A 113105-nucleotide genomic window follows, 5' to 3' on the forward strand; every position below is an offset into this window, starting at 1 on the left:
GTCACCCGCCAGACCGCCGCCTGTCACCCGCCAGACCGCCGCCGGTCACCCGCCAGACCGCCGCCGGTCACCCGCCAGACCGCCGCCTGTCAGCCGCCAGACCCCCGCCTGCCACCACGAGACCGCCGCCGGCCGCTCGCCTCCGCTGCCGGCTCGCCCTCCACTGCCTGCCGCCAGCCACCGCCGTCAACCCCGCCGGCCACCGTCCGCCCGCCGCCGTTAGCCGACCCGCCACCGCTACCAGCCCGCCGCCTCCAGCCTCACCCCTGGCGCGCCTTCTCCGGCGCCGCCACCCGCCCGCGCGTGCGGATGATCATCTTGCTCGCCAGCCGAAGCCCCTGGCGCGCGTTGAGGTGCGGGAGGTAGGCGCGGCTCACCGCGTTCGCGATGCGCGGCAGCGCCGCCGAGTCCGGGTACGCCATGAACATCGGCTGGTAGGCCGGCTGGAACTTCGCCTTGAACGCGAACAGCGACCGGAACCCGTACACCGGCTCCAGCACCTGGCCGGTGAAGTCGAGGACGCGCTGCAGCGCCCGCGGTCGCTCGCCGCGGTCCAGCCGGGCGAGCGGTGCCCCGGACAGGCTGAGGAACCGCGCGCCCTCGGCCTTGAGCAGGCCGGCCGCCGAGGCGATCAGGAACTCCATCGAGCCGCGGAACCCGTGCGAGCGGCGGCGCATGAAGTCGAGCGTCCACCCGACGACCTCGCCGTCCTCGTACACCGGCAGCCAGCTCGTGATGCCGTGCACGGTGCGATCGCCGTCCACGGCCAGCAGGCAGCGGACGCCCTCGCCGTTCAGTTCTTCCAGTCCTCCCAACGTGAAGCCCATTTCGGGCAGCCCTTTGTCCGCCACCCACTCCGACGAGATCGACCGGATCTGGTCCGTGATCGCGTACGGCGCGTCGGCGTAGGTGCACCACTCGGCGGTAATGCCGGCCTTGGCGGCCTTGTTCAGCGCCGTGCGCACGTCCTGCCACTTCTTGCCGGTGAAGCTGAGCTCGTCCAGCTCTATCACCGTGTCCTCGGCGACCTGCACCGCGGACCAGCCGAGGCCCTCCACCACGGCGCGCGTTTCCGCGCCCACGCTGTAGAGGCACGGCGTCCAGCCGTTGCGGGCGCAGAACTCCGCGAACCCGCGCACGGCGTCGATGCGCGCCGGGCCGATCGGATCGCCCACCGTGAGCGCGATGGTCGACACCACCCGGTACGCGATGGCCGTCTCGCCGTCCGGCGTGAACCAGTACTGGTTGCCGCGCCACGTCGTCATGTACGACAACGACGAACCGCCGTGGCGCCGCATGAGTTCACGGGCGTGCGCCGCTTCCTCCTCGCACGAGGACGGCCACGTCCGCCACGACGCCATCAGCAGACCCGCCAGCACGATCAGCCAGAACACCACGCCCGTGTACTCGAACAGCACCGCGCCGACGAACCCCTCGGCGGAGAACTGCAGCGGCACCAGGTCGAGGTACCCCGGCGGCAGGAACCGCGTCGGCAGATCCGCCAGGAGCGCGGCGAACCCCGGCTCCGGCGTGAACTGGTCGCGGACCAGGTAACCGCCGAAGACGTACAGCGCCGACAGCAAAGCGACGCTGATCGCCGTGAACCGCCAGAACTTCACCACGGCATGCCGAGGCAGACGCACGTCGAAATGCCTGCGCGTCACCAGCAGCACCACGATGATCGCGAGCGGTGCCAGCATCGGCACACCGAACGAGACCGACAGCTCCAGCAGGCTCGCGTCCGGGAACTGCGCGACGTACACGACGTACGAACCGATGAACGCCGCGAACGCCACGTTGAACACCAGCGCCGTCCGCCATGCGAACCGGCGGCCCCGCCGCAGCCCTTCCGCCAGGACGAGCAGCAGCAACGCCGGCAGCAACGACATCACGAGCGCGGGGAACCGGCCGTACGACAGCTGGACCACCATCGTCCGGCACAGCTCGACCGCGCCCGAGGCGCAGATCGCGTCCACGTCCTCCTGCGATGGCTGTGCGACCGCCACGACGTCCGCGAACCACCACAGCGGTCCGTTCGGGTACGGCGACATCATCGACACCACCGGCCCGAGCGCCGACGCCGCGATCAGCAACGCCACCAGCACCCGCGTCTCCTGCAGCGAACGCGCCAGCGCCACCGGCCCGTTCCTCAGGAACAGCGCTCCCAGCACCAGCCCGGCCACGCCACCGGACAGGCGGAGGAGGTCTTCCAGCCAACCCGAGTACAGGGTAAGGACCAGCACCGACAAGATCATCAACAGCCGGACGCGACGCCTCCACAACGGCGGCATCCGGAACGTCAGGGCGAGCACGAGACCCACCCCGCCGACCGACGGCCCCGCCGCGGCCTCGCCCATCAGCGACTCGGGCCAGCCCCACTGCACCTCGTGCCCGACCACCACCAGGAAAAGCCCCAGGAACGCGCCGGCCACGTGCGAGCCGAGGAAGATCGCCGCCGTCCGCAGCGAGCCCAGCGAGCGCTCGGCGTAGATCCCGGCGACGAGCAACAGCGGGGTGGTCGCGAGGTAGCCCGGCAGGTCCATAGACCACAGCGCCGAGGTCAGGACGGTCCACCACGGGCTGCCGGTGCCGAACCCGACGAGCAGGAGCAGGTCGTCGCTCGCACCGGCGATCGCGCCGGTCAGCGCCCCGACCGTCCAGAAGACGACGAGGAAGACGCAGGTCAGCGGCGCCGCGCGGAACAGTCTGGCGATCATCTGACCAGCCCTGTCCGCTGCGCGAGCCACGGCAGCGAGCCGTACAGACCCGGCCGCCACACGTTCCAGTCGTGCCCTCCCGGCAGTTCCTTCCACTGCACGTCCATTCCGGCCCTGCGACAGGCCTCGAACACCTCGGCTCCCGCCGGGCGGTACTGACCGTCGTCCCTGCCCACCACGATCACGCCGGAGAGCTGCGGGAACTTGGCCGTGGCGAGGACGTCGAGCGGGTTGACGCGGGCGAACGCCGCCTCGTCGCCGCCGAACGCCGCTTTGACCGTCTCGGCGCGCGTGCCGAGCGTGGGTTCGCGCTGGCCGGACAGGTCGATGAAGTTGCCGTACACGTCCGGCGCGCGCACTGCGAGCTGCAGAGAGCACGTACCGCCGTGAGAGAGACCCGCGATCGTCCACGCTTCACGGCGTTCGTCGACCGTGAGGCGTTCTTTGATCCACTTGGGCACGTCGCGGGTCAGATAGGTCTCCGCCTGGCCCAGCTTCGAGTCGAGGCACAGCGGGTTCGCGGTGAGCGAGCCCAGCGAGTCGGGCATGACGACGATCGGAGCGAGCCCGCTGTGGGCACGCGCGAACTCGTCCATGTTGTCGGAGATCCGGCCGGCGTCGTACCAGTCGCGGGGCGACCCCGGCTGGCCCGCCAGCAGGACCAGCACCGGCAGCCTCGGCCGGGACTTCGCGGAGTACGCGGGCGGCAGGTAGACCCACGCCGGACGCGTCTTCATCGCACCGGGGATCTCGATCTCGGACAGCGTGCCCCTGTCCGGCAGGCCGTCACCGGTCCAGACGTCGGCCAGCTTCTTGCCGGCGGGTACCTCCAGCACGTCGGAGGCGCTGTCCGGCAGGTCGACGCTCGGGTTGTTGAACACCTCCAGCGCGGCCCGTGCCGTCGGGTACAGCCCGTAGTACGCGTTCGTGGCCGTCAGTGCGCTCGAGATGACGACGACCGCGGCGATGACGGTGGCCACGCGCGCGTACCAACGCGACGGCCGTAGGCGTGCGACGGCCAGACTGATGGCCACGAGTGCGGCGCCCAGCCACACCATCAGGATGACCGGCATCGGCTCCGGCCACGGTTTCCACAGTTGGTCGATGACGAGCGTCAGCCCGGTCACCACCAGGGCGACCGCCAGCACGACCATCGGCAGCACGCGGACCCACCAGGTCCGGTTCTTCCGGATCACCAGGTACGTGAGGGCGAGCGCGGCCGCGACCGTGGCGGCCTTGGGGATCGGTCCGTTTATCAGAGACAGATCCAACGGGCTGAGCATGCCCTCAATGCTTCAGGAAGTCTTCAGGATCCACATCGGAGGTTCGTCTGAGTTCAAGGCCGTGAACATCAGCCTGAAGAATGACAACCCTTCAGCCGGACGGTGCGTCGCGCCACGCCCTGGTCAGCACCTCCAGGGCGTCGGGATGACCGGCGATCTCGGCAGCGCGGGACAAATCGGACTCCGCCATTCCCAGTTCCCGCAGCGAGGTCGCCGCGCCGAACCGCGTGGCCGTGTCGTGGATGCGTTGGGACAGGTCGACGGGTGCCGTGTGGGGGAGCAGCGCCGTGTGCGTGGCGGCGTGCGGAAGACCGAACGAACCGCCCAAAACGTGCGCAAGCTTGTGGTGCAGTCCCATCGGGACGGACGCGAGGCACGTGCCCGCGAGCCACGCCGAGGACAGCAGTTCCGTGCGTGCATCCACAGTGGACGGATTTCCGCTCAAAGCGTGCAGAACACCCTCGATCGCCCGGCGAGCTATGGCGTCGATCAACGGGTTCTCGTTGTCCCTTGCCGCGATGGCGTGCGCGAGAGCGTTGAGCGCGCTCGTGACTGTGACGTCGAGGGGAAGGTCCAGCGTCATGTCGACGTCGTAGATCACCGTGCCCGGCTGGATCGCCGCGTCCCGCCGCGTCTTCTTCAGCCCCGACGCCGTCTCACCGAGCACCTGGGTGACCTCGGAGCCCGCGTAGGTAGTCGGGATGATGATCTGCGGAACGCCCGCGCGCACCGAGAGCGCCTTCGCCAGCCCCGTGCTCGATCCACCGCCGACCGATACGACGCAGTCCGCGCCGTGTTCGCGCAACGACGCGAGCGCGCGCTCCGTGACCTCGACCGGCGTGTGCATCGCCGCGCCGGTGAACCGCGTGACCAGCAACGGACCGAGCTCGGCGGCCACCCGGTCGCCTCCGTGCCGGGCGATCAGCATCACCCGCTTAGCGCCTGAACGCTCTGCCTCCGCGCGCACGGAGGAGGTGGTGCCGCGGCCGAAGACGACACGGGTGCGGCCGGGTTCGAAGGTGAAGCTCACGAAGGACGAATATTCGTGAGGCCGGTGCCCGGCGCAACAGCTGAGGGTCAAGCCTTTCGGCTCTGACGGGGCGACTTCGTCACTCCTTAGCGTGAATCTTCATGAAGCGTGTTCGTGTTGTAGTGGCGTTGGCAGGGGCCCTGACCCTGACGCCACTCCCTGCCACAGCGGCGACACCGGCGTTCACCCTGTCCGGCGGCGTCACCGCGCCGATCCACTCGATGGCCGACGCCGTGCGCGAGACCGTCTACGTGGACTCCGGGCTCGACCTCGACGGCGACGGCACCCGCGACCGGGTGGCGGCCGACATCATCAGGCCGTCCACGACCGGGCGCGTGCCCGTGATCATGGACGCCAGCCCCTACTACCAGAGCGCGGGCCGCGGCAACGAGGGCGAGGTCAAGACCTACGACTCCGCCGGTGTGCCGGTGAAGTTTCCGCTCTTCTACGACAACTACTTCGTGCCGCGCGGCTACGCCGTCGTGCTGGTCGACTTCCTCGGCACGAACAGGTCGCGCGGCTGCGTCGACGTCGGCGGCCAGTCGGAGATCACCTCCGGCACCGCCGTGATCGACTGGCTGAACGGCCGCCGCACCGGCTACTCGACCCTGACCGGCTCCACCACGAAGTCCGCCTCGTGGTCGACCGGCGCCGTCGGCATGATCGGCAAGTCCTGGGACGGCTCGATCGCCAACGGCGTCGCGGCGACCGGCATCGACGGGCTGAAGACCATCGTGCCGATCGCGGCCATCAGTTCCTGGTACGACTGGTTCCGCTCGGACGGTGTCGCTTACCCCGGCTACAGCTCGCCCACCGGCCTGGGGTCGCAGTTCGAGAACTCCAACGCACGGTCTCGATGCGGTGCCGTGCGCACACAGATGACCAACGGTTCCCCTGCCAATGGCGACTACACGGCGATGTGGCAGACACGTGATTTCGTGCGCAACGCGTCGAAGGTGAAGGCGTCGATCTTCGCGATCCACGGGATCAACGACCTGAACGTGAAGACGCTGCAGTACGGGCAGTTCTGGGACGCCGTGCCCGCGTCCGTGCCGAAGAAGCTGTGGTTCTCGCAGACGGCGCACGTCGACCCGTTCGACTTCCGCCGCGCCGAGTGGGTCTCGACGTTGCACAAGTGGTTCGACCGCTGGCTGCTGGACGTGCCGAACGGCATCGAGAACGAACCTCAGGTGTCCGCCGAGCGCGCCCCGGACCAGTGGGTGGACGACCAGACGTGGCCTCCCGCGGGGACCGTCAGCACCGTGCTGCGTCCTTCTTCTTCGGGACTCGGCACGGCTGCGGGTACTGGCACGTCGGTGTTCACCGACAACGGCAGCGGCACGCCGACGAACTGGCTCTCCGGTTCGAACACCGGCAGGGCGGTCTACTCCACCGCGCCGCTGACCTCGGACCTGCGCATCGCCGGCACCTCGTCGATCACGGTCGGAGTGTCGTCGTCCACACCGACGGCGCACCTCACGGCGTACCTCGTCGACTACGGCCCTGCCCGCGTGCGGACCGGTGAAGGCATCCGGACGCTGACCACGGAGTCGTGCTGGGGCGAGAGCCGTACGGGCGATGACGCCTGTTACCGGAACACGGAAGCCACGGCGGGCAACGTCGACGCGCAGATCATCGCGCGCGGCTGGGCGGATCTCGCGAACTACCAGTCCCTCTCGACACCACGCACGATCACTCCTGGAACCAGGTACAGCATCACCTTCCGACTGTCCACAACGGACTGGAACCTGCCGGCCGGTCACCGGCTCGGTCTGGTGATCGGGGGCACCGACACGACCGCCATCGTGCGGCCGAGCCAGCTGCCGCGGCTGACCGTGGACCTGGCGAGCACGTCGGTGCGGATCCCGCTGAAGGGCTCGGTGCCCTCCGCGTCGGCCGCACCGCTTGCCGCGTCCAGCGTTTCCGCAGGTACGAGGAGCCAGTTGGGCTAGCGAACCGGACTGTCGGTGCTGCTCGCTAGCATCGGCGGCATGGGTTCAACCGACCACGGGGACGCGCTGCAGGTCCTGCAGCGCGTCTTCGGGTACCCCGAGTTCCGCGGCGACCAGGCCGCCATCGTCGAGCACGTGATCGCGGGTGGCGACGCGCTCGTGCTCATGCCGACCGGCGGCGGCAAGTCCCTGTGCTACCAGGTGCCGGCCCTGGTGCGGCCGGGCACGGGCGTCGTGATCTCGCCGCTCATCGCCCTGATGCAGGACCAGGTGGACGCGTTGCGCGCGCTCGGCGTGCGCGCGGGCTTCCTGAACTCCTCGCTGTCGTGGGACGAACGGCGGATGGTCGAGGCCGAGTTCGTCAACGGCGAGCTCGACCTGCTCTACCTGGCGCCGGAGCGGCTGACGTCGGAGGCCACCCTGCGCCTGCTGGAGCAGGGCGAGATCGCGCTGTTCGCGATCGACGAGGCGCACTGCGTCTCCCAGTGGGGCCACGACTTCCGGCCCGACTACCTCTCGCTCACGCACCTGCACGAGCGCTGGCCCAAGGTGCCGCGCATCGCGCTGACGGCCACGGCGACGGAGGCGACGCGCAAGGAGATCCTCACGCGCCTGGAGCTGGATGAGGGGCGCCAGTTCGTCTCCAGCTTCGACCGGCCGAACATCCAGTACCGCATCGTCGGCAAGAAGGAGCCGAAGAAGCAGCTGCTGGACCTGCTGCGCGGCGAGCACCAGGGCGAGGCGGGCATCGTCTACTGCCTGTCCCGCTCGTCGGTGGAGAAGACGGCGGAGTTCCTGGTGGCGAACGGGATCGCCGCGCTGCCGTACCACGCGGGGCTCGACTCGGCGGTCCGCCAGCGCAACCAGGCGCGCTTCCTGCGGGAGGACGGGCTGGTCATGGTGGCGACCATCGCGTTCGGCATGGGCATCGACAAGCCGGACGTCCGCTTCGTCGCCCACCTCGACCTGCCGAAGTCGGTCGAGGGCTACTACCAGGAGACGGGCCGCGCCGGCCGCGACGGCCTCCCGTCCACGGCGTGGCTCGCCTACGGCCTGCAGGACGTGGTGCAGCAGCGGAAGATGATCGAGTCGTCCGAGGGCGACCTGGCGTTCCGCCGCCGCTCGCAGGCGCACCTCGACGCGATGCTCGCCCTCTGCGAGACGGTCGACTGCCGCCGCACCAGGCTCCTCGAGTACTTCGGCGAGTCCGGTGTGCCGTGCGGCAACTGCGACACCTGCCTGACGCCGCCCGAGGCGTGGGACGGCACGGTCGCCGCGCAGAAGGTCCTCTCGACGGTCTACCGCCTGCGCAAGGAGCGCAACCAGAAGTTCGGCGCCGGTCAGGCGATCGACATCCTGCTGGGCCGCAAGACCGCCAAGGTCATCCAGTTCGACCACGACCAGCTCAGCACCTTCGGCATCGGCGAGGACCTGAACGAGAGCGAGTGGCGCGGCGTGGTCCGCCAGCTCCTCGCCCAGGGCCTGCTGGCGGTCGAGGGCGAGTACTCGACGCTGGTCCTCACCGAGGCGAGCGCCGACGTGCTGGGCCGCAAGCGCGAAGTGAAGATGCGCAAGGACCCGACGCCCGTCCGCTCGACGACGCGCACGGCGTCCTCGTCCTCGGGCGCCGCCAAGGTGAAGGTCGACCTCCCGGCCGACGCGGGCCCGCTGTTCGAGGCGTTGCGCGAGTGGCGGGCCGGTCAGGCCCGTGAACAGGGCGTTCCTGCCTACGTGATCTTCCACGACGCCACGCTGAAGTCCATCGCGGCGTCACGCCCCGACTCGCTCACGGCCCTGGGCGCGGTCAGCGGTGTGGGCCAGGCGAAGCTCACGAAGTACGGCGAGCAGATCCTGGAGGTCGTGGCGGGAGGCGGCCCGGCCCCCGCCGCCGAGCCCGCGCCCCCTGCCGCGAAGCCCAAGCCGAAGACGACGAGCACGGGCGGCGCCGCCTGGGGTTCGAGCGCGGACGCGGACGAGTGGCCGGAACCGGAGGAACCCGACGAGCCGATGGACTGGTAGGCCCTGGAACCCAGGTCAGGAGCTGGCGCACACGTCGTCAGGTCACCTTCTCGACCTGGGCCCGCTGGACCACAGTCTCACCGGGCTCCCCGACCAGGTCGAAGGCCGCGCTGTTCAGCACGACGCAGCCCGACCCGACGCCGACGACCTGCACGATCGTCTGCTTCCCGTTGTCCAGGTTGGTGACGCGCACCGAGGTCCCCACCGGGAGCTGGGACGAGAACGCTCCCGGTGCCCCGCCGACGGCCGACAACCCGACGGTCGCGCCGTCGCAGACGACCTGACCGACGGTCCCGGACGGCCGGATGCGGGAAACCGGGCTGCGGGTGGTGGCCGTGGGTGCCGGTGCGTTGCCGACGATCTCCACCCGGATGCCGCGCGGAACGCCGCCCGCCACGCCTCCCGCGGTCTCGGCCGACCGCAGCGAGTCGAGCGCGGCGGTGTTCAGCACCGCGCACCCGGCCGAGGTCCCGATGACCTGCACGGTGATCGCCCGGTTGTTCTCGGGGTTGGTGAGCCGCACGAGCGTTCCTGCGGGGAACCGGTCGGAGTAGACACCCGCCGGGCCCTTGGCGTTCGCCGCCTTCACCTGCTGCCCGTCGCACACCTCTTTGCCCGCCGGTCCCGACTGCCCCGTGGGAGCACCGGATCCCGCGACGGCGAAGGCCGCACCCCCGATGGCCACGACGACCGAGAAGACCCCGGCCCCCGCGATCCACCCCTTCGACCAGCGCATGCGCAACACCCGACCCTTCTGCCAGGCCGTACGGCCCGCAGATCAGGAAGGTTCAACGACGCGTGGCGCGCAGCAACGCCGTCGGGTCGCACGACGCGAGGTGGTCGCGCAGGGCGACGTGTGCGAAGCGGTACTCGCCGTCGACGCGGGTGAGCAGCAGGCGGTCCTGTGCGAGGTGGAGCAAAGCCTTGCGGCGGAAGGACAACTCGCCCAGCGACAGGGGCCGCGTGACACCTTCGGCGGCGACTTCGGCGAGTGCGTCGAACGGCCAGACGTAGTCGCGTGACGCAGTCGGGGTCACCAGCAACCCGAGCGCCACTCCCAGTGCGGTTCCCCAGGATCCGAGCGCGCCGATCCCGCCCAGCAGACCGACCGCGCCGAGCACCGGGACAGCGGGCTGGATCCACCACGGACGTCCCAGCCGCATGCGTTCCTGTTGCGCCGGAAGCACCGTGCGCCACACACGTCCCACCGCCGCAGCGAAAATCCCGCCCGCCACGCCGGCGGAGAAGCCGACGCCCATGCCCGCCAGCACGACGTAGGGCCCGGTCCAGATCATCGCGATGGCGGGCGCGGCGGCGATCAGCACCGCCCACGGCATGGGTGCCTCACCGGGTATGAACCCCAACGCCAAGAAGAACGACGCCACCACCACGAACACGTACGCCACGACGTACGGCCACGGCGTGCCGATGCCTCCGAGCCAGAGACCGACGAGGCCGACCAGCAACCCTCCGAACACGCCGGCGAGAAACCCCAGCGTGGCGGTGATGATGCCGTGCGCACGTCCAGGCGGATGGAAGACATGCGGCAGTTTGTTCACGAGGACGAGCAAAGAAGATGCAGCGACTACGAACGTCAGAGCGGGCCACAAGCCGAGGCGCAGCCCGGTCATGAACGCCACGGCACACACACCACCGGCGTATGCGGCGGGCACCGCGCGCACGAACAGCAGCCACAACGGACGCGTCGGCAGCAGCGGAAGCCACGCACGGCGGTGGGGCATGTGCACGGGTGCGCCGAGGTCGGGACGTCCCAACCGCGCGAGGAACTTCAACGCGCGAATGGTGGGCCCTGCGCCGCGTTGCCCGGACAGCCTCGTCACCACGAACGAGCCAACGAAGTCGGTGCCGATGGTGTCGACCTGCTTGTCCAGGTGCGTCAGCGCCAGCAGGTTCAGCGCCAGCGGTGAGTCGAGCCGCTCCCAGATCTCCGGGGTGAGGGCGGCCTCCAGGCTGTCGAGCCGGGGGCTGACCGAGGCGATGTACTCGAGGACCTGCCCCCGCGACAACGGTTCCACGCACACCGACGGGAGGTTCTCGATCGGTCCTGTCGAACAGACGACCGAGGCGAACGGCGCGAGTTCGGACTCGCAGTGCGCGCGGTCGACGCGGGGCACCTCGTCGAGGCCGTCGATGAGCACCGCGATCCGCTCCCGGCGCAGCCAGATCGTGCCGGCCGAGCGACTGATGCCGTACCGGCGGTTCATCTCCCGCAGCAGCCAGGCGGTGAACTCCGTGGGCTTGCGCGTGCCGTACGCACGCCACGTCGCCAGGTCCACGACGACGGGGATCGGTGCCTCGGGGTCGTTGCGCGCACGTTCGACCAACGTCAGGCACAGCTCGCGCAGCAACGTCGACCGCCCACTGCCGACGGGACCCACCAGGACCATGCTGTGGCCGAGGCGGTCGTAGACGTCCGCCAGGTCGGTCGTGGAGATCTCCTCGCCGTCGACCCGCACGGCGAGCTTCGGCTGCCGCAGGACACCGAGCTTGATCTGCGTCTGGGCCGCGAGCGAAGCGCTGAGCAGGGCTTTCACCCGCGCTTCGACGCGGGAGAGTGCGGCACTGCGGTTGCTGGTCTCGTGGCCGCGCAGGCGCTCCCACAGAGCGAGACCGATCGCGACGAGCACCATCACGCCGACCGCGGGCCACAGCCACCGGCCGAACTCGCCGAAGAACCCCGGCAGTGCTCCGCCGGTGCTCACGCTGATGGCCGCCGGGAGCAGGAGAACGACGGTGACCAGGCACAACGCGGCCAATGCCGTCAGCCGTGCCGCTCTTGTCACCCCGCTCGGATCCACCTTCACCTCCGCGATCCCGGCGAACGACGGTAACCGTGTCGCCGGGATCGCGGTAGTGAATCCGATCAGGCTTAACTCACACGCGAACCAGTCGCCTGTGCCGCCTCAGGAGCCCACTCGCAGTGGGTCTCCGTCACTGCTGCTGACCGCCGAAGTTGCGGAGGCCTTCCTTGAGCTTGTCCTCGCCCTGGTCGATGTGCTCGGTGTGCTTGCCGCCGGTCTTGTCGTCGGCGAACTGCCCGGCACGCTCGACGCCCTGGTCGACCTTGTCGCCGTGCTCGCCGATCAGGTCCTTCGCCTTGTTCTTCAACTCGTCGAATCCCATGACTGCATTACCTCCCTATGCAGTTCGGGTACCCGGTCCCGGATCCGGCACACGTCGCTTGATCGAGTGAAGCGTCGCCGGCGGGCCCGCCCTCCACAGTGATCCGTTAAGGCTTGCCGGGCCGTCACCGGCTCCACTAGGAAACGCGCATGAGGCGAATCGCAGCTGGACTGGCCGTGGCGGCGCTGGCCGTTGGTTTCATCACGACGGGCACGGCGTCCGCGGACACGCAGACGGCCCGGCCCGACTGCGGTTACACCGCGACCCCGGAGGAGCCGGCCGCGCGACCCGTGTCGATCCCGCGCGACCCGTGGTTCACCAAAGGCAAGGTCCTGGTCAAGGTGAAGACCAACCAGGGCGACATCCCACTGGTCCTCGACCGCACCAAGGCGGCGTGCACCGCGCACAGCTTCATCCACCTGGCGCACCGGGGGTTCTACAACCAGACCGAGTGCCACCGGCTCACCGCGTACCCGACGCTGAAGGTGCTGCAGTGCGGCGACCCGTCGAACACCGGTGAAGGCGGCCCCGGCTACCGGTACAAGGACGAGCTGCCGACGGACCTGCAGCCCGCCCCGAACGACCCGACCGGAGTGCGCCGCATCTACCCGCGCGGCACGCTCGCCATGGCCAACGCCGGCCCGGACACGAACGGCTCCCAGTTCTTCCTGGTGCAGTCCGACTCGATCCTGCGCCCGAACTACACCGTGTTCGGCCAGATCCTGCCCGAGGGCCTGGAGACCCTCGACAAGATCGCGGCCGGCGGCATCGCGGGGGAGAACCCGCTGGACGGCCGCCCGAACGTCAAGTCCGAGCTCAAGTGGGTGCTGCCGCTCGGGATCTAGCGCGAGGCCCAGCCCGTGAGCGCGCCGTAGAACGCGTCGGAGAGCCGCCGGACCACCTGCTCGTCAGGCAGTCCGGCGGTTTTCGTGAGGTCGAGGACCTCCCTCGGGTCGAACAACGCGTCGTGCAGGAACCGCGCGACGTCCAGCAGCGAGTCCGGCAGCCCCAGGTCGGCGAGCACGCCCTTCAACGCCGGGTCCCACGCGTTGCTCGACAGCGTCGCCATCGTCTCGCCGCCGCGCAGGCGTTCCAGGAAACCGCGCTGCGAGCCGGACCGCACGATCACCGGCCCGTGCACCTTCTGCAGCTTCACCCAGCACGCGGCTTGGTGCTCGAACAGGTCCTTGCCCGTCTTGCGAGACCGTTCGCCGTGTTCGACCAACGACGCCATGACCTCTTCGTGATAGGCCACCACGAGCGCTTCCACGGACGGGAAATGCCGATACGCCGTCGCCTGTGAAAGCGCCGCCCTGCGTGCGATCGACTGCATCGTCGCCGTTGCTGGTTCAGCCCGCAGCACGTGCGTCGCGGCATCCAGCAATCGCTTGCGGTTGCGACGCGCGTCACTGCGGCTGTTTGTCTCCTCCGGCAGAACGTCCTCCCACCCGCGAACCCAGTGCGAGCTGAAGGATAGGGCGAACGATCATCGAAATGACTGGATTCCGGTCAACGCGTGGCCGATGGATAGCAGGTGGATGTCGGAAGTGCCCTCATAAGTAAGTACGGATTCCAGGTTGTTGGCGTGACGCAGGGGCGAGTACTCGAGCGAGATGCCGTTCGCGCCGAGGATGGTCCGGCTTTCCCGCGCGATCGCGATGGCCGACTCGACGTTGTTGTACTTGCCGACGCTGATCTGCTCGGGCTTGAGCGTGCCCGCCTCCTTGAGCCTCGCGAGGTGCAACGCCAGCAGCATCGAGTTGCTGACCTGCACCGTCATGCTCGCGAGCTTGCGCTGGGTGAGCTGGAACGCGGCGATCGGCTTGTCGAACTGGATGCGCGTACCGGAGTAGTCGAGAGCCGCCTGCAACGAATCCCTGGCGGCCCCGACAGCGCCGAACACGATCCCGAACCGCGCCTCGTTCAAACACGTGAGCGGTGCGCGCAAGGAAGTCGCGAGCGGCAGCCGAGCGCTTTCCGGCAGCCGCACGTCCTCCAGCACCAACTCGGAAGTGACGGATGCTCGCATTGACAGCTTCTGCTTGACGTCCCGCGTCGAGAATCCGGGTGTGCCGCGAGGAACGAGGAATCCTCGAATTCCCTCCTCGGTCCGCGCCCACACCGTCGCCACGTCCGCGAGACCGCCGTTCGTGATCCACATCTTGGTGCCGTTCAGCACCCAGTCCGCACCGTCGCGCACGGCCCGCGTGCGCATGCCGGAGGGGTTCGACCCGAAGTCCGGTTCGGTCAGCCCGAAGCACCCGATCGCCTCACCGGCAGCGAGGCGCGGCAGCCACTCCTGCTTCTGCTCCTCCGACCCGTACTCCCAGATCGAGAACATCGACAGCGACCCCTGCACCGACACGAAGCTGCGGATGCCGCTGTCCACGGCCTCCAGCTCCAGGCACGCGAGCCCGTACGCGAGCGCCGACGTCCCCGCGCACCCGTAGCCCTGCAGGTGCATGCCGAGCACACCGAGCTTGCCGAGCTCCCGCGCCAGTTCGCGCGGCAGGACGCCCGCCTCGAACCACGAGGCGACGTGCGGCCGGACGTGATCGGTCAGGTAGGCCGCGACCGTCGCCTGGATGTCGCGTTCCTCGTCGCTCAGCAGCGACGGGATGTCCAGCAGCTCCAACGGGTCCTGCACGTCACTGCTCCAGCTTCGGCGGGCGCAGCCGGTAGGTGACCGGCGTGCGCGACAGGCGGATGGGGTTCGCGACCAGCGTCATGTCGCCGATCATCGCGGTGGGGTTGAGGTCCAGCGACTCGGCGAGCGCGAACGCACGGGCGACGTCGTTCACCGGACCGCACGGCACGCCCAGCGGTGTCAGCGTCTCGAACCAGTGCTGCGCAGGCCTCGTCCGCAACCGCGCCGCGAGCATGTCGAACAGCGCGTCCACGTGCTCCACGCGGACGGAGTTCGTGACGAACCGCTCGTCGGTCGCGAGCTCCGGCACGTCCAGCACCGAGCACAACCTCCGGAACTGCCGGTCGTTGCCCACCGCGAGCACGATCGGCTGGTCCGCCGTCGGGAACACCTCGTACGGCGCGATCGACGGGTGCCGGTTGCCCATCGGCTTCGGCACCGAACCGGCCAGCGTGAAGCCCGCGCTCTGGTTCACCATGCTCGACAACAGCACCGTCAGCAGGTCGAGCTCGACGAGCTGCCCCAGCCCCGTCGCCTCCCGGTGCCGCAACGCCGCCAGGATGCCGACGCACGCGTGCAACCCCGTCAGGACGTCGACCAGCGCCACCCCGGTCTTCACCGGCTCGTACGGCCCCGGCCCGGTCACGCTCATCAACCCGCCCACGGCCTGCACGAGCAGGTCGTAGCCGGGCAGGTCCGCGCCCTTGCCGGAACCGAACCCGGAGATCGAGCAGTAGACGAGGTCGTCCCGTCCCAGCGACTCGTAGTCGAGTCCGAACTTCTTCATGGTGCCGGGCTTGAAGTTCTCGACCACGACGTCCGCCCGCGCGATCAGCTCGCGCGCCCGTTCCCGGCCCGCCTCCGTGGACAGGTCGATCTGCACCGACGTCTTGTTCCTGTTGACGGACAGGAAGTACGTCGCCTCGTCCTCGTAGTGCGGCGGACCCCACGTGCGGGTCTCGTCGCCCCTGCCGGGCTGCTCGACCTTGACGACCTCGGCACCGAGGTCGCCCAGCACCATCGTGGCGTACGGCGCCGCCAGCACCCTGCTGAAGTCCGCGATCACCACACCTTCGAGCGAGCTCATGCGTTCCGCCTCTGCTGTTCCGTCGTGTGCGCCTCCGGGCACGCTCATGCGACACGCCCCTTCAGCCTCATCGCGGCCAGCACGCGTTCCTGTGCCAGCTCCCGTGCCGCCACATGTGTTGTGGTGCCACGGGTTCGCGCCTCGGCGACGACGTTCACCGCGTTCGCTCTCAGCTTCTCCGACACGGCCTCGAGCACCGTCACCGGGTTCACCGGGAACGGCGAGTACCGCGCGTCCATCCCGAACGCCGCCGCGACCACGCCGCCGGCGTTCGCGATGAAGTCCGGCACGACCGTGATCCCGCGCCGCGCGAGAACCTCCTGCGCCGCAACGGAAGTGGGCAGGTTCGCGCCCTCGACGACCAGTGCGGTGTCGAGCTCGCCCGCGAGATCCGCGTCGACCACGTCCTGCAGCGCCGCCGGCACCAGCACGTCGCACGGCACCCTGAGCTCGGCGCCGAGCGGACGGACCTCGCCGTACTCGCACACCGCGAGGTCGCCGGACGAAGCCCTCAGCTCGAGAAGCCGGGCGACGTCGAGACCACCGGCGTCGACCAGCGCTCCGTGCACCGACGACACGGCGACGACGACAGCACCGAGTTCGGCGAACCGCTTCGCCGCCGCGGCGCCGACCGCGCCGAACCCTTGTATGGCCACGCGTCTGCCGCGCAGCTCGACCAACTCGTCCGCCACCTCGGCCACGCCGTACCCGGTGACGCCCAGCTCGTCGTACGGAAGACCGCCGAGTTGAGCCGGTGCGCCCATCATAGCGCCGCGGTCCGACAGTTCGTCCTGGACGATCGCCGCGTCGCGTTCGGTGAGGCCCATGTCGAGGCCCAGCACGTACTCCCGCGGCACCTCGTTGGAGAGCTTGCGCGCGAACGCCCGCAGCACGGCCTCCTTGTCGGGAGAAGCGGGGTCGAACGCGATCCCCGCCTTCGCGCCGCCGAAGAACAGGTCGACCCCGGCCCACTTCCACGTCATCACGCGCGCGAGACGGGCGATCTCGGAGACCGTCACGCGAGGGCTCATCCGCGTGCCGCCCTTGCCCATGCCGCGCGCGGTGTTGTCGATGACGAGCACGCCCTTCATGCCGGTGCGCCGGTCGGACACGCAGACGACCTTCTCCGGCCCCCACTCGTCCATGAGCTCCAGAACGTCCATCGCTGTCCTCACACGCAGTTGAGTTCCGGCCGCGCCTGGTCGGCGGCGAACCTGGAGGCGTCCAGAGCGGACACGTCGACGAAGGGCTCGCGACCGAGCACGAGGTCCCGCACCACCTCGCCGACCGCGGGGCCCTGCAGGAAGCCGTGCCCGGAGAAGCCCGTGGCGTAGAAGAACCTGCCCGCCGAACCGATCAGCGCGTTGTGGTCCGGCGTCACCTCGTACAGCCCCGCCCACCCGTTGCGCACGCCCACGTCCAGCAGCCTCGGAGCACGCCTGCCGATCGCCTCGGTCAGGCGCGGCAGCCAGGCGTCGGACATGTCCAGCTTGAAGCCCGGCGTCTCGTCGGGGTCGGACATGCCGAACAGCAGTCCCGGGCCCTCGCGGTGGAAGTAGAAGGTGCTGTCGAAGTCGATGGTGAACGGAGTAACCCGATCGTGTAGCTCCGGCATGGGTTCGGTGAACATGATCTGGCGCCGCAGCGGGGAAACCGGCAGGTCAACGCCCACCATGTCGCCGATCTGCCGGGACCAGGCGCCCGCCGCGCAGACCAGGTTCGGCGTCGAAACCGCCCCTCGGGTCGTCTCGACGCGAAAACTGTCGGACCCCGTCCCTACTATCGATTCCACGGTGGTTCTGGTGCTGAAGCGGGCACCGAGCCGGCGGGCCGCGGTGGCGTAGCCGAGTACGACGGACTCAGGCGTGCAGTGTCCGTCGTCGGGCGAGTGAGCCGCCGCGAGCAGGCCGTCCGCTTCGATCAGCGGCGACATCCGCTGGGCCTCCTCGACAGTCAGCATGCGGCTGCGCACGCCGAGGGAGTTCTGGAGGTCGACGTTGCGCTCGAACGCCGTGACGTGTTCCCGGGAAGAAAGGAGGAACAGGTAGCCGACCTGGTGCAGATCGATGTCCTGCCCGGGCCGCTGCGGAAAGCGTTGGAACAGTTCGATGGATCGAGCTCCGAGCCTGATGTTCAGCTCGTCGGAGAACTGGGCGCGCACTCCACCCGCCGCTTTGCAGGTGGAGCCGGACCCCAGGTCATCCCTCTCCACGACCAAGACATCCCGGACTCCTGCCTCGGCCAGGTGAAAGGCGACGGATGTGCCGATCACCCCGCCGCCGATGACGACCACCTCAGCCCGAGCGGGCAGCTCAGGCGAGGCGGTGGTCAAGGTCCGCCTCGATCGCGAGAGTGTCCATCTGCGCCTTCTGCAGCTTCCCGGAATGGTCCCAGTTCAGGGACTGCCAGCGGGTGAACTGGTCGAGCACCCACACGCCCGACTGCCGGGAGCCGTTGCCGCTCTTGCCGTTGCCGCCGAACGGCAGGTGCGCCTCGGCCCCGGACGTCGAGTTGTTCACGCTCACCATCCCGGCGGAGATGCCGGCGCGGAACCGGAAGGCCTTGTCCGGGTCGGTGGTGTAGATCGAGGACGAGAGGCCGTAGCCCGGCTTGTTGCCGAGCTCGATCGCCTCGTCCAGGTCCGAGTACTCCATGACGCCGACGATCGGCCCGAACGTCTCCTGGAGGAACAGTTCGTCGTCGTCGCGCACGCCGGAAACGATTGCGGGGTGGTAGAAGAAGCCGTTCTCACCGGTGAACCCGTTGCGGGGACTGGCAGCCGAGATGCGGCCGGTCGGACCGTGCACCGAGTGGTGCTCGCCGATCCAGCCGAGGTACTTCTCGTACGCCAGTGCGAACTTCTCGTCCAGCAACGGTCCATAGAGGACATCGCCGATCGGGTCGCCGACGGTCGCGTTCGCGACGGCCTCGACGAACCGGGTCAGGAACTCGTCGTGCACCGACTCGTGCACGATCGCCGTGCCGAGTGAGGTGCAGCGCTGGCCCGCGGAGCCGAAGCTGGCGAAGAGCGCGCCCTGCACGGCGAGGTCGAGGTCCGCGTCCTCGGTGACGACCATCGGGTTCTTGCCGCCCAGTTCCAGGCACGGCGTCTGGAGGTGGCGGCCGCACAGTTCGCCGATGCGCACACCGACCTCGCTGGATCCCGTGAAGCCGACCTTGTCGACGAGTCCCCGCTGAAGGGACTGCTCGAGGCCGTCGAACGTCTCGGAGCCTTCGGCGAAGACGATCTCGAACACGCCGTCCGGGATGCCGGCGGCCTGGAAGAGGTCGTACAGGGCCTGGGCCGACGCGGCGGAGTACTCGGCGGGCTTCCACACGACCGAGTTGCCGCACAGCAGCGCCGGGATGACGTACCAGGACGGCACGGCGACCGGGAAGTTGCCGGCGGTGATGATGGCCGCGACGCCGACCGGGTTGCGGAACGTGAAGAGCTGCTTGTCGGGCATCTCCGAGGGGACCGTCTGCCCGTGGAGGCGCCTGCCTTCGCCGAGGAAGAAGTTCGCGGTGTCGACGATCTCCCGCACCTCGCCGCGGGCCTCCGCGATCGGCTTGCCGATCTCGCGGGTCACGAGCTGGGCAAGGGCTTCGGAGTTCGCCTCGACGAGGCGGCCGATGTTGCCGATGACCTGGCCTCGGACGGGTGCGGGCACGCGTGCCCACGCGCGTTGCGCCGCCTTGGCGCGCTGGGCCGCGTCGACGAAGGCGCGGCTGGTCCCGAGCTCGATCTCGGCGACCACGTCGGAGGTGTCCGACGGGTTCGTGGAGACGTACGCCATGCATCCCACCCTGGTGGGTGTGCGGAGGATGCGCCAGAGGTCGCAGAACGAGATCTGGCGACGTCGAGCATAAGCTGTCCTGGTGCTCAACCCGGTTCATCTCCGCACGCTCGTCGAGGTCGTGAAGACGGGGTCCTTCGCCGAGGCCGCACGTCGGCTCGGCTACACGTCGTCGGCCGTGTCGCAGCAGATCTCGGCGTTCGAGCGGGCGGTCGGCGTGACGCTGTTCGAGCGCGAGGCGCACTCGATCAGGCCGGCCGGTGCGGCCCTGCTCATCGCCGATCGCGGCGGTGAGCTGCTCGCCGCGCTCGACGGGTTCGAGCACGAGGTGAAGGCGATGGTCCAGGGCCTGCGGGGGCGCCTGCGGATCGGCACGTTCCCCACCGCGAGCGCGCGGATCGTGCCGAAGGCGCTGGCGAGGCTGCAGTCCGAGCTGCCGGGCGCCGAGATCCGCCTGGACGAGGCGGAGCCGGACGACGTGCTGCCGCTCGTCCTGACCGGCGAGCTCGACGTGGCGCTGGTCTACGCGTACGACCTCGTCCCGCGCACGTGGCCGGAAGAGCTGACCGTGCTGCCGTTGCTGGACGAGTCGCTCCTGGTGATGGTGCCGTCCGGGCACCAGGCCGCGAAGAACAACGTCAAGCTCGAAGACCTGAAGGACGAACGCTGGATCGCGTCACGCGACGGCACGGCCGGTGCCACCTGCCTGACGCGGCTCTGCGCGGCGGCGGGGTTCGCGCCCCGGATCGCCTTCCGGAGCAACGACTACGAGGTCGTGCAGTCGCTCGTGGCCGCGGGTGTCGGCGTCGCACTCGTGCCCGCTCTCGGGCACAAGGAGCTGCCCGGCACGCACGCCATGCCGTTGCGGCACAGGCCGTTGCGCAGGCACGTGCACGTCGTCCACCGCACGGCGAACACCAACCCGCTGCTGCGCGACGCGGTGACCGCGCTTCAGGAGGTCTGCCGCAACGCCGCGGTCGGGCACACGCACCAGCCGTGACGCTCGACTCCGCCGGGCCGGCTTGCGATCACTCGCCGGTCTGACCGTCGGCGAGTTCGCGCAGCAGGTCGAGGTGGCCGACGTGCCGTGCGGTCTCCTGCGCAACGTGGGCGAGGATCCAGCGCACGGTGCGTTCGCCGTCCGCCGCCATCGCGTCGGGGTCGAGCTTCTTCACCGCCTCGGCGTTCGCCCACTCCTGGCGGTAGGCCTCGATGAGCGATGCCGGGGTGTCGCCGTCCGCGAGGTCCCAGGACGGGTCCGGGTCGCCCTTCCACAGCGACGGCAGGTCGAGGCCCGCGCCCGCGATGCACAGCCAGTACCGCTCGACGGCGGTCAGGTGTTTGAGCACGCCCAGGGCCGTCAGCTTCGGGGACGTGCTGATCGGGGCCGCGGCTGCCTGCTCGCGGGTCAGCCCGTCGACCTTCAGCACGGCGGTCTTGCGGAGGAAGTCCAGGAACTCCCAGGCGAGCGCGGCCTCGTCGGCGGCCTTCTTCTCGGGCCAGGTTCGGGTCACCGGGTGAGTTTGTCAGCCTTCGCGGCGGTGAGGAACGCGGACCACGCGGCCGGTCCGAGTGCGAGGTGGGTGGTGGGAGCCTTGCTGTCGCGGACTCCGACGCCGTGTCCGACCTCCACGCAGTCGGTGCCATTGGCGCTGTAGCTGCTCTTCCGCCATCCGGTCATCTGGCAGGCTCCTCACACGGCGATGCGTTCGATCAACTCCTTCGATTGTTCCGCATCCAGCGCCGTGCGATCGAGTGACTTGAGGATGTTCGTGTAGGCCTTGGCAGAGGCTTTGTCGTCCAGGAAGACACCGTGGTTCTCGGCGTCGATGAAGACCACCGGGTCGAGCTTGTCGAACCTCATGAGTGTGAAAGAGCCCGCCTGCCCTGCGTGCGCGCCCGCTGAGACGGGCACGATGCGAACGGTGATGTACGAGCGCTTGCTCATGGTCAACACGTGGTCCAGCTGATCGGACATCACTTCCGGCCCGCCGGCGGGAAGCAGGAGTGCCTGCTCGTGGATGTAGAAGGTCATGGCGCAGCGGCGCTGGATCAACACCTGTTGTCGCGCCGAGCGGGCGGTGACGCGGGAGTCGGCTTCTTCGGCAGGTGAGTTCGGGTTGCTTGCGATCAACGCCCGCATGTAGTCGGGGAGCTGGAGTGCACCGGGGATCAGGTTCATGCTCCAGCAGAGGATCTCCGCCGCGACCGCCTCGTGCTCGCCGATCGTGCGAGGCAGGATGGGCTGCCGCTCGCCGTGGATCTGGAGCCAGCCCGACCGGTCGGCCTCCCTGAACATCGTCAGCAGGTGGTCGGACTCCTCCAGCGGGGTGCGGCAGACTCCCAGCAGGCGGATGAGGTCGTGTTCGCTGATGCCGCCCTTGCCGTTCATCAGGTCGGACAGCTTGGCGGGGTCCCAGCCGGCGAGGTGCGAGGCGCCGCGTCCGGTCAGGCCCGCCTTCTCGATGGCCGCGCGTATGCCCGCGCCGAGTTCTCGGCCTCGGACCGTGGAGTCTCTCTTTGGCATGAAATGAAGCTAGGGCCAAACATCGTGTGATTCCAACGTGTTCGGGCAAGTTCAGCCGAAGAGGGGTTCGTGTTGGAGAAGGTCCAAAGTCCTAAGTGGGCGGTGGTCTTTCAGTAGTAGTGGCGTAGTTTCGGCCAGAGGGTTTCCCATGGTTCCGTTGGGGCCGTGCACAGCCTTATCGCCGTGCCGTCTTCTTCGTTTTCCACTGGGTTGTGGTGCTGGGCGATGATCTCGCAGTCGGTGAACGGTGGGTTGTCGAACCCGACCAGGAGCACCTTCGAGGGGCCCGGCGGGGGAGGTCCCCAGTCGTAGAAGGACATGTGGCCGGACCAGACGGGCAGGCCGGTGTGGGTCTCGATCGCGCCGGCCTGGCCGTAGTTGCGGGTGATGACGGTGGGTCGGTCGTGCGCCAGGAAGGCGTCCTGGACGGTCAGGGCCAGTTCTCGCCAGCCGATCTGCTCGCCTTGTTCCGGGTTGATGGCGACGACCGGGGGTAAGGCGCTCGGCGGCAGGATCGGCAACGAGACGAGCACGGCGAGCACGATGCTCGAGGCGACCATGACGCTGCCGGTGGTCCTGTGTCGCAGCAGCCATTCCTGGGCTTGGCGGGCTCCTGCCGCCGTCAGCACGAGGAGCAGGGGGACGGCGTAGTACGGCTTGCCGCCGGTGATGAGGCACAGGGCGCAGAGGATCGGGTAGGCGAGTGCGATCGAGCGGTAGGTCCTGTCGCGCCACAGGTTCCGGAAGCCGAGCAGCCACACCGGCACGAGCAGAGGTGACAACAGCACGATCTGCATGGGGACGAACAGGATGCGGTTCTCGGCGCCGTCGTCCTCGCTGATGCCCCGGGCGACGGTGAGCAACGGGAAGTCGTGCAGCGCCTGCCAGATGACGACCGGGGTTGCGAGCACGGCGCACACACCCATGCCAGCCGGGAGGTACCAGGTGCGCAGGACGTCGTGGGGGCCGACGGCGAGCAGGGCGATCGCCATGGAGGCCAGCAACAACAGCAGCAACCACTTGTTGGCGAGGCCGATTCCGGCCGTTGCGCCGATGGCGAGCCACCAGCGGCGGTCGCGCGTCTTCAGGACCTTGATCGCGAAGTAGGCGAGGAGCACCCAGACCAGCAGGTCGACGGTGGCGGTGGACAGCATGTGGCCCACGGCGAGGACGAACGTCGACGTCGCCGCGGCCGCGGCCGCGAAGGTGGTGCCGCCGCCCAGTTCGTCCGCGATGAGGGCGACCACGACGGTGATGCCGAGTGCCAGAACCGTGGCGATCACGCGGAGGCCGAACGGGGTCTCGCCGAACACCTCCGTCGTGAGGCGGGCGAGGAGCGGGGTGATCGGTGGCTGGTCGACGTAGCCCCAGTCGGGGCGTTTGCCGGCCGCGATGAAGTAGAGCTCGTCGCGGTGGAAGCCGTAGCGGCCCGACAACGCGGTCAGCACCACCGCCTGGACGACGAGCACGATCACCAGCCCACGTCTCATGGACGGACGGTACCGAGGGCTCCCGTGATCAGGAGGACGTTTTGCGGTACCAGCGAGGGGAGGTGGTGATCGGGGGCTTGAGGCTCGCGTTCACCACGATCATGGTGGGGCCCTCGGCGTCGTCCAGCGCGGACTTCAGGTCGTCGAAACCGGAAAGGGTGACGGCCGGGATGCCGAAACTCTCGGCCAGCTTGGCGAAGTCGGGGCGGGTGAGGTCCACGCCGCTGATGGTGTGGTTCGCGATCTGCTGGTCGTAGCGGAGCATGCCGTAGCCGCCGTCGTCGACGAGCACGATGGTGAGCGGCAGCCCTTCCTGCTTCAACGTCGCGAGGTCGCCGCACGCGAAGAGGAAGCCTCCGTCCCCGACGACCGCGATCGTGCGGTGTTCGACGGCCGCGCCGATGGCCGCCGGGAAACCGAAACCGAGCGTGCCCCAGCCGACCGGGTAGGCGAGGCCACGGGGTCTGGTGACGTGGTGGAAGCCGCCGATCCAGTAGCCGGGGATGCACATGTCGGCGACGATCGTGGCGTCGGTGCCTTCCAGCGCCCGCAACAACTTCGACGCGTCGGGGGAGTCGGCTTCGGCCAGCGCGCGCACTTCGGCGTTGACCGCCTCCACGTCGACCACGGCCCGCTTGGCGGTCACCTTCGCGGCGAGGGCGGACGTCACGGTGGCGGCGTCGCCTTCGAGCGTGACGTCGGCCGGGTAGTTCTTGTTCGCCTCGGCCTTGTCGATGTTGACGGCCAGCAGCGTCCGCGGCTTCGGCTGCAACCAGTTCTGGGTCATCATGCCGTCGAAGTCGGTGCCGATCGCGATCACGAGGTCGGCGTCGTCCCACAGCTTGCCCACGGGCGGTGCGTGCACTGGACCGCGCACGACGAGAGGGCTGTCCGTCAGGCCGCGTGCTCCGTACGTCGTGATGATCGGTGCCTGGAGCTTGTCGGCCAACGCGCCGATGGCGGCTCCCGCACCGGATCGTGCCGCACCGCCGCCTGCCCAGATGAGTGGCCTCTCGGCCGCGGCGACGAGCTGCGCCGCTTCGGTGAGGTCGACGTCGGTGTGAGCAGGTTCGGTCTTCGCGACGGTGTGGTGCGGGACTTCGGCGGAGAGGAAGTCCGTTGGCACGCCGAGGTAGACCGGGCCGTGCGGGCTTTGCAAGGCCTGCCGCACGGCCCTGTCGGCGTACGTGGCGAGTTCGTGGGCGGACGTCACTTCGAACGCCGCCTTGGTGACCGGCGTGAACATGGCTTTCTGGTCGCGCGTCTCGTGCAGCGCGCCGCAGTGGACGCCGGGCCGCCGGAGCGTCGAGGGGATGTCCGTGGCGATCACGAGCACCGGGCTGCCGGACGCCCACGCCTCACCCGTGGCGCCCAGGGTGTTCGCCGCTCCGGGACCGGTGGTCACGACCGCCACGCCGAGCTTGCCCGTGGAGCGTGCGTAGCCATCGGCCGCGTAGACCGCCGTCTGCTCGTGACGCACACCGATCATGCGGATACCTGGACGCTGTTGGAGCGCTTCCCAGATCGCGAGGTTGTGCACGCCGGGCAGGCCGAACACCACCTCGACGTCGTGCGCGGCCAGCACGTCCAGCAAGCTCTCGGCACCCTGGGGCATGCGACCGACGCTAAGGCGCGCTCACTGGCCGGGCAACGGATGCGCAGGAGGTCTGGTGCTCAGCGTCAGCGGCGCTGTGAACGTTCCGGGCGCGCAACGCCGTCTGAATCGTGCCGAACGGAATTCGGGAGAGCTTTTCGCATTCAGAACCTGAATTGTCCACCGGTCCGCGAATTCTTCTGCATGTGATTGACATGTGAACCATGTGCACCGAGTTGTTCTTGTGCCACGATGTGCGGCGACCGCACGACCTGGGGGTGGAGATGCTGTACTTCGGAGGGCTGTTCGGAGTCCTGATGCTGGGACTGACGATTTTCGCCGTGGTGGACGTGATCACGACCGACGACGGTTCCGTTCGCAACCTGCCGAAGGTGTTGTGGCTTCTCCTGGTCCTGCTGTTCCCGTTGGTCGGCTCGATCGCCTGGCTCGTCGCGGGGCGTCCGGTGGGGACCGGACGCGCGCGTTTCGCGGCACAGGAGCGCGGTGCTCCCGCTTATCCCGAGTACGACCGGCCGGGGCGGTTCGCGGCCACGAACGCAGACGACGACCAGGAGTTCCTGCGCCGCTGCCGAGAGCGCGCGGAGGAACAACGACGCAAGGGACGCGAGAACCAGTGAGGATAGTCCTGCTGTTCTTAGTTGTTCTGCTCGCCGGTTGTGGCGGAAACGCGCAAATGGCGGCACAACCCCCTTCCCCGCAACCCTCCACTTCGGACGAACTGGCGCCGGCCGATTTCCAGGCGCGCTGGTGGACCTGGGCCACCCAGCCCTCCGGCACCAATCCGGTGTCCGACACCTCCGGGCGCTACTGCATGCGCGACCAGCCCGTCGACGTCTGGTTGCTCGCCGGGTCGCTCGGCGGGGGTCCCGTCGAGCGGCAGTGCCGGGTCCCCGCCGACAAACCACTGCTCGCTCCGGCCGTGAACCTCGCGAGCGACATCGCCTCCTGCGAGGCGTTCATGAAGGGCGCGCAGGGCGAGGTGCTCCTCGACGGCTCGACGCAGACGCTCACGAAGGTGACCGCCACGCCGTTCACCTTCGAGGCGCGGGCGGGCAACCCCTACGGCGCCCAGACCGGCCGGGTCAACTCGGTCGGCTGCGGCCTGTACGCGTGGATCCCCGCTCCCACCTCCGGTGAGCACGAGCTCGTGATCCGCGGATCCGGCGGCGGCAAGGAGATCGACGTGAAGTACAAGCTGATCGTCGGAGCCGACTAGGAACGCCGAGCGGGAAAACCAGGTGCGCCGATCCGGTAACGTGGTTCGTGGCGTCCGAGCAGACGTGAGGCTGGAGCCGCTCCCCGGCAGTGAGCGGCGTTCTCCGCCGCGGTGTTCAGCAACTCCTGCTCACCGAAGCGAACAGACCACGTAGACGCGTGACACATGCGTCCTTGTCTTGCCGAGCCGGGCGGCGGAAACGAGGACTGCTGTCATGGCACGTCTGTCCACCACGGACCAGCTGGCCGACCTCCGGCGCACCTACACGGGCGAGAACCTGTCCCAGGCGGTCCCGGCCGTCCGCGACGGGGGCCCGGTGCTGCCCGACGCGGCCACCGAGGCCCAGTGCCGGCTCGAGGCGCAGGTGCTGCTCGCCGGGTGCACCGCGGCGAGCATGCTCCAGCTGATGCCGCCCGCGAGCATCGTCACGCCCACCCACGCGTTCCGGACCGTGGAACCGGGGGAGACGCTCAGGCTGCACCTGGCCGACAGGGCTCTCGGCCCGCTGCTGTTCGAACTGCTGCCGCGCACCGAGGGCGGTTTCGGCATGGGCGTCGCCGGTCTCGAGCACCGGCAGTACCGGCGCTCGGCCGAGCTGACCACTGGTGACGCCGGCGTCGTGCTGGCCGGGGTCGACGAGCAGGCCTGGGACGTGGGCATGCGCTACGTCCGCTGGATGCACGAGCACCGCGGCGTCGACCACACCGACGGCGGCGGCAACGACGACGAGGTCGCGGAAGCGGCCACTGGGAGCGCCCTGCTGCGCCGGGTACACCTGTGGCATGACGCCAGTTGGCTGCGAGCACTCCCGATGGGCGGGGCCTGGTTCGCCGAATGGGCCGGCGGCCCGGCGGAGGACGAGATCAGGCGCAAGCTCGACCACCCGGAGTTCGGGACCACCCGCCAGGTCGTGCTGCGCCGCATCGACGCGCCGGCCGAGGACGTCGAGCAGGGCCTGCGCACGTACCCGTGGCCTGAGGAGTTCGTGTCTGCCGTCACGGCCACCGAGCCTGATCAGCGGCCTCACCGCCGGTAGACTGCTCTTTCGCCCGCAGGAACGATCGTCAGGAGGACCCCGGTGACCCAGCAGGCTGCCGAGGCCCAGTCCGATGCCACGCGCAAGGCCCCCCGCGTGCTCGTCGCCGAGGACGAGGCTCTGATCCGCCTCGACCTCGTGGAGATGTTGCGCGAAGAGGGCTACGACGTGGCGGGCGAGGCCGCAGATGGTGAAGAGGCCATCAAGCTCGCCACCGAGCTCGATCCCGACCTGGTGATCCTGGACGTCAAGATGCCCAAGGTCGACGGGATCGAGGCGGCGCAGCACATCGCGGGCAACAGGATCGCGCCCGTCGTGATCCTCACCGCGTTCAGCCAGCGCGACCTGGTCGAACGCGCCCGTGACGCGGGTGCGATGGCGTACCTGGTCAAGCCGTTCGCGAAGCGGGACCTCGTGCCCGCGATCGAGCTGGCGATGAGCCGGTTCAACGAGCTGGCCGCACTGGAGCAGGAGGTCGCCGGGCTCACCGAACGCCTGGAGACCCGCAAGACGGTGGAGCGGGCCAAGGGCATCCTCATGACCAAGCAGGGTCTGAGCGAGCCGGAGGCGTTCCGCTGGGTGCAGCGCACCGCCATGGACCGCCGCACGACGATGAAGGCCGTCGCAGAGGCCGTCATCGAGAACTTCGGCTGAGTCAGCGTCGGCTGAGTTCGAGCCACACGGAGTCCGTCTGCCGCCCCGGATCCTCGGGGCGCAGGCGGACTTCGACGTTGTGGCCGCCCTTCAGCGCGAGCCGCAGCTCGTGCCGGCCCCCGACGCCGCCCGGAATCGGCACGGTCGCCGCGAGAGAGCTGTCGACGTACACCTCGAAGCCCGCCAACGGCGCCACTGAACGCGCCGGAGCGGCGTCCAGGGTGATCGCCAGCGTCGCGTCGTTCGGGGTCACACGGACGAACTCAGCCGTCATCACGGGCAAAACGGGCGTCGGCTCCCGCGGGGCGTTCTCCAGCCGCACCGGGGACTGGCGCGGCACCTCGAAGTAGCTCTCCAGCACCTGCGCCTGCGACGCGCCCGGCATGCGCAACACGAACGGCGACAGCGCGTCGGTCCCGTCCTCGGTGAGCAGCTCGGCGGGCACGTCGCCGACCAGCGTCAACTCGCTGCCCTCCGCCGCCGACCAGCCGCTCACCACCGGCCGCAACGGCACCCTCGCGGTGCCGAGCTGCGCGACCAGGCCGTTCGGGTCACCGCCGTCACCGAGGCGCACCGTCGTCCTCAACCGCGCCGAAGGGGCTCCACGCAGTGGTGCGCGCGCCGTGCCGATGCCCGGCGCCTCCTCCTCGGGTTCGAGCACGCGCAGCGTCCCCGCGACGATGGACGTCTCGGTCACCTCGTCCACGGGTCCGCGCGACCCGGTGATGCCCACGGCGTCGATCTCCACGCGTCCGGGATAGCCCGGCGGAGGCGTCACGCCGACCAGAACGCTCGCCTCGCGCCACTTCGGCGACACCGGCACGGACGCGATCTGGGCGCCATCTTGCACGACGCGCACATCGTTATCTGTGACCACCGCTTCGAATCGATGCAGAACGCCTGCTCCGCGCGTTCCGGGCGCCACGGAGTCGTCCACGACCACCCGGACCGCATCAGCGGGAGGTATGGGTCCGAGTCGATCAGGCGTTCCGGGCACCAGGTCCAGCACGAGCCTTCCGCGCGGCCCGGCGGCGTCCGTCACCACGGCCACCCGGCCCCGTTCGCCCGAGTCGCTCAGCCGCAACGGCGTCCGTGCGCGCAGCACGGCCGTGTCGTCGCCGCACGGCATGTCGAGCACGAGACGCCCTCCGGAGCCAGATCCGGGGTTAACGCAGCCGTCACGGGCACTCAGGTGGTAGCGGCGTTCCAAGAACGAGTCGTCGAAGTCGTCCAGCCAGCCGTCGACCGCCTGGCGCCAACTGTCGTCACTCGGGCGCTCCTCCGCCCTGACCGGTGAAGATCGCTGCCCGAAGGCGTCCACCGCGCGCACCTCCGGCGTTCCGGAGCCCGTGATCTCGGGTGAGGCGACGAGCCGGCCGTCCACCTCGTACCCGGCCGCGCCGTCCACGGGTGCCCATTGGACCCGTCCGCCGCTGCTCCATACGGAGGACGGAGGCCTGGGCGGAGCCGGTCGAGGGGAAACCTCGACGAAATCTGCTGTGTACTTAGTTAAGCGAACTGCTTCTGAGCTGGGCTTCTTCGAGGCATCATCGGACTCGCGCAATGCGAGCACAGCGGCCACCACTACGGCCGCGGTGCACACGACTGCGATCACCCGACGACGGGGAGTCATACGACGAGGTTATGGCAGCCGTCCAAAGAGTGAACGAAGGTTACAGTCTGTGACATTGCTTAAGTGAAACATAACGCCGCGTTGCGTTATGGTCACGAGCCCATTGGCTTTGATGACTGCGGTCACAGTCATCGCCTAGGTTCCGGCCATCCCTCAGGAGAGGGTGATGGAGCGGTGCGCGGAGATCTCGCGTAGCCGGGAGCAGGGATATAGGAGGGACATCACGTGCGTAAGCACTCTGTGAAGTCCGCAGCGATCGTCGGCGCCTCGCTGCTTGTTCTTGCAGCCTGTGGCTCGAACAAGACCGAGGGCGGCGGCACCACCGGGGGCAGCTGCGACACGTCGAAGGGCACTCTGACCGTCGGTGTTGTCGCCCCGTTGTCCGGGAACCTGTCCGCTCTCGGCGTCGGCATCAAGCAGTCCGCCGAGCTCGCCGTGGACGAGGCGAACAAGAAGTGCACGGTTCCGGGCTTCAAGCTCGCCGTGTCGGCTCAGGACGACGAGGCCAACCCCGCCAAGGGTGCCCAGGCCGCCACGAAGCTGTCGACCGACCCGAACGTCGTCGGTGTCGTCGGCACGCTGAACTCGTCGGTCGCCCAGACCGTGCAGCCGATCCTGCGGGACAAGAAGATCCCCCAGGTGTCGCCCGCCAACACGAACCCGTCGCTCACCAGGGGCAACGACTTCCTGACGGCCCCGAAGCGCCAGTTCGACAACTACTTCCGCGTCTGCACCACCGACGACCTGCAGGGCCCGTACGCGGCCAACTACCTCGTCGAGAAGGCCGGCAAGAAGAAGATCGCGATCATCACCGACGGCAAGACCTACGGTGAGGGCCTCGCGGCCGAGCTGTCGAAGCAGGTCACCAAGAAGGGTGGCACGATCGTCGGCTCCGAGAAGGTCGGCGAGAAGGACACCGACTTCTCCGGCGTGATCGCCAAGATCAAGGCCCTCGGCCCGGAGGCCGTCTACTACGGCGGTGAGTACCCGGTCGCCGGCCCGCTGTCCAAGCAGATGAAGGACGCCGGTCTCGACGTTCCGCTGATGGGCGGCGACGGCATCTACGACGGCAAGTTCATCGAGCTCGGCGGCAAGGAGGGCGACCTCGCCACCTCCGTCGGTGCCCCGACCGAGTCCCTGGCCACGGCCAAGGCCTTCGTCGACGCGTACAAGGCGAAGTTCGGCAAGGAGGACTACGCCGCCTACGGTGCGTTCTCCTACGACGCCGCGAACGCGATCATCGGTGGTCTGGCCAAGACCCTCGAGGGTGGCGCTGCCTGGGACGACTCGAAGCGTGACGCCATGCTGACCAACGTCGGCTCCTACACGGGCTCCGGCGCGACCGGCAACGTCAAGTTCGACCAGTACGGCGACAGCACCAACAAGGTCCTGACCGTCTACTCGGTCACGTCCGGCAAGTGGAAGGACGTTCAGACCGGCGAGTTCACCGGCTGACGGCTACCTAGTCACTGATTGAGCCACGGCGGGGGCGGGCGTTGTTTGCTCGCCCCCGCCGTCTACGGAGGTAGTCGTGTCAGTCCTGCTCCAACAGCTGGCCAACGGGGTCGTTCAGGGTGCGTTGATCGCCCTGATCGCCCTCGGGTACACGATGGTGTACGGCATCATCCAGCTGATCAACTTCGCTCACGGCGAGGTTTTCATGGTGGCCTCGTACGGAGGCCTCGCCACGTTCACGCTTCTTCCTGACGACCTCAAGAAGTCGCCTGCCGTGGCACTGCCGCTCATGTTCGTCGGCGGCATCGTGGTGGCGGTCGTCGTGGCCGTGATCATGGAACGGTTCGCCTACCGGCCGCTGCGCAACGCGCCCCGGCTGGCACCGCTGATCACAGCGCTCGGCGTGTCCGTGTTCCTGCAGGAGGCTGTGCGCGTCTTCTACCCGAACGCCAAGTCGAACCTGCCGTACCCGAAGGTCTTCCCCGAGGGCAACCTGACGATCGGCTCGGTCAACATCTCGTGGACCGGCATCATGCTCGTCGTGCTCTCCGTGGGCCTCGCGGTCATCCTGCAGACCTACATCAACCGGTCCCGCATGGGCCGCGCGATGCGGGCCACCGCGCAGGACCCCGACACCGCGAAGCTCATGGGCGTCAACCCCGACCGCGTGATCGTGCTGACGTTCATCATCGGTGCCGTGCTCGCCGGTGTCGCGGGCATCATGTTCGGCGGCTACCTGAACAACATCAACATCGACATGGGCTTCCAGAACGGCATCTTCGCCTTCACGGCGGCCGTCCTGGGCGGCGTCGGCAGCATCCGCGGCGCGGTCATCGGCGCGTTCATCATCGGTCTGATCAAGACCGTGGCCGGTCAGTACATGCCGGGCGGCACCCAGTACGACTACGTGTGGATCTTCGTCGTGCTGATCCTCGTGCTCGTCTTCCGCCCGCAGGGTCTGTTCGGTGAGCCGGAAAGGGTGCGCGCATGAGTACGGTCGACACCTCTGCGAAGCGCTCCGCGCTCGCGCCTCTCGGCAAGCCGTTCGCGGCCGCCGGTGGCGTGCTCGGCATCGTCGCGGCACTCCTGCCGTGGGTCACGTTCACGCTCAACGACGGCAACTGGCCCGACAAGTCGACGCTGCAGTTCTTCGACGCGCCGTTCCAGGTCACCGGTTTCCGGTGGCACGTGCTGGTGCTGGGCGTCCTCGTCCTCGTCGCCGCCTTCGCGCCGGTCCCGTCCAAGGGCCGCGTCGTCCGGGCGCTCGGCTGGGGCCTCACGCTCGTGTCGTTCGTCAACACGGCGTACATCACCGTCAAGGGTGGCGGCCTTGGTGCCGTGACGGCCCTCGACGGCGCCACGGCGTTCGGTGGCATCGTCGGCCTCGTCGCCGGTGTGCTGACGATCCTGGCGGGCTACGGCATCGGCATCGAGCCGGTGGGCGAGTGGAAGTTCAAGGTCTCCACGCCGGTCGCGTACCTGGTGCTGCTGGTGTCGTTCGGCGCGGTGCTCTACGCCGTCGCCGCGATGCTGACCACCGGTGGCGTCGGCTCGGCCAACCCGTACGCGGGCGCGATCTTCCTGTCGTTCCTCGGGTTCGCCGGCGGTCTGCTGGCGGCGCTGAGCGGCGTCGGGTTCGTCCGCTGGATCTCGGCCCTGTCGGAGCAGCACCGCGTGTTCAGCGTGATCGTGCTGGCCGCGTGCGCGCTGCTGCTGCCGTTCACCGAGGCGGGCAACGAGTACTGGATGACGGTCGCGGCGAACATCGGCATCTACGCCGCCACCGCGATCGGCCTGAACATCGTCGTCGGCCTCGCGGGTCTGCTCGACCTCGGGTACGTGGCGTTCATGGGCATCGGTGCCCTCGTGGCAGCGAACTTCTCCGGTGCCGCCACCGCGTACTTCGGCTTCGACCTGCCGTTCCCCGTCGCCGCCGTCATCGCGGCAGTCGTGGCCGGCATCTTCGGCGCCATCGTCGGTTCGCCGACGCTGCGGGTCCGCGGTGACTACCTGGCGATCGTGACGCTGGCGTTCGGTGAGATCTTCACCCGCTCCGCGCAGAACGACATCGGTGGCTTCACCAACGGCTCCAACGCCATCCCGGGCATTCCGGCGCTGTCGTTGTTCGGGGCGGAGTTCAACAAGTCGTTCACGATCGGCGCGGTGAAGCTGCCCGCCGGTGTCCTCTACTACGTCCTCATCGTGCTGCTCGTCGCGGCGACGATGGCGGTGTTCGCGAACCTCAAGTTCAGCCGCATCGGCCGTGCCTGGATCGCGATCCGCGAGGACGAGGACGCCGCCCGCGCGATGGGCATCCGCACCGGCAAGATGAAGATCCTCGCGTTCCTCATCGGCGCCATGCTCGCGGGTCTCGCGGGCGCGGTGTTCGCGCACAAGAACGGCACCGTCTCGTACGAGTCGTTCAAGTTCCTCGAGTCGGTCACGCTGCTCGCGGCGGTCATCCTCGGCGGCATGGGCTCGATCCCCGGCGCCGTCCTCGGTGCCGCGCTGCTGTTCGTGCTGCCCGAGAAGCTGAGGGACTTCGAGGACTACCGCCTCATGATCTTCGGCCTCGCGCTGATCCTGATCATGCGGTTCCGGCCGGTCGGCCTGATCCCCGATGCGCACAGGCGCGCTGAGATGGTCGAACGCGCCGACGAGAACGCCGAAGAGGCGCATTTGGAGGCGAAGAAGGCATGAGCACGCCGGTTTTGGAGGCGCGCGACGTCTCGATGGTCTTCGGTGGCCTCAAGGCGTTGAAGGGCGTCACTCTGACGCTCGAGGAAGGCAAGATCGTCGGCCTCATCGGCCCGAACGGCGCGGGGAAGACCACCTTCTTCAACTGCCTGACGGGTCTGTACACGCCGACCACCGGGCAGGTGCTGCTCAAGGGCAACGTCCTGCCCGGCGACCCGGCGAAGGTGACGGACGCGGGCGTGGCCCGCACGTTCCAGAACATCCGCCTGTTCCCCAGCATGACCGTGCTGGAGAACGTCATGGTCGGCCGGCACGTCCGGATGAAGCAGGGCCCGCTGGCCTCGCTGTTCCACGGCCCCGCCTACCAGCGCGGGGAGAAGGCGGCGCGCGAGCGGTCGCGGGAGCTGCTCGCGTTCGTCGGCCTGAACGGCGTCGAGGACGAGCTCTCGCGCAACCTCCCCTACGGCGACCAGCGCCGTCTGGAGATCGCGCGTGCGCTCGCGACGGACCCGGCGGTGCTGCTGCTGGACGAGCCCACCGCGGGCATGAACCCGCAGGAGACGGAAGCGACGCAGCAGCTGATCTTCCGCATCCGCGAGACGGGTGTGTCCGTCGTGGTCATCGAGCACGACATCAAGTTCATCTTCGGTCTGTGCGACTCGGTCTCCGTGCTCGTGCAGGGCGAGCTGCTCGTCGAGGGCAGCCCCGAGGTCGTGCGGGCGGACCCGCGGGTGGTCGAGGCCTACCTCGGCAAGCCGCCGGAGGAAGTCCAGCACGACGTCGAGGCCGCCGCTGCTGCTGAGGAGGAGCAGGCATGACCGCGCTGCTCGAAGTCCGCAACCTTTCGGTCGCCTACGGCGCCATCGAGGCCGTCCGCGACATCTCGTTCACCGTCGAGGCCGGCCAGATCGTGTCGCTGATCGGCTCGAACGGTGCGGGCAAGACCACGACCCTGCGCACCATCTCGGGTCTGTTGCGGCCGACCAACGGCTCCATCCGGTTCCAGGGCAAGGAGATCCACGGCGAGCCCGCCCACGCCATCCTCGGCATGGGTATCTCGCACTCGCCCGAGGGACGCCGGCTCTTCCCGCGCATGACCGTGGAGGAGAACCTGCAGCTCGGCGCGTACGTCCGCAAGGACGACGGTGTCCAGGCCGACATGGACCGCGTCTACGAGCTGTTCCCCGTCCTGGGAGAGCGCCGCCACAACAAGGCGGGCCTCTTCTCCGGTGGTGAGCAGCAGATGCTCGCCATCGGCCGCGCGATGATGTCCAAGCCCCGCCTGCTCATGCTCGACGAGCCCTCCATGGGCCTCTCGCCGATCATGACGCAGCGGATCTTCGACACCATCAAGGAGCTGCAGTCGCTCGGCACCACCATCCTCCTGGTGGAGCAGAACGCCCTGGCGGCGCTCGCGTTGTCGGACCACGGCTACGTGATCGACCTCGGCAGGACCACCCTGGACGGTCCGGGGCACTCGCTCCTGGCCGACCAGCGGGTGCGCGACGCGTACCTGGGCGAGGCCCACTGAGGGTTTTCGTTCGGGGGAGCGGGGCGGAGGACTTGTCCTCCGCCCCGCTTTTCGTTTCAGGCGCGGTCGAAGTCGGCCAGGATCCGGGGCAGGGCCAGTTTGGCCGCCCTGCCGTGGTTCACGTCCGCGCCGAGGTCGACGAGCGTGCTGCGGGCGTGGCGCTGCTCCAGCCGACGGTCGCAGTACGCGGACGTTTCGAGGAGCGTGTCGCGGTCGCCTGCCGAGGAGTAGAGCGTGACGGGCACCTCCGGGCGCCAGTCGCAGGTGCTGTCCGCCTCGCGCAGTTTCGCCTCCAGGACGCCGGTGGGGTGCTGGAGGCGGGCGAAGTAGCCGTCGGTCAGGAGCTCCCGCATCGTGGCCGGGAGGCGCGGGAAGATGTCCTCGTTGCGGTGCTCGCCGTCGAACAGGGCCTCGATCGACGGGTCGCGGAAGACCTCGGCCGGGCTGTCGTAGAGGTGGAAGAGGCGGTTCCAGGCCACCGTCCAGTACGCCATGTACGCGACGCCGTTGGCGATCTCGTCCTTCAGCGCTCTGGCCACGAGCAGGCTCGGCTTGAACGGGCCACCTATCGGGGCCAGGGCGCCCACCTCCAGGCGTGGGTCGGCGCCGTGCTGCAGGGCCCGGCCCAGTGCCATGGCCGCGTGACCGCCCTGGGAGTGGCCGGTGATCATGACGCGCCGGTCCGGGCGCAGGCCCAGCGAGGCGGCGTGGGCGCGGGCGGCGCGCAGGGCGTCGACGGACGCCGTGACGGTGGAGCTGACGTCCACGTACGGGTGAAAACCGGGGCCGGTGCCCAGGCCCAGGTAGTCCGGGGCCGTGGTCAGGTAGCCCGCCGAGGCGAAGAGGTAGGTCGCGGCTCGGTCGTTGCCGTCCGCCACCGACGCGACGGAACCCCGGTAGCCCGTGGTGCCGTGCAGCCAGGTGGCCTGCCGCGGCGTGCGGTCTCCGTTGCGCGGCAAGGCGATCAGCGCGCTTGCCGTCGTCGGTCTGCCGAAGGCGTCGATGGTCCGGTAGGTGATGCGCTTCGCCTCCACGGCGAAGCGGACGCGCGAGGCGTCCAGGGCGTGGTCCCCCAGGTACTCGACCAGCTGGGTGGTGTCCACCGTGGACACCGGGACGACGTCGAGGAGCGCGCCGCGAGCCGTGCGGGCCGACGCGGTGGCCGGGGCCGTGGCCGCGACCAGCGCGCCGCACAGGACCGCTGCTGTCAGTCGAGTCGTGAAGGTCATGCGCACCACGATCTCGGGCTGATCTTGGTCGCACACTGGGGTGGGCCACACAAAAATGGTGTGGTTTACCCCAGTTCTCAGGCGCCCGGCGGCTTGGGGCGCAGGATGCAGGTGAGGCGGGCGGTGCAGGTGCGCCTGCCCTCCTCGTCGGTGATCACGATCTCGTACGTGGTCGTGCTGCGTCCCAGGTGGATCGGCCGTGCCACACCGGTCACGATCCCCTCGCGCGCCGCTCGGTGGTGGGTGCAGGACAGCTCGAGCCCGAGTGCGATGAGGCCGTGCTCGGAGGCGTGCATGGCGGACGCGATGGACCCCAGCTGCTCGGCGAGCACCGCGTTCGCACCGCCGTGGAGCAGGCCGAACGGCTGGCGGTTGCCCTTCACCGGCATCGTGCCGATCATCTCCTGCACATCCCATCGGGTGATTTCGATGCCCATGCGGGTGTGCAACTGCTCGTCGGCGAAGTCGAGTGGCAGGTCGGGGGTCACGCGTGCTCCAAGGGTTCAAGCAGAACTGTCAGACCCCCACCCTAGACTCGGGCCCGTGACTACCTCAGACGTGAAGCGGCTCCTGCTCATCGACGGTCACTCGATGGCCTACCGAGCGTTCTACGCCCTGCCCGCAGAGAACTTCGTGACGAAGACGGGCCAGGTCACGAACGCCGTGTACGGGTTCACGTCCATGTTGATCAACATCCTGCGCGACGAGAAGCCGACGCACGTGGCGGTGGCGTTCGACGTCTCGCGCAAGACGTTCCGCTCCGAGCAGTACCCCGAGTACAAGGCCGGCCGCTCGAAGACGCCGGACGAGTTCCGCAGCCAGGTCTCCCTGATCAAGGACGTGCTGGCCACGCTGGCCATCCCGACCATGGAGAAGGAGAACTACGAGGCGGACGACATCATCGCGACCCTGACCACGCAGGCCGTGGCGCAGGGCGTCGAGGTGGAGATCGTCACCGGCGACCGCGACGCGTTCCAGCTGGTCAACGACAAGGTGACGGTGCTGTACCCGGTCAAGGGCGTCTCGGAGATGGGCCGCTTCACCCCGGCGTACGTCGAGGAGAAGCACGGCGTGCGGCCCGACCAGTACGCGGACTACGCGGCGGTGCGCGGCGACTCGTCGGACAACCTGCCGAACACCCCCGGCGTCGGCCCGAAGACGATCATCAAGCTGCTCAACCAGTTCGGCGGGCTGAACGAGCTGGTCGACCGCATCGACGAGGTGCCGGGCAAGGTCGGCGAGGCGCTGCGCGGCAACCTGGCGAACATCATCATGAACCGCCAGCTCACGGAGCTCATCAAGGACGTCGAGCTGCCGTACACGATCGACGGCCTCGAGGCGCAGCAGTGGGACCGCGACGCCGTGCACGCGCTGTTCGACGAGCTGGAGTTCCGCGTCCTGCGCGACCGTCTCTTCCAGACGCTGTCGACCGCCGAGCCGGAGGCCGAGGAGGGCTTCGAGGTGTCCGGCGGCGCGATCCCCGCGGGCACGCTCGCGCAGTGGCTCGACGCTAACGCCCGCGGGAGCAGGGTCGGCGTCGCGTTGCGCATCACGACCGATCTGGAGGGCGTCGCGCTGTGCACCGCCACCGGTGAGGGCGGGTACGTCGACGTCACGCAGCTGAACGAGGCCGACGAGCAGGCGCTCGCCGCGTGGCTCGCCGACGAGTCCGTGGCCAAGGCGGGCCACGACCTGAAGCTGCCGCTGCGCCGGGTGCGCGCCCGCGGCTGGAAGTTGCGCGGCCTGACGTCGGACACGGCGCTCGCCGCCTACCTGGTGCGTCCCGGCCAGCGCTCGTTCGCGCTGGACGACCTCGCGCTGCGCTACCTCAAGCGCGAGCTGCGGGCTGAGGAGTCCGGTGACGGCCAGCTGTCGTTGCTCTCCGACGAGTCTGAGGAGGCGCAGAAGCTCGCCACGAGCACGATCCTGCGCGCGCGTGCCGTCGCCGAGCTCGCCGACCGGCTCGACGAGGAACTGGTGACGATCGGCGGCGCAGACCTGCTCGCGAACCTCGAGCTGCCGTTGATGAACGTGCTCGACGAGGTCGAGGCCGTCGGCATCGCGATCGACGTCGAGCACCTCTCGGAGCTGGAGGCGCACTTCGCGGCCGGCGTGAAGCAGGCGGCGCAGGACGCGTACTCGGTGATCGGCAAGGAGATCAACCTCGGCAGCCCGAAGCAGCTGCAGACGGTCCTCTTCGACGAGCTCAACATGCCGAAGACGAAGAAGACCAAGACCGGCTACACCACGGACGCCGACGCGCTGCAGAACCTGTTCGAGCAGACCGAGCACCCGTTCCTGCAGCACCTGCTCGCGCACCGCGACGTCACCCGGCTCAAGTCCACTGTGGACGGTCTGCTGAAGTCGGTGGCCGACGACGGCCGCATCCACACGACGTTCCACCAGACGATCGCCGCCACGGGCCGGCTGTCCTCGACGGACCCGAACCTGCAGAACATCCCGATCCGCACGGACGAGGGCCGCCGCATCCGCCAGGCGTTCGTCGTCGGCGAGGGCTACGCGGAGCTGATGACCGCGGACTACAGCCAGATCGAGATGCGCATCATGGCCACGCTGTCCGGCGACGAGGGCCTGATCGCGGCGTTCAACTCGGGCGAGGACCTGCACACCTACGTGGCGTCGCAGGCGTTCTCGATCCCCACCTCCGAGGTGACGGGCGAGATGCGCCGCCGCATCAAGGCGATGTCGTACGGCCTGGCCTACGGCCTGTCGGTGTTCGGCCTGTCGCAGCAGCTGCGCATCCCGACCGAAGAGGCCCGCGAGCAGATGGAGGCGTACTTCTCCCGCTTCGGCGGCGTGCGCGACTACCTCAACGAGATCGTCGAGAAGGCCCGCAAGGACGGCTACACCGAGACCGTCCTCGGCCGCCGCCGCTACCTGCCGGACCTGACGTCGGACAACCGCCAGCGCCGCGAGATGGCCGAGCGCATGGCCCTCAACGCCCCGATCCAGGGCAGCGCCGCGGACATCATCAAGGTGGCCATGCTGGGCGTCTACCGCGCGCTCGAGTCCTCGGACCTGCGCTCGCGCATGCTCCTGCAGGTGCACGACGAACTGGTGCTCGAGGTGGCCGAGGGCGAGCGCGAGGCCGTCGAGGCCCTCGTGCGCGACCAGATGGGCAACGCCTACCAGCTGCGGGTGCCGCTGGAGGTGTCGGTGGGCGTGGGCCGCTCCTGGGACGACGCCGCCCACTAGGGCGAGCCGCTTGGCCCGCAGCCCCGGTTGAGCCCCAGGCTCGGCCGGGGCTGAGTGCTGTCCGGGGGCGCGCGGGTGGGGTGCTGTGCGGTGAGGGTGGTGGATGGGTGGCTGCCGCGCTGGCGAGGAGTGGGATGGTGCGGCGTGGGGTGAGCGGTGTGGGCTGGGCGAGCGGCGTGGCTGCTGCGCGAGCGTGGGCGCTGGGTGACGCGATCGCTGAGTGCGGGGGATGCACGGCCGCCTGGCGGGCGTGGCTGATGGGCGGCGTGGCTGCTGCTGTCCGGGCGGAGGGGCGCGTGACACGGCTGCCGTGTGGGCAGCAGATGCGACGGCGGTGCGGCGCTCGCGTGGGCGGCGGCCGCGGAATCGTTTGCCCCATTGGAACTTATAGCGCGCGGTGGGGCTTGCCGCAAGACCCGGTGGCGGCCCCACAATTCGTGGCCTCACAGGGAATTGAGGGGTTCCGCGATGCGATTTCTGCTGTCCACCATCGGGTCTCGGGGCGAGGCGCAGCCGCTCACCGCGCTGGCCGTGCGGTTGAAGGAGCTCGGGAACGACGTCGAGGTCGTGGCGCCGCCGGACTTCGAGGGACTCGTCACGGGCCACGGCGTCGGCTTCACGCCGGTCGGGCCCACCCTGCGCGCCACCAAGGCGGTGGAGCTCGCGGTGGGCGAGTTGCGGAGGTTGGCCGAGGAGTCGGTCAGAGAGCAGTTCCGGGTCGTCGCGGGGGCGGCCGGTCGGGCCGATGTTCTCGTGGCAGGGGGTGCGTTGCAGCACGCGACGCGGTCCGTGGCGGAGAGCATCGGGGCGCGGTACGTGTACGCGAGTTTCTGTGCGAACACCATGCCCTCGCCGCATCACGCTCCGCCGGCGATGCTCGGGAACGTTCCGGTGGAGGGCACGGCTGAGGAGAACCTCGCGCAGTGGGAGCGGCAACGGCAGTACTTCACGAGTTCGCGTGAGGCGCTCAATGACGAACGCGGCAAACTGGACCTGGCGCCGATCGAGGACGTGCGTGACCACATCTTCGGCGATGCGCCCTGGCTCGCGGCGGATCCGGTGCTCGGGCCGTGGCCCGGGCCCGGTGAAGTGGTGCAGACCGGTGCCTGGTTGCTCGACGATCGGAGGCCGCTGAGTCCGGAGCTGGAGGCGTTCCTGGACGAGGGCGAGCCGCCGGTCTACTTCGGTCTCGGCAGCATGCGCGGCCGACTGGACGGGGCCGTCGAGGCAGCGCGTCGGCTGGGTGAACGTGTTGTCCTGCAACGAGGTTGGGCGGGCTTGGAACTGCCGGACGACGGCGAGGACTGCATCGCCATCGGGGAGGTGAACCAGCAGGCGTTGTTCCGGCGGGTCGCTCTGGTCGTGCACCACGGTGGCGCCGGCACCTCCACGACGGCCGCGCTGGCCGGGAGACCGCAGGTCGTGGTGCCCCACATGTACGACCAGTACTACTGGGGGAGGCAGGTCGAGCGGCTGGATGTCGGGTGCTCGGCACCGGCAGTGACGGCGGAGGTGCTTGGCGAGGCGCTCCGGCTCGCTCCGCAAGCGGCAGAGGTGGCCGTAGAGGTGCGCACGGACGGTGCGCGGGTTGCGGCGGAACGGCTGATGGCGTTGCGATTCGCCTGAACCGGGCCGTGGGTGCGTGGTAAGCCAACGGCATGAGGATCCTCGCCCTGGTTTTGCTGCTCACCGCCTGCACGGCGACGGAGCCGGGCACACCGGCGAGGGAGGAGTGGCTCACGGGCCAGCTGACCTTCCGGAAGGTCGAGGGGCAGGCTCCCACCTCCAGGCCGTCGGCCGACCATCCGGTGCGGCAGAACGAGGCGGGCGATCCGGCGGTCGGGACGGCGCGGGCGGTTCGGCAGAGTGCGGACGCGAAGGTTCGGGAGCAGGCGCTCGGTGTGCTGGACTGCGCTGCTCCGGACCCGCTGGTCGGCAACGACGACCCGGTGGCGCCGTTGGTCACCTGTGACGCCGGTGAGTTCAAGTACGACCTCGGGCCGGTCTTCCTGGACGGGGATCGGGTCGCTGCGGCGTCGGCGGAGGTCGACCCGTCCGGGGCGGGCTTCGTGGTGACGGTCGAGTTCGACGCCGGGGGTGCGCGGACGTGGAGCGACTTCACGACGGCCAACGTCGGTGAGCAGGTCGCGATCCTGATCAACGGGCGGGTGCTCAGCGCGCCCACCGTGCAGTCGCCGATCACCGGCGGCTCGGCGCAGATCTCCGGCGGGTTCACCCGGGACGAGGCCGACCAGCTCGCGCGGCAGCTGGTGGGCCGGTGAAGGACATCTGAACCGGGCCGGCTGGGACGTACGTGTGGTGGGTGTCCGCAGTGAGGGGTGACCCGCATGTCGTACCAGGTTGGGCTCGATCTCGGATCCGCAGGCACCACCGTCGCCACGGCCGGTGGCGTCACGACCGGCGGCCGGCGTCAGCAGGCGGCGGCCAGGGAGATCGCGAGCGTTCTCGACGACCTCGCTCACCGGCACGGGGAGCCGCCCAGCCGGGTGGCGATGACGCATCCGCTGTGCTGGCCGCACGAGCACCTCGAGCAGGTACGCCAGGACCTCATCGACGCGGGACGTGCGGACGTGTTGTTCGTGCCCGCACCTCATGCCGCCGCTATCGCGTTCGACGCTGACGCGCAGATGCCCGAGCACGGCACGGTGGCGGTGTTCGACTTCGGTGCCACCGGGTGCGACATCGCGGTGCTGCGCAAGCAGGGCGTGTTGCTGCTGGCCGGGCAGCCCGAACGGGTCGAGGTCGGTGGGTTCGACCTCGACGAGCTGGTGGCGGAGCACGTGATCGCGAAGATCGGCACGCACAGCCGTGAACTCGTGCGGAGCTGCGTCGAGGCGAAGGAGCTGCTGGGCAGCTATCCGGAGGTGCGGATCCCCTACGTCGCGACGAGTGGTGAGGTGCGTGAGGTCAGGCTGAGCCGGTTGGAGTTCGAGGCGGTCATCCGGCCGTCGGTCGAGTCGGTGGTCGACGCGCTGGAACGCGTGGCCGGCAGCGCGGGGTCGTGCCTGCCCGACGTCGTCCTGCTCGTGGGCGGGTCGTCGCGGATTCCGCTGGTGGTGCGGGAGATCGTGGAACGGCTGCACGTGCCGGTGGTGCGGGCGCCGGACGGTGCTGCCGCGACGGGGGCCTACCTCGAGGCGAGACAGCTCGAACCGGAGCCCGCGGAGGAGCCGACCGTCGAGGTGCCGAAGCCGCGGGAGGAAGAACCGGAGCGGCGGATCCCGACCACGCCGTTCATCGCTGCGGGGTTGCTCGTGCTCGTGCTCGGAGGTGGGTGGTTCGCGCACGACGCGATGAACCGGCCTCAGGTGAAGATGGAGAACACGAGCGTGCGGCTCGAGCCGCCGGGCACGGCCGAACTGCCCCGGATCAGCGAGCCAGCGCGCTGATCTCCCGCACGGTCCGGTCGATCTCCTCCGGCGTGTTGAGGATGGACGTGCCGACCCGCGCGTACGGGATGCGGTACGAGGCCGTGGTGATCTGGATGTTCTTCTGCCGCAACAGTTCCACCAGCTCGGGGCCGGTGCGGCCGGGGACGTCGAAGCACACCATGCCCGCGGAGACCGAGGCGTCGCGAGGCGTGTGGACGACGACTCCGGGGATCTCGGCGAGGCCGGCGGAGAACCGCGCGGACAGCTCGGTGATCCGGGACGCCACGCGGTCGCGGCCGAGGCGCTGGTGGAACCGCACCGCCGCCCGCACCGCGTAGTACTGCTCGAACGCGTGGAAGCCGCCGGGCCCGAGCAACGCCGTGGGACTGCGGTCGCTCAGGCTCGGCAGCAGCGGCACGATCTGGTCGCTCACCTCGGGGTTCACCCACACCATGCCGGTGCCGCGCGGCCCGAACAGCCACTTGTGCGTGCCGGCCACGAACACGTCCGCGCCCATGCGCGCCGCGTCGTCGTCGACCGCCGCCAACCCGTGCACGCCGTCTACGACGAGGAGGCAGCGGTCTTCCCGTGCGCGGCCACGGTTCGCTTCCGCCACAACGGAAGCGCACGCGCGCACGGGCATTCTTAGACCTGTGCTCGACTGCACCCACGTGATGCCCACGGCACGCGTCCGCGGTGTGATCGAGTTGCGCAGGCGCGTTGCGATCTCGTCCTCGGTGGCCTTCGCCGGGTTCTCGAAGAGCGTGCCGACCCTGACGTCCGCGCCCACCCGCCCAGCGGCCAGTCGTGCCGCCTGCTGGTGCCACGCGTGGTCCTGGTCGTTGAGCAGCAACTCCTGACCCGCGCGCAGTTTCAGCCCGCCGTAGACGATCGAGAGCCCGATGGTCGTGTTGGGCACGAACGCGATGTCGTCCGCGGCACCGCCGACGTACTGCCCGAGCGCGACGGCCACCTCCCGCGCCTCCTCGGGCATGAGGTCGTGCGAGTTCGAGTCGAGCCTGCGCCGGAACTGCTCGATCGCGTCCCGCACCTCCCGCGGGTTCGACGCGAGGTAGAAGAGCCCGAGGTTGGTCAGCGCCGGGTCCAGCCGGAACTCACGCCGCACGGCGCCCCAGTCCACTCCCCGCGCGGCCGACGACGCCGTCGGCGCGACGGCGAGCAGTCCTGCCCCTGCCAGGAAGTCACGACGGTCCATGCCGTCCATTGGACAGCTTCGGCGACGCGAACGGCAGTCCGGTGTTCAACTCCTCCGCTTCCACGGTGCACAGCATGCTCACGCCGATGGGCAACTGCGTTGGCGCGGGCCCGGACACCTCGACTCGCCGGAGTGGATCAGGCATCCTCGTAGACGCTTCGCTGGGGGACGACGGGGGTGTGGGCGTGCGAGCGCTCGTGTTGGGGCCGATCGAGGTCCGGGTAGGCGACAGACAGGTGGGTCTCGGCGGTCCCAAGCCGAGGACCCTGCTCGCCGCGTTGTTGTTGCAGCCGCGCCAGGTGGTGCCGGTGGAACGGCTGATCGACCTGATCTGGGGGGAGGCGCCACCGCAGACCGCGGGTGCGCTGGTGCACACCTACGTGTCGTCGTTGCGGCGGGCGGTGGGCACCGCGCTGGTCACCAGGGCACCGGGCTACCTGCTCGACCTGGACAGCGACGTCGAGCAGTTCCAGAAGCACCTGACGACGGCGCGGCAGGCGGAACGGGCCGGTGACCACGCCACCGCGACCACGCACTACCAGCACGGGCTCGCGTTGTGGCGCGGCCCGGCGTTGCACGGCGTCGACGCGCAGTTCGCCCGCGGGCACGCGCTCGCGCTGGAGGAGTCCCGGCTGAGCGCCGAGGAGGGGCTCGGCCGCTGTGAACTCGCGCAGCACCGGGTCGAGGACGCGATCACGCGGCTGTCGGCGCTGGCCGGTGCCCACCCGACGCGCGAGGAGACGCGCGAGCTGCTCATGCGAGCCCTGCACCGCGCCGGACGGCAGGCGGACGCGCTGCAGGTCTACCGCGACGCGCGTGAGCACCTGCTCGACGAGCTCGGCATCGAGCCGGGCGAGAAGCTGCGCGACCTGCACTCCCGCATCCTCAACGGCACGCTCGAGACCGCACCGCCGGAGCTGACCGCGGCGGCGGCCCCGGCGGCGGTGACCACGCACCAGGTCGTCCCGCACCACCTGCCGCCCGACATCAGCGACTTCATCGGCCGCCAGGAGGCGCTCAAGCAGGTGTTCGGCCTCACCGAGGACCGCGAGACGGGTACCGCGACGCCGACGGCCGTGGTGTCCGGGTTCGGGGGCGCCGGCAAGTCCGCGCTGGCCGTGCACGCCGCGCACCTTCTGCGGAAGTCCTACCCGGACGGCCAGCTGTTCGCGGACCTGCGCGGCGGCGGGCGCGACCTCGAACCGCAGGAGGTCGTCGGCCGGTTCCTCGGCCTGCTCGGCATCCCCGGCCAGGACCAGCCGGCGGCACCGGACGAACGCGTCGAGCTGTACCGGCGGACCGTGGCCGACCGGCGGCTGGTGGTCGTGCTCGACAACGCCCGCAGCGAGGCGCAGGTCAGGCCGTTGCTGCCGGGCAACCCGAACTGCTTCGTGATCATCACCAGCCGCCGCAGGCTCACCGGGCTCGAAGGCGCCGAGCCGATCGAGCTGGGCTTCCTCGGCGAGGAGACCAGCATGGAGATGCTCGGGCGGATCGTCGGCCCCGAGCGGATCGGCGCGGAGCCCGAGGCGGCGCGGCGGATCGTGCGGCTCTGCGGTGGTGTGCCGCTCGCGTTGCGGGCGGCGGGCGCGAAACTGCTGGCGCGGCCGCACTGGCCGTTGAAGACGCTCGCCAAGCGGCTGTCCGACGAACGGCGCAGGCTAGACGAGCTGGAGATGGGCGACCTCGCCATCCGGTCGTCGCTCAGGCTCACCTACGCCGAGCTGGACCCGTTGCACCGCAAGGCCTTCCACCTGCTGTCGGTGCTCGACCTGCCGGACTTCGGCGCGTGGGTCGCGGCGCCGTTGCTGGACATCTCGCCGTACGACGCCGAAGACGTCGTGGAGCACCTGGTGGACTTGCGCCTCGTGGACGTCGCCGGGGTCGACCAGATCGGCCGGGTGCGCTACCGGTTCCACGACCTCGTGCAGCTCTTCGGCGCCGAGCAGGCGGAGGGCGAACCCGTGACGGAGGCCGTCACGCGCCTGCTGCGGACGTGGCTCGCGCTGGTCGAGGCCGGGGTGCGGAAGCTGCCGCGGGTGACGCTGGGGCTGCGGCCGCGGCTGCACGCCGAGATCGAGGTGGACCCGCGGCTCGAGGAGGACGTCGAGGAGGACCCGACCGGCTGGCTGCACTCCGAGACGGACGCCGTCGTGCGGGCCGTCGAACGGGCGCACGACCTCGGTGTCGACGAGCTGACCACCACCGTGATCACGTCGCTGCTGTCGTCGCCCTTCGCGGCGCGCAACGAGTTCGGCAACTGGCAGCGCACGCACCTGGTGGCGCTGCGGTCGGTGCGCGAGCGCGGCAACCGGCGCGCCGAGGCCGTGCTGCTCGCCGGGCTCGGCCAGCTGCGCTACGAGCAGGACGACTTCGCGGCGGCGCTCGCGCACTTCGAGCAGGCGGCGGAGATCGCGGCCGCCATCGACGAACCGGAGACGCTCGCCGTCGCCTACGTCGGCATGGGTACGGTCCGGCGCGACCTCGCCGAGTTCGCGCAGGCGCGCGAGCTGCTCGACAAGGCGATCGCGCTGGGGGACGACGGCGTCGTCGCGGCCGCGAGTTACGGCGTCGGTGCGATCCACCGCGACCACGGCGATCTGGACGAGGCGCGGCGGGCGTTCGAACGCTGCGTGGAGCTCTACCGCGAGCAGGAGGACCGGCGCGGCGAAGCACTGGCGTTGCGCGCGCTGAGCCTGTGCCACCGGGCGGCGGGCGCGTACGCGGAGGCGGTGGGACTGAGCCGTGAGGCCGAGCGGATCCTGCGCGGGGCAGGCGACGAACTTGGTGCCACGTACGCGGCCCAGTCGCTCGCCAAGGCGGCGCTGCGGACGGGAGACCTGGAGGGCCTCGACGACCTGCTGGCCGAGTGCCTGGAGGTCTGCACGCGCCAGCGCGACCGGTTCGGCGTCGCGTTGACGACGCGGACGCTCGGAGAGCTCGCGCTGGCCCAGGACCGCCTCCCGGAGGCCTCCGACCTCCTCGCGGACGCGCTGGAGCAGTGGACCGCGCTGGGACTGCCGATCTGGCGGGCGCGCACGATGCGGGACCTGGCGGTGGCGACCGCGGACGAAGAGATGTGGCTGCGCGCCAAGGAGTTGTTCGCGTCGCTGGGAGTGCGGGAGGCACGGGAGTTGGAGGGGCTGAGTGCCGGCGGGTGGCGCTCGACCCTCTGACGCCGGGTGTTACGCCCTCGCCGTCACCTGCACGTCGCGCGCGGTCAGTTCGGCGGCGCACTCGGTGCACTCCACCTTCGCGCGCACACCACCGCCGCAGTCGCGGTGGTGCAGCTGGAACGACTCCTCTTCCTCGGGGGCCATCCACCTCTCGCCCCACGTGCGCAACGCCATCAGCACGGGGTAGAGGTCGCGGCCTTTCTCCGTGAGGCGGTACTCGTGCCGTGTGCGGCCGTCCTCGTGATAGGGCACGCGCTTGAGCACGTTCTCCTGCAGGAGCACGTTCAGCCGGTCGGTCAGGACGCTGCGCGAGATGTCCATCGTGGCCTGGAAGTCTTCGAAGCGGCGCGTGCCCAGGAAGATCTGGCGGAGCAGCAGCAGTGTCCAGCGCTCGCCCAGCAGGGCCGCGGGACGGCTCAGCGTGCAGGGCATGCTCGCGAAACTCGAGTACGGCATGACTCCAGGATATCCCTTGCGTTCGTTTTTCGAACTCAGCTACAGTTCGGATTCCGAACTCAGGGAGTCGATCCTCATGCGCGTCACCGAGCTCGACCGCGACACCGCTGGAGAAGCCGTCGACGCGGTGTTCGCGGGACTGTCCGCGCGCAGCCGCTACCTGCGCTTCCACTCGCCGACGCCGCGACTGACCGCGTCCGCGCGCCGGGTGCTCGTCGACGTGGACGGGGAACGTCACGGGGCCGTGTGCGCCCGCGTCGGCGGTGACCCGATCGGCATCGCGCGGGTGATCAGGACCGGCGGGTGCGACGCGGAGATCGCGGTCGCGGTGGTGGACCTGTGGCAACGCCGTGGCGTGGGCCGCCTGCTGCTGGAGGAGCTGACGTCCGTCGCGGCCAGGATGGGCGTCGCGGTGCTGCACGGCGACGTCCTGCCCGACAACCACGCGATGCTCGCGCTGGTCCGCAAGGTGCTGCCGGGCGTGCGGCTGACCAGGGACGCCGACACGGTCCAGCTGAGCTACCCGCTCGCCTGGGTGACCGCCGAGATCACCGACGCGGACCTTATAGAGAGCTTGCAGGAGATTTAGAGATCGAACCCCGACGCTGGCGGGGTGACCACCGCTCGTGCTGCCGGCCCGCTGATACTCCGCTCCGAGATCGTGGAGCGCGCGTGTTCGTGGCTGCGCGACTCGGTGCCGTACAGCCAGACGAGGTTCCACCAGAACGAGCACGGCATCTACCGCGCCGACTGCTCGGGGTTCGTGTCGATGGCGTGGGGCCTGCCCGGCAGGCCGGAGGACCGGCACGGCGGCTACGACACCCACGGCCTCGCCGTCGTGAGCAACCTGATCCCCGCCGAGCAACTGCGGGCGGGCGACGTGGTGATCCGCACCGACGGCACCAACCTGACGCGGCACGTCGTGATCTTCGCCGCGTGGGCCGAGGAGCCGGGGCGGTACTGGGCCTACGAGCAGGCCGGCGGCCAGCGCACGCGGCTGCGCGCCGTCACCTACCCCTACGAGACCTGGCCGGAGCTGTACGTGCCGCGCCGGTACCTGAGCGTGTCGGAGTAACTGGATGGGCCGTTCCGCCGATGAACGGACGACGACGCACGCCGGAAGGTCAGGTCCACCTGTGAGGAACCGCCCGTTGAAGATCCCTGCGAACCTGTCCGGTTCCGGACAGGACCCGACGTTCGACCGGACCGGAACTTCACATCGTCTTGCTACCGTGACCGGCATGAAACGGTGGGGGATGCTGGCGGTGGCGGCCGCGGCGATCACGTTCGGCTCGACGCTCGCCATGCCCGACGTGGCGGTCGCGGCCGAGGGCGGGGTCTTCTGCGGTTCGTACGAGGCCAACCAGAAGGTGACGCGCAGCGAGGTCCTGGCGCGGTCGCGCACCTGGCTCGCCGCCCGCGTGCCGTACAGCCAGAGCGACTGCTTCGGCAACAGGTACGGCGCCTACCGCACCGACTGCTCCGGCTTCGTCTCGATGGCCTGGGGCCTGCGGATCTCGTACACGACGCACATCCTCGAGCAGGTCGCGCACCGCATCGACCGGGAGGACCTCCGCCCCGGCGACGCGCTCAACGACCGCGAGAACCACGTCGCGCTGTTCATCGGCTGGGCCGACGCGGCCAAGACGCGGCCGATCGTGCGCGAGCAGGCGGGCCCGGACGGCAGCAGGCCCGTGCAGCGCGTGTGGAGCGCCGCCACGGCCAGCAGGTACGTGCCGTTGCGCTACAACAACATCCTCGAGGCCGGCAGCGGTGACACCGGCAGCGACACCCCGGTGACGGACAAGCTCGTCGTCAGCGCGGGCCCGCAGATCTCGAACACCGGCCAGCAGCAGCTCGAGATCTTCGCGCGCGGCGTCGACGGCACGGTGATCACGAACTTCCACAAGACGAGCCGCTGGGCGGGCTGGCAGCAGCTCGGCCCCGAGGTCTTCGCCGGCGACCCGGTCGCGCTGATGAACCCGCAGACCAAGATCGTCGAGATCTACGCCCGCGGCACCGACGGCAAGATCTACCACCGCGTCGACGGCCAGTGGCTCGCGCTCGGCGACACGGCCGTCGCCGGCGAGCCGACGCTGTTCTGGAACGACGGCACCAAGGCCGTCGAGGTCCTCGCCCGCGGCACGGACGGCACGCTGCTGCGCTTCACGGACAAGTGGGCGCCGGTCGGCGACCGCAAGATCGAGGGCGACCCGGCCGTCGCCGACAAGGACGTCTACGCGCGTTCCGCCGACGGCAAGCTGATCAAGTGGGACGGCACCTCGTGGGCCGACCAGGGCGACAAGAAGATCGTCAGCGACCCGAGCGTCGCCGTCGACCAGGTCTTCGTGCGCACCGAGTCCGGCAGCGTCGAGCAGTACGCGGCGGGCGTCTGGACGACGCTCGGCGGCAAGGGCACCGGCAAGCCGTCCGCGGTCTTCAACTCGACGACCGGCTCCATCGACGTCGTGCAGCTCGGCGAGGGCGGCTACGTCGAGCACTCCCGCGCCGCCGACAAGGGCTGGACCGCGTGGGCGAAGCTCGGCACCACCAAGGTCGCCGAGGCGCCGACCGCGATGTACCACGCGCAGACGAAGACCGTCGAGGTCTTCGCGCGCACGGACGACGGCAAGCAGATCCGCCGCTTCTACAAGGAGAAGGCGGGCTGGAGCCAGTGGGCCGTGCTGGGCGACAAGACGGTCAGCTGACCTGACGGACACGAAGCCGGGGATGCCACGGGCGTCCCCGGCTTCTTCGTCATTCCCAGCAGCTGCGGAACACCTCTCTCTCGGCGACCTTGGCCTTCACCTCGTTACCGGGATAGCTCTCGTGCGTGAACGCCTTTGCTGCCTCCTGGCACCGCTTCCACTGGTGCGCCATCGTCTCGGCGTCCGGTTACGTGAGCCTGCCCACCGGCGCCGGACTTGGCTAACGTGGGCGAAAACCTTTTCAAGGGGGACCGGCGATGGCGCGCAGGCGGTACGCGGTGGTCGGCACGGGCTCGCGGGCGCAACGGCACGTCCACGCCATCGCGGTCGAGCACGCGGACACCTGCGAGCTCGTCGCGCTCTGCGACGTGAACCGCACCCGCATGAACGTCCACAACGAGCGGCTGGCCGAGCCTGTCCCCACCTACGACGCCGCGGACTTCCTCGGGATGCTGGACGAGCAACGGGTCGACGTCGTCGTGGTGACCACAGTCGACCGTCACCACGACGCGTACATCGTCGCGGCGCTCGACGCCGGTCGTGACGTCGTGACGGAGAAGCCGATGACGACGGACGTCCCGTCGGCACGCAAGATCCTCGACGCCGTGCACCGCAACGACGGCAACGTCACGGTCACCTTCAACTACCGCTACAACCCGATCCACGAGAAGGTGCGCGCGCTGCTGGCGGACGGCGCTGTCGGTGAGATCGGGTCCGTGCACTTCGAGTGGTTGCTCGACACGCGGCACGGCGCCGACTACTTCCGCCGCTGGCACCGCGACAAGGCCAACTCCGGCGGCCTCATGGTGCACAAGGCGACCCACCACTTCGACCTGCTCAACTGGTGGGTCGGATCGGTGCCCGAAACCGTGTACGCGCACGGCCGGTTGTTCTTCTACGGCGAGGAGAACGGCAAGCGCCACGGGTACACCCACGACAAGCGGTTCGACATCGACCTGGAGCAGGACGACTGGCTGAAGAAGCTTTACGTCGACGCACGGCACGAGGACGGCTATCGGCGCGACCAGAACCCGTTCGAACCCGGTGTGTCCATTGAGGACGACATGTCCGTGCTCGTTCGCTATGCCAGCGGTGCGAACCTCACGTACCACCTCACGGCCTACTCGCCGTGGGAGGGCTACCGGCTGATGGTCAACGGCAGCAAGGGACGTCTCGAACTCGAGGTCGTCGAGAACTCGTGGGTGTCGGGACAGGACCTGTCGGTCGACGCCGGCCGCGAGCAGGGCTGGGCGAAGCTGTCGGTGCAGCGGCTGTTCGAGCAACGCGTGGACGTGCCCGTGGAGTACGACCGGGCCGGGCACGGCGGTGCGGACCGGCGCATGGTCGACGCGCTGTACGGGCCGACCGGGCAGGAGGACCCGTTGGGACGCAAGGCGACGCACCGCGACGGCGTGCTCTCGCTGCTGACCGGGTTCGCCGCCGGCCGCAGCGTCGAGACCGGGCGGCCGGTCCGCGTCGCCGAGCTCCTCGACCTCCCGTGAGGACCCCTTAGCGGTCTTCGTGCTCGCGGCGCCATTGCCCGTTCGGGTGGCGGCGTTGACCGCCGGTGCCCGGATGCTGTCGCAAACGTGTCTTGGTTGGCGCGGCGCATTGATATTCCAGTCACGGCGGCTGATGCTGGTGGGCGCGGTGGAGTCCGCCCGAGAAGGGTGAGAGCGATGCGTGTTGCGCTGGTCGGCGCTCGTGGGCACGGGGCGCGGCACGTGGAGAACCTGGTCCGGCTGGGGCACGACGGGCTCGCCACGTTCGTCGGCGTGGTCGACGTGGCGGACGTCGACGTGCCGGTGCCGTCCTACTCCGACCTGGAGACCCTGGCGGCCGAGCTGCACCCCGAGGTCGTCGTGGTCTCGTCACCGCCCGCGACGCACCGCGACCTCGTGCTGGCGGCGTTCGAACTGGGCTGCGACGTGCTGGTCGAGAAGCCCGCCGTGGTGTCGGTGGCGGACTTCGACGAGATCTCCGACGAGGCCGTGAAGCGCGGGCTGGTGTGCCAGGTCGGGTTCCAGACACAGGGCACGGGCTCGTACCGCCGCCTCTGCTCGTTGATCGGCTCCGGCGCGTTGGGGGACATCACCGGTATCGGCGCCGCGGGGCGTTGGGTGCGCACGGACTCGTATTACGAGCGCGCGGAGTGGGCGGGCCGGCAGGGTGAGGACGGGACGCTCGTGAACCCGTTCGCGCACGCGCTGCAGAACGCGTTGCTGCTCGCCGATGTCGAGGAACGAGCCGACATCGGCGTCGAACTGGAGCTGTACCGGTGTCGCGACACGATCAGCGCGGACGACACGGCTTGTGTGCGGGTCACGGCCGATGACGCGCCGCCGGTCGTCGTCGCCACCACGCTCTGCGCCACGACATCGTTGCCACCGGTCGTCCTCGTGCACGGGTCGCTCGGGCAGGCCATCTGGTGGTACGACGACGACAGGCTCACGGTCAACGACCACCGCATGGCCGTCGCGCCGTCCGTCGACCTGCTGGAGAACCTCCTGCGGCACCGGCTGACCGGCGAGCCCCTCGTCGCGCCGCTGGCCGCCGCGCGGGCGTTCACGACCGTCGCCGAGCGGTGCGGCAAGGCCGACGTGCCGCTGCTGCCCGCCCGCCGCGTCGGCGACCGGGTGGTGCTCGACGGCATCGACGAGGTCGTCGTGCGGGCCGCGGAGAAGATCGCCACCTTCGCGGAGCTCGGCTGCGGATTCGGGCGGTAGTCTCCCCGCGGAGTCCGCCGTGTTCGGGGAGCGTTTGCGTTGGACATCTACATCGACCTGAAGGACGTCCGGGTCACCGGCTACGTGAGCATGGGCCTGATCGCGCTGGTCGCCCTCGAGTCGATCTGGGGCACGATCAACGACTGGCAGGGCGGCTCGTCGTCGTGGAGCTTCCTCGCCATCGTGCTGATCGCGCCCGCGGCCGTGGCGTTCGTCGTCTGGTACCGCGGCGCGACGCACAACGCCGAGGCGATCGCGCTACACGGCGTGCGGATGGTGTCGCAGGTGTGGAAGGCGAGCGACCCGGCGCAGCGCGAGGTGCCGTTCGACCAGCGCGTCGCGAGCCCGTTGATCAAGCCCTGGCAGTACGCCTTCCTCGCCATGGTCCTGTGCGACGTGCTCGAGTCGTTGCTGCTCGACACCCCCGCCTACGTGGTGTTTTCGACGCTTTCGACGCTGTGCGCGATCGGGGCCGCCGGGCTCGCGTGCTTCCTCATCCTGAGGATCTCGCTCATGCAGCAGCGGTTCGCGGTGCCTCACCGCAAGCGCTAGTCGCCCGCATGGGGTATACTTCATTGCTGGTTGCAGTTTTGTGTTCGTGTCATCTCACGCTCGCCGAACTTCAGTTGCGAGCACTTCTCCTTCTTCGCGGTTGGGGCAAGTCAGCTCATGACCAACCACGGAGCGGCCGCACAGTGTGGCCCGCTCTTCAGCAATCAAGGAGAAGCAGTACATGGCTAACGGCACCGTCAAGTGGTTCAACGCCGAAAAGGGCTTCGGCTTCATCGCCCCCGAGGACGGCGGCGCTGACGTCTTCGTCCACTACTCGGCCCTCAACGGCGGCGGCTACCGCAGCCTCGAAGAGAACCAGCGCGTCTCGTTCGACATCACGCAGGGCCAGAAGGGCCCGCAGGCGACGAACGTCAACGCCCTCTGACGTTGAGTTGACGACGCAGGGCCTCCGGGACTTCCCGGGGGTCCTGCGTTTTGTGTTGTGATCATTGGCTTTTCGCTAACCTGGCCCGATGCCGCTGCTCGGACCAGCCGATCCGCTGCCGCACGTGCCCCGGCGCGTCCTCGTCGCGGGCAACGCCGGATCCGGCAAGTCGACGCTCTGCCTGCGCATCGCGGGCCTGCGGGACCTCCCCAGCGTCGAGCTCGACAGCCTCTACTGGGGTCCACAGTGGACACCGCGCCCGGAGTTCGCGGGCGAGGTCGCCGCGCTCGCGCGGGAGGACCGCTGGGTCACCGAGTACCAGTACAAGGCCGCGCGGCCCGCGTTGCTCGCGCGGGCGGACACGGTGGTGTGGCTCGACCACCCGTTCCCCACGGTGGTGGGCAGGCTGGTGTTCCGCACGGTCCGGCGCCGCGCGGCCAGGGCCGAGCTGTGGAACGGTAACCAGGAGTCCCCGCTGTGGTCGGTGTTCACCGATTCCGAGCACATCCTGCGGTGGGGGCCGAGGAGCTACCGCCGCAACCGGGCCAGGGTGCTCGCCCTGGTCGACGACGTCGTGGTCGTGCGGTTGCGCGGCCAGTGGCAGGTGGAGCGGTGGCTCTCGGGGCCGCTCGCCTCGGTCGGGGAGGAGCGTGCCCGGTGAGAACGGCGCTGGTGCTCGGCGGGACAGGCATGCTGGCCGGATGCGTGAGCCACCTGGTGGCACACGAGTGGCGGGTGGTGCTGCCGTCGCGCAGACAACCGCTGATGGCCGACGACGGACCAGGCAGGGCGGCGCGCGCGTCGATCTCGCACGGCCACCGCCCGACGTGGGTGAGGGCCGACTGGGCCCGGCCCGAAGCGCTGGCATCCGAGGTCGAGTACGAGCTCGGAGGCGATCAAGTGAACCTGCTGGTCGCGTGGGTGCACGACAGCTATCGCGTGAGTGTGCTCAACGCCGTGCGGCACCTTCTCGCAGAAGGCGCGCCGGTGGTGGAGGTGCACACATCCGCACCGGTACCCGACCCGGTGCTGCCGCACCCGACACAGCAGGTCCTGCTCGCCCACTTCACGCACGACGCCACGGTGCGCACGAACCGCGCCGTGCTGGACGCGGTGGAACGCGGCCTGAGCGGGCGAGCGCCCTCGCTGCACCACGAGGACGCCCGCTGACGTCTCAGACCTTCTCGATCTTCGCCCGTCCGATCTCCGCCTGCACCTTGATGCCGGCCGCCACGTCCACGAGCTGACGGACCACCACGTCCTCGTTGCGGACGTCGGCGATCTTCTGCTTGGTCTTCGTGACGAACGTGAACTCGGTGACCTGCGCGGCCTCGATCTCGGCGACCTGCTGGAAGTCCTCGCTGAAGTCGAGCACCACCTCGGCTCCGTCGAGCACGACCAGCTGGTAGTCGGTCGGCGCCGCGGAGGCGAAACCCTTCTGGAAGCTGCCGGTGACCTTGATGCCGTCGGGTGTCTCCTCCAGGTCGAGGACTCCGTCGACGGGCGTGAAGACCGCCTCCTGGAAGTCGGCGGTGGCCTTGACGGGCTCGGGGTCCGCCAGCGCGGGGGAGCCGGTGAGGGCGGCGGTGGCGAGCAGGACGGCGGCGATGCTCAGGAGTTTTGGCATGACTTCGTTCGTACCGGCGGGGATGTTGCCCCGCTCGGTCGAACGCGTCGCTCGATCGGGCGTTGCGGACCCGTCAGCGGCCCAGTCCCCGCACCAGCAGCATGACCGAGTCCCGCACCTCCGCCCGCGACCGCTCCGGCTGGAACACCTGCCAGTCGAGCGCGATCACGAGCAACGTGCCGAACAACGCCGCCGACGCGGTGCCGACCTCCACGCCCTCGGGCAGCCGGCCCGCGTCGGACAGGCGCTTCATCTGACCGCGCACGATCGAGACGATGTCGTCGCGCAGCAGCTTGAGCGTGCCGTGCCACTGGCCGGGCGTGCGCCACAGCTCCGAGACGAGCAGCTGGCCGAACGCCGGGTACTCGGCCCAGAAGCCGAGCATCTCGTCGACCAGCGCCTCCAGCGAGTCCTCGGAGCCCTCGGCGGAGCGCAGCCTGCCCGCGAGGATCTCCACGCCGTGGTGCAGAAGCGCTTCGACCAGGGCGTCCTTCGAGGCGAAGTTGTAGTAGATCGTGCCCTTGGCGACGCCCGCCTCCGCCGCGATCTCGTCGACGGTCACCGAGGCGGCGCCCCGTTCGCCGACGAGCTTCAGCGCCGCGTCGAAGAGCTTCTGCTTGGTCGCCGTCGTCCGCGCGCTCACAGCACGAGCTCCGGCTTCAGCTTGGACACCGTCCACACGCGCTGCTTGTAGGCCGCCACGGACGACAAGGCTAGGGCTCCGACCAGCCAGGCGAGAAGGATCAGCGCGTCCTTTCCGACGCTGCCGAGGTCACCGCCGTACATGAGGTGCCGCAGGCCGTCGACCGCGTAGCCCATCGGCAGGCCGTAGTGCAGCGGGTACAGCGGCACCGGGATCGTCTGCCACGGGAACGTGCCTCCCGCGCTGACCAGCTGCAGGATCAGCAGGATCAGTCCGAGGAACTTGCCGACGGCGCCGAACGCGGCGTTCAGCGCGTGCAAGATCGCCACGAACGTCAATGACATCAGTGCGAGGAAGCCGAACGTGCCGAGGGGATTCGACGGCTCGATGTCGACCACGAACCGTACGACCGTGAACATCACGAGCACCTGCACGATGCCGAGTAGCGCACCTGGCAACCAGCCACCCAACGCGACCCGCAGCGCTGACTGACCGGCGGCGAGCGCACGGCGTGAGAGCGGGCGCAGCAGCAGGAACAGCACGAACGCGCCGATCCACGTCGCCAGGCCCAGGAAGAACGGGGCGAGGCCCGCGCCGTACGTCGCGGCCTTCGTCTGGGACAGGCCGCGCACCGCCACCGGGTCACCGATGGCCTGGGCGATCGCGGCGCGGGTCGGGTCGTCCTGGTTCGGGATCTTGTCGACGCCGCCGGACAGGCCGGTGCTCAGCTCGGCCGCACCGGTCGCGAGCTGGGTGGCACCGTCCTTGAGCTGCGGCGTCGCCGTTGCCGCCTGCTGCAAACCGGCGTTCAACGCCGTGGCACCGTCGTCCAGCTTGGCGACGCCGGCGGCCAGCGGGGGCATCTTGGCCGAGAGCTGCTCGGCGCCGTCGGCGACCTGGTCCGCGCCGTTCGCGAGCTTGCGCAGGTCGCCCGCCGCGCCCTGGACCTTGGCGTTGGCGTCGTCGACGGGCTTGCGGACCTGGCCGAGCGTGGTCAGCACGCGCTGCACCTGTTCCTCGGTGAAGCCGAGGGCGCGCAGCCGGGTGGCCAGGTCACCGTTGAACTGGTCGAGCCCGCCGACCAGTTCCTGCGCCTTCTTCGCGTACGTCTCGGCCTCGGTGGCGGCGGTCTCGTTGCCGGTGGCGACCTGGCGCGCGCCGTCGGCGAGCTTCTTCGTGGCGTCGGGCAACTGCGCGGTCTGCGGCCGCAACTCGTGCAGGCCGTTGCTCAGCTGCGCTGCGCCGGGGGCGAGCTTCTGGACACCGGTGTCGAGCTCGGTGATCTTGTCGCGCAACGTCGCGTTGCCGTCGGCGACCTTCTTCGCGCCGTCGGCGGCCTTGGTGGTCTCCTGGCGGATCGTGGAGAAGCCGAGCAGCAGCTTGTCCGCGGCCTCGGTGGAGACCTTCGCGGTGACGGCCCGGCGGACCTCGTTCACGACCTGGTTCGCGATCGTGGAGCCCAGGTAGTTGTTGGCGTCGTTGGTGGTCAGGGTCAGCACGCCCTGGCGCGGCTTGTTCTGCTCCGCCGACGTGAGCGCCTCGGAGAAGTCCTCCGGCAGCGTCAACGCGAAGATGTAGTCGCCCTTGCGCACGCCCTCGTCGGCGTCCTCGACGACCTTCCAGTTGAACTTCCTGCCGTTGAGCAGCTCGTCGGCGACGTCCTTGCCGGCGTTGAGGTCCTGGGTGCCCTTGTCCTTCACGACCAGCGCGGCGGGCACGTTGTTCAGGTTCGCGTACGGGTCCTTGTTGGCGTAGAGGTACAGCGACGCGTACAGCAGGGGCACGAGCGCCAGAGCCAGGACGGCGAGCTTGGGGAGCTTGCCGGAGGTGATCCGGCGGAGCTCGTTGAAGGCCATGCGAAGGGCGCTCATGCGGTGATCTCCATCTTGGTGTCGTTGTCCTCACCAAGGCGCGCGTGCGGGATGTCGAGGATGTGGGCGGAGGAGTTCGAGCACAGGACGACGACGGACCGTTCGGGGGTCACGAAGTCGTGGGCAAGTGCGAGCCACTCGCGCGGGTCGGGGTGGTACCGGTCGGGGCAGTCGAGGACCAGCGCCGTGACGCCGGGGCGTGCGGCGGCCAGTTCGAGCATCACCGCGCAGCGGGTCTTCGGCGGGACGTACTCGAAGCGCTTGTCCGCGTGCTCGTCGGCGGCGTGCTCCACCAACCAGTCGTGCACCGCCTTCTTGCCGGACGGCATGCGGTTCATCGCGAGCTCCTCGCCGACGACGGCGCTGAGCGTCAGCGCCTCCTCCGGCTCGTTCACCTCGGGGGCGTCGACCAGGACGACGCGCTTGCGCAGCGTCTTCGCGTCCGGGGACACGCTGCCCGTCGAGGGCTTCATGCGGCCGGAGAGCAGGAGGGCCAGTGCCGTGTGCCCGCTGCCGGGCTCGCCCGCGACCAGGGTCAGCTCACCGGGCTTCACGGTCAGCGAAGTCGGCCGGAGCAGGGGACCATGGCCCCCGTTGACACCTGCGCGACTTGCGTGGATCTCCACGGCATTACCTTCCCTTTAAACTGACCGGTCAGTGCAAATTCTCGCGCAGACCTCGGCCGCTGGCAACTCGGACATAGGTCACCTAAGGGCTGCGGCGGGGCGTACTTCCCAGACGGTCCACAGCGGCCGGTAGCCCTGGCGGGGCCAGAACACGCTGCTCAGGGGGTTCGGCGGGTTGTAGTAGAGGTAGGTGCCGACCGCGCCCATCCGGTGCAGTTCCTGGTGGGCGTGGGCGAGGAGCTGCTGGCCTATGCCGCTGCCGCGGGCGCCGGGCAGCACGGAGACGCAGTTCACGTAGCCCCAGCGGCCGCGGGGGAGTCGTGCGGCCGCCGCCGTGCCGGGCTCGGACGACACGATCGCGCACTCGGCGAGCGCCACGGCGATGCCGTCGCGTTCGGCGAGCCAGATGGGACTCGCGGCCTTCAGGCGTTCGACGAGCGCGCGGCGCTTCACCTGGGCGGCGTCCGGGCGCACGATCGTGGAGCCCACGTAGGAGGAGTACTCCAGTTCCGCGAGCGACAGTTCGAGGACCGTCTCCAGGTCGTGCGGAGTCGCACGGCGGATGGTGAGCGTGCGCGAGACGTGCTGCGCCGGCGTCCTCAAGCGCACGGCGAGCACCGAGAGCGGCACGAGCCCGTGGTCGAGGAACGCCCGTGCGGCCTTCGTGTCGCGACTCGGCCAGTGCACGACGCACGCCGTGTCGTCGCCTATCTCCTGCGTGTCGAGGTGGCGGCGGAAGCGCGTGAGCAGCGCGTCCATGCCCTGCGAGCCGCCGACCAGCGGCAGCATCTCCCACACCTCGGCCGCCGACCACAGCCGCGTGGTCGTGTGCGGGGCGAAGGTCTCGTGGTTGACGACCCCGGCGACGCGCGTGCCGTCCGCCAGCGCCGCCGTGAGGACGTGTCCGTCCGCGGGCGGTTCGGTGGCGGGTGGGAGTAACGGGTCCAGTGAGGCGAAACGGGCTGACTGGGCCGCCACTAGTCCGCGTGCCGAGGTCATGGCACGTCAGGTTACGACGTCAGGCGGGTCCGGAAGATCGCGGTGCCGGGGAAGAGCTTGCCGCGCAGGGGGCTCCACTGGCCCCAGTTGCGGGTGTGGCCCTTCGGCCACTCGGGCTCGACCAGGTCCTCGACCGCGAAACCGGTGTTCGTGAGAGCCCTGACGTAGTCGCCGAGGGTGCGGTGGTGCTCGACGTACGTGGCCCTGCCTTCCTCGTCGACCTCCACGTACGGCGTGCGGTCGAAGTACGACTGCGTGACGGTGAGCCCGAGCGGGCCCGGGTCGTCCGGGAAGATCCACCGCATCGGGTGGTTGACCGCGAACACCCAGGGCGCGCCGGGCCGGAGCACGCGGGCGAGTTCGCTGAAGACCTCTTGGACGTCCGCCACGAAGGGGACGGCGCCGAACGCGCTGCACGCGGCGTCGAAGGAGTCGTCGCGGAACGGCAGCTGGTCGGCGCTGGCCTGCACGAGCGGGACGTCGATGCCGGTCTCGGCGTTGTTCTTCTGCGCGTGCCGGAGCATGCCGGAGGAGATGTCGAACGCGGTGACGTCGGCCTTGCCGGCCTTGAGCCAGCGCGCGCACGGGGCACTGCCGCAGCCGACCTCCAGGATGCGCTGACCAGCGACTTCACCCAGGAAGGCGACCTCCTCCTCGCGCAGCCCCTCCGGGCACCACACGAAGTCCGCCGCGCCCAGGAAGTCGCCGTGCGTCTCGTGGTAGTCGTCGGCGTCCGCGTCCCACCAGATCCGGTTCGCCACGCGCGACTCCGCGGCGTCCGCCCCGCGCTTGACGATCCCGGCGGTGCCGAGCGCCTGTTCCGCGCTCGCGTGCTGGTTGGACACACTGCTCCTTCACATGGGGGCTGGTTTGCTTGCGCGTCTCGCGGCCGCGTACGATATCGCGTGCGTAGTGGGTTAGTGCTGCCCATGATCCAAGACCGCCGGATTCCAGGTCGCTGCGACGCTGCGCGCGCACCACTACCAAGCCATCAATGCCAATCCGTACCGGAGCCACCTACCTAATGTCCACCGACACCACCACCGCCCCCGTTGCCGCTGCGCCCAAGCAGGTCGCGATCAACGACATCGGGACGGAGGAGGACTTCCTCGCAGCTATCGACAAGACGATCAAGTACTTCAACGACGGCGACATCGTTGAGGGCACGATCGTCAAGGTCGACCGGGACGAGGTCCTGCTCGACATCGGCTACAAGACCGAGGGCGTCATCCCCTCGCGCGAACTGTCGATCAAGCACGACGTCGACCCCAACGAGGTCGTCAAGGTCGGTGACGAGGTCGAGGCGCTTGTTCTCCAGAAGGAGGACAAGGAAGGCCGTCTGATCCTCTCCAAGAAGCGCGCCCAGTACGAGCGCGCGTGGGGCACCATCGAGGCCCTCAAGGAGAAGGACGAGCCCGTCAAGGGCACGGTCATCGAGGTCGTCAAGGGTGGTCTCATCCTCGACATCGGCCTCCGCGGCTTCCTCCCCGCCTCGCTCGTCGAGATGCGTCGCGTCCGCGACCTCCAGCCGTACGTCGGCCGCGAGCTCGAGGCGAAGATCATCGAGCTGGACAAGAACCGCAACAACGTGGTCCTGTCCCGCCGCGCGTGGCTCGAGCAGACCCAGTCCGAGGTCCGCAGCGAGTTCCTCAACCAGCTGCAGAAGGGCCAGGTCCGCAAGGGCGTCGTGTCCTCGATCGTCAACTTCGGTGCCTTCGTGGACCTGGGTGGCGTCGACGGTCTCGTCCACGTCTCGGAGCTGTCCTGGAAGCACATCGACCACCCGTCCGAGGTCGTCGAGGTCGGTCAGGAAGTCACCGTCGAGGTCCTCGACGTCGACATGGAGCGCGAGCGCGTCTCCCTGTCGCTGAAGGCCACGCAGGAAGACCCGTGGCGCCAGTTCGCCCGCACCCACGCGATCGGCCAGATCGTGCCGGGCAAGGTCACGAAGCTGGTTCCGTTCGGTGCGTTCGTCCGCGTGGACGAGGGCATCGAGGGCCTGGTCCACATCTCCGAGCTGGCCGAGCGCCACGTCGAGATCCCGGAGCAGGTCGTGCAGGTCGGCGACGACGTCATGGTCAAGGTCATCGACATCGACCTGGACCGCCGCCGCATCTCGCTGTCGCTCAAGCAGGCCAACGAGGGCTTCACGGTCGACACCGAGTTCGACCCGACCCAGTACGGCATGGCCGCCGAGTACGACGACCAGGGCAACTACATCTACCCCGAGGGCTTCGACCCGGAGACCCAGGAGTGGCAGGACGGCTTCGACAAGCAGCGTGAGGAGTGGGAGCGCCAGTACGCCGAGGCGCACACTCGTTACGAGGCCCACATGAAGCAGATCCGCAAGGCCGCCGAGGCCGAGGAAGAGGCTTCGGCCGAGGGTGCGGGCAACTACACCTCCGGTGGCGACGCTCCTTCCGCTTCCGTCGGCGCGCCGGCCCAGTCGGGTGGCACGCTGGCCTCCGACGAGCAGCTCGCTGCTCTGCGCGAGAAGCTGTCGGGCGGCATGTGAGTCGCTAGCTAGACGCTTTGGCCCTCGCACCCTTTGGGGTGCGGGGGCCTTTTGCTGTGTTTGTCGTGTGTCTTGTTGCGTGCGGCCTGGTCGCCTTGCGTGCTTCCCCTGGGGCTCTGCCCCCCAGACCCCGGCAATCTGAGATGGGGGCCAGCGCTGGGGGCAGGCTGATGGCACGCCTGTTGCTTAGAGCGGCCGCCGGTTGCTTGGTTTGGTTGCGGTGGCGGTGGGGTCCCGTCCCAAGCCGCACCAAGAGCGGGCCACACCTGAGGGGTGGGGTCAAGTCGACGAAGAGCGTGTCGACTTGACCCCACCCCTCAGGTGCAGCAAGTGCTGTGGCGCGACTCGTGATGGGACCCCACCGCCGGTACCTCATTGCTCAGGACGGCTCGCCTGCGGCATCGCACCTATCGCACGGCTCGCCTCCGGCGTCGCGTCGGTCAGGCGTACCCGCTGCTCGACCCGCGCCAGCCTCTGCCTGCCGCCCCAACCCAACTCCCTCCGCTCCGCCACGCTCCCACGCCCCCGGCCCCCTCGCGTCAGCCCGACCCCCAGCCCGTCCGCGCCACCCCGTTGGCCTCCGTCCAAAGGCGCGCCGAGGTCCACCCGTTCACTCTGTGGTGGAGGCCCAACCTCGTTGTGTAGGTTGACAAACCTATGCGTGGGAACAGGTTCTTCGTGGCACTGGGCGCGGGTGTGCTGGCGGTCTGTGCGGGGTGCTCCACTGCTGTGCCGCAGACTCAGGCGCCGCCGCCGCAGATTCCGAAGATCACGCCGCCCACTACGCCCTCCCGGACGCCGGTGATGGTCGATCGTCCGGCGCTGCCCGACGACTGCGAGCTCGTGGTGCCCGCTGAGGTCATGAACGCGACGCTCGGGCAGGAGTTGCCCGGGGAGCCGCGGATCATCGTCGGCATCAAGGAGCCCGGGATCGGGCGCACCGGGAAGATCGACTGCTACTACGGCATTCCCGAGAAGCGGAACCTGCCGGACGCGAAGATCGTCATCGGGTTGTCGACGTACACGGACGACCTGACGGCGCGGACTCGTGTCAACGAGAGCGTCGAGGCCGAGCGGGCCGAGGGGGCGAAGGTCACCGAGGTCGACGTCGGCAAGCAGAAGGGGATGCTGGTCGAGGGCAAGGACGAGCAGTTGCTCATCGGGTCGCTCGGCAAGTCGACGTTCGTGGTGCGCAACCGCAACAACTTCATCCCCAAGGAGAAGCTGGTCGCGATCCTGCCGGTGCTCGCCCAGCAGTCGATGACGCCGCCCGTCTAACCTGGCGGCATGCTCAGGGTGGGGTTGACCGGGGGAATCGGGTCCGGGAAGTCGACGATCGCGCGGTTGCTCGCGGAGCGCGGGGCCGTGGTCATCGACGCGGACAAGTTGGCGCGTGAGGTGCTCGAGCCCGGCACTGACGGGCTGGCGGAGGTCGCCAAGGCGTTCGGTGAGGACGTGCTCAACGCCGACGGCACGTTGGACCGGGCCGCGTTGGCGGCCAAGGCGTTCGCTAGCGAGGAGGCTCGGCAGACGCTCAACGGGATCACGCACCCGCGGATCGGGGCGCTCACCGGGCAGCGGATGGCCGAGGCTCCCGAGGACGCCATCGTCGTGCACGACATCCCGTTGCTGGTGGAACGGGACATGGCGGCCGTGTACCACCTGGTGATCGTCGTGTTCGCGGACTCGGCGACGCGGCTGGAGCGGCTCGTCGGCAGCCGGGGGATGGACCGGCAGGACGCCGAGAAGCGGATCGCCGCGCAGGCCACCGACGAGCAGCGGCGGGCCGTTGCGGACGTGTGGCTGGACAACAGCGGTGAGGTTCCGGACGTCACGGCGTTGTGGGACCGGCTGGTGGGGTTCGAGAAGAACGTGCGCACGCAGTCGTACGCGTCCGGGGCGCCGAAGGTCGTGCCGTACGACGAGACGTGGCCCGCGCAGGCGCTCCGGATCGCGCGGCGGATCAGCCTGGCGGCGGGCGGCAGGCACGTGGAGCACATCGGGTCCACGTCGGTGCCGGGACTCGCGGCCAAGGACGTGCTCGACTTCCAGCTCGCGGTCGAGGACGTGGAGACCGCCGACGGGCTGCGGGAAGCGCTGGCGCAGGCCGGGTTCCCGTACGTGGGGCCGTACGAGGACACACCGCGCGGTGAAGGCGGGTGGGACAAGCGGTTGCACGCCGGCGCCGACCCCGGACGGCGGGTCAACCTGCACCTGCGGGTCGAGGGCGCGGCGAACTGGCGGTGGGCGGTCGACTTCCGCGACTGGCTGCGGCACGACGCGCAGGCGCGCGAGGAGTACGCGAACCTCAAACTGGAGCTGTCACAACGGTTCGCGGCCGACGGTGACGGGTTCGCCTACGGGGACGCGAAGGAGCCGTGGATGGTGGCGGCGGTGCGGCGCGTCGAGGCCTACAGGGGCGGCCAGGCGTCGTAGATGCCGTGCCACGTCAGCCACGACGTCAGGTTGTGGTTGACGTTGCTGAGCTCTTCGAGGGTGCGGTGGACCGTGCGCAGCGCCTGGTCGGCGTCGCCGGGGCGCAGGACGCGACCCGCGACCGCGGCGGCGAAGTCCTCGCTGCGCACGATGCGGGCCACCGTGCCGCCGGGGACGGCCAGGCCCAGCAACAGGTCGGTGGTCTGCCAGTGGCGGTGGTCGCGCTCGACCCGCACCGCCGACAGCACGCTCGGGCTGGTGCGCGCGTGCCGCGAACGCGGGCGGTGAGTGGTCAGCCGCAGGCCCAGTTCGGGCATCAGCCAGCTGACCTCGGAGTCGGAGAACGGGTCTTCCGGTGTGGGGTGTTCGATTCGAAGACCCCACCGTTCGACATAACACGAACTGAGCGTTCGCGAGCCGCCGGACGAATATGAGCGCACGCCCGAAATGGTGTCGACGACATCGACCAACTGAGGTGTAGTGACCGCTCCCACGCCGCCGAGGGTAGTCAAATAAGTGCGCCCAGTTACACGCCGGGTTGATTTGTTACGTCACGGTCAGATGACGATCACACTCTGTGTATCAACGCCAGGTCGTGGGGCAACCCGAATAGGTGAGCCACCGGACCACATCGTGACCGTGCGCTGAAATGCCCGACACCGCCGAGTAGGTGGTCTCCAACGCCCATTGCGCGCGTTCCGGGGAGACGAGTTGGTGTTGAACTGCGGAGATCAACTCGTCCGTGTCCAAAACAGTGACGCTGTGGCCCGTTCGGACGATCAGGTCGAGGTACAGATCGGTTGTTTTCCAGACACTGCCGATCGCGTTGATCTCCACGACGTCGACGTAGAAGTCGAAGTCGAGCTGGTGCCCGGGGTGCCACGACTGGCGCGTGACCCGCAGGTTCAGCTTCGGCAGGAACCAGCTCTCGAAGTGGCTGATCTTCGGATGCCCGGCGAGCGGCCGGAACATGTAGAGGCCCGTCGGCGTGAGCCGGAACTCGTCGACCCTCCTCAGCTGCCCCTTGGGATCGGTGTTGCTCTTGGCGTCCAGGTCGAAGTACTCGATCTTCGGCGGATGGATGTGTGCCACGTCAGCGATACTGCCATCGCCGGGCCCCGCGGCCACTTAGGATGCCGCGCATGTTCGGGATCATCCGCCCCTGTCGCAACAGAATGGGCGCTGAGCTGCGGTCCGCGTGGCTCTCACACCTCTGTGGAATGTGCCTGGCGTTGCGCGACGAGCACGGCCACCTCTCGCGGCTCGTCACCAACTACGACGGGCTGATGATCTCGGCCGCTGTGGAGGCGCAGTCCTCGGTCTCACGGCGCTCCGCCGGGCCGTGCGCGTTGCGGGGCATGAAGTCCGCGGACGTGGCCATCGGGTCCGGGACGAGGCTGGCGGCGTCGGTGTCGCTGGTGCTCGCCTCGTTGAAGATCCAGGACCACGTCGACGACGGGGACGGGCTCGCCGCCAAGGTGCCGTGGGCCGGGCGCGCGATGGCGCGGCGCTGGGCCGCCAAGGGCCTGGAGACGGCGTCCGACCTCGGCTTCGACGCGTCGGTGATGGTGGACGCGGTCCGGCGCCAGTCCGACGTGGAGGGTGGGGCCGGGCTGGGCAGCTCCGTCCTCGTCGTGACCGAACCCACCGAGACCGCGACCGCGTTCGCCGTCGGGCAGACCGCCGTCATCGCCGGCAGGCCGGGCAACGTGGAGCCGTTGCGCGAGGTCGGGAGGCTGTTCGGGCGGGTGGCGCACCTGATCGACGCCGCGGAGGACCTGGAGGAGGACAAGGCTTCGGGCGCGTGGAACCCGCTCCTGGCCACCGGGACGTCCGTCGAGGAGGCGCACCGGCTGTGCCTGGACGCCCTGGCGGGGATCAGGCTGGCGCTGAAGGACGTGGAGTTCACCGACGGCCGCCTCATGCACAAGCTGATGGTGCACGAGCTCGAGGAGTCGGTGATCCGGGTCTTCGGCAAGCGTCGGCGGCACGAGTACCCGCCGGACAAGCACCGCTGGTCGGATCCGGGCAGCGGGCTGTGGGCGTACCCGAGGCTGAACTGGCAGCGGCAGCCGCGCGGGTGCTTCGAGGGCTGCGGCGCGTTCCTCTACATGTGCGGCACCTGCCAGTTCTGCTGCCGCGACCCGTTCCCGGGCCCGTGGAGCGACAAGCGGCGCGACGGGTGTGACGGCGGCGACTGCGGCCCGAACTGCGACTGCAACTGCTGCGACTGCTGCTGTTGCCCGTGCGATTAGGGCTCTGAACAGGCATAATCGGAAATTGTCAGACCTCCGGCGTAACGTGCTTCCCGTGGCTTTCGCAACCGAGCTCCCGCCAGAGGAAAGCACCGTCAAGGCGCACTCCGAACACCGTCCCGTCGGCGACATCGTCCGCACCGACGGGCAGTTCCGCGTGGTCAGCGAGTACCAGCCGGCGGGCGACCAGCCGGCGGCGATCGCCGACCTCGAACGCCGCGTGCGCTCCGGCGAGCGCGACGTGGTGCTGCTCGGTGCCACCGGTACCGGCAAGTCGGCGACGACGGCGTGGCTGGTCGAGAAGCTGCAGCGCCCCACCCTGGTGATGGCGCCGAACAAGACGCTGGCCGCGCAGCTGGCGAACGAGCTGAAGGAGCTCTTCCCGCACAACGCGGTGGAGTACTTCGTCAGCTACTACGACTACTACCAGCCCGAGGCGTACATCCCGCAGACGGACACGTACATCGAGAAGGACTCCTCGATCAACGAGGACGTGGAGCGCCTGCGCCACTCGGCCACGATGTCGCTGCTGACCCGGCGCGACGTCATCGTGGTCGCGTCGGTGTCGTGCATCTACGGCCTCGGCACGCCCCAGTCGTACCTCGACCGCTCCATCCCGCTCGAGGTGGGCGTGGAGGTCGACAGGGACGCGTTCCTGCGCCTGCTGGTCGACGTGCAGTACACCCGCAACGACATGTCGTTCACCCGCGGCTCGTTCCGCGTCCGGGGCGACACGGTCGAGATCATCCCGTCCTACGAGGAGCTCGCGGTCCGCGTCGAGTTCTTCGGCGACGAGATCGACAAGCTCTACTACCTCCACCCGCTCACCGGCGACGTGGTGAAGGAGGTCAAGGACCTCCGGATCTTCCCCGCGACGCACTACGTGGCGGGCCCGGAGCGCATGGAGCGCGCGATCCGCGACATCGAGGCCGAGCTGGAGACGACGCTCGCGCAGATGGAGCGCCAGGGCAAGCTGCTGGAGGCCCAGCGCCTGCGCATGCGCACGCAGTACGACCTGGAGATGATGAAGCAGGTCGGCTTCTGCAACGGCATCGAGAACTACTCGCGCCACATCGACGGCCGCGGCCCCGGCACCGCGCCGGCGACGCTGCTCGACTACTTCCCGGACGACTTCTTGATGGTCATCGACGAGTCGCACGTGACGGTGCCGCAGATCGGTGGCATGTACGAGGGCGACGCGTCCCGCAAGCGCAACCTCGTCGAGCACGGCTTCCGCCTGCCCTCGGCGCTCGACAACCGCCCGCTGACGTGGGAGGAGTTCGCCGACCGCATCGGCCAGGTCGTGTACCTGTCCGCGACGCCCGGCCCGTACGAGATGGGCCAGTCCGGCGGCGAGTTCGTCGAGCAGGTCATCCGCCCGACCGGCCTGATCGACCCTGAGGTCGTCGTGAAGCCGACCGAGGGCCAGATCGACGACCTGGTGCACTCGATCCGCGAACGGGCGGAGCGCGACGAGCGCGTGCTGGTCACGACGCTGACCAAGAAGATGGCCGAAGACCTGACGGACTACCTGCTCGAACTGGGCATCCGGGTCCGCTACCTGCACTCCGAGGTGGACACCCTGCGCCGCGTCGAACTGCTGCGGCAGCTCCGCCTCGGCGAGTTCGACGTGCTGATCGGCATCAACCTGCTCCGCGAGGGCCTCGACCTCCCGGAGGTCTCGCTGGTCGCGATCCTGGACGCCGACAAGGAGGGCTTCCTCCGCTCCGGCACCTCGCTCGTGCAGACCATCGGCCGCGCGGCCCGCAACGTGTCCGGTGAGGTCCACATGTACGCGGACAAGATCACCGACTCGATGCGGCACGCCATCGACGAGACCAACCGCCGCCGGGCCAAGCAGGTCGCCTACAACACCGAGCGCGGCATCGACCCGCAGCCGCTGCGCAAGAAGATCACCGACATCCTGGAGGCCGTCTACTCCGAGGCGGAGGACGAGGTCCAGGTAGGCGGCTCAGGCCGCAACGCGTCCCGCGGCAAGCGGGCCGCCGGCGAGAGCGGCCGGTCGTCCGGTGTCGTGGCGTCGCACGAGCGGGCCGGGATGGCCCGCTCGGAGCTGGCGGACCTGGTGCAGTCGCTGACCGACCAGATGATGAACGCGGCTCGGGACCTCCAGTTCGAGCTGGCGGCCCGGCTGAGGGACGAGATCCAGGACCTCAAGAAGGAGCTGCGGGGGATGGACGCGGCCGGCGTCAAGTGATCCCCGGCGCCGCCGGTGGCGTGGGCGGCGCGAGGGAATCGCTGTACGAGGAGTTGGCCGGCGCGGGTGGCCTGGAGTCTGTTCTCCGGGCCGCATGCCCCGGTTGCGAGATCCGTCATGGGCGGCTCTCGAGGCGCTTTCGGCGGCCGGAAAGCCGCGGTGCGCGAGATCGACTGCACCGTGCACGTCACTCCGGTCGTCGGCCGTTGTCTGGCCGTTCGCGGACTTCGTCGCCGACGCGTACAAGGGCGGCGACCGCGTCGAGTTCGCATGGCGGACGGTCCGTGTGAGTGGACGGCATGGGCTGACGGAGTTCGTCGGGGAGGCGATGCGGGACCCGCAGCCTCGGCGGGCGATCGCAGTCGCTGTGCGGAGGTGCGCCGCCTCGGCGCCGCATCTCCCGAGGAGCTTCACGGCAAGCACCTCGGCCAGCGGTGTGCGGCATCGCGTCGGGTTCGCACGCCGCTCCTCCGTGCGTCGGCGACTGCCGGTGTCGCCGTCCGGCAGGACCGTTCGTCTTCGGCTCGCCCTCGGCATCGCGGGATCGCTGTGTCTACTGTGGATCGCCGCGTGCGCTGAGTTAGATCGCCGTGCCGGTGCGTAATCCCGTGTGGTCATAACGATTTGCGCTTCCCGCGTAAATCGCCCTCTGGGGTGAGATGTTCGCTGACAGCTTTCGTCAGGGGCTCGGACGGCCATGATCTCGGGGTGGATGTGGACTCCCACCTCGCCGCGGTGGAGCAGGCGCTTATCGCTGTGCGGCGCAGTCAGTCACGTCGGGCGTTGGCAGAGCTGGCTGTTCCGGCGTTTGACGTTCTTGATGTCGTGGAGGCGGCGGAGCGGACCGGGGCCCAGGCCACGGTTTCCAGTGTTGCCTTGGCTTTGCACGTCGATCAGCCCCGTGCCAGCAAGCTCGTGACCAGTGCTGTCGACGCCGGGTTGGTGGCACGGATCGCGGACAAGGCCGACGGGCGGCGGGTGTTGCTCGTGCGGACGCCTCGGGGGCGGGCCACGTCCGCTGAGCTGCACCGGGCGCGGCAAAGTGCTTGTGCGGTCGCCATGGCCGACTGGAGCGAGGAGGAGCGGGCGGAGTTCGCCCGGCTGTTCTCGCGCTTCGTCGCCGTGTTCGGTGCGCGATAATCCTGTTGTGACACTGGATGAGTTGATCGTCTACTGCGCCGGGAAGCCCGGTGCGGAGGAGACGTATCCGTGGGGCGAGGCCGAGTTGGTGTGCAAGGTCGGCGGTAAGGCGTTCGCCTTCATCGGGCTCGACCTGCACACGGTCGGCCTGAAGTGCGGTGCCGACGCGGAGGCCGCCGGGGTGTGGCGGGAGCGCTTTCCCGGCGACGTCACCGTGAGCGGCTACGTCGGGCGGTACGGGTGGAACACCATCGCGCTCAAGGGGGCCGTGCCCGACGACGACCTGCTGGAACTCGTGGACGGGTCCTACGAGGCCGTCGTCGCGCGGTTGCCGAAGAGGAAACGGCCTGCCGTCTAGCGGTCTTCCGGTTGCAGGACGCCGAAGATGTTGTTCTCGGTGTCCCGGTAGTAGGCGAGCAGGCCCACGCCCGGCACCTTGTCCTTCGGCAGGGCCACGGTGCCGCCGTTGACCTCGATGGCCGCGATGGTGGCGTCGATGTCGAGGACGCCGATCGTCATGACGTAGCCGTGGACGGGTGCGTCCGCCGCCGGCTCGGGGCCCCGGCGGGGGAGCAGGCCGCCGTTGACGCCCGGCTGGTCGTCGTCTCCGGTCACGATGGTCCAGTAGGGGATGTCGCCCCACTGTTCGACCTTCCAGCCGAAGACCGAGGTGTAGAAGTTCCGCGCCCGCTCGGGATCTGCGGCGTGGATCTCGAAGTGCACAGGACGTGACATGGGACGGCACGCTACTCCGGACAGTGGTTGTCCGCATTGGGTCCTACGGTGCTGTCATGGCAATCGGAATCCAGGTCACGATGGACGCGGCGGACCCCGGCAAGCTGGCCGCTTTCTGGGCGGAGACACTCGGTTACGTGGTGCAGCCGCCGCCTCCCGGGTTCGACTCGTGGGAGGACTTCGCGGTCAGGAACAACATCCCCTTCGAATCGATCAACGACTTCTCGGCGATCATCGACCCCGAGGGCGGCGGCCCGCGGTTCTTCTTCCAGCGCGTGCCCGAGGGCAAGACAGCGAAGAACCGCCTCCACCTCGACGTGAACGCCGGGCTGGAGGCGGTGGAGAGGCTCGTGTCCCTCGGGGCCACCAAGGTCCAGGAGTTCAAGGACTCCAAGGGACATTGGGTCGTGATGCTCGACCCCGAGGGAAACGAGTTCTGCGTGCAGTGAGCTAGCTGGTGATGTCCTTCGTCTTGAACTGGCGTGCGGCGAGCAGCGTGAAGATGCCGCCGTAGACGAGTGCGGAGAACGTCCCGCGGGCCATCTCCGACCAGTCGATGTCGGTCGACATCAGGTCGGCCCACGCCATCGCGTAGTGCGTCGGCAGGTAGTTGCGCAGGTCCCCGAGCGGCTCGATCTGGTCGAGGATCTGCGACAGGATCGAGACGAGCACCGTGCCGCCGACCGCGCCGAGAGGCGCGTCGGTGGACACGGACAGGAACATCGCGAGGCCCGCGACCCAGAACAGGTTGATCGAAATGTAGACGACGGCGAGTGCCGTGGCCAGCACGCCGTCGCCGAACGGGGCGGCCTCGCCGGTCGGGCTCACCAGTTCGCCCGTGCCGTACCAGATCACGCCGACGCCCAGTGCCACCGCGGGGAGCAGGGCGAGGGCGAAGACGCTGAGGATCCCGCTGCTGATCGCCTTCTGGCGCAGCAGGCGGTGCCTCGGGATCGGTGCGGCGAGCAGGTACTTGAGGCTCGACCACGACGCTTCGGACGCGATCGTGTCGCCGAAGAACAGCGCCACGATCATCGGCAGCAGGAAGCTGCTGCTCACGAACAGCGTGAGCAGCACGAAGTTGATGCCGCTCGCGGTCGCGAGGTCCACGAAGCCGCCGGAGCGGCGGTTCGGGTCGGACTGACCGATCTCGAAGCTCAGGGCCAGGATGAACGGCAGCAGCACCAGGAAACCCAGCACGAGCTGGGTCCTGCGGCGGCGCAGCTGCCGTTGCAGCTCCACGTGGATGCGGAGCGTGCGGCGCGCCTTGTACCCGACCGACGAGCCGTCCGGAGCCACCTCGGTGTGCTGCTGGGCGGCCGCGTCGGTGAGGTCGGTGAGCGCGCCGGGATCGGTGTGGACGCCGTTCTCGCTCATCGGTCCACCTCCTGACGGATCGGGGCCTTCGTGCGGTTCGGGTTCGCGGTGAGGACCGTGCGCACCAGGGGCATGGGTTCGGCGGGACCGGAATTGTCGGTGTCGCCTGGGATAATTGAGTCAAGGGGACCCCCTTCGCCGGCGAGCAGCGTGCGCTCGCTCGACGAGGGGACCTCTGCTTCGGCGTGGGTCTCCGCGGTCGCGGAGGCGGCTGCCATCAGGAAGTCATTCACCGACCAGCTCCAGGAACGCGTCTTCCAGCCTGCGTCGCGGGCCCGCCTGGTCCACCGCCACACCGGCCGCCACGAGGGCGGTGAGCGCGGCGGCGCGCGGGACGCCGTTCATCGACGCGTGCACGGCGCCCTCGTCCTCGTGCACGTCGTGCACGCCTTCGAGACCCCGCAGGACATCGGCTGCCTTCGAGGGGGAGTCGACGCGGAACGTCGCCTCGCCGCCTCCCGCCGCGATGTCGGACACCTCGCCTGCCGCGACGAGCTGACCCTTGTGCATCACGACCACGTGCGAACAGGTCTGCTCCACCTCGGCCAGCAGGTGCGACGACACGACGACCGTGCGGCCGGCCGCGGCGTAGCGGCGCAGGACCTCGCGCATCTGGTGGATCTGGGGCGGGTCGAGACCGTTGGCCGGCTCGTCCAGGATCAGCAGGTCCGGGAGACCGAGCATCGCCTGCGCGATCGCGAGGCGCTGCCGCATGCCCTGGCTGTACGTGCGCACGCGGCGGTTGACCGCCTTGCCGAGGCCTGCGATCTCCAGCGCCTCGTCGAAGTGCGCCTCCTCGACCGGCCTGCCGGTCGCCGCCCAGTACAGGCGGAGGTTCGCGGCGCCGGAGAGGTGCGGCAGGAAGCCGGAGCCCTCGACGAACGAGCCGATGCGCGACAGCACGGGCGCGCCAGGCGTGATCTTGTGGCCGAAGACCCGGATCTGGCCCTCGGTCGGGTGGATCAGGCCCATCACCATGCGCAGCGTCGTCGTCTTGCCGGCGCCGTTGGGCCCCAGCAGACCGAGGACCATGCCGTGCTCGACGCGGAACGACAGGTCCGTCACCGCCTTCACGCCACCGGGGTAGGCCTTCGTGAGGTTCGAGATGACCAGCGGCACGTCCGCGAGGTCGGGGTCGGAGTCCTGCGCCATGCGGCGGCGGAACATCGCGACGACGCCCGAACCGATCAGCACCAGCAGCGCGATCACGATGCCCCACAGGGCTCCCGTCGGGAAGCCCTCGGAGACGTTGCGACCGGGCACCACGGGCACCGAGATCTCGTCGGAGGCCAGCGAGATCCGGTACGCGGCGGGCTGTTCGGCGTTCGCGAACGCCTGGTCTGTCGTGGACACCACGAGGGCCAGCTTGTGCTCGCTCTCGACGGGGCGGACGGCGCCCGGCAGCGTCACGGTCACCTCGGCGGCGGAGCCGTCCGGCGGCAGCGCCACGCGCAGCGGTGCGACGATCGAGCCCGGCAGCGTGCGGGTGCCGTCCGCGGAGACGTCGTAGAGCTTCGCGAACAGGATCGCCTCACCGGAGGTCTGGTCACCCCGCGCGACCTTCAGCCGCACCGTCGACGACCCGGTGAGCAGCACCTGTGAGGTCAGTTCCTCCGAGGTGAACACCGCGGCCTGGCCCGGCATGTCGAGCGAGAGCCGCGACGAGATCGCCGACGACCGCGACAGCGCCGAACCGAGGCCCGGCAGGTTGCTGATCGACGCCGGGTTGCCGCCCGCCGGGTTCACCACGACCTGCTCGCGCCCGCTCAGCTTCAGCGTCCTGCGCTCGGTGGTGGAGCCGGGGGCGAGACCGGGGTACGACGGCGCGACGACCGTGCGCAGCGACGGCTGGCCGGACGAGCGGAACGCGCCCTGCACCGTGTACTCGAAGCCGGTGCCGGGGTCGGTTCCCCTGCCGCGCAGGTGGAAGTCCATCCAGTCGGCGATCTCGCCGCGCAGCGCGGTGCCGGGGTTGCCGCCGTCGTGGCCGCCCGCGTACCAGACCATCTTGACCTGGCCGCCGGCCGCCGCGATCTGGCGCGCCGTGGCGTCGGACTGGTCGAGGCCGAACAGGGTGTCCTGCTCGCCCTGCACCAGCATCGTCGGCTGCTTGATCTGGTCGGTCACGGCGACCGGGGACGACTTGCGCAGCAGGTCGAGCGTCTGCTGCGAGGCGGTGCCCGTCGTGGCGACCTCGGTGTAGGCGGCGCAGACCTCCGGGGTGAAGCGGCCGCACGCGCCCAGCGACGGCGTGGGCGGCTGCATGCCCTGCGCGCCCGAGTTCCCACCCGGCTGCTGCTGCGGCACGGTGGCCTGCTGGTTCGACTCCCGCTGGCCCTGCTCCGGCGCCTCACCGGTCGGTGAGGAGAGGTCGATCGACGTCATGCCCGCGGAGAAGAAGATGCCCGCCCACGAACGCTTGAAGACGCCGTTCTCGGCGAACGCCGTGGCGGACGGGGTGGCGTCCGTGCGCGGGGTCGCCAGCGCCGAGTTCGGCAGCAGCGACTGCGCGAGGTCGTTGTACGTGATGACCGGGACGATCGTGTCGACGCGCTTGTCGACGCCCGCGAGCAGCAGTGACAGCGCACCGCCGTACGACGCGCCTGTCACCCCCACGCGCGGGTCGCCGCCGCTGTCCTTCTCGACCTCGTCACGCGTGCCGAGGAAGTCGAGCAGCTTCTGCGCGTCGCGGACCTCGCGGTCGACGGAGTTCAGCGCGATCTGGCCCGTGCTGCGACCGAAACCGCGCGCGGACCACGTCAGCACGACGAAGCCGCGCCGGGCGAACTCCTCGGCCTGCGTGTGCACGCTGCGCAGACTGCCGCCGAAACCGTGCGGGAGCATGATCGCGGGCGCGGGCGTCTGCTGGGGCAGGTAGAGGCGGGTCTCGATCGTCACCGTCTGAGCGCTGTCAGGGCTCTCGGGCGCGTCGATGTTCGCTTCTTTGAAGGAAACGGCTACGGGGTCGTCTCCGGATCGAGTGAAGTACACGCCGCCTGCGACGAGGGCGAGTACCACGATCAATGCGGGGATCGTCCACCTGCCGCGAAGGCGGGAGAGGCGGGACACGGTGATGACGATATGCGAGTTTTGCTGAGAACGGCCTGTCGGGATCCGGCGGCGGTCTCAGCATGAGTGGATCTTCAGCGCGCCTTCAGGTAGGGCCTGTTCCGATCCGAACGACACGCTGCGTATTCCCGTTGTACCTGGTTGCGTGGGTCTGCTCACCCTGTGTGGCGCCGATGGTGCCTGGTGGAGCACAATAATCACGCAGCATGGAGGGGAGTACTCCCTAAGCGGCGGTGTCGTCAGTACGGAGCTCGGCGTAGAGCTCCCGGTGCCGTCGGTCGTTCGAGAGATCATCTCGGCGGCGGAGGAGACCTCCGGGTGAATTTGGCGTGCGCTGAGAATCCCGGAGGTTGGGTTGTGAACGTCCCCGCATGGTTGTGGCTCGCGACGATCGGTGGTCTGCTCGTCCTGCTCGCTGTGGATCTCGTGATCGTCGATCGAAAGCCCCATGAGGTGACGATCGGTGAAGCCGCCCGCTGGGTGGTCTTCTACGTGGCGGTGGCCGCCCTCTTCGGTCTCGGGATCTGGTACTTCTCCGGTGGTCAGTACGCCACGGAGTTCTTCGCCGGGTACATCACCGAGTACTCGCTCAGTGTGGACAACCTGTTCATCTTCTTGATCATCATGACCACCTTCAAGGTGCCCGCGATCCACCAGCACAAGGTGCTGCTGGTCGGCATCCTGCTGGCCCTGGTCATGCGCGGCATCTTCATCGCGGCCGGCGCGGCGCTCATCAGCCAGTTCAGCTGGGTCTTCTTCATCTTCGGCGCGTTCCTCATCTACACCGGCTGGCAGCTGGCGCGGGAGAACCACGACGAGGAAGAGGAGTACAAGGAGAACCTGATGCTGCGCATGGTGCGCAAGGTCTTCCCGGTGACCAACGACTTCCACGGCTCCAAGTCGTTCATCAAGATCGACGGCAAGCGCTTCGTGACCCCGATGTTCATCGTGATGGTCGCGATCGGCTCCACCGACCTGCTCTTCGCGCTCGACTCGATCCCCGCGATCTTCGGCCTCACCAAGGAGCCGTTCCTGGTGTTCACTGCCAACGCGTTCGCGCTGATGGGCCTGCGCCAGCTCTACTTCCTGCTCGGCGGCCTGCTCGCGAAGCTCGTCTACCTGTCGATCGGCCTGTCGGTCATCCTCGCCTTCATCGGCGTCAAGCTGATCCTCGAGGCGCTGCACACCAACAGCCTGTGGTTCCTCAACGGCGGCGAGCCGTTCCACGTGCCGACGATCGGCATCGAGGTCTCGCTGTCGGTGATCATCGGCGTGCTGGTGATCACGACGATCGCCAGCCTGTGGAAGGTGAAGCGCCACCCCGAGGCCGCGAAGCACATCGGGGCCGACGCGAACCACTAGTCCACACCTGGTGAAGTGGCACGTGCCCGAGGGCGCGTGCCACTTCTGCTTTCAGCCGACGGTGACGCCGTTCTGGTAGACGGCGCGGACGGCCTGCTTCAGCGTTCCGGCCTTCACGTGCTGCTCGGCGTCACCCTCCACGAGAACGAGGTCGGCGAGCTTGCCCGGGGCGAGCTCGCCGAGTTCGTCTCCGAGGCGCAGGAGCTCGGCGGCGGACGTGGTGGTCGCGTGCAGCGCCTCGGCCGGGGACATGCCGTACTCGACCATCAGGCTCAGCTCGTTCAGGTTGTCGCCGTGCGGGCCCACGCCGGAGTCGGTGCCCATCGCGATCTTGACCCCTGCCTGGTGCGCCTTCTGGAACGACTGGAAGTGCTGCGTGACCACGGCGTTCGCCTTCTCGAGGATGACGTCCGAGATCGCCATGCCGGCCGCGGCCTGGTCGAGCACCATGCGCGGGGCCATCAGCGTCGGCACGAGCCAGGTGCCGTTCTTGAGCATCTCCTCGACGCCTTCGTCGGTGAGGAAGACGCCGTGCTCGATGGACCGCACGCCGTTGCGCACGGCCGTGAGGATGCCGTCGCCGCTCATCGCGTGGGACATCACGGCGATGCCCGCGGCGTTGGCCTCCTGCACGATCATCGCGATCTCCTCGTCGCGGAAGTGCGCGTGCCGGGGGTTGCTGCGCGGCGACATCACGCCACCGCTGGACGCGATCTTGATGATGTCGGCGCCGTGGCGGACCAGCGTGCGGATGACCTTGCGCAGCTCCTCGGGCCCGTCGGCCACGGTGTCGGGCAGGCCGGGGTGCAGCGGCGGGGACACGTGCGCGCCGCACTGCATCCAGTCGTCGTTGTGGCCGCCGGTCTGCGAGACCATGTTGATCGCGATCTGCATGCGCGGGCCCTGGACGAGGCCGCGCCGCACCGCCTCCGCGACACCGAGGTCGGCGCCGAGCGCGTCGCGCACCGTCGTGATGCCGCACTGCAGCGTCGCCTTCATGTTGCCGATCGCCTCGTAGAACGGCAGCGAGAACGGCGTGTTCAGCGACCGCACCAGGTCGGCGCCGCTGAACATGAAGTGCACGTGGCAGTCGAAGAGGCCCGGCAGGATCGTGTGGCCGGTCGCGTCGACCGCGGTGTCGCCGTCGAGTCCGATGCCCACGTCGACGATGCGGTCGCCCTCCACGACCACGTCGCCGGGTTCGGTCGTCCGGCCGGTGAAGACCCGGCCCCCAGAGAACACGATGCGCGTCATACGCGGGAATCTATGCCGCGAGTCAATTTTTGTGATCGGTCAACAAATAACTCTGAGCCTTGCTAACAAGTTCTGTTAACGTCCTGGCCGTGCGCCCTGAAGACCTGCAGCTGCTCACCACGCCCGGCACCGTCGCCGTGTCCGGAGACCTGGTGCTGGTCAGCATCACCACGCCCGACCTCGACGAGAACACGTACCGGGGCGGTCTGCACCGGGTGTTCCCGGACGGCACGACCACACCGTGGACGCACGGTGATCGCGACAACGCGCAGCGCATTTCTCCCGACGGCAAACTGGTCGCGTTCCTGCGTGTCAGCGGGAAGTCGAAGCCGCAGCTCTACGTCGTTCCCGTGGACGGCGGCGAGCCCCGCAGGCTGACCGACCTGCCGCTGGGCGCCGGTGCCCCGGTGTGGTCGCCCGACTCGTCGCGCATCGCGTTCGTCGCCCGCGTGCCCGAGGAGGGCCGTTACGGCACGACCGACGACGGCCCGGAGGCCGAGGCGCCGCGCCGCATCACCCGCCTCGACTACCGCGTGGACGACGTCGGCTTCCTGCTCGACCGCCGCCCGCGCGTGCACGTCGTGGACCTGGAGGGCTCGGTCACGGCGGTGACCGACGGCTCGCACGACGTCTCCGACCCGGCCTGGCTCGACGACTCGACGCTGGTGTTCGTCGCGCCGCGCGACCTCGGCGCCGTCGAGACGCTGCACTCCGACCTCTACACCGTGCCCGCCGCGGGCGGCACCGCCTCGCTGCTGGTGCAGGCCGCAGGCGAGGCGTCGATGCCGTTCGTCGCCAACGGCTCGTTGTTCTGGCTGGGCACCGAGTTCACCGGCATCGACGCCGTGGCGCGCAACCAGGGCCTGTGGAAGGCCTCTGTGGACGGATCGGGTGCCGTTCGGCTGACCGACGTCGAAACCGTTGACGTGGAACGACTTTCCGGTCAGCCCGTGGCCGATGCCGACGGTGTGCTGCTCGTCGTGCGCAACCGCGGCGCGCTGGAGCTGCGGCGGATCCCGTTCGACGGCGGCCAGGGCGAGGTGCTGGCGGGTTCCTCCGCTGCGGTCCGGTCCTTCGCGACCGACGGGTCCACTGTGGTCGCCGTGGTGTCCACTCCGGACAGTCCGGGCCAGGTCGAGTTCGTCGGAACCGGTGTGCGCACGGCGTTCTCGTCGGTCCCGGCGCGTCAGGTCGTGGAGCTCTCCGGCTCCGCCTCCGACGGCTACCCGGTGCACGGCTGGCTCGTGCTGCCCGAGGGCGAGGGCCCGCACCCCGTCGTCATGGCCGTGCACGGCGGCCCGTTCATGTACCACAGCTGGGGTTTCTTCGACGAGGCCCAGGTCTACGCCACCGCCGGGTACGCCGTGGTGCTGCCCAACCCGCGCGGCTCGGCGGGCTACGGCCAGGCCCACGGCCAGGCGGTGATCGGCAAGTTCGGCTCGGTCGACGTGGACGACGTGCTGTCGTTGCTCGACGTCGCACTGGAGCGAGACGATCTCGACTCCGAACGCGTCGGCGTGATGGGCGGCTCCTACGGCGGCTTCATGACCTCGTGGCTCTCGGCGCACCACGGCGAACGCTTCCGCGCCGCCTGGTCCGAACGTGCCGTCAACGCCTGGGACTCGTTCGGCGGCTCGTCGGACATCGGCTACTTCTTCGCCGACGCCTACTGCGGCACCGACCCCGAGGCCCAGCGCGCGATGTCACCGCTCACCTACGCCGAGAAGATCAACATCCCGTTCGCCGTCGTGCACTCCGAGCACGACTGGCGCTGCCCGCTGGAGCAGGCGCAGCGCATGTTCGTGGCGCTCAAGCGGCGCGGGGTGGAGACGGAGATGCTGCTCTTCCCGGGCGAGGGGCACGAGCTGACCCGGACGGGGCAGCCGCGGCACCGGCGGCAGCGGTTCGACGCCGTGCTCGAGTGGTGGGGCCGCCACCTCAAGGCCTGACCCGAGGTGGCGCTGCTCCGGTCTCGCGCCGGAGCAGCCCCATCCGGTCAACCTGTCAGTGCGCTGCGAAGGCCTGGAACCGGGCCAGCAGCTGCTACGTGGCTGCGGACGCCGCGAGCTGCTGCCGGTCGCCCTGGATCGTCCACGCCTCCAGCCGACGCGCCTGGGAGGCGTTCGCGGGCATCCGCGTGTTCGTGGCTTCGCGCGGCTCCACGGAAATCACCCCAGCAGTGTGTAGTTGAGCTCTTCGCACACGCGCGCCAGCGGCAGATCCAGACCCGGATGGTCCAACGGCAGCAGCACGTCCGGCGCCGCCGGCAGTCCCGAAGCCCCCGGCGGGTCCCACAGGCAGATGGCCGGGTCGCCCGAGTCCATCGACGACCGGTACCAGAGCCCGTCCAGCTCCGGATAAGCCGCCCGAATCGCCCGCGACCACGCCTGCGTCACCAGCTTCGGCCCGGTCGAGATCTCCTGCGACGCCCCGACCCGCGTCGGCCACAGCCCGCCCAGGTCCAGCAGCCTCAGGGTGCGGCGTGGGCGCAGCACCACGAGGAACGGGGAGCGGGTGCGCCGGTCCACGATCGAAGTGGCCTGGAAGACCTCGGCGATCGACGTGCGGACGGAGAGGCCGAAGTACAGGACGCCGTTCTCGTGGTCCTGGACCGGGCTGCCGTCGTCTGCCGGCTGTTGCGCGTCGAAGCGGGCGTGGGGCAGGGGGCCCGTGTAGCGGAACGTGTTCCAGCGCTGGGGGTGGGAGCCCTTCGCCGTGAACACGCGCACCAGGCGGGTGGCCCGGTGCACCGCGACGACGTCCTCGGTGCGGCGCAGGTGTGCTTGGAGCACGGCAGGGGCAGGCGGCTGTGGAAGCCGTGACATTCGGGTCCTGTCGGGTGTCCGGGAACGCGCTCAGGCCGGTGTGCCGAGTGCGGAGGCCAGGGTGGCGACGCGGCGGGGGTCTCCTCCTGCGAGGAGCCAGTCGCGCGGGGTCGCGGGCTTGCCGTCTACGGGCAGGTCCTCCTGGTCGGTGGTCATGAACGCGGCGACGACGAGTGCCGGTTGGTCCGGCGGGATCTCCGCCAGGACGGTTTCGAGGCCCGGCAGGACGCCGGTGCCCGCGAACTGCCACGCGGGCAGGCGCCAGCTGCCCCTGTCCTTCCAGCCGACGAGCCTGCCCACGCCGAGGCGGTGCCGGATGCGGCTGGTGTCGACCTGGAGCTGGCGCGCGGCCTCGTTCACGGTCAGGGCCGAGTCGCGCAGGACAGCGTGGGCCACGACGGTGCGGGTGCGGGCACGCGCGTCGGCCGGGCCCGCCGGGGAGAGGTCGAGGCCCACGTCGGTGAGCGCCGCCTGCTGGTCCGGCGTGAAGTAGGTGGCCGGTTCCGGGTGCGGTGGGGCGAGCCTGCGTGCCGCGTCGGACACGAGGGCCAGGAACTCGTCGGGGCTCACCTGCAGGCCGGCCTTGGCCAGCACCGTCTCCAGCGCGGGGCTCATGCGCACAGAATATCCCGTGCGTGCGCATTTGTGCGCCCTACGAACGGCTCAAGCTGGAATGGTCGACGTTGCGCGGTCACGCCGCGACGCTACGTGAGATTTCCCGGTCCGGACCGGTGACGTGGGCCTCATCTGGCACATCGATACCATTCCCGGATGCAGCTCGACCGCACCGCCAAGCGGGTCGTGGTGGCGTGGGCCGCCGTCATGGTGGCCACGCTCGTCTACGTCATGTACCGCCCGCAGGAGTTCTCGCTCGACCTGCGCGTCTACCGCAACGGCGGGGTGGCGTTCCTCAAGGACCTCCCCCTCTACGTCGACGGCTTCGCGAACCCGCTGGGCGGGCCCGACCTGCCCTTCACCTACCCGCCGATCGCCGCCGTGCTGTTCAGCCTGCTGGCGCTCGTGCCGCTCGGGGTCGCGATCTTCGTGGTGGCGGCTGCGAACCTCGCGGCCCTCACCGCGTTGTGCCTGATCGCGGCGAGTCGCGTGGTCGGCTGGGGGCCGAAGGCCGTGGCGTGGGGACTGGGCGCGGCGGCGGTGTCGTCGATCTTCGACCCGCTGCGCGAGACGTTGTGGTTCGGGCAGATCAACCTGCTGCTGGGCCTGCTGGTGATGGCCGACTGCCTGCTGGAACGCACCCGCTGGTGGCCTCGGGGCGCGCTGATCGGGCTGGCGGCCGCCATCAAGCTCACGCCGGCGTTCTTCGCCTTGTTCTTCGTGGCGCGGCGGCAGTGGAAACCCGTGTTCGTGTCCATCGGCTCGTTCTTCGCCTTCGGGCTGTTGGGGGCCCTCATCTCGTTCGGCGACGCGAAGGAGTACTGGACGCACGCGCTGCTGGATCCGGGCCGCGTCGGGCGCCTCACCTACACCGCGAACCAGTCCCTGCGCGGTGTGCTGGCGCGGTTCGGCCTGGAGAACGGTGCGCAGGTCGGCGTGTGGCTCGTGCTGTCGCTTCTCGTCGTGGCGTCGGTGTGGTGGTTGGCGTCGCAGCTCGGTGACGTCGAGGCGTTCTTCGTCGTGGCGATCGGCGGCCTGCTGATCTCGCCGGTGTCGTGGGGGCACCACTGGGTCTGGATCGCGCCCGCGCTCGTGTTGCTCGCACGACCGGCCCTGCGCCGCCAGTGGGCATCGTGGGCGATCATCGCCGTCTTCGCGGCCGGGCCGCACTGGTGGTTCCCCAATGACAACGACGTCGAGCGCGACTGGGCGTGGTGGCAGCAGGTGGTCGGCAACCTCTACGTGTTCGTCGGGGTCGCCGTGCTGGTCACGCTCGCTGTGCGTGTCGTGCGCGCCCGTCGGAGAGCCGCTTCAGCCGCAGGCTGAACAGCACCAGCACCACGCCCCACAGGATCGCGAACACGCCGATGGTGATCACGAACGCCAGGGCGCCCGCGGCCGGGTTCGTGATCAGGATGATGCCGAGCAGCACCGTCAGCGCGCCGGTGACGACGTAGAACCACTCGTTCGTCATCACCTTGCGCAGGCGGATGGCGTCGACTATCTGCAGCACGCCCGTCACGAGCGCCCACGCGGCGATGAGCAGCAACAGCGCGTTCGCCGTGATGCCCGGCAGGAACAACGCGATCAAGCCCGTGACCAGGCCGAGCACGCCGATCAGCCCGAGCGCCCAGCGTGCGGGCCACTCCTTGTGGGTGAGGGTCAGGTACAGCGTCATCACGCCGTCGAAGAACGCGTAGGCGCCCCAGAGGATGATCAACGCCAGCAGTGTGAGGCCCGGCCAGACCAGGGCGGCCAGGCCGAACAGGACAGCGAACACCCCGCGCACCGTGAAGAGCCACCACCGTTGCATGGCCAGGATCGTCTCGGCTGTCGCGGGGCTCGGCAACCTGAGACCCTCGTTCGGTGCTGATCCGAGTGGCTGACTGGGAACGCATCCGGTCCGGCGAGGTCACGCTGCAGTTCCGGCGGTGGAAGCGGCCGACCGTGCGGGCCGGCGGGACGTTGCGGACGTCGCTGGGCGTCCTCGCGATCGACGCCGTGGACGTGGTGTCCCGCGTGACGCGCGCGGAGGCGGTGGCCGCCGGGTTTCCGACCGTCGCCGCCCTGAAGTCCTTTGTGGACGGATGGGAAGGTGTGCTTTACCGCATCCGCCTGCGTTATCTGGGTGAAGATCCGCGCATCGAGCTGCGTTCGTCGTCCGATGTGGACGGACTGGAGCTCTCCGGCGACGCCGTGGCGTTGCTGCGGCTGATCGCCGCGAACCCGGCCGTGCGGGCCGCCGACCTGGCCGCCTCGGTGGGCCGCGAGAAGCTGCCGTTCAAGGCGGACGTCCGCAAGCTCAAGGCCGAGGGGCTCACCGAGTCGCTGGAGGTGGGGTACCGCCTCTCCCCGCGGGGAGAGGCGTACCTGTGCACCCTCGACCGGGGCTAGGACCTAGCCCTGGCCCGTGATGATCGAGACCGCCCGGTCCTGCGTCTGCTCGTTCACCTCGGCGACCTGGAAACCGCGCGCCACCGCGTGCGCCACCAGCTCGGGCTCCGGCGGGAGGCCGTACTTGCGCAGGTAGTGCGGCACGGCGCCGGCCCAGATCCAGGTGCCGTCGGTGCGGAAGTTGAGCGGCACGTCCTGCTCGCCGCTCTGCGAGAACTCGTCGAGGTCGTAGCTGCGCGCGGCCAGCACGACCGGCGCCGATTCGAGGTAGTTCAGCAGCCCTTCGAGCAGCTGCGGGTCGACCGGCTGGCGGTTGACCACGATGCGGCCGTCGTCGTTCTTGCCGTCGTACACGCGGGCCGTCCGCAGCTCACCGGAGGCCGCCTGCTGGTCCGGCTGGGACGCCGGGACCTGGAACTCCTGCTGCTGCGGCGCCTGCTGGGGCTCCGGCTCGGGCGCGGGCAGCGGCGGCAGGCCGACGCGCTGGCGCCACCAGTCCGGGATCTGCCGGTCCGGGCGCGGGAACGTCTGCAGCTCGTCGCGGAAACCGATGGGCGGCGGCGCGTTGCGCCAGCGGGGCTCGTCCTCGGCGTTGAAGTCCACCGTGAACGCCGCGGGCGCCTCGATCTCGTACGTCGCGCTCAGCCACGTGCCGCGCTCGGGGTGGTACATGCCCCCGCGCAGGTGACCGAACATCTGCACGACGTCCATCGGCGGCCGCACCGGGCGCAGCTGGCCGTCGGGCCCCGCGAACGCCAGGTCGACCTCGATGTGCCGGCCCGCGGCGCGGTACTCGGCACGGATGCGCTGCCAGCCCTGCGGTACGGCCGGCAGCATGGCACGGCCGATCTGCCGCACCAACTGCTGCTGGTCCTGCTCGCTCAGCGGTGTCGCCGGCTGGCTCATGTGGTCCTCGCCCCTCTCCCCGTGAAAGCCCGCTGATCTTATCGGGCCTCCGCGACGCGCGCGGGCCGGTCATGCACCTTGCGCCGTTCACACAACTCCGAGTGGGTGTCCGGCCCGGTGGTTCAGAGCTGCTTCTCGCCGACCCGGGTGCCGTCGAGGAGGTGCTGCGGCAGGTAGTCGGACTCGACGGTGATGCCGACGCCCGCGTCCCTGTCCTTGTCGTGCGTGCCCGGCGCGAAGCCGTCGTCGCCGGTCTTGGACCGGGTGCCGTCCGGGAGGATCTCGGGGTCGCTCGTGAAGACGCGGCCGTGGCTGTCGGTCCAGGCCGGCTTGGTCGGCGCGAGGACCGGCGCGTCGAGGTGCCGGGACAACTGCTGGGCGAAGTCGTTGCTACCCGCGTCGCACCCGATCAGCCTCACCGGCCGGCTGCCGTCGTACCCGCCCCGGCGCAGCATGTCGGCGTACTCGGCCGGGGTGCAGTCGTGGCCACCGATGCGGGCGTGGCCGTCCGGGGTCTGCTCCGCGTGGCGGGCGTGGGCCTCTTCCGGGGTCGGGCGGGGCGTCCGGGTCGTGGCTGTTCGGGATTGCCCTCGTCAGCGGTTCGACCAGGTGCCCCGCACCAGGTTCTCGGGCAGGTAGTCGGACTCGACCTCGACCGGGAAGCCGTTGTCGCGGCCGAGGATCGCCATGGCGAGGACCGGCAGTGCGACGAAACCGGAGGGGTCGTCCGCGAGGTCCGCCTGGCTCCAGTAGTCGCGGTGCCCCGTGGTCGCCTGCACCAGCGCGTCGTGGAATTGCTCGGACGTCCCTCGGAGCACGCGGTACAGCATGTTCACCGGCGGGTACGCGACCAGCAGCATGTACTCGCGGGACGCGAACTTCGCGTTCTCCGGATCGCTCAGGTCGATCACCGACTCGAGCAGTTCCGGCGAGATCGGGTCACCGCTCAGGAAGCGCTGCAGCGTCTCGATCCACGGGTGGACGTACTCCTCGACCTTCGCGCCGCTGCCGCGCAGCGTGTACTTGCCGACCGCGCACAGCTCCTGGATCCGCTCTTCGCTCCGGGTGATCACGGCGAGCCACGCCGCGGTCAGCCAGTCGACGGGAGTCGCGTGCCAGTTCGGGCCGACCACCGGCAGCGTCACGGTCTGGTCGCCGAGCTGGTACTGGACTTCCTCCTCGGACTTGGAGGTGCGGGCGAACACCGCGTTGGCCGCCTGCGAGGCGAGCACGGCGGCGCGCCACGTCTCCTCCTGGCCCGCGGTCGGGTCGAGCACCGTCAGGTAGGCGAAGCGCATGATCGCGCGACTGCGCACCGAGCCGAGGGCGTCCTCGTCACCGTCGGCGACCACGTCCTCCATGGCCGACTCGATCAGCGACTGGAGCGTGTCGACCTGCCTGCGGGCGAAGTCCGCGTCGATGTCGTGCCGGGGGATGGTCTCCATCGCGTTGTCGATCCTCACCTCAGTGGCAGACGCGGTCGGTAATCGTAACCCTCGTACGGACGGTACTTCCAACCGGTGAGCTCGTGGTCGACACCCTTCTCGTTGGTCTGCGCGCGCACTTCGACGTAGTCGAGCCGGCCGTCCTTCTTGGCCTTCCGCAGCTCTTCGGCGAGGAGTGCCTCGTCCCCGCCGCGGCGCTCCATCGCGCGCAGCGTGTCGTCGAAGTAGGCGGGGTGTCCCTGCTCGTAGTACTTGGGCTCGCCGTTGACGACGACCTTGCGCTCGCTCGGATCACCGCTGGGCGCCTTGGCCTCGTGGATGACGTAGTCGGGCTTCTGGCCGTCGAGGTAGTCGACCTTGTAGACCTGGTCGAAGTTGCTGTGGCCCGGCGTGCCCGGCGAGTGCACCGGGGTGATCTCGGCGAGCACCCGACCGGTCTTCGCGTCGTAGACCTCGAGGGTGTCGCGACTGGTGTGCGACGGGTCGAAATCGCCACCGCCCTTGGTGCGGAAGTCCACCTCCGCGTCGGGGAACGCGTGGGCGAACTGCCCGTGGACGCGATCCCTGAGCGCGTGCACGGACACCTGCTCGCCGAACGCCTCGGACGCCGCGGTCTGCGCCCCGATCGCGTCGGAACGCTCCTGGGAGCCCTTGGGCGTGTCGCGCAGGGCGTCCTGGACCTCCTGCATCTTCTCCTGGCGCGTCGCGGTCTTCTCGTCGATCTTGCGGTCGTCGGCGGCCTGCCACTCCTGGTCGTCGCGGTAGGCGTCCTGCCGGGTCTCCTGCGAGCCGTCCGCGGAGTCCGAACCGGACTCGTGCCTCGGTTCCGTCCTCGACCGGGTCTCGTCGAAACCGAGCGACTCCGCGGGCGGGCGGTCGGCCTTGAACTCCGGCGTGCCGTTGTTGAGGTTGACGGGCGGAGGCTCCATGCCGTCGACGTCCGGCGAGCGGTGCTTGTTGACCACGAGCTCGGTCTCGCCGTTCTTCGGGCGCTCGTAGTAGTGGTGCTCGATGTAGTCCTTGCTCGCGATCTTCTCGCGCGGCGACATACCGCTGGTCTCGCCGGGCTTGTCGCGCCAGTCGACCTCGTCACCGTCCGAGCCGCTGTCGCCGCGGTCGACGGCGCCGTCGGTGTCGGTGTCGGCGTCCGGGTCGTGGCGCTGGGTGTCCGGCGCGTAGCCGTCGTCGCCCGCGCTGGTCCTGCTGCCGTCGGGGTGGTGGGTCTCCCACTCGCCGTTCGGCGGGATCCTGGGCTGGCGGGTGCCGTCGGGGAGGATCTCGGCGTCGCTCGTGAAGACGCGGCCGTGCGCGTCGGTCCAGGCGGGCTTCGTGGGGGCCAGGACGGGCGCGTCGAGGTGCCGGGACAGCTGCTGGGCGAAGTCGTTGCTGCCCGCGTCGCAGCCGATCAGGCGGACGGGCCTGCTGCCGTCGTACCCGCTGCGGCGGAGCATGTCGGCGTACTCGGCCGGGGTGTACTCGTGCCCGCCGATGCGGGCCCTGCCGTCCGGCGTGACGTGGACGTCCGCCGTGAAGTAGCGCGGGTCCTCCGGCACCCGGTGGGGCAGGTCGCCCATGTCCCTGTCGCCGCCGTGGTGGGAGACGCCGGCCGGAGTGCTCTCGGCGTGGCGGGCGTGTGCCTCCGCGGGGCTCGGGCGGTCCGCGGACGGGGCGTCGGGACCGTTCGGGTCGGTGTTCGGGTCGGTGCTCGGGGAGTCGCCGTCGTGCGGCTTGTCCGGGGTGTTGTCGCGCGGCCGGTCGGCGTCCGGGCCGTGGTGGGGCGCGTCCGGGTGGTGGGGCGCGTCCGGACGGACGGGTGCGCCGGGGTGGCGCGGGGGTGCTGCCGTGTCCGTGCCGCGGGGACGGGAGGTGTCCGGGGTGTTCAGGCTGTGCGGACGCGTGCCGTCGGGGCGGTTGCCGTCAGGGCGGTTACCGGGGCCGCTGCCGTCCGGGCGGGACGGGGAGTCGGGCCGGTGGGGGGCGTCCGGGCGCGACGGGGAGTTAGGGCCGCCTTGCGGCGTGTTGGGGCCGTGCTGCGGGAAGGGGCTGTTGTGGGGAGTGTTCGGCCCGTGGGGCGCGTCGGGACGCGACGGCGCGTGGGGGCCGCCCTGCGGTGCGTTGGGGCCTGACGGGGCGTGTGGCGCGTCAGGTCGCGACGACGGCGTCGTGGTGCCGCTGTGAGGCGCGTCGGGACGGGCCGGCGGGTTGGGGCCACCGTGTGGCGCGTTGGGCGCGTGCGGGGTGTTGGGGCGTGACGGCGTGGTGCCTCCGTGCGGCGCGTCCGGCCGGGAGGTCGGTGCGTTGGGGCCGCTGTGCGGTGCGTTCGGCGCGTGGGGCGCGTTGGGACCGCCGTGAGGTGTGTTGGGGCCGCCGAACGGTGTGGTGGACGGCGCGTGCGGGGCCGCTGAGGACGGGGTCGTGGCGCGGCTCGGGGGAGTCGCGTCGGGCCGGGGCGCGGTCGGGGCGCCTCCCGTCGACGGGGAGTGCGGGGTGCCCGCCGACGGTGCGTGCGGCATGCCGCCGGACGGGGCGCCGCTCGACGGCATCGAGGGTGACGACGGTGTCGACGGCGAGTGCGGCATCGACGGCGACGTGGGCGTCGACGGGGCCGTCGGGCGGGGTGGTGCGTCCGCTCGGGCCGCCGACGTCGAGGTGTCCGGGGTGCGCGGGGCCGGGGCGCCCGAGCCCAGGTCGCCTCGGCTGCCGGGGGTGCCGGTCCAACCCTGGCCAGGGCCTGCCGGGGGACGGCCGGCCGCCGGGGAGGACGGGGCGTTGCCGCCGCCCGCGTTCGGGGCGCCGCCGCCCATCGGGCCCGCCTGGGCCGGGGTGGTGTCCGGGGTGCGCGGTGCGGCCGGTGCGTGCGGGGCGTCCGGTCGTGCCGGGGCCTCGGGCGGTGCCACCGAGGACTGGACGGTCTGGCCCGTGTTGCGGGGTGCGGGAGCGTCCGGCGTGGACGAGGGCGCGGCAGGGGCGTGCGGTGCTCCGGGGCCCGCCGGGGACGAGGGCGACGAGGGCGAGCCGTCGGGCGAACGCGGGGCCGAGGCGGAGTCGGGAGTCCGTGACGGCGAGTCGGGCGTGGAGCTGTCCGGCGTGCGGGACGGGGACGGGGCGTCCGGGGTCGACGGGCTGTCGGGCGTGCGCGACGGCGACGGGGCCGAGGGCGGGGACGCTGACGACGGCGACGAGCTGTCCGGGGCCCGCGAAGGCGCGTCCGGCGTCGAAGCCGTCGAGGGGGACGGCGGCGAGGACGGCGAAGTGTCCGGAGAGGACGGAGACGAGGGCGACGACGGCGAAGTGTCCGGAGACGAGGGCGACGACGGCGAACTGTCCGGTGTGGACGGTGAGCTGTCGGGCGACGAAGGCGTGCCGCGGCCGCCCGAAGGCGAGAGGTCCGGCGCGTCGGTGCGGTGGAACAGGCCGCCGGGCTTGATCGACTTGGTCGAGATGACGTCGAGACCGGTCACCTTGCCGACCAGCTTGCCGACGACCTTCATGATCTTGGTGAAGATCTCGACCAGGCGGCCGAGCAGCGGCGAGACCTTCTTGATGGTCTTGATGAGCTTCTGGATCAGCTCACCGATGCGCGTCGCCCACTTGGAGATCGCGGTGACGGCCTGCGCCACGATCACCGGCGTGCCGAAGCCCAGCGTGAACACGGCCTCGAGCACCCACGTGATCAGCTTCGCGACGAGGTCGGCGATCAGGTCCCGGACCATCTCGCGCACGAACCCGACGACCATGCCCATCACACCCACGACGGTGCCCACCGAGCCCGCCGTGGAGGCCGCGCCGGACAACGCGTCCAGCTGCTCTCCCGCCGCCCTGCGGTAGGAGTCTGCCGCGGCGCCCGTCCACTCGCCGGTGCCGTCGACGGCGGCCTTGTAGTCGCCCGCGATCTTGCCGAGCTCCTGCGAGACGTTGTTCCACGTCGTCGAGTACGACTGGATCACCGGCGGGTCGCCCGCCAGCCAGTCGAGCGCCTCCTTGAGCGGCTGCATGTGTTCCATCAGGAACGAGGCCGCGGACGACAGGAGGGTGCCGAACGGGTCGATCGCCATCGAGGCCGCGTCGGCGACCAGGCCGACGACGCCGAGGCCGCCCTCGATCCAGCTGCCCTCGGAGATGCCCTTGTAGGCGTCGACGGCCGAGTCGGCGATGGAGAAACCGGTCGCCCACCCGTTGTCCCCGGTGCCGGCGTTGAAGAAACCGGACGGTTCGGCAGGGGCCTGCGCCACCAACGGGTTCGGCGACGACATCAGACACCGCCCTTGAGGGTGCGGGTGATCTGGTCTTCGACGTCCTGGTAGTGCTTGGCGGTCTCGGTGACCTTCTTGGCGGTGGCGTCCATCGCCTCCGCCGCGCCCTTCAGCGCGTCCAGGCCCCACTGCTCGACCGGGTCGAGCAGCATCCGGAACGGCTGGCAGATGATCCCGTACGCGTCAGTCGGCATCGACACGGTGTTCGCCGCGTCGACCGCTCCCCGCAGTCGCCCGTGGAGGCCCTCCAAGGCCTTGGCGTGCGCTTCCAGCACGTCGGAGGTGACGTGGAAACCACCGGAAGTCATCGAACCCCCTCAAGTTCGAGCAACGGACAGGAAGATCAGGTGAGGACGGACTCCCCGCCGAAGTCGTCGTCGTCATCCCTGGGCGGACGGCGGCGCGGCGGCGGAGGCGGCGAGGTGGGGCGGGACGGGGGCGGCGGTGCGTCGTCCTCCACCCGGAAGTTGATCTCGTTGCGGTCGTACGGCGTGCGCGCCGGCTCCTCCGCGGGAGGCGCCGGGAAGTTCTTCTTGGCCTCGTTGAACAGCACGTTGGCCGTCTCGTCCTGCGTGCCGATGGTCTCGGCCATGGCGGACTGCAGCAGCTCCGGGATGCGCGACTGCGCGCGTTGCAGCAGCTTCATGATCTCGCCGCTGACCTCGGACATGCGCTTGCTCGAGGCGGACTCGTTGATCACGAGGTTCTGCAGGATGCCGTTGGACCCGACCAGGATCTCGATCGAGCCGTCCTGCGACCGCTCGGAGATCGTCATCCCCTGCACGCGCGTCGCCATCTCCTGGTAGCGGGCGGCGCGTTCCTGGATGTTCTGGTTCCAGTTCGCGAGCATCTGCTCGGACCCGGCGATGTCCTCGGGCACCGGTGGTTCCCTCCTGAAGCTGCGGCGGACTCAAAGGATGACGCAGCCGGATCCGATCTCGTTCCACCCCGAGGTCAAATCGGCCGAAAAGACGAACGGCGCCCCGCTGAACGAACCAGCGGGACGCCGTTGACCCGACAAGCTAGTTCACGCCCAGCAGGTCGACGACGAAGATCAGCGTCTCGTTGGGCTTGATCACGCCACCGGCGCCGCGCGCGCCGTAGCCCAGGTGCGGCGGGATGACCAGCTTGCGGCGGCCACCGACCTTCATGCCCTGGACGCCCTGGTCCCAGCCCTGGATGACGCGACCGCCACCGAGCGGGAACTGGAAGGCCTCGCCGCGGTCCCAGGACGCGTCGAACTGCTCGCCGGTCGAGTGCGAGACACCGACGTAGTGCACGGACACGAACTGACCGGCCTCGGCCTCCGCACCGTCGCCAACGGTGATGTCCTCGATTACCAGGTCGGCGGGCGCCGGGCCGTCGTGCGGGTCGACCTCAGGCTTCGTGGGGGCCATCACTACTTCCTCTCGAACGGGGGTGTTCGCGCCCGATCCAATCACGCGCGGGCGCGCGCGGCCGAATGGCCTACGCGGACCAGCCCTACCCGGTGCATGCGCACTCATGTCTTTCTTTAATGACCAACGGCCCTGCAGCCGATGGGACACAACAGAAGAAGGAGACGATCATGGCGGCAACCCTGCACCGCCTCCGGTCACTGCTCGGTGCGGCTCTGGCGGCGGCAACGCTGTCCATGGCCTGCGTCAGCGTGGCCGAAGCAGCTCCGGTCCCGACCGCCGACGGCGAGTTCGGCACCCAGATCGTCGGTGGCACGCGCGCGAGCACGTCCACCTACCCCTGGGTCGTCTACCTGGCCACGAGCAGCGGTTTCCAGTACTGCGGCGGCACCCTCGTCGCTCCCAACAAGGTCGTCACCGCCGCGCACTGCACCGTGGGCGACTCGGCCTCGGCCGTCCGGGTCGTGGCCGGTCGTGACGACAAGAACTCGACCGCGGGCACCGTCGCCAGGGTCACGAAGATCTGGATCCACCCGAGCTACCGCGACGTGACGCTCGGCTACGACGTCTCGGTGCTCACGCTCGACCGCAACCTGTCGCAGACCCCGCTCCCGTTCGCCACGTCCGCGGACAGCGGGCTCTACGCCGCGGGCACCAGCTCGACGATCCTCGGCTGGGGAACCACGTCCTCGGGTGGTTCGGCGTCGCGCTACCTGCTGCGCGCCACCGTGCCGCTGACCAGCAACTCCAGTTGCTCCAGCTCGTACGGCAGCGACTTCAACGCGACGCACATGGTGTGCGCCGGCTACGCGCAGGGCGGCACCGACACCTGCCAGGGCGACTCCGGTGGCCCGCTCGTGGCCGGGGGCAAGCTGATCGGCATCACGTCGTGGGGCGAGGGGTGTGCGGCCGCCGGGTACCCCGGCGTCTACTCCCGCGTCTCCACCTACGCGGCGCAGATCCAGGCGCAGCTGTGAGGAAAGGGCCGGGAGGGGCAACCCTTCCCGGCCCCGCTTACGTCCTCACACCATGAACGGCAAGAAGCTGTTGGCCGGCACCGCCGTGCTGGCCGTCGCCGGAGTGTGCGTGAGCTCCGCGGTGAGGGACGATTCCCTCGCACCACCACCGGTCGCGGACCAAGGGCCGGTGCGTCTCGTCGCGTTCGACTCGTGCGATAACGCGGTGACCGAACTGCGCCGCGCCATGGCCCCGTACGTCACGGCGTACGGCCTCGGCGGCGGTCCCACCATGTTCGCCGAGGGCATGGCCGCCGACAGCGGGGGCGTCGTGCAGAAGAGCGTGCCCGACGCGCGGGCCGCCACGCCGCCCGAGCAGCAGCAGGAACACTCGACGACGAACGTCCACGAGCAGGGCGTCGACGAGCCGGACGTCGTGAAGACGGACGGGAAGCGCGTCGTCTCGATCGCCGACGGCAAGCTGCGCCTGGTCGACGTCGCGAGCAGGACCGTCACGGGCACCGTCGACCTCGGTGAGCGCCGCGCGAGCCAGCTGCTGGTCTCCGGCGACCGCGCGCTGGTGGTGACCGAAGGCCCCGTACCGATGCTGAAGCCGACGCTGCCGCCCGACCGGCCGTCGTACGCGCCCGAGTCCGGTACCGAGCTCGTGCTCGTGGACCTCAAGGCGCTCAAGGAGATCAGCAGCCTCAAGACCGACGGCTTCTACGTCGACGCCCGCCAGATCGGCGGCACCGCCCGCGTCGTCGTCCGCTCGCAGCCGCGCCTGCCGTGGGTGTACCCGGACCAGACGACCAACGAAGCGGGATCGTTGCGCCGCAACAAGGAGATCCTGCAGAACGAGCCCGTCACGTCGTGGCTGCCGCGCTACGAGCTGAACGAGAACGGCGCGAAGTCGAGCGGCACCCTGGTCGACTGCGCGAACGTCAGCCACCCCGTCGTGCACTCCGGCGCGTCGATGCTGACCGTGCTGACGTTCGAGCTCTCCGGTCAGCTCGGCACCGGCCGGCCGGTCTCGATCGTGGCCGACGGCGACACCGTCTACGGCACCGACCGCAGCCTCTACATCGCCGACGACCACCGCCTGCTGCCGCAGCTCCCTTCCAGGACACCGGTCCAGCGCCCGATCAGCACGGCGATCCACCAGTTCGACATCGGTCAGGCCGGCCCGCCGAAGCACGTCGCGTCCGGTGAGGTCAACGGCACGCTGCTGAACCAGTACTCGCTGTCCGAGCACGACGGCGTCCTGCGCGTCGCCACCACCACGGGCACCGAGACCCGCTGCTGCTGGCGGATGCCCGCGGACGTGCAGCCACCGCAACCGCCTTCGGAGAGCTTCGTGACGACGCTGCGCCGCGACGGCGGTCAGCTCGCGAAGGTCGGCCAGGTCGGCGGACTGGGCAAGGGCGAGCGGATCTACAGCGTGCGGTTCATCGGCAAGATGGGCTACGTCGTCACGTTCCGCCAGACCGACCCGCTCTACACGCTGGACCTCGCCGACCCCGCCAAGCCGAGGGTGACCGGAGAGCTGAAGATCACCGGCTTCTCCGCCTACCTGCACCCCGCGGGCGACGGGAAGCTGATCGGCGTCGGCCAGGAGGCCACCGAGCAGGGCAGGACGACCGGCACGCAGGTGTCGCTGTTCGACGTGGCGAATCCCGCGTCACCGCAGCGACTCGCGCAGTACCACCTGCCGAACTCGAGCTCCGAGGCGCAGTTCGACCCGCACGCGTTCCTGTTCTGGCCGCAGGACGGCACGCTCGTCATCCCCGTGTCGTCCTACAAGGCGAACCACGATTTCTCGTCACTGGTGCTGCGCGTCGACGGGAACCGGTTGCGCGACAGCGGGAACATCGTCGAACCGGCGAGCGCGAACAACTACGGCGGACCCAGGCGGACCATCGTGATCGGCGACCAGCTGTGGTCGATCTCCGCGGCGGGCGTGCAGGTCAACGCGCGCAACGGACTCGCGCAGCAGGCCTGGCTGCCGTTCACGCGGTAGCGCGGTCCCCGTTGAGCAGGCGGTGCGAGAGGACCGTGCCGCCTGCCATCGCCGCCGGGATCACGACCAGCGCCGCCAGCGGGATCAGGCAGAGCAGGTAGGTGGGGACGGCGAGCCCGAGGACCAGCCCGCGGCGCGTCGCGAGGATCTGCCTGCGCTGCTTGAACGTCCGGCCGCGACGGGTGAACGGGATGCCGGTGAGCTCGATGCCGAGCAGGTAGCCGTTGATCAGCACGGCCAGCACCGGCACGACGGTCTGGCCGACGACGGGGATGAACCCGCACAAGAACAACGGGATCGCGAACGCGATCGAGGTCGCGACGAGCAGGATCGTGCTGCGCAGCCCGACCAGGAACCCGCGCCACCACCCGATCTGCTCCGCGTCCGGCACGCCGCCGAGCTCGTCCTCGACCTCTTCGGAGATGTACTCGTAGAACGGGCCGCCGATCATCAGCGTGATCGCGGTGAACAGCAGCACGCTGAGACCCAGCACGGCCGCGATGACCGAGATCCCGACGACGACCTCGACGACACCGCGCCAGGTGTCGCTCCACGAGTCGGCGAAACCGGTGAGCCACCCGGCGATCGAGTCGATGTTGGTGAGCAGCACCGTCCAGCCGGTGATCATCAGGACGGCCGTGATGACCGCCGGCAACGCCCCGACCAGCACGCGCTTGGGCGTGCTGAACACCAGGCGGAACCCACGCAGCAGCAGACCGACACCGGCACCGAAGTCCTTGATCACGCGCGCAGGATAGTCGGTGCCACGCCCGTGCCGCTGCGAACCGGACGAACTACCCGGGAGGTGCCGCGATGCAGGCCGTGCCGACGCGGCGGAACCCGACGCGTTCGTAGACCTTCGCGATCTCCGCGCTGCCCGCGGACAGGAACACCAGCTCCGCACCCCTGGCCAGCGCGTCACGGGCCAGTTCGGCGGTGACCGCGCCACCGAGGCCACGGCGCCGGGCGGCGGGCAACGTGCCGATCCCGGCGATCTCCACGACGTCGCCCGCCCGTTGCGCGGTGCCGGACGCCAGCACGCCCTCACCGGGCACGTCGGCCACGGCGTACCGGTGCCGGCCGGGCATCGGTGTCGCCTCCGCGAGCGCCGCGTCCCGTTCCGCGGTGCCGACCTCGCCCTTCGCCGTGCCCGGTGACGAGAACGCGAGCTGCGCCACGACCGTCACCTCCGGCGTCCGGGAGTCGAGCAGGCGCACGTGGGGATGCGGGTCCGGCAGCTTCGCGGGGTCGAGCACCATCAGCGGTGCTTCGAGCACGTCCAGACCGGCTGCACGGGCGACGGCGAGCAGGTCCGGTGTCGTCTCGTGCACCCACTCGAACGCTTCGGGCACCCCGAGCTCGCGCTGCCGTGCGCGCACCCCCAGCACGTCGTCCACGGTCGGCTTACCACCGGGGAACCGGGGCCGCGCGTAGAACGGGTAGCCGTCGCCCGCCTGCACGAACAGCACCAGCTCGCCGTGGTCCTCGACGCGGGATCCGGGCCGGGGCACGGAGTCGTAAAAGGTTTCGAGAACGTCCCACACGGACGGTGACGCTAGCTACCTTGGGCGCCATGACGCACGGCATTTCCCGCGGCGGGGTCCTGGTGGCGCTCGTCGCCCTGCTCCTGGCGCTGACCGGCTGCGGCGGCGAGCCGGAGGACCGGTTCGCCCGCCCCGGCGCGCCGGCGACCTCCCCCAGCGGGGAGTTCGTCGCGCACGCCGAGAGCGGGAGCGAGGTGCGGGTGACGGACCGCGACGGCGGTGAGGTGTTCCGCAGGTCCTACGAGTACGCCACGAGCTCGCGGGCCGACGGGATCGGCGTCGTGTGGCTGTCCACGAAGGACCAGCTGTGGGTCCTCGTGCCCGGCGACACGAGCGAGCGCATCGAGGCCGGGCCGGACGGGGTGTGGACGGCGGTCGAGGCCGACCTACCCGGGGAGATCACGCGGCTCGGGTGACGGGTCCTTCTCGCCCTCGGCCATCCGCCTGCCGCGCTCCAGTTCCGCGTCGAACTCGGCGCCGAGCAGCACCGCGATGTTCGAGATCCACAGCCACACCAGGAAGACGATGACGCCACCGAGTGAGCCGTAGGTCTTGTTGTACGAGGCGAAGTTGGCCACGTAGACCGCGAAACCGACCGTCGCGAGCGCCCACAGCACGATGGCGAGCAGGCTGCCGGGGGAGACCCAGCGGAAGCCGGGCTGCTTCACGTTCGGCGCCGCCCAGTAGAGCACCGCGAACGCGAGGCTCACGAGCAGCAGGATGACCGGCCACTTCGCGATGTCCCAGACCGTGACGACGGTGTCGCCGAGCCCGAGGAACTCCCCGACGGTGTCCGCGACGCCGCCGGTCAGCACCAGTGCGCCGAGCGTGAGCGACACCAGCACCACCGAGCCGAGCGTGAGCGCGAGCCGCAGCGGGATCGTCTTCCAGATCGGACGCCCTTCCTCGACGTCGTAGACGGCGTTGCACGCGCGCATGAACGCGCCGAGGTAGCCCGACGCGGTCCACAGGGCGGTCAGCAGACCGATGATGCCGAGCAGGCTCGCGGCGTTCTGGCTCTTCTGCAGTTCCTCGATGGACGACTTCACCAGGTCGCCGGCCTGGCCGGGCGCGACCTCGTCGACGTACTTGATCAACTCCTGCGTCGTCGTCTCGCCCAGCAGGGCGAGCACGGACGTCAGGACGATGATCCCGGGGAACAGCGACAGCACCGCGTAGTAGGTGAGTGCCGCTGCCCAGTCCGTCAGGTTGTCGTCGTTGAACTCTTTGACCGTGCGTTTGAGGACACCCCACCAGGCGTGCTTGGGCAGCCTGGTGGGGCCCTCCACGTCGTTACCGGCGCGCACGGCGCCAACTGAACGAACGGGTGCCGGAGCCGACACCGGCGAGGTGCAGCGCGAGCAGCAACAGCCCGAGCACGACCAGCGTGTTGACGGTGATCACGTCACCGAGCCCGGCCTTGGCCAGGTCCAGGATCAGCGCTAAGCCGAACGAAACCGCGGCGATGATGGCCAGCATGTCCGCCTCCTGCTAGGGGGTCGAGCACTGTGTTGGCGGCCGGATACCCACTTGTTCACGGGGGAACCGGGCCGTTCGGAGCAATGGACGTGTCATGATCGGTCCCGTGGACGTGGAGCGCTGGCAGGCAGCGGCGGTTCCGTGGTGGGTGACCAAGGTCGGGCTCGTCGGTGGGTGGGTCGTCGCCTTCTACTTCGCCGCGAGCGCGAACGAGGCCCCGTGCACGGCCGCGCAGCCGTGCCTGCCGGACCCGTTGTTCTCGCTCGCGGTGGTGCCGTTGCTGGCCACGCCGTTGCTGCTGCTGTTCGGCCGTGTGCTCACCGGCTGTGCGATGGGCGCCCTGTTCGGTGTGGTGGACATCGCCCTCGACGGCAGTGCGGCGGCCAACGTGGCGTTCGGGCTGCACGCCGCCGCGTGTGCGGTGGTGGCGGCGTGGACGGTCAGGTCGCGCGCGGACCAGCACGAGGCGGCCGGTGCCGCGCTGGTCTCGTTGCCGGACCTGCCGCCGCAGCGCGGGGTGCTGCGGGTCGTGGCCGTGCTGCTGGTCGTCTTCGGGTTCCTCACGTTCGTGCAGTACAGCCTCACCAACGACGCGATCGAGCAGCACATCGCGAACGCCAGCCGCGTGCAGGCCGAGGTCGTCGAGGTCAAGGACGTCTACGAGGTGTGGGTCGAGCTGCCGGACCGGCAGCGCGCCGCGTTCCAGCCGCTCGCGCCGGAGACCTACCGGGTCGGCGACGACGTGCCGGTGCTCGCCGACGGCACCTGGGTCCAGATGGCGAACGAGCCGGAGGACGTCACGTGGTGGCTGACCATCGGCGGGGCCGCCGTGTTCTTCGCGATCATGCTGGCCGCCCGGGAACGCCGCCGCCGTGCGTTGTGGACGGGTCCGGTGAAGGCGGTCCGGGTGACGGCCCACCAGATCGGGCCGCGCCGGATCCTGTTGCGCCACGGCAAGAAGGACCTCGCCACGGTCACCACCCTGGCCGACCTGGCGCTCGAGGAACCGCTCTACCACGACACCGAGGAGTTCGGCCGGGTGTGGCGCGGCGAGGAGGACCCACCGCTGCAGCTCGACCCCGTCGAGCTGCTGGTCGCGGGGGAGTGGCACCACGGCGGCCAGGTGGCGCTGCTGTCCGAGGGCGACGTCGTGGCGACCAGCACGCTGAACCGCGTGCGTCCGCGCCACACCGTCCACAGTGCACACCTGCCGGGCGTGCCGGTCACCGCGGGCACGCCGGTCGAGCTGCCGCACGCGATCTGGCCGGGTGACCGCCGCCGGGTCGAGGGCGTGGCGCTGCTGCTCGCCGCCGCCGGCGCGCTGATCGCGCTGAAGCAGTACCCGGACTGGATCGTGCTCGCGCTGATCGGCGTGCAGTGCGTGCTGTCGGCCGTCACGCGGTTCCAGCCGATGCTGCGCCTCGACCACAACTCGGTCGTGCTCTACACCGGCGTCTTCACCTACCGGGTGCCGTGGGCGCAGCTGCACGGTGTGCGCCGCTCCGGCCCGCAGCTCATGCTGGCGTTCGGCCCGCACGGCGACGTTCTCACCACACCGCACCTGCCGGACCGGGAGGCGGGCGAGAAGGTGATGTGGGCCCGCGCCCGGTCGTTGATCGCCGAGCACCCCGATCAGCGCGTGACCCGCAGGCTGAACGTCGGCGTGCTCGCCGCGGCCGCCTACGCCGCGCTCGTGCTGTTCATCTGAGCTTCGCCACGGCCTGGAGCAGGCGGTCCACATCGGACTCGTCGGTGTACGGACCGATGCCCGCGCGCACAGCGCCCTTGTCGCCCAGACCGAGCCACCGCGAGCACTCCAGCGCGTAGAAGTGCCCCGCGGGCGCGTTCACGCCCTCGGCCCCGAGCCGGCGGTAGACCTCGGCGGGCTCCAGTCCGTCGACGGAGAACAGCACGGTCGGTGTGCGCGAAGAAGCCTTGCTGTAGATGCGCACGCCGAGTTCGCGCAGCCCGTGCTCCATCTTCTCGCGCAGCTCGAGCTCGTACTCCTCCAGGCCGTCCAGCGACCGCATGAACTCGACCGCCGCGGTCGTCCCCGCCAGCAGCTCGTACGGCAGCGTGCCCAGCTCGAACCGCTCCGGCACGGCGTTCGTCGACGGCAGCAGCTTGTCCGGGCGCAACGTCTCCAGCAGCTCCGGCGCCGCCGCCAGCACCCCGAGGTGCGGGCCGAGGAACTTGTACGGCGAGCACACGAAGAAGTCGGCGTCCAACGCCTCGACGTCGACCGGCACGTGCGGTGTGTAGTGCACGCCGTCGACGTAGACGAACGCCGCCATCTCGTGCGCCGCCCGTGCGATCTCCGCGATGTTCGGACGCGTGCCGAGCAGGTTCGACGCGGCCGTGATCGCGACGACGCGGGTGCGGTCGGACAGCAGCTTCGTCACCGACTCGACGGGCAGCTCCCCGGTCGTGCGGTCGAACGACGCCCAGCGCACCGTGGCGCGCGCGGCCTCGGCGGCCTGCACCCACGGCCGGATGTTCGCGTCGTGGTCGATCCTGGTCACGACGATTTCGTCACCCGGCCGCCAGTTCTTCGACAGCGTGCGGGCGAAGTCGTAGGTCAGCTGGGTCATGCTGCGCCCGAACACGATGCTGCCGGCGTTGAGGAACTCCGCCATCGTGCGCCGTGCGGTCCGCACGATCTCCTCGGCCCGGCGTTCGGAGGCCGTGACGCTGCCGCGGTTCGAGACCGCCGAGATCAGCGTGTCCCGGACGGCGTCCGCGACGACGTCGGGCACCTGCGCGCCGCCGGGCCCGTCGAAGTGCGCGGCACCCTCGCGCAACGCGGGGAAGTGGGCGCGAACAGCTGCGACGTCGTAGGCCATGCCCTCATGGTGCTTCAGCACCCACGAATCGGGAAAGGATCAACCGTAGGGTCATCACCTGTTCGGTGGCGTCGAAGTCCGGGTCGATCAGCCTGCCGAACAGGCCGTCCACCAGCCCCTGCACCCAGGTCGCGGCCGTCGGCGCGCTCACCGGGAGGGTGATCTGACCCGCGTCGTGCGCCTGCTGGAGGAGCGCCGCCAGTTCGTCGCGCACCGCCTGCTCGTTGCGGCCGACCAGGTCCCACAGCTCCTCGTCGCGGCTGGCCTGCGCGACGACCTCCAGCACCAGGCCCGCCACCGCCCGGTCGAGAGCGGGCGCGCAGAGGTGGTCGAGCACCAGCTGAACGCCGTCCCACGGGGCCAGTTCGCGGGCCCGCGCGAACACGGCGGCGTTGTCCTCGGCGTCCTGCACGAAGATCTCGCGGAAGATCGCCCGCTTGGTGGGGAAGTAGTGGAAGAGGCTGCCGGTGCTGATCTCCGCGGCCCTGCAGATGTCCGCGACGGTCGTGCGTTCGAAGCCCTTCTGCGCGAACAACCCCGCCGCGGTGTCGGTGATGTGCCGCTTCTTCTCCGCGTGCTTGACCGGGTCTACCGTTCGCACCTGTAGTACTGCCTCTTCTTCTCGTCCCGCACGGAGACGCCGCGTTTGCGGATCTCCCGCGCCAATTCTGCGGCCTCCGCGTTCTCGTACTTCGCGATGGCCTTCCGCCGGGCCGTGAACAGCGCGTTCACGTCCGCGGGCAGCTCCGGCGCGTGCTCGACCCACATGCGGAACTCCTGCGCGAACGGATCGGCGTCGCGCCACCGGTAACCCTGCTCGGTGAAGGCCCGTTCGAGCTTCACCCGGCTCAGGTCGGACGTCTCGCGGGCCAGTTCGGTGCCGTCCGGCGCGAGCAGCACGAGCTGCTTGCCGTCCGCGAACGCCGACTCGACCTCCTCGCGGCCGAAGCCGAACGTCTTGTCGTCCTTGCGCAGCGTGACCTGCGAGGGACCGACCTCGACCGACATCATCTCGCTGGCCCAGAACAGCGCGAACACCGCGCCCGCGACCGCGCCGACCCCGACGGACGCGAGTGTCGCCCACGGTTTCGGGATGTCCGTGTACAGCTCGAACACGCCTTGGAACGGGAACCACTTGAGCGTCGTGATCCACGCGGCCGCCAGTCCGAGCCCCCAGCCCGCGGCGGCACCGGCGACCGGGCACACGACCCAGATGCCGTAGCGGACCGCCGCGGTCTCCTGCACAGTCGTCATGCGCCCAATACTAGACCGAGCGCTCGGTTTATTCTGGGTTATGGCAGGTAGAAGGTCAGTAGATCGCTCGTGACCGGCGGGAACAGCCTGGTCATCAGCTCGGTCCTCGGTCCGGGGTAGACGTCGGAGAAGATCCGGCGCAGGCCGTCGATGCCGTGCGGGCCGAACAGCAGCGGTGCCAGCAGGTCGGGGGCGATCCCCGCGCCTCCCAGCGATCCGGGGCCGAGCAGCGTGCCGCCCCACTCGTACGGGCCGATCCGCTCGCCGTCCCAGTGGAAGCGGACGTGCGTGCGGTAGAAGCCGAGCACCACGTCGGTGGGTTCGTGTCCCCGCAGGCGCCCGGTGAAGACCGGCCGCAGGTGCTCGAAGAGCCTCGGGACGTCGGGGATGCGCACCATGTACTGGTCCAGTTCCGGGGCGCGGTCCGCTAGGTGCGCCTCCAGTGCCGGGTGGCGTTCGCCGACCTGGGCCGGGTTCACCAGCGCCACCAGCGCCCTGACCGCGTCGTCGTCCACGCCGGCGATCTCGCCGAGGACGACGTCGCCCTCCTCCTCGGGTGTGCTGCGGCCGGTGGCGACCGGCACGCCGTCGCGCTCGACGACCCACGTGGTCGAGCCGGTGCGGCGCAGGAGCCAGCGCCAGCACGGCGTGGTGTGGGTCATCCGCAGGTCCGCGCCGCGCTGGGCGTCGTCCTGCAGGCGTGCCAGCACGGGGATGTCGGCGTCGGTCGCCCGCCGGACGACATGTCCCGCAACGGCTTGCGGCGCCTCGACCAGCGCGCGGGTCTGCTTGACCGGGATGGAGTAGGCGTAGCCGAACTGGCGGTAGAAGTACGGCACGCCGATCACGAGCTGGAGCAGGTGGCCGCGTTCGGCCGACCTGTCGTTCGCCCAGCCCATCAGCCGGCGCACCAGGCCCCTGCCCTCGTGCTCGGTGTCGGTGGCGACCTGTTCGACTTGGCCCGCGGGGATGTCGAGACCGGCGAGCGTCACCGTCTCGTCCATCAGGGTGAGGGTGGAGACGATCCGGTCGCCGTCGGCGGCGACCCCGACCCAGTCGCAGCCCGCGTCCGGGTCGGTCATCAGCAGGCGGGCGTCGACGCCGTCGCTGGGGTCGAGGCGGGAGACGATCAGCTTCTCGACCTGGTCCAGGTCTTCGGGGCGCGAGGTGCGGATGTCCACGGCCGGAGTGTTTCCAGGACGGTGGTTGTCCGCAAACGGTTTTACCGTCGTCGGCATGGACTGGAACAAGCAGTTGACCGACCAGCTCGAGTTCCACTGGAACATCGCGGCCCGGCCGCGGCTCGAGGGCATGACCGACGCCGAGTACTTCTGGGAGCCGGTGCCGGACGCGTGGACCGTTCATCGGGACAACTCGATCGACTGGCAGTACCCGCCGCCGTCCCCGGCTCCCGTCACGACGATCGCCTGGCGGATGGCGCACGTCATCGTGGGCGTGTTCAACGCGCGCACGGCCTCCCACTTCGGCGGTCCGCCCGCGGACCACGCGACCTGGCAGTACGCGATGACCGCGGACGAGGCGTTGAAGCAGCTGGACGACGCCTACGCGGCCTGGATGGCCGGGGTGCGCACGGCAGACCTCTCCAAGGCGGTCGGGCCGGCCGAGGGACCGTTCGCGGCCGAGCCGATGGCCACCCTCGTGCTGCATATCAACCGCGAGGTGATCCACCACCTCGCGGAGGTCGCCCTCCTCCGCGATCTGTACCTGAGGGAGAGCTAGTCACCAGAAAGTGCCTACTTTCTAAAAGTTGGCGCTAACTGCAAGATGGTCCCACATCGAAGACGTCAAGAGGGGATCATCATGCGAGTCATCACGCAGAAGACCGTCGGCGACCCGTCCGTGCTGGAGGTCGCCGAGGTCGGGACGCCCGTGGCCGGACCGGGCGAGGTCCTGGTCAGGGTCGGCGCGGCGGGGGTGAACCCGGTCGACACCTACATCCGCGCCGGTGGGTTCCCCGCGCTCGGCGAGCCGCCCTTCACACTGGGCTGGGACGTCGCGGGCACGGTAGTGCGGGACGGTGAGGGGTTCGCGGAGGGCGACGAGGTCTTCGGGCTCCTCGACTTCCCCGGCACGGGTGGCGGCTACGCCGAGTACGCCGTGCTGAAGGCCGCCAACCTGGTGAAGCGGCCGTCCTGGCTGACCGTGGAGGAGGCCGGCGCGGCGCCGATGGCGGCGTTGACGGCGTGGCAGGCGCTCGTCGGACGCGGCGGGGTCTCCGCCGGTCAGCGCGTGCTGGTCCACGCGGCCGCCGGTGGTGTCGGACACCTCGCCGTGCAGATCGCCAAGGCGCGGGGCGCGTACGTGATCGGCACGGCGTCGGCGGCGAAGCACGACTTTCTGCGCTCGCTGGGCGTGGACGAGGTGATCGACTACCGGCACCGCGACTTCACCGAGATCGACCCGGTCGACGTCGTGCTGGACACGATCGGCGGCGAGTACGCGGAGCGGTCCGCGCGGGTGATTCGGCAGGGCGGCGTGCTCGTGTCGATCATCCCCGGCAACCCGGCTTTTGACGTTGACCGAGCTTCGGCGCTCGGCATCCGGTTCGAACTGGTCCTGAGCGTGGTCGCGTCCGGTGCGGATCTCGCCGCGTTGCCGCAGCTCAAGGTGCAGATCGACCACGCGGTGCCGCTCGCGGAGGCCGCGAAGGCGCACGAACTCGTCTCGTCCGGCCGCACGACGGGCAAGGTCGTCCTGGTGCCGTGACCCCTCGTTAACCATTCGTTGACCATGTACACCGATCGTGTGCGCAACATCCACACGATCGGGGAGTGCTCATGGCACGGTGGAGTCCGCTTGCTTTAGTCGTAGCTCTGTTGGCGGCGGTCGGCCTCTACGGGTCGACCGCCGCTGTCGCAGCAGCTCCGCTCACTGTCGCCCAGGCGATCAGTCAGCAGAACGGGTCGTCGGCGACGGTCCGCGGTTATGTCGTCGGTCAGCCCACGGCCACGACGACTGTCATCCGTTCGGGTTACCCGAACGACTATGCGCTCGCGCTGGCCGACTCGGCGTCCACGACCAGCACGTCGAGCGTGCTCTACGTGCAGATCCCGTCGGCGTTCCGCTCGGCGTGGGGTCTTCGGACGAACCCGTCGCTGCTGGGCAGGCAGATCGACGTCACGGGCACGCTCAGCGCGTACTTCTCGCACGCCGGTCTGACCTCGTCCACGGCGTTCGCGTTCGCCGGCACCACGCCGCCGACCACCACTCCGCCGACCACCCCGCCGCCCACCACGACGCCGCCGACCGGGTCGTGCGAGAGCTACTACACGGCTGCCTGCGGCAAGTCCGGCGCGGCGCTGAAGTCGGCGTTGAACGGCATCATCCGCAACCAGACCAAGCTGAGCTACGACCAGGTCTGGGACGCGCTCAAGGCCACCGACCAGGACCCGGCCAACGCGAACAACGTGATCCTGCTGTACAGCGGCCGTTCGCAGGCGAAGTCGACCAACGGCGGCAACGCGAACGACTGGAACCGCGAGCACGTCTGGGCCAAGTCGCACGGTGACTTCGGCACGTCGACCGGACCCGGCACCGACATCCACCACCTGCGTCCCGAGGACGTGTCGGTGAACGCCACCCGCGGCAACCTCGACTTCGACAACGGCGGGTCCGCGGTGCCCGAGGCGACCGACAGCAGGTACGACGGCGACTCGTTCGAGCCGCGCAACGCCGTGAAGGGCGACGTCGCGCGCATGATCTTCTACATGGCCGTGCGCTACGAGGGCAACGACGGCTACGTGAACCTGGAGATCAACAACTCGGTGGCGAACGGTTCGGCGCCGTACATGGGCAAGCTGTCGGTCCTGAAGCAGTGGAGCCAGCAGGACCCGCCGGACGCGTTCGAGAAGCGCCGCAACCAGGTGATCTTCGACAGCTTCCAGCACAACCGGAACCCGTTCATCGACCACCCGGAGTGGGTCGCCTCTATCTGGCCGTGAGTCGTTCCAGGAAGGGGCGTTGCGCGGAGACGATCTTCGCGCTCGCCTCTTCCAGGCCGAACCACTGCACGCGGTCGACCTCGGGGAAGGTCTTCTTCTGCCCCGACTTCGGCGGCCACTCCATCTCGAACGTGCCGGGCGTGACGGCCTCGGGGTCGAGGTCGCCTTCGAGCGCCCACACCGTGATGACCTTGCCGGACCCCTTGGCCTCGCCGAGCTCGATCAGCTCGCCCTCGGGCACCGGCAGCCCGAGCTCCTCCTCGAACTCGCGGCGCGCGGCCGCCTCGGGCGTCTCGTCCTCGGTGTACTCGCCCTTCGGCACGGACCACGCGCCGGCGTCCTTGCGGGCCCAGAACGGGCCGCCCATGTGCCCCAGCAGCACCTCGAGCTGGGTGGTTCGTCTGAAGAGCAGGATCCCGGCCGACCGTTTCATACTGTCCAGCATGGCGGACTGGGTCCTGCACGTGGACCTCGACCAGTTCATCGCGGCGGTCGAGGTGCTGCGCGACCCGTCGTTGCGCGGCAGGCCCGTGGTGGTCGGCGGCAACGGCGACCCGACCGAGCGCGCGGTCGTGGCCACCGCGTCCTACGAGGCGCGCGAGTTCGGCGTGCGCTCGGGCCTGCCGCTGCGGACCGCGTTCAAGAAGCTGCCCGACGCCGTCTACCTGCCGGTGGACCACGCGCTGTACGAGGCCGCCTCGGCGGACGTGATGGCCGTGCTGCGCTCGTTCCCCGTGGTCGTCGAGGTGATGGGCTGGGACGAGGCGTTCGTCGGCGTGACGGCGGACGACCCGGTGGCGTTCGCGCGGTCGGTGCAGGCGGCGGTGCTGGCGGCGACGGGCCTGCACTGCTCGGTCGGCATCGGCGACAACAAGCTGCGGGCCAAGATCGCGACCGAGTTCGGCAAGCCCGCCGGCGTCTTCCGGCTCACGCGCGACAACTGGGTCGAGGTGATGGGGCACCGGCCGACATCGGCGCTGTGGGGCATCGGCTCGAAGACCGAGAAGAAGCTCGCCGAGCTGGGCCTCGTGACCGTGACCGACCTGGCGTCCGCGTCCGAGGACGTGCTGGCCGCGCGGTTCGGCCCGCGGATGGGCCCGTACTACCGTTCTGTCGCTCTGGGAGCGGGCGACACGGTCGTGAGCGCGACGCCGTGGGTGGTCAAGTCCCGTTCGCACGAGAAGACGTTCCAGCAGGACTTGGCGTCGATGGACGACATCCGCCGCGAGGTCGTGGCGCTGGCGCACCAGGTGGCCCACGACGTCGTCGCCGAGGGACGACCGGCCGTGCGCGTGGGCGTGAAGGTGCGGTTCGTGCCGTTCTTCACGAAGGTGCGGCTGATGAAGCTGCCCGCGCCGACGTCGTCCGCCGACGAGCTGGCCGCCGCCGCTCTGGTCGTGCTGGACCGCTTCGAACACGGCCGGGCCGTACGTCTTCTCGGAGTGCGCGCGGAATTCTCTGACGATGATGTCGAACCGAAGCCTTCTTCTTCGACGTATCTGTAAGTAGAGGATTCACCGCTGGGAGAAGAAGATGACCGACTCATCGCTGACACACCGCGACCGCGCCGTTCTGAGGGCGGTCGCCGAGGGCCGTTGTGAGATCGCCGGAAGCGCGTTGCTGGTCGACGGCCTGTGCTGCGCGGACCAGTTCGCCGGGCTCCGCCTGCGCACTGCGGGCCTGATCAGCACCCGTCCGGGCCCGGCCGCGCTGACCACCGCGGGCTACGAGGTCCTCGCGGCCTAACGCTTGCGGAAGACCGACATCAGGTACTTGTTCGAGAACCGGTAGCCACCGTCTGGAGTTCGGAACGGTTCAACGGCGGCCCTGATTTTCTCCACGACTTTTTCCTCACCCTCGTTGTCGATGATGCGCTGATAGCTGCCCACGCTCAGGAAGCTGCGCAGCATCGTGGCCTCGTCGGCGTGAACCTGGGGAATGTCGATCGTGAGTTCTTCGTGCGGTTCGGGCAGTTCCGCCCCCTTGCGCGCGCTCGGCCCCCGCACGGCCCGGCCGACCACGAGCAGATCGCTCCGCTCGCGGGGATGCCACTGGCACACGACCACGTAGTCCCTGCTGACCCGGACCGCCTCGGCGAACGCCAGGTCGGGGTCGTCGGCGAAGAACAGCGCGTTGAACGCCGTGACGACGTCGAAAGTGCCGTCCTGCCAGGGCAACCGCCCCAGCGGCAGTTCGTGGAACTCGGCGGTGCTCCTGCTCCTGGCCACCTCGACCATGGCCCGGGAGAGGTCGATCCCGGTGGCCTTCGCGCCCGCTTCCGCCGCCAGGGCGCAGAACTCACCGCTGCCGCACGCCAGGTCGAGCACCGTCGTGCCTTCTCGGACGCCGGTGCGTTCGATCGCGGTCTTCCAGGCGGGCAGGGACATCCTCGCACCGAGCGCCGCCCGCTCGGCTGCTTTGCGCCCCCACAGTTCGCCCTCGCTCACGGTTGCGACCCTAATCCGTTCGCGCTGCCGTGGATCATGGCAGGCATGGGTGTCTTGGCGAGGGTGCTGCGGTCCGTGGGCGGCGAGGAGGTGCTGGACCGGCTCGCCGGCCTGTCCGGCAGCGACCTGACGAGCTTGCTGCTGGCGCTGTCGCGCCGGCGTGCCCAGGCCCTGTCCGGACCGGACGTGCTGCGCCAGTACCGGACCGACCGCTTCGTGGCGCCTTCGTCGGTGCCGTTCTCCGTCCTGCGAGCGGCGGAAGACCACCTGCTGGCCGCGCTGCCGCCGTCGTTCTCCGTGCTGGGCCTCGCTCCCGTGGCACCCCTCGGCACGTGTTCCGCCGTCGCCCTGATGGACCAGAACAACGTCGTGTCGACCATGCGCGGCACCGAGGTCGCCGCCGACCCGACGAACGCGCTGGCGCTGGAAGCCGCGCTGCTGCGGCAGTCCGGGCCGGACGACGTCCGCCTCGCCGCCGTGCAACGCGTGGTGCGCGCACAGATGTTCAGCGGCGCCGGGAGGTTCGCGCACTTCTCGTTGTTCGCGGCGGTGTCCGCCGGCCGCGACCGCGGTTCGCTCGCCTTCGAGCGCGAGCACTTCGCCGAGCACGTGGCGTTTCTTCGTGAGGCCTGTGGGGATGTCGAGTTCCGCGTGACGGTGCTGGATCCGCGGTTCGAGGTGGTGCGCGGGGACCTTCCCGCCTATCCGTCGCGTCGGACCGGGTACTACAAGGGCTTGTGCTTCAAGGTGTTCCGCGACGGGGTGGAGATCGGGGACGGCGGATTCGTGGACTGGACGGCGCGGTTGACGGGGAACCGCAAGGAGCGGCTGCTGATCAGCGGCATCGGTGTCGACCGCTTCGCCACGCTCTGATTCCACGCGAGAGGAACAGGTTCTAGTAAGCGACCTCTGGCGGTAGATCGGTCAACTTTCTGGATCTACGCTCAGGTGTGGCCTTGTCGGGTCGGGGACCTTGCCGGGAGGGCGACCATGGCGGCGGAGCACACGTGGAAACGCAGCACCTACACGAAGGACGGCAGCCCCGACTGTGTCGAGTGCGCGAGTGACGGTCGTGTGGTGTGGATCAGGGACTCCAAAGATCGCGATGGCGAGCGGCTGGAGGTCCCGTGGTTCGGCTGGCGTGCGTTCCTGGGCTTCGTTCGTTCGTGAAGTGACCGAACGGGTGATGCGATCCACCCGGATGGAGCCTCGAAGTTGATCTGCGGCGCTTCAGCCTGCTATCCCTCCTCCTGAAATTGGTCAATTGGTGGCCAAGCATTGTGGAGGACCTCTAATTGGGGTCTACCATTCTGCTACCTAGCAAGTTCTGGGAGGAGGGGCGTTGCCCCGGAAGGAAAGTCCCGTCGTACTGCAGAAGCGACTGCTCACGGAGTTGAGGCAGACGCGGGACTCGCTCGGCTTGAGTCAGCAGGCCGTCGCCGACGCGATGGACTGGTCCGTGTCGAAGCTGATCAGGATCGAAAAGGGGGAGAACAAGATTTCGGTCACCGACGTCCAGGCCCTCCTCTTCCACTACGGGGTGCGGGACGACGCCCGCGTCGCCGAGCTCGTGGGGATGACCAGGGCGATCCGGCAGTCGAAGTCGGAGTGGATGGAGAAGTACCGGGGTTCGTTCACCGAGCAGTTCGCGAAGTACGTCGAGCTGGAAGCGTCCGCGATCCGGATCCGCCAGTGCCAGCTCAACGTCGTCCCGGGCCTGATCCAGATCCCGGAGTACGCGATGGAACTCGTGACGGCGTTCGGGCAGTCGGGTGCTCGGGCCCAGCGGGGTGTCGACATCCGCATGCACCGCCAGGTGCTGCTGGAGTCGGACGGACCGGAGATCGTGTTCTGCCTGGACGAGGCCGTGCTGCACCGGGTGATCGGTGGAAAGGACGTGCTGCGCAAGCAGTTGCTGCGGATGAGGGAGGTCTGCGAGCTCCCGAACATGCGAATCCAGATCCTGCCCTTCGCCGCCGGGATCCACCCGTCGATGAAGGGGTCGTTCTCGATCCTGGAGTTCTCCGAGGGGGAGGAGGACTTCGCACTGCTGCTGGAGTTCCCGGGCCGCGACGAGATCCAGACGTCCGGGCCGGACCTCAAGGAGTACCTGAACCACTTCTACCAGCTCGAGAACTTCGCGCTGCCGGCCAGCGAGACGCCGAAGTTGCTCGACCGACGACTCGAGGAGCTAGGAGGGGCCTGAACCGCACAGGCAGGGCGGGTGGCTGCGCCAACAGCCGCCCGCCCGATGGCAACCCACAACCGAACCCCAGTCCCATGAGGCGAGGCGATGTCGCCGTAGGCAAGCCTATGACGTTCGTGCCCAGATGAGTGCCGCCATCCAGGTCCCGTTCGGGTGACTGCTCCTCGCCGCACCGGTCGTCGCCGACCGGCGCGCGATCACACCCGCAGGAGGCGCACCATGAGCAATGCCACCAGAAATAGCGTCCACCCCCTCGTAGCTCATCACGGGAGAGGTCGCTGCGATGGCCATATTCGTTAGCTACAGCAGTAGCGATGGAGGCCCGGCCGCGTCCGCGGTGGTGGGGGCGTTGCGCGCCCGCGGGTTCGACGTGGTCTGGGACGGCGACCTGCCGGACGTCCGCCCGCTGTCCATCCCGGCCTGGATGGAGACCTCCGTCCGGGACTGCACGGTGCTGGTGATCGTGTCGGACGACTACGTCAAAGCGTTGGAGTCCAACGACTTCATGGAGCGCAGGGGAGTGCGCTACGAGGCGGGACTGGTGCGGCAGAAGATCTACCACCACCGCGGTGCCGACGGGGTCGCCGTGGTGCCGGTGGTGCCGCCGGACGCCGACGCGAACGCGTTGCCGTCCGTGCTGCAGCAGTTGGTGATCCACCGGTTCGACCCCGGCACGTTGCACGGTGTGGAGGAACTGGTGCGCAGCCTCGGCACGCTCGAGGAGGGGAACGGGGGTGACGTGATGGTTGTGGAACAAGGGGTGCAACGGAGCCGTGTGGTGCTGGCGGCCCTGGAGGCGCATCCGCCGTCGTCCGCGCTGGCCTACCGGCTCGCGCAGGACCTGGTGGAGCAGGGGGAGGGCGATCTCGAGATCGCCAGGGCGTTCGACTCGGTCGTCGGTGTGGCCAAGGCCCACGGGGACGTCGGACTGGTCAGCCGGCTGTCGCAGGTGTGCCTGAAGACGCTGTCGTCGACGTTGCCCCTCAAGGGCGAGGAGTCCGTGATGGCGAAGGTGCTGGTCTCGGGGAAGGCGTGGCACCTGTTGCGGGAGCACCGCTTCAGCCAGGCGGCGTCGGTGGCCGAGGAGGGGACGCAGATCGCGAAGAAGTACCGCGACCTGTACACGGCCGCCCGCGGCCAGCGCGTGCACGCACGCGTCTACCTGCACATGGCGGCCGAGGCCCTGCCGTACGACCGCGACTTCTACCTGCGCAGAGGAGAGCACCTGCTGATCCTCGCGACGACGCAGTTCCGCTCCATCTGCGGTCAGACCAGCGAGGAGGTCGGGGTGTGCGCCTCGCTGCACGCGGAGAAGCAGTTGCTGCTGCACGAGATGACGGGCGAACGCGACCACCTGACGACGGCGTGGGAGAGCGCGGGGGTGGCCGAGGGCCTGCTGACTCCGGGCACCGAGCCGTACCACTGGGTCAGCGTCCTGCAGGCGCGGTTGTGCCTCGCGGCGCGGAAGTACAACGAGGGCAAGGAGTTCGTCTCGAACGTCATCGCGACCGCGGAGTACCCGGAGGTGGTGGCGAGGTCCCGGCAGGTGCGGGCAGACCTGCTGCTCGCCACGCGCGAGAAGTCCGAGGCGCTGCGGGACCTGCTCGGCGCCGAGGAGCAGTTCCGCCGGCTCGGCTGCGACTACGCGGCGGCCACCTGCTGGTGGTCGATCGCGAAGCTCGACTCGACCAAGCTCGTCAGCTTCCGCCTGAGCACGTCCGACGTGCTGCGGCTGGAGGACCTCGCGCCCGACCCGCGCGAGCGGCGGCTGGCCGTGCTGGAACACGAACTGCGGACGACGAGACGGCCGGGCCGGCGGTGCGTGCCGGACTGGGCCTGCCTCGTC

At 69.7% G+C, this 113105-nt stretch carries 108 protein-coding genes and 2 pseudogenes (1 of these 110 running past the window's edge); 53 read left to right on the forward strand and 57 right to left on the reverse strand.

The window, feature by feature from the left end; all coding sequences use genetic code 11:
• Positions 1–260: 260 nt before the first annotated feature.
• The 3 genes from BMY74_RS35270 to BMY74_RS35280 form a co-directional block, all read right to left on the reverse strand.
• Positions 261–2717 carry a bifunctional lysylphosphatidylglycerol flippase/synthetase MprF gene (locus tag BMY74_RS35270; RefSeq protein WP_089923340.1) on the reverse strand — a complete coding sequence of 819 codons (2457 nt, stop codon included), beginning with the start codon at positions 2715–2717 and terminating at the stop codon, positions 261–263.
• Positions 2714–3988 (reverse strand): alpha/beta hydrolase, encoded by a 1275-nt coding sequence (locus BMY74_RS35275; protein WP_177230082.1) that lies wholly within the window; start codon positions 3986–3988, stop codon positions 2714–2716. Before BMY74_RS35275 ends, BMY74_RS35270 begins: the two co-directional genes overlap by 4 nt.
• 103 nt (positions 3989–4091) lie before the next feature.
• Positions 4092–5030, reverse strand: coding sequence for a maleylacetate reductase (locus BMY74_RS35280; protein ID WP_089923345.1), 939 nt, complete (start codon positions 5028–5030; stop codon positions 4092–4094).
• 101 nt (positions 5031–5131) lie between these two features.
• Between BMY74_RS35280 and BMY74_RS35285 the strand changes: the two genes are divergently transcribed.
• Together BMY74_RS35285 and recQ are read left to right on the forward strand one after the other, a co-directional pair.
• On the forward strand, positions 5132–6982 hold the full coding sequence (locus BMY74_RS35285) for a Xaa-Pro dipeptidyl-peptidase (RefSeq protein ID WP_089923349.1): 1851 nt from the start codon (positions 5132–5134) through the stop codon (positions 6980–6982).
• Between the two features lie 39 nt (positions 6983–7021).
• A complete protein-coding gene (gene recQ / locus BMY74_RS35290) occupies positions 7022–9001 on the forward strand; it encodes a DNA helicase RecQ (RefSeq protein ID WP_089923856.1) in 1980 nt (659 codons plus the stop codon).
• Positions 9002–9038: 37 nt separating this feature from the next.
• Here recQ and BMY74_RS35295 read toward each other — a convergent pair whose 3' ends face one another.
• From BMY74_RS35295 to BMY74_RS35305, 3 genes are all read right to left on the reverse strand, one after another.
• The gene (locus BMY74_RS35295; protein ID WP_143091833.1) at positions 9039–9737 is read right to left on the reverse strand and encodes an RlpA-like double-psi beta-barrel domain-containing protein; all 699 of its coding nucleotides are present in this window, start codon (positions 9735–9737) and stop codon (positions 9039–9041) included.
• A 52-nt stretch (positions 9738–9789) separates the two neighbouring features.
• Positions 9790–11805: an NACHT domain-containing protein gene (locus tag BMY74_RS35300; RefSeq protein ID WP_143091834.1), complete on the reverse strand. Its 2016-nt coding sequence runs from the start codon at positions 11803–11805 to the stop codon at positions 9790–9792.
• Between the two features lie 148 nt (positions 11806–11953).
• On the reverse strand, positions 11954–12145 hold the full coding sequence (locus BMY74_RS35305) for an antitoxin (RefSeq protein WP_089923356.1): 192 nt from the start codon (positions 12143–12145) through the stop codon (positions 11954–11956).
• Positions 12146–12294: 149 nt separating this feature from the next.
• On the opposite strand from BMY74_RS35305, the gene BMY74_RS35310 reads away from it, so the two are divergent.
• Entirely contained in the window at positions 12295–12990 is a 696-nt protein-coding gene (locus BMY74_RS35310; RefSeq protein ID WP_089923361.1) for a peptidylprolyl isomerase, read from the forward strand.
• Here BMY74_RS35310 and BMY74_RS35315 read toward each other — a convergent pair.
• The 7 genes and pseudogenes from BMY74_RS35315 to BMY74_RS35340 form a co-directional block, all read right to left on the reverse strand.
• Entirely contained in the window at positions 12987–13403 is a 417-nt protein-coding gene (locus tag BMY74_RS35315; RefSeq protein WP_245786534.1) for a hypothetical protein, read from the reverse strand. The two genes, BMY74_RS35310 and BMY74_RS35315, sit on opposite strands and share 4 nt — an antisense overlap.
• 3 nt (positions 13404–13406) lie before the next feature.
• Positions 13407–13529: pseudogene (locus BMY74_RS47040) on the reverse strand (TetR family transcriptional regulator); the annotation flags it as partial.
• Positions 13530–13631: 102 nt separating this feature from the next.
• Positions 13632–14792, reverse strand: a complete 1161-nt coding sequence (locus tag BMY74_RS35320) for an acyl-CoA dehydrogenase family protein (RefSeq protein ID WP_089923368.1) — start codon at positions 14790–14792, stop codon at positions 13632–13634.
• Position 14793: 1 nt separating this feature from the next.
• Positions 14794–15879, reverse strand: a complete 1086-nt coding sequence (locus BMY74_RS35325; protein ID WP_089923372.1) for a CaiB/BaiF CoA transferase family protein — start codon at positions 15877–15879, stop codon at positions 14794–14796.
• Positions 15880–15923: 44 nt separating this feature from the next.
• Positions 15924–17042: a Glu/Leu/Phe/Val family dehydrogenase gene (locus BMY74_RS35330; RefSeq protein WP_089923375.1), complete on the reverse strand. Its 1119-nt coding sequence runs from the start codon at positions 17040–17042 to the stop codon at positions 15924–15926.
• Positions 17043–17050: 8 nt separating this feature from the next.
• Positions 17051–18211 carry an NAD(P)/FAD-dependent oxidoreductase gene (locus BMY74_RS35335; RefSeq protein WP_218159851.1) on the reverse strand — a complete coding sequence of 387 codons (1161 nt, stop codon included), beginning with the start codon at positions 18209–18211 and terminating at the stop codon, positions 17051–17053.
• Positions 18192–19676 (reverse strand): aldehyde dehydrogenase family protein, encoded by a 1485-nt coding sequence (locus BMY74_RS35340; RefSeq protein WP_089923377.1) that lies wholly within the window; start codon positions 19674–19676, stop codon positions 18192–18194. The genes BMY74_RS35335 and BMY74_RS35340 overlap by 20 nt, the downstream gene beginning before the upstream one ends.
• Before the next feature lie 82 nt (positions 19677–19758).
• On the opposite strand from BMY74_RS35340, the gene BMY74_RS35345 reads away from it, so the two are divergent.
• On the forward strand, positions 19759–20676 hold the full coding sequence (locus BMY74_RS35345) for a LysR family transcriptional regulator (protein WP_089923380.1): 918 nt from the start codon (positions 19759–19761) through the stop codon (positions 20674–20676).
• A 28-nt stretch (positions 20677–20704) separates the two neighbouring features.
• Here the strand turns inward: BMY74_RS35345 and BMY74_RS35350 are convergent, their stop codons facing one another.
• From BMY74_RS35350 to BMY74_RS35370, 5 genes are all read right to left on the reverse strand, one after another.
• Complete coding sequence (locus BMY74_RS35350; protein ID WP_089923383.1) at positions 20705–21190, reverse strand: DinB family protein; 486 nt, start codon at positions 21188–21190, stop codon at positions 20705–20707.
• Entirely contained in the window at positions 21187–21357 is a 171-nt protein-coding gene (locus tag BMY74_RS35355; protein WP_089923385.1) for a DUF397 domain-containing protein, read from the reverse strand. Before BMY74_RS35355 ends, BMY74_RS35350 begins: the two co-directional genes overlap by 4 nt.
• Positions 21358–21369: 12 nt before the next feature.
• On the reverse strand, positions 21370–22203 hold the full coding sequence (locus BMY74_RS35360; RefSeq protein WP_089923388.1) for a helix-turn-helix domain-containing protein: 834 nt from the start codon (positions 22201–22203) through the stop codon (positions 21370–21372).
• Between the two features lie 110 nt (positions 22204–22313).
• A complete protein-coding gene (locus BMY74_RS35365) occupies positions 22314–23693 on the reverse strand; it encodes an ArnT family glycosyltransferase (protein WP_089923392.1) in 1380 nt (459 codons plus the stop codon).
• A 28-nt stretch (positions 23694–23721) separates the two neighbouring features.
• Positions 23722–25308, reverse strand: coding sequence for a thiamine pyrophosphate-binding protein (locus BMY74_RS35370; RefSeq protein WP_089923396.1), 1587 nt, complete (start codon positions 25306–25308; stop codon positions 23722–23724).
• Positions 25309–25571: 263 nt separating this feature from the next.
• Here BMY74_RS35370 and BMY74_RS35375 point away from each other — a divergent pair, with 263 nt between their 5' ends.
• The 4 genes from BMY74_RS35375 to BMY74_RS35390 all read left to right on the forward strand — a co-directional run bounded on the left by BMY74_RS35375 (position 25572) and on the right by BMY74_RS35390 (position 28214).
• Positions 25572–25925 carry a PLDc N-terminal domain-containing protein gene (locus BMY74_RS35375; protein ID WP_089923863.1) on the forward strand — a complete coding sequence of 118 codons (354 nt, stop codon included), beginning with the start codon at positions 25572–25574 and terminating at the stop codon, positions 25923–25925.
• Between the two features lie 56 nt (positions 25926–25981).
• Entirely contained in the window at positions 25982–26524 is a 543-nt protein-coding gene (locus BMY74_RS35380; protein ID WP_143091835.1) for a signal protein, read from the forward strand.
• 214 nt (positions 26525–26738) lie between these two features.
• The gene (locus BMY74_RS45430) at positions 26739–27560 is read left to right on the forward strand and encodes a hypothetical protein (protein ID WP_089923403.1); all 822 of its coding nucleotides are present in this window, start codon (positions 26739–26741) and stop codon (positions 27558–27560) included.
• A gap of 42 nt (positions 27561–27602) precedes the next feature.
• A complete protein-coding gene (locus BMY74_RS35390; protein WP_089923408.1) occupies positions 27603–28214 on the forward strand; it encodes an ANTAR domain-containing response regulator in 612 nt (203 codons plus the stop codon).
• A 1-nt stretch (position 28215) separates the two neighbouring features.
• Here the strand turns inward: BMY74_RS35390 and BMY74_RS35395 are convergent, their stop codons facing one another.
• The gene (locus BMY74_RS35395; RefSeq protein WP_089923413.1) at positions 28216–29622 is read right to left on the reverse strand and encodes a hypothetical protein; all 1407 of its coding nucleotides are present in this window, start codon (positions 29620–29622) and stop codon (positions 28216–28218) included.
• 450 nt (positions 29623–30072) lie between these two features.
• On the opposite strand from BMY74_RS35395, the gene BMY74_RS35400 reads away from it, so the two are divergent.
• From BMY74_RS35400 to BMY74_RS35420, 5 genes are all read left to right on the forward strand, one after another.
• Positions 30073–31302 carry a branched-chain amino acid ABC transporter substrate-binding protein gene (locus BMY74_RS35400; protein ID WP_089923416.1) on the forward strand — a complete coding sequence of 410 codons (1230 nt, stop codon included), beginning with the start codon at positions 30073–30075 and terminating at the stop codon, positions 31300–31302.
• Between the two features lie 76 nt (positions 31303–31378).
• On the forward strand, positions 31379–32293 hold the full coding sequence (locus BMY74_RS35405) for a branched-chain amino acid ABC transporter permease (protein WP_089923419.1): 915 nt from the start codon (positions 31379–31381) through the stop codon (positions 32291–32293).
• Positions 32290–34002, forward strand: a complete 1713-nt coding sequence (locus BMY74_RS35410) for a branched-chain amino acid ABC transporter permease (protein ID WP_089923422.1) — start codon at positions 32290–32292, stop codon at positions 34000–34002. Before BMY74_RS35405 ends, BMY74_RS35410 begins: the two co-directional genes overlap by 4 nt.
• A complete protein-coding gene (locus tag BMY74_RS35415; RefSeq protein ID WP_089923425.1) occupies positions 33999–34817 on the forward strand; it encodes an ABC transporter ATP-binding protein in 819 nt (272 codons plus the stop codon). The genes BMY74_RS35410 and BMY74_RS35415 overlap by 4 nt, the downstream gene beginning before the upstream one ends.
• Positions 34814–35530 (forward strand): ABC transporter ATP-binding protein, encoded by a 717-nt coding sequence (locus BMY74_RS35420; protein ID WP_089923428.1) that lies wholly within the window; start codon positions 34814–34816, stop codon positions 35528–35530. Before BMY74_RS35415 ends, BMY74_RS35420 begins: the two co-directional genes overlap by 4 nt.
• Before the next feature lie 56 nt (positions 35531–35586).
• Here the strand turns inward: BMY74_RS35420 and BMY74_RS35425 are convergent, their stop codons facing one another.
• Positions 35587–36759, reverse strand: a complete 1173-nt coding sequence (locus BMY74_RS35425; RefSeq protein ID WP_143091836.1) for a lipase family protein — start codon at positions 36757–36759, stop codon at positions 35587–35589.
• A gap of 77 nt (positions 36760–36836) precedes the next feature.
• Positions 36837–37196, reverse strand: coding sequence for a hotdog fold thioesterase (locus tag BMY74_RS35430; RefSeq protein ID WP_089923435.1), 360 nt, complete (start codon positions 37194–37196; stop codon positions 36837–36839).
• A gap of 106 nt (positions 37197–37302) precedes the next feature.
• Here BMY74_RS35430 and polA point away from each other — a divergent pair, with 106 nt between their 5' ends.
• From polA to BMY74_RS35450, 4 genes are all read left to right on the forward strand, one after another.
• Positions 37303–39975 (forward strand): DNA polymerase I, encoded by a 2673-nt coding sequence (polA, locus tag BMY74_RS35435; RefSeq protein ID WP_281245027.1) that lies wholly within the window; start codon positions 37303–37305, stop codon positions 39973–39975.
• 468 nt (positions 39976–40443) lie between these two features.
• Complete coding sequence (locus BMY74_RS35440) at positions 40444–41601, forward strand: glycosyltransferase (RefSeq protein WP_089923442.1); 1158 nt, start codon at positions 40444–40446, stop codon at positions 41599–41601.
• 32 nt (positions 41602–41633) lie between these two features.
• Positions 41634–42257: a SecDF P1 head subdomain-containing protein gene (locus tag BMY74_RS35445; RefSeq protein ID WP_089923446.1), complete on the forward strand. Its 624-nt coding sequence runs from the start codon at positions 41634–41636 to the stop codon at positions 42255–42257.
• Between the two features lie 66 nt (positions 42258–42323).
• A complete protein-coding gene (locus BMY74_RS35450) occupies positions 42324–43385 on the forward strand; it encodes an Hsp70 family protein (protein ID WP_143091837.1) in 1062 nt (353 codons plus the stop codon).
• Here the strand turns inward: BMY74_RS35450 and BMY74_RS35455 are convergent.
• Entirely contained in the window at positions 43366–44583 is a 1218-nt protein-coding gene (locus tag BMY74_RS35455; RefSeq protein ID WP_089923866.1) for an aminotransferase class V-fold PLP-dependent enzyme, read from the reverse strand. The two genes, BMY74_RS35450 and BMY74_RS35455, sit on opposite strands and share 20 nt — an antisense overlap.
• A 185-nt stretch (positions 44584–44768) precedes the next feature.
• Between BMY74_RS35455 and BMY74_RS35460 the strand changes: the two genes are divergently transcribed.
• Positions 44769–47759, forward strand: coding sequence for an AfsR/SARP family transcriptional regulator (locus tag BMY74_RS35460; RefSeq protein ID WP_177230084.1), 2991 nt, complete (start codon positions 44769–44771; stop codon positions 47757–47759).
• A gap of 9 nt (positions 47760–47768) precedes the next feature.
• Here the strand turns inward: BMY74_RS35460 and BMY74_RS35465 are convergent, their stop codons facing one another.
• Positions 47769–48215 carry a winged helix-turn-helix transcriptional regulator gene (locus BMY74_RS35465; protein ID WP_089923868.1) on the reverse strand — a complete coding sequence of 149 codons (447 nt, stop codon included), beginning with the start codon at positions 48213–48215 and terminating at the stop codon, positions 47769–47771.
• A 76-nt stretch (positions 48216–48291) separates the two neighbouring features.
• On the opposite strand from BMY74_RS35465, the gene BMY74_RS35470 reads away from it, so the two are divergent.
• From BMY74_RS35470 to BMY74_RS35510, 9 genes are all read left to right on the forward strand, one after another.
• Positions 48292–48804 (forward strand): GNAT family N-acetyltransferase, encoded by a 513-nt coding sequence (locus BMY74_RS35470; protein WP_177230085.1) that lies wholly within the window; start codon positions 48292–48294, stop codon positions 48802–48804.
• A 24-nt stretch (positions 48805–48828) separates the two neighbouring features.
• Positions 48829–49290 carry an NlpC/P60 family protein gene (locus tag BMY74_RS35475; RefSeq protein ID WP_089923458.1) on the forward strand — a complete coding sequence of 154 codons (462 nt, stop codon included), beginning with the start codon at positions 48829–48831 and terminating at the stop codon, positions 49288–49290.
• A 166-nt stretch (positions 49291–49456) separates the two neighbouring features.
• Complete coding sequence (locus BMY74_RS35480; protein ID WP_143091840.1) at positions 49457–50923, forward strand: DUF8189 domain-containing protein; 1467 nt, start codon at positions 49457–49459, stop codon at positions 50921–50923.
• Positions 50924–51180: 257 nt separating this feature from the next.
• Positions 51181–52425: a Gfo/Idh/MocA family protein gene (locus BMY74_RS35485; protein WP_089923464.1), complete on the forward strand. Its 1245-nt coding sequence runs from the start codon at positions 51181–51183 to the stop codon at positions 52423–52425.
• 177 nt (positions 52426–52602) lie between these two features.
• Positions 52603–53649, forward strand: coding sequence for a Gfo/Idh/MocA family protein (locus tag BMY74_RS35490; RefSeq protein ID WP_089923467.1), 1047 nt, complete (start codon positions 52603–52605; stop codon positions 53647–53649).
• A gap of 39 nt (positions 53650–53688) precedes the next feature.
• Entirely contained in the window at positions 53689–54201 is a 513-nt protein-coding gene (locus tag BMY74_RS35495; RefSeq protein WP_089923472.1) for a hypothetical protein, read from the forward strand.
• A gap of 181 nt (positions 54202–54382) precedes the next feature.
• Positions 54383–54586 (forward strand): cold-shock protein, encoded by a 204-nt coding sequence (locus tag BMY74_RS35500; RefSeq protein ID WP_089923476.1) that lies wholly within the window; start codon positions 54383–54385, stop codon positions 54584–54586.
• 88 nt (positions 54587–54674) lie between these two features.
• Complete coding sequence (locus BMY74_RS35505; protein WP_089923479.1) at positions 54675–55247, forward strand: P-loop NTPase family protein; 573 nt, start codon at positions 54675–54677, stop codon at positions 55245–55247.
• A complete protein-coding gene (locus BMY74_RS35510) occupies positions 55244–55756 on the forward strand; it encodes a Rossmann-fold NAD(P)-binding domain-containing protein (RefSeq protein ID WP_245786535.1) in 513 nt (170 codons plus the stop codon). Before BMY74_RS35505 ends, BMY74_RS35510 begins: the two co-directional genes overlap by 4 nt.
• Positions 55757–55760: 4 nt before the next feature.
• On the opposite strand, the gene BMY74_RS35515 is transcribed toward BMY74_RS35510, so the two are convergent.
• The 6 genes from BMY74_RS35515 to BMY74_RS35540 all read right to left on the reverse strand — a co-directional run bounded on the left by BMY74_RS35515 (position 55761) and on the right by BMY74_RS35540 (position 61197).
• Positions 55761–56213, reverse strand: a complete 453-nt coding sequence (locus BMY74_RS35515; RefSeq protein WP_089923482.1) for a hypothetical protein — start codon at positions 56211–56213, stop codon at positions 55761–55763.
• A gap of 73 nt (positions 56214–56286) precedes the next feature.
• Complete coding sequence (locus BMY74_RS35520; protein WP_177230086.1) at positions 56287–56856, reverse strand: TetR/AcrR family transcriptional regulator; 570 nt, start codon at positions 56854–56856, stop codon at positions 56287–56289.
• Positions 56853–58727: a YhgE/Pip domain-containing protein gene (locus tag BMY74_RS35525; RefSeq protein WP_089923489.1), complete on the reverse strand. Its 1875-nt coding sequence runs from the start codon at positions 58725–58727 to the stop codon at positions 56853–56855. Before BMY74_RS35525 ends, BMY74_RS35520 begins: the two co-directional genes overlap by 4 nt.
• On the reverse strand, positions 58724–59353 hold the full coding sequence (locus BMY74_RS35530) for an ATP-binding cassette domain-containing protein (RefSeq protein WP_089923493.1): 630 nt from the start codon (positions 59351–59353) through the stop codon (positions 58724–58726). Before BMY74_RS35530 ends, BMY74_RS35525 begins: the two co-directional genes overlap by 4 nt.
• Positions 59354–59431: 78 nt before the next feature.
• A complete protein-coding gene (locus tag BMY74_RS35535; RefSeq protein ID WP_089923496.1) occupies positions 59432–60352 on the reverse strand; it encodes a GNAT family N-acetyltransferase in 921 nt (306 codons plus the stop codon).
• Between the two features lie 11 nt (positions 60353–60363).
• On the reverse strand, positions 60364–61197 hold the full coding sequence (locus BMY74_RS35540; RefSeq protein ID WP_089923498.1) for a class I SAM-dependent methyltransferase: 834 nt from the start codon (positions 61195–61197) through the stop codon (positions 60364–60366).
• Positions 61198–61376: 179 nt separating this feature from the next.
• Between BMY74_RS35540 and rpsA the strand changes: the two genes are divergently transcribed.
• From rpsA to coaE, 3 genes are all read left to right on the forward strand, one after another.
• Positions 61377–62867, forward strand: coding sequence for a 30S ribosomal protein S1 (rpsA, locus tag BMY74_RS35545; protein ID WP_045315762.1), 1491 nt, complete (start codon positions 61377–61379; stop codon positions 62865–62867).
• A gap of 657 nt (positions 62868–63524) precedes the next feature.
• Positions 63525–64145 carry a hypothetical protein gene (locus tag BMY74_RS35555; RefSeq protein ID WP_143091841.1) on the forward strand — a complete coding sequence of 207 codons (621 nt, stop codon included), beginning with the start codon at positions 63525–63527 and terminating at the stop codon, positions 64143–64145.
• Between the two features lie 9 nt (positions 64146–64154).
• Positions 64155–65303 (forward strand): dephospho-CoA kinase, encoded by a 1149-nt coding sequence (coaE, locus tag BMY74_RS35560; protein ID WP_089923513.1) that lies wholly within the window; start codon positions 64155–64157, stop codon positions 65301–65303.
• Here coaE and BMY74_RS35565 read toward each other — a convergent pair.
• Positions 65279–65620 (reverse strand): hypothetical protein, encoded by a 342-nt coding sequence (locus BMY74_RS35565; protein WP_245786537.1) that lies wholly within the window; start codon positions 65618–65620, stop codon positions 65279–65281. The genes coaE and BMY74_RS35565 overlap by 25 nt on opposite strands.
• Before the next feature lie 265 nt (positions 65621–65885).
• On the reverse strand, positions 65886–66395 hold the full coding sequence (locus tag BMY74_RS35570; protein WP_089923518.1) for a ribonuclease FAU-1 family protein: 510 nt from the start codon (positions 66393–66395) through the stop codon (positions 65886–65888).
• Positions 66396–66445: 50 nt separating this feature from the next.
• Here BMY74_RS35570 and BMY74_RS35575 point away from each other — a divergent pair, with 50 nt between their 5' ends.
• The 4 genes from BMY74_RS35575 (at position 66446) to BMY74_RS35590 (ending at position 71274) form a co-directional block, all read left to right on the forward strand.
• A complete protein-coding gene (locus tag BMY74_RS35575; protein ID WP_089923521.1) occupies positions 66446–67558 on the forward strand; it encodes a DUF5685 family protein in 1113 nt (370 codons plus the stop codon).
• Positions 67559–67613: 55 nt separating this feature from the next.
• Positions 67614–69776, forward strand: coding sequence for an excinuclease ABC subunit UvrB (gene uvrB, locus BMY74_RS35580; protein ID WP_177230087.1), 2163 nt, complete (start codon positions 67614–67616; stop codon positions 69774–69776).
• A gap of 708 nt (positions 69777–70484) precedes the next feature.
• Entirely contained in the window at positions 70485–70916 is a 432-nt protein-coding gene (locus BMY74_RS35585; protein WP_245786538.1) for a MarR family winged helix-turn-helix transcriptional regulator, read from the forward strand.
• Between the two features lie 7 nt (positions 70917–70923).
• Positions 70924–71274, forward strand: a complete 351-nt coding sequence (locus tag BMY74_RS35590) for an MmcQ/YjbR family DNA-binding protein (RefSeq protein WP_089923526.1) — start codon at positions 70924–70926, stop codon at positions 71272–71274.
• Here the strand turns inward: BMY74_RS35590 and BMY74_RS35595 are convergent.
• Positions 71271–71651, reverse strand: coding sequence for a VOC family protein (locus BMY74_RS35595; protein WP_089923530.1), 381 nt, complete (start codon positions 71649–71651; stop codon positions 71271–71273). The two genes, BMY74_RS35590 and BMY74_RS35595, sit on opposite strands and share 4 nt — an antisense overlap.
• Before the next feature lie 56 nt (positions 71652–71707).
• Here BMY74_RS35595 and BMY74_RS35600 point away from each other — a divergent pair, with 56 nt between their 5' ends.
• Positions 71708–72100 (forward strand): VOC family protein, encoded by a 393-nt coding sequence (locus tag BMY74_RS35600; RefSeq protein WP_089923533.1) that lies wholly within the window; start codon positions 71708–71710, stop codon positions 72098–72100.
• 1 nt (position 72101) lies between these two features.
• Here the strand turns inward: BMY74_RS35600 and BMY74_RS35605 are convergent, their stop codons facing one another.
• Genes BMY74_RS35605 through BMY74_RS35615 form a run of 3 tightly spaced genes read right to left on the reverse strand, consistent with a single transcriptional unit; the run spans position 72102 to position 76097 of the window.
• A complete protein-coding gene (locus BMY74_RS35605; protein WP_089923537.1) occupies positions 72102–73028 on the reverse strand; it encodes an ABC transporter permease in 927 nt (308 codons plus the stop codon).
• Complete coding sequence (locus tag BMY74_RS35610) at positions 73025–73261, reverse strand: hypothetical protein (protein WP_089923540.1); 237 nt, start codon at positions 73259–73261, stop codon at positions 73025–73027. The genes BMY74_RS35605 and BMY74_RS35610 overlap by 4 nt, the downstream gene beginning before the upstream one ends.
• Complete coding sequence (locus BMY74_RS35615) at positions 73254–76097, reverse strand: alpha/beta fold hydrolase (protein ID WP_089923544.1); 2844 nt, start codon at positions 76095–76097, stop codon at positions 73254–73256. The genes BMY74_RS35610 and BMY74_RS35615 overlap by 8 nt, the downstream gene beginning before the upstream one ends.
• A gap of 357 nt (positions 76098–76454) precedes the next feature.
• Here BMY74_RS35615 and BMY74_RS35620 point away from each other — a divergent pair, with 357 nt between their 5' ends.
• Positions 76455–77459 (forward strand): TerC family protein, encoded by a 1005-nt coding sequence (locus tag BMY74_RS35620; RefSeq protein WP_089923547.1) that lies wholly within the window; start codon positions 76455–76457, stop codon positions 77457–77459.
• A 51-nt stretch (positions 77460–77510) separates the two neighbouring features.
• Here BMY74_RS35620 and BMY74_RS35625 read toward each other — a convergent pair whose 3' ends face one another.
• On the reverse strand, positions 77511–78713 hold the full coding sequence (locus BMY74_RS35625) for a metal-dependent hydrolase family protein (protein WP_089923550.1): 1203 nt from the start codon (positions 78711–78713) through the stop codon (positions 77511–77513).
• 89 nt (positions 78714–78802) lie between these two features.
• On the opposite strand from BMY74_RS35625, the gene BMY74_RS35630 reads away from it, so the two are divergent.
• Positions 78803–80662: a S9 family peptidase gene (locus BMY74_RS35630; RefSeq protein WP_089923554.1), complete on the forward strand. Its 1860-nt coding sequence runs from the start codon at positions 78803–78805 to the stop codon at positions 80660–80662.
• Between the two features lie 94 nt (positions 80663–80756).
• Here the strand turns inward: BMY74_RS35630 and BMY74_RS46730 are convergent, their stop codons facing one another.
• From BMY74_RS46730 to BMY74_RS35640, 3 genes are read right to left on the reverse strand one after another with little or no spacing between them, the layout of a single operon-like run.
• Positions 80757–80885, reverse strand: a complete 129-nt coding sequence (locus BMY74_RS46730) for a hypothetical protein (protein ID WP_281245028.1) — start codon at positions 80883–80885, stop codon at positions 80757–80759.
• A complete protein-coding gene (locus BMY74_RS35635) occupies positions 80882–81538 on the reverse strand; it encodes an RES family NAD+ phosphorylase (RefSeq protein WP_030466547.1) in 657 nt (218 codons plus the stop codon). The genes BMY74_RS46730 and BMY74_RS35635 overlap by 4 nt, the downstream gene beginning before the upstream one ends.
• A gap of 30 nt (positions 81539–81568) precedes the next feature.
• The gene (locus tag BMY74_RS35640) at positions 81569–82153 is read right to left on the reverse strand and encodes a DNA-binding protein (protein WP_089923558.1); all 585 of its coding nucleotides are present in this window, start codon (positions 82151–82153) and stop codon (positions 81569–81571) included.
• A 156-nt stretch (positions 82154–82309) separates the two neighbouring features.
• Here BMY74_RS35640 and BMY74_RS35645 point away from each other — a divergent pair, with 156 nt between their 5' ends.
• A complete protein-coding gene (locus BMY74_RS35645) occupies positions 82310–83479 on the forward strand; it encodes a glycosyltransferase 87 family protein (protein ID WP_089923563.1) in 1170 nt (389 codons plus the stop codon).
• Here the strand turns inward: BMY74_RS35645 and BMY74_RS35650 are convergent.
• Positions 83421–83966: an HdeD family acid-resistance protein gene (locus BMY74_RS35650; RefSeq protein WP_089923565.1), complete on the reverse strand. Its 546-nt coding sequence runs from the start codon at positions 83964–83966 to the stop codon at positions 83421–83423. The two genes, BMY74_RS35645 and BMY74_RS35650, sit on opposite strands and share 59 nt — an antisense overlap.
• A gap of 53 nt (positions 83967–84019) precedes the next feature.
• Between BMY74_RS35650 and BMY74_RS35655 the strand changes: the two genes are divergently transcribed.
• Positions 84020–84547 carry a hypothetical protein gene (locus tag BMY74_RS35655; protein WP_089923568.1) on the forward strand — a complete coding sequence of 176 codons (528 nt, stop codon included), beginning with the start codon at positions 84020–84022 and terminating at the stop codon, positions 84545–84547.
• 3 nt (positions 84548–84550) lie between these two features.
• Here BMY74_RS35655 and BMY74_RS35660 read toward each other — a convergent pair whose 3' ends face one another.
• From BMY74_RS35660 to BMY74_RS35690, 7 genes are all read right to left on the reverse strand, one after another.
• Positions 84551–85453: a hypothetical protein gene (locus tag BMY74_RS35660; RefSeq protein ID WP_089923571.1), complete on the reverse strand. Its 903-nt coding sequence runs from the start codon at positions 85451–85453 to the stop codon at positions 84551–84553.
• A gap of 122 nt (positions 85454–85575) precedes the next feature.
• Positions 85576–85908, reverse strand: a complete 333-nt coding sequence (locus BMY74_RS35665) for a hypothetical protein (protein ID WP_245786539.1) — start codon at positions 85906–85908, stop codon at positions 85576–85578.
• Positions 85909–86046: 138 nt separating this feature from the next.
• The gene (locus BMY74_RS35670; RefSeq protein WP_143091842.1) at positions 86047–86898 is read right to left on the reverse strand and encodes an immunity 49 family protein; all 852 of its coding nucleotides are present in this window, start codon (positions 86896–86898) and stop codon (positions 86047–86049) included.
• A 14-nt stretch (positions 86899–86912) separates the two neighbouring features.
• Positions 86913–91151 (reverse strand): hypothetical protein, encoded by a 4239-nt coding sequence (locus BMY74_RS35675; RefSeq protein ID WP_089923576.1) that lies wholly within the window; start codon positions 91149–91151, stop codon positions 86913–86915.
• Positions 91151–91459, reverse strand: coding sequence for a type VII secretion target (locus BMY74_RS35680; RefSeq protein WP_089923579.1), 309 nt, complete (start codon positions 91457–91459; stop codon positions 91151–91153). The genes BMY74_RS35675 and BMY74_RS35680 overlap by 1 nt, the downstream gene beginning before the upstream one ends.
• A 35-nt stretch (positions 91460–91494) precedes the next feature.
• Complete coding sequence (locus BMY74_RS35685) at positions 91495–92031, reverse strand: YbaB/EbfC family nucleoid-associated protein (protein ID WP_089923583.1); 537 nt, start codon at positions 92029–92031, stop codon at positions 91495–91497.
• Between the two features lie 142 nt (positions 92032–92173).
• Positions 92174–92548 (reverse strand): FKBP-type peptidyl-prolyl cis-trans isomerase, encoded by a 375-nt coding sequence (locus BMY74_RS35690; protein ID WP_089923587.1) that lies wholly within the window; start codon positions 92546–92548, stop codon positions 92174–92176.
• A 170-nt stretch (positions 92549–92718) separates the two neighbouring features.
• Here BMY74_RS35690 and BMY74_RS35695 point away from each other — a divergent pair, with 170 nt between their 5' ends.
• Together BMY74_RS35695 and BMY74_RS35700 are read left to right on the forward strand one after the other, a co-directional pair.
• Entirely contained in the window at positions 92719–93525 is an 807-nt protein-coding gene (locus tag BMY74_RS35695) for a S1 family peptidase (protein WP_089923591.1), read from the forward strand.
• A 52-nt stretch (positions 93526–93577) separates the two neighbouring features.
• Positions 93578–95524, forward strand: a complete 1947-nt coding sequence (locus BMY74_RS35700; RefSeq protein ID WP_089923595.1) for a beta-propeller domain-containing protein — start codon at positions 93578–93580, stop codon at positions 95522–95524.
• Here the strand turns inward: BMY74_RS35700 and BMY74_RS35705 are convergent.
• Both BMY74_RS35705 and BMY74_RS35710 read right to left on the reverse strand, forming a co-directional pair.
• Positions 95514–96269, reverse strand: coding sequence for an EI24 domain-containing protein (locus tag BMY74_RS35705; RefSeq protein WP_089923600.1), 756 nt, complete (start codon positions 96267–96269; stop codon positions 95514–95516). The genes BMY74_RS35700 and BMY74_RS35705 overlap by 11 nt on opposite strands.
• 49 nt (positions 96270–96318) lie before the next feature.
• Positions 96319–97068 carry a GNAT family N-acetyltransferase gene (locus tag BMY74_RS35710; RefSeq protein WP_218159852.1) on the reverse strand — a complete coding sequence of 250 codons (750 nt, stop codon included), beginning with the start codon at positions 97066–97068 and terminating at the stop codon, positions 96319–96321.
• Between the two features lie 29 nt (positions 97069–97097).
• Between BMY74_RS35710 and BMY74_RS35715 the strand changes: the two genes are divergently transcribed.
• Complete coding sequence (locus tag BMY74_RS35715; protein ID WP_089923608.1) at positions 97098–97484, forward strand: hypothetical protein; 387 nt, start codon at positions 97098–97100, stop codon at positions 97482–97484.
• Here BMY74_RS35715 and BMY74_RS35720 read toward each other — a convergent pair.
• Both BMY74_RS35720 and BMY74_RS35725 read right to left on the reverse strand, forming a co-directional pair.
• Positions 97455–98375, reverse strand: a complete 921-nt coding sequence (locus BMY74_RS35720; protein ID WP_245786540.1) for a YihY/virulence factor BrkB family protein — start codon at positions 98373–98375, stop codon at positions 97455–97457. The genes BMY74_RS35715 and BMY74_RS35720 overlap by 30 nt on opposite strands.
• On the reverse strand, positions 98362–98547 hold the full coding sequence (locus tag BMY74_RS35725; RefSeq protein ID WP_089923615.1) for a hypothetical protein: 186 nt from the start codon (positions 98545–98547) through the stop codon (positions 98362–98364). Before BMY74_RS35725 ends, BMY74_RS35720 begins: the two co-directional genes overlap by 14 nt.
• Before the next feature lie 94 nt (positions 98548–98641).
• Between BMY74_RS35725 and BMY74_RS35730 the strand changes: the two genes are divergently transcribed.
• The gene (locus tag BMY74_RS35730) at positions 98642–100255 is read left to right on the forward strand and encodes a hypothetical protein (protein WP_089923619.1); all 1614 of its coding nucleotides are present in this window, start codon (positions 98642–98644) and stop codon (positions 100253–100255) included.
• Here BMY74_RS35730 and BMY74_RS35735 read toward each other — a convergent pair.
• From BMY74_RS35735 to BMY74_RS35750, 4 genes are read right to left on the reverse strand one after another with little or no spacing between them, the layout of a single operon-like run.
• Positions 100248–101390 (reverse strand): cysteine desulfurase-like protein, encoded by a 1143-nt coding sequence (locus BMY74_RS35735; RefSeq protein ID WP_089923624.1) that lies wholly within the window; start codon positions 101388–101390, stop codon positions 100248–100250. The two genes, BMY74_RS35730 and BMY74_RS35735, sit on opposite strands and share 8 nt — an antisense overlap.
• Positions 101391–101394: 4 nt before the next feature.
• Positions 101395–101991, reverse strand: a complete 597-nt coding sequence (locus tag BMY74_RS35740) for a TetR/AcrR family transcriptional regulator (protein WP_089923628.1) — start codon at positions 101989–101991, stop codon at positions 101395–101397.
• A complete protein-coding gene (locus BMY74_RS35745) occupies positions 101979–102644 on the reverse strand; it encodes a YqeB family protein (RefSeq protein ID WP_143091843.1) in 666 nt (221 codons plus the stop codon). Before BMY74_RS35745 ends, BMY74_RS35740 begins: the two co-directional genes overlap by 13 nt.
• 38 nt (positions 102645–102682) lie before the next feature.
• Complete coding sequence (locus BMY74_RS35750; RefSeq protein ID WP_245786541.1) at positions 102683–103825, reverse strand: GNAT family N-acetyltransferase; 1143 nt, start codon at positions 103823–103825, stop codon at positions 102683–102685.
• Between the two features lie 55 nt (positions 103826–103880).
• Here BMY74_RS35750 and BMY74_RS35755 point away from each other — a divergent pair, with 55 nt between their 5' ends.
• The 4 genes and pseudogenes from BMY74_RS35755 to BMY74_RS46400 all read left to right on the forward strand — a co-directional run bounded on the left by BMY74_RS35755 (position 103881) and on the right by BMY74_RS46400 (position 106606).
• Positions 103881–104384, forward strand: a complete 504-nt coding sequence (locus BMY74_RS35755) for a DinB family protein (protein WP_089923640.1) — start codon at positions 103881–103883, stop codon at positions 104382–104384.
• 81 nt (positions 104385–104465) lie between these two features.
• Positions 104466–105371, forward strand: a complete 906-nt coding sequence (locus BMY74_RS35760; RefSeq protein WP_089923644.1) for an NADP-dependent oxidoreductase — start codon at positions 104466–104468, stop codon at positions 105369–105371.
• 71 nt (positions 105372–105442) lie between these two features.
• A pseudogene (locus BMY74_RS46395) lies at positions 105443–105835 on the forward strand (DUF6359 domain-containing protein); the annotation flags it as partial.
• The gene (locus BMY74_RS46400; RefSeq protein WP_425434887.1) at positions 105821–106606 is read left to right on the forward strand and encodes an endonuclease I family protein; all 786 of its coding nucleotides are present in this window, start codon (positions 105821–105823) and stop codon (positions 106604–106606) included. The pseudogene BMY74_RS46395 and the gene BMY74_RS46400, both read left to right, overlap by 15 nt.
• Here the strand turns inward: BMY74_RS46400 and BMY74_RS35770 are convergent.
• Positions 106593–107039, reverse strand: a complete 447-nt coding sequence (locus BMY74_RS35770) for an NUDIX hydrolase (RefSeq protein ID WP_089923648.1) — start codon at positions 107037–107039, stop codon at positions 106593–106595. The genes BMY74_RS46400 and BMY74_RS35770 overlap by 14 nt on opposite strands.
• 10 nt (positions 107040–107049) lie before the next feature.
• On the opposite strand from BMY74_RS35770, the gene BMY74_RS35775 reads away from it, so the two are divergent.
• Positions 107050–108111 carry a DNA polymerase IV gene (locus BMY74_RS35775; RefSeq protein WP_089923653.1) on the forward strand — a complete coding sequence of 354 codons (1062 nt, stop codon included), beginning with the start codon at positions 107050–107052 and terminating at the stop codon, positions 108109–108111.
• Between the two features lie 28 nt (positions 108112–108139).
• A complete protein-coding gene (locus BMY74_RS35780) occupies positions 108140–108352 on the forward strand; it encodes a hypothetical protein (protein WP_089923657.1) in 213 nt (70 codons plus the stop codon).
• Here the strand turns inward: BMY74_RS35780 and BMY74_RS35785 are convergent.
• Positions 108349–109053: a class I SAM-dependent methyltransferase gene (locus tag BMY74_RS35785; RefSeq protein WP_089923664.1), complete on the reverse strand. Its 705-nt coding sequence runs from the start codon at positions 109051–109053 to the stop codon at positions 108349–108351. The two genes, BMY74_RS35780 and BMY74_RS35785, sit on opposite strands and share 4 nt — an antisense overlap.
• A 45-nt stretch (positions 109054–109098) precedes the next feature.
• On the opposite strand from BMY74_RS35785, the gene BMY74_RS35790 reads away from it, so the two are divergent.
• The 4 genes from BMY74_RS35790 to BMY74_RS35805 form a co-directional block, all read left to right on the forward strand.
• Positions 109099–109926: a hypothetical protein gene (locus tag BMY74_RS35790; RefSeq protein WP_089923667.1), complete on the forward strand. Its 828-nt coding sequence runs from the start codon at positions 109099–109101 to the stop codon at positions 109924–109926.
• 117 nt (positions 109927–110043) lie between these two features.
• Positions 110044–110223, forward strand: a complete 180-nt coding sequence (locus BMY74_RS47045; protein ID WP_089923672.1) for a DUF397 domain-containing protein — start codon at positions 110044–110046, stop codon at positions 110221–110223.
• A 172-nt stretch (positions 110224–110395) separates the two neighbouring features.
• Positions 110396–111259: a helix-turn-helix domain-containing protein gene (locus BMY74_RS35800; RefSeq protein WP_177230089.1), complete on the forward strand. Its 864-nt coding sequence runs from the start codon at positions 110396–110398 to the stop codon at positions 111257–111259.
• A gap of 283 nt (positions 111260–111542) precedes the next feature.
• On the forward strand, positions 111543–113105 hold the 5' portion of the coding sequence (locus tag BMY74_RS35805; protein WP_089923678.1) for a toll/interleukin-1 receptor domain-containing protein. The gene runs 21 nt beyond the window's last position; only the first 1563 of its 1584 coding nucleotides appear in the window; it begins with the start codon at positions 111543–111545; the stop codon falls past the right edge of the window.

Origin of the sequence: Lentzea albida, assembly GCF_900111005.1 — a bacterium.
Lineage (GTDB): Bacteria > Actinomycetota > Actinomycetes > Mycobacteriales > Pseudonocardiaceae > Lentzea > Lentzea albida.

Coding starts and splice junctions, on each gene's coding strand:
- BMY74_RS35270 (WP_089923340.1), bottom strand. CDS start 2,717: ATGATCGCCAGACTGTTCCGCGCGGCGCCGCTGACCTGCGTCTTCCTC.
- BMY74_RS35285 (WP_089923349.1), top strand. CDS start 5,132: ATGAAGCGTGTTCGTGTTGTAGTGGCGTTGGCAGGGGCCCTGACCCTG.
- recQ (WP_089923856.1), top strand. CDS start 7,022: ATGGGTTCAACCGACCACGGGGACGCGCTGCAGGTCCTGCAGCGCGTC.
- BMY74_RS35295 (WP_143091833.1), bottom strand. CDS start 9,737: ATGCGCTGGTCGAAGGGGTGGATCGCGGGGGCCGGGGTCTTCTCGGTC.
- BMY74_RS35305 (WP_089923356.1), bottom strand. CDS start 12,145: ATGGGATTCGACGAGTTGAAGAACAAGGCGAAGGACCTGATCGGCGAG.
- BMY74_RS35310 (WP_089923361.1), top strand. CDS start 12,295: ATGAGGCGAATCGCAGCTGGACTGGCCGTGGCGGCGCTGGCCGTTGGT.
- BMY74_RS35325 (WP_089923372.1), bottom strand. CDS start 15,879: ATGAGCTCGCTCGAAGGTGTGGTGATCGCGGACTTCAGCAGGGTGCTG.
- BMY74_RS35330 (WP_089923375.1), bottom strand. CDS start 17,042: ATGGACGTTCTGGAGCTCATGGACGAGTGGGGGCCGGAGAAGGTCGTC.
- BMY74_RS35340 (WP_089923377.1), bottom strand. CDS start 19,676: ATGGCGTACGTCTCCACGAACCCGTCGGACACCTCCGACGTGGTCGCC.
- BMY74_RS35355 (WP_089923385.1), bottom strand. CDS start 21,357: ATGACCGGATGGCGGAAGAGCAGCTACAGCGCCAATGGCACCGACTGC.
- BMY74_RS35360 (WP_089923388.1), bottom strand. CDS start 22,203: ATGCCAAAGAGAGACTCCACGGTCCGAGGCCGAGAACTCGGCGCGGGC.
- BMY74_RS35365 (WP_089923392.1), bottom strand. CDS start 23,693: ATGAGACGTGGGCTGGTGATCGTGCTCGTCGTCCAGGCGGTGGTGCTG.
- BMY74_RS35370 (WP_089923396.1), bottom strand. CDS start 25,308: ATGCCCCAGGGTGCCGAGAGCTTGCTGGACGTGCTGGCCGCGCACGAC.
- BMY74_RS35375 (WP_089923863.1), top strand. CDS start 25,572: ATGCTGTACTTCGGAGGGCTGTTCGGAGTCCTGATGCTGGGACTGACG.
- BMY74_RS35380 (WP_143091835.1), top strand. CDS start 25,982: ATGGCGGCACAACCCCCTTCCCCGCAACCCTCCACTTCGGACGAACTG.
- BMY74_RS45430 (WP_089923403.1), top strand. CDS start 26,739: ATGGCACGTCTGTCCACCACGGACCAGCTGGCCGACCTCCGGCGCACC.
- BMY74_RS35410 (WP_089923422.1), top strand. CDS start 32,290: ATGAGTACGGTCGACACCTCTGCGAAGCGCTCCGCGCTCGCGCCTCTC.
- BMY74_RS35415 (WP_089923425.1), top strand. CDS start 33,999: ATGAGCACGCCGGTTTTGGAGGCGCGCGACGTCTCGATGGTCTTCGGT.
- BMY74_RS35420 (WP_089923428.1), top strand. CDS start 34,814: ATGACCGCGCTGCTCGAAGTCCGCAACCTTTCGGTCGCCTACGGCGCC.
- BMY74_RS35425 (WP_143091836.1), bottom strand. CDS start 36,759: ATGACCTTCACGACTCGACTGACAGCAGCGGTCCTGTGCGGCGCGCTG.
- BMY74_RS35430 (WP_089923435.1), bottom strand. CDS start 37,196: ATGGGCATCGAAATCACCCGATGGGATGTGCAGGAGATGATCGGCACG.
- BMY74_RS35440 (WP_089923442.1), top strand. CDS start 40,444: ATGCGATTTCTGCTGTCCACCATCGGGTCTCGGGGCGAGGCGCAGCCG.
- BMY74_RS35445 (WP_089923446.1), top strand. CDS start 41,634: ATGAGGATCCTCGCCCTGGTTTTGCTGCTCACCGCCTGCACGGCGACG.
- BMY74_RS35450 (WP_143091837.1), top strand. CDS start 42,324: ATGTCGTACCAGGTTGGGCTCGATCTCGGATCCGCAGGCACCACCGTC.
- BMY74_RS35455 (WP_089923866.1), bottom strand. CDS start 44,583: ATGGACCGTCGTGACTTCCTGGCAGGGGCAGGACTGCTCGCCGTCGCG.
- BMY74_RS35465 (WP_089923868.1), bottom strand. CDS start 48,215: ATGCCGTACTCGAGTTTCGCGAGCATGCCCTGCACGCTGAGCCGTCCC.
- BMY74_RS35470 (WP_177230085.1), top strand. CDS start 48,292: ATGCGCGTCACCGAGCTCGACCGCGACACCGCTGGAGAAGCCGTCGAC.
- BMY74_RS35480 (WP_143091840.1), top strand. CDS start 49,457: ATGAAACGGTGGGGGATGCTGGCGGTGGCGGCCGCGGCGATCACGTTC.
- BMY74_RS35485 (WP_089923464.1), top strand. CDS start 51,181: ATGGCGCGCAGGCGGTACGCGGTGGTCGGCACGGGCTCGCGGGCGCAA.
- BMY74_RS35490 (WP_089923467.1), top strand. CDS start 52,603: ATGCGTGTTGCGCTGGTCGGCGCTCGTGGGCACGGGGCGCGGCACGTG.
- BMY74_RS35500 (WP_089923476.1), top strand. CDS start 54,383: ATGGCTAACGGCACCGTCAAGTGGTTCAACGCCGAAAAGGGCTTCGGC.
- BMY74_RS35505 (WP_089923479.1), top strand. CDS start 54,675: ATGCCGCTGCTCGGACCAGCCGATCCGCTGCCGCACGTGCCCCGGCGC.
- BMY74_RS35515 (WP_089923482.1), bottom strand. CDS start 56,213: ATGCCAAAACTCCTGAGCATCGCCGCCGTCCTGCTCGCCACCGCCGCC.
- BMY74_RS35525 (WP_089923489.1), bottom strand. CDS start 58,727: ATGAGCGCCCTTCGCATGGCCTTCAACGAGCTCCGCCGGATCACCTCC.
- BMY74_RS35535 (WP_089923496.1), bottom strand. CDS start 60,352: ATGACCTCGGCACGCGGACTAGTGGCGGCCCAGTCAGCCCGTTTCGCC.
- rpsA (WP_045315762.1), top strand. CDS start 61,377: ATGTCCACCGACACCACCACCGCCCCCGTTGCCGCTGCGCCCAAGCAG.
- BMY74_RS35555 (WP_143091841.1), top strand. CDS start 63,525: ATGCGTGGGAACAGGTTCTTCGTGGCACTGGGCGCGGGTGTGCTGGCG.
- coaE (WP_089923513.1), top strand. CDS start 64,155: ATGCTCAGGGTGGGGTTGACCGGGGGAATCGGGTCCGGGAAGTCGACG.
- BMY74_RS35565 (WP_245786537.1), bottom strand. CDS start 65,620: ATGCCCGAACTGGGCCTGCGGCTGACCACTCACCGCCCGCGTTCGCGG.
- BMY74_RS35575 (WP_089923521.1), top strand. CDS start 66,446: ATGTTCGGGATCATCCGCCCCTGTCGCAACAGAATGGGCGCTGAGCTG.
- BMY74_RS35595 (WP_089923530.1), bottom strand. CDS start 71,651: ATGTCACGTCCTGTGCACTTCGAGATCCACGCCGCAGATCCCGAGCGG.
- BMY74_RS35600 (WP_089923533.1), top strand. CDS start 71,708: ATGGCAATCGGAATCCAGGTCACGATGGACGCGGCGGACCCCGGCAAG.
- BMY74_RS35605 (WP_089923537.1), bottom strand. CDS start 73,028: ATGAGCGAGAACGGCGTCCACACCGATCCCGGCGCGCTCACCGACCTC.
- BMY74_RS35625 (WP_089923550.1), bottom strand. CDS start 78,713: ATGACGCGCATCGTGTTCTCTGGGGGCCGGGTCTTCACCGGCCGGACG.
- BMY74_RS35635 (WP_030466547.1), bottom strand. CDS start 81,538: ATGTCACGGCTTCCACAGCCGCCTGCCCCTGCCGTGCTCCAAGCACAC.
- BMY74_RS35640 (WP_089923558.1), bottom strand. CDS start 82,153: ATGAGCCCCGCGCTGGAGACGGTGCTGGCCAAGGCCGGCCTGCAGGTG.
- BMY74_RS35645 (WP_089923563.1), top strand. CDS start 82,310: ATGCAGCTCGACCGCACCGCCAAGCGGGTCGTGGTGGCGTGGGCCGCC.
- BMY74_RS35650 (WP_089923565.1), bottom strand. CDS start 83,966: ATGCAACGGTGGTGGCTCTTCACGGTGCGCGGGGTGTTCGCTGTCCTG.
- BMY74_RS35660 (WP_089923571.1), bottom strand. CDS start 85,453: ATGAGCCAGCCGGCGACACCGCTGAGCGAGCAGGACCAGCAGCAGTTG.
- BMY74_RS35665 (WP_245786539.1), bottom strand. CDS start 85,908: ATGCTGCGCCGGGGCGGGTACGACGGCAGCCGGCCGGTGAGGCTGATC.
- BMY74_RS35670 (WP_143091842.1), bottom strand. CDS start 86,898: ATGGAGACCATCCCCCGGCACGACATCGACGCGGACTTCGCCCGCAGG.
- BMY74_RS35675 (WP_089923576.1), bottom strand. CDS start 91,151: ATGTCGTCGCCGAACCCGTTGGTGGCGCAGGCCCCTGCCGAACCGTCC.
- BMY74_RS35680 (WP_089923579.1), bottom strand. CDS start 91,459: ATGACTTCCGGTGGTTTCCACGTCACCTCCGACGTGCTGGAAGCGCAC.
- BMY74_RS35690 (WP_089923587.1), bottom strand. CDS start 92,548: ATGGCCCCCACGAAGCCTGAGGTCGACCCGCACGACGGCCCGGCGCCC.
- BMY74_RS35695 (WP_089923591.1), top strand. CDS start 92,719: ATGGCGGCAACCCTGCACCGCCTCCGGTCACTGCTCGGTGCGGCTCTG.
- BMY74_RS35700 (WP_089923595.1), top strand. CDS start 93,578: ATGAACGGCAAGAAGCTGTTGGCCGGCACCGCCGTGCTGGCCGTCGCC.
- BMY74_RS35715 (WP_089923608.1), top strand. CDS start 97,098: ATGACGCACGGCATTTCCCGCGGCGGGGTCCTGGTGGCGCTCGTCGCC.
- BMY74_RS35725 (WP_089923615.1), bottom strand. CDS start 98,547: ATGCTGGCCATCATCGCCGCGGTTTCGTTCGGCTTAGCGCTGATCCTG.
- BMY74_RS35730 (WP_089923619.1), top strand. CDS start 98,642: ATGATCGGTCCCGTGGACGTGGAGCGCTGGCAGGCAGCGGCGGTTCCG.
- BMY74_RS35735 (WP_089923624.1), bottom strand. CDS start 101,390: ATGGCCTACGACGTCGCAGCTGTTCGCGCCCACTTCCCCGCGTTGCGC.
- BMY74_RS35745 (WP_143091843.1), bottom strand. CDS start 102,644: ATGACGACTGTGCAGGAGACCGCGGCGGTCCGCTACGGCATCTGGGTC.
- BMY74_RS35755 (WP_089923640.1), top strand. CDS start 103,881: ATGGACTGGAACAAGCAGTTGACCGACCAGCTCGAGTTCCACTGGAAC.
- BMY74_RS35760 (WP_089923644.1), top strand. CDS start 104,466: ATGCGAGTCATCACGCAGAAGACCGTCGGCGACCCGTCCGTGCTGGAG.
- BMY74_RS35770 (WP_089923648.1), bottom strand. CDS start 107,039: ATGAAACGGTCGGCCGGGATCCTGCTCTTCAGACGAACCACCCAGCTC.
- BMY74_RS35775 (WP_089923653.1), top strand. CDS start 107,050: ATGGCGGACTGGGTCCTGCACGTGGACCTCGACCAGTTCATCGCGGCG.
- BMY74_RS35780 (WP_089923657.1), top strand. CDS start 108,140: ATGACCGACTCATCGCTGACACACCGCGACCGCGCCGTTCTGAGGGCG.
- BMY74_RS35790 (WP_089923667.1), top strand. CDS start 109,099: ATGGGTGTCTTGGCGAGGGTGCTGCGGTCCGTGGGCGGCGAGGAGGTG.
- BMY74_RS47045 (WP_089923672.1), top strand. CDS start 110,044: ATGGCGGCGGAGCACACGTGGAAACGCAGCACCTACACGAAGGACGGC.